Origin of the sequence: Flavobacterium helocola (genome assembly GCF_038289885.1) — a bacterium.
Taxonomy (GTDB): domain Bacteria; phylum Bacteroidota; class Bacteroidia; order Flavobacteriales; family Flavobacteriaceae; genus Flavobacterium; species Flavobacterium cheniae.
Map to the genome: position 1 here is coordinate 57672 of NZ_JBBYHT010000001.1, position 115343 is coordinate 173014.

Annotated in this window: 104 protein-coding genes and 3 tRNA genes (2 of these 107 cut by a window edge); 55 read left to right on the forward strand and 52 right to left on the reverse strand. The window is 31.8% G+C overall.

The genetic code is table 11. The annotated features are described in order from the left end of the window. The 3 genes in view from AAEO58_RS00265 to xrtF are tightly spaced (at most 33 nt apart) and all read right to left on the reverse strand, a layout consistent with a single transcriptional unit that may run on beyond the window. Positions 1 to 327: the 5' end (the start) of a restriction endonuclease gene (locus tag AAEO58_RS00265; RefSeq protein ID WP_341680996.1), read on the reverse strand. It extends 498 nt beyond the left edge of the window; the window shows 327 of its 825 coding nt (coding positions 1-327); the start codon lies at positions 325 to 327; the stop codon falls past the left edge of the window. Between the two features lie 33 nt (positions 328 to 360). Beyond that, positions 361 to 804 (reverse strand): exosortase F system-associated membrane protein, encoded by a 444-nt coding sequence (locus AAEO58_RS00270; protein WP_341680998.1) that lies wholly within the window; start codon positions 802 to 804, stop codon positions 361 to 363. Next, on the reverse strand, positions 785 to 1345 hold the full coding sequence (gene xrtF, locus AAEO58_RS00275; RefSeq protein ID WP_341681000.1) for an exosortase family protein XrtF: 561 nt from the start codon (positions 1343 to 1345) through the stop codon (positions 785 to 787). Before xrtF ends, AAEO58_RS00270 begins: the two co-directional genes overlap by 20 nt. 64 nt (positions 1346 to 1409) lie before the next feature. On the opposite strand from xrtF, the gene AAEO58_RS00280 reads away from it, so the two are divergent. The 6 genes from AAEO58_RS00280 (at position 1410) to rpe (ending at position 7770) form a co-directional block, all read left to right on the forward strand. Beyond that, positions 1410 to 1865 (forward strand): GAF domain-containing protein, encoded by a 456-nt coding sequence (locus AAEO58_RS00280; RefSeq protein ID WP_133608149.1) that lies wholly within the window; start codon positions 1410 to 1412, stop codon positions 1863 to 1865. 69 nt (positions 1866 to 1934) lie between these two features. After that, the gene (locus tag AAEO58_RS00285) at positions 1935 to 3167 is read left to right on the forward strand and encodes a cation:proton antiporter (RefSeq protein ID WP_341681002.1); all 1233 of its coding nucleotides are present in this window, start codon (positions 1935 to 1937) and stop codon (positions 3165 to 3167) included. Positions 3168 to 3285: 118 nt separating this feature from the next. After that, entirely contained in the window at positions 3286 to 3555 is a 270-nt protein-coding gene (gene rpsO / locus AAEO58_RS00290; protein WP_133608153.1) for a 30S ribosomal protein S15, read from the forward strand. A gap of 138 nt (positions 3556 to 3693) precedes the next feature. Beyond that, the gene (locus AAEO58_RS00295) at positions 3694 to 5853 is read left to right on the forward strand and encodes a polyribonucleotide nucleotidyltransferase (RefSeq protein WP_341681003.1); all 2160 of its coding nucleotides are present in this window, start codon (positions 3694 to 3696) and stop codon (positions 5851 to 5853) included. 141 nt (positions 5854 to 5994) lie between these two features. Then, positions 5995 to 6858 (forward strand): sigma-70 family RNA polymerase sigma factor, encoded by an 864-nt coding sequence (locus AAEO58_RS00300; protein WP_008256407.1) that lies wholly within the window; start codon positions 5995 to 5997, stop codon positions 6856 to 6858. Between the two features lie 252 nt (positions 6859 to 7110). Then, a complete protein-coding gene (gene rpe, locus AAEO58_RS00305; protein ID WP_341681006.1) occupies positions 7111 to 7770 on the forward strand; it encodes a ribulose-phosphate 3-epimerase in 660 nt (219 codons plus the stop codon). A gap of 41 nt (positions 7771 to 7811) precedes the next feature. On the opposite strand, the gene AAEO58_RS00310 is transcribed toward rpe, so the two are convergent. Together AAEO58_RS00310 and AAEO58_RS00315 are read right to left on the reverse strand one after the other, a co-directional pair. Beyond that, entirely contained in the window at positions 7812 to 8231 is a 420-nt protein-coding gene (locus AAEO58_RS00310) for a CBS domain-containing protein (RefSeq protein WP_341681008.1), read from the reverse strand. A gap of 67 nt (positions 8232 to 8298) precedes the next feature. Then, the gene (locus tag AAEO58_RS00315) at positions 8299 to 9177 is read right to left on the reverse strand and encodes a zinc-dependent peptidase (RefSeq protein WP_341681010.1); all 879 of its coding nucleotides are present in this window, start codon (positions 9175 to 9177) and stop codon (positions 8299 to 8301) included. A gap of 242 nt (positions 9178 to 9419) precedes the next feature. Here AAEO58_RS00315 and AAEO58_RS00320 point away from each other — a divergent pair, with 242 nt between their 5' ends. The 15 genes from AAEO58_RS00320 to AAEO58_RS00390 all read left to right on the forward strand — a co-directional run bounded on the left by AAEO58_RS00320 (position 9420) and on the right by AAEO58_RS00390 (position 29409). Next, positions 9420 to 10718 carry a tyrosine-type recombinase/integrase gene (locus tag AAEO58_RS00320; protein WP_329805461.1) on the forward strand — a complete coding sequence of 433 codons (1299 nt, stop codon included), beginning with the start codon at positions 9420 to 9422 and terminating at the stop codon, positions 10716 to 10718. A gap of 291 nt (positions 10719 to 11009) precedes the next feature. Then, a complete protein-coding gene (locus AAEO58_RS00325) occupies positions 11010 to 11336 on the forward strand; it encodes a DUF6660 family protein (RefSeq protein WP_225875131.1) in 327 nt (108 codons plus the stop codon). A 96-nt stretch (positions 11337 to 11432) separates the two neighbouring features. Beyond that, positions 11433 to 15782 carry a CusA/CzcA family heavy metal efflux RND transporter gene (locus AAEO58_RS00330; protein ID WP_341681012.1) on the forward strand — a complete coding sequence of 1450 codons (4350 nt, stop codon included), beginning with the start codon at positions 11433 to 11435 and terminating at the stop codon, positions 15780 to 15782. A 10-nt stretch (positions 15783 to 15792) separates the two neighbouring features. Beyond that, the gene (locus tag AAEO58_RS00335) at positions 15793 to 17082 is read left to right on the forward strand and encodes an efflux RND transporter periplasmic adaptor subunit (protein ID WP_341681013.1); all 1290 of its coding nucleotides are present in this window, start codon (positions 15793 to 15795) and stop codon (positions 17080 to 17082) included. Positions 17083 to 17122: 40 nt separating this feature from the next. Further along, positions 17123 to 17440 carry a heavy metal-binding domain-containing protein gene (locus tag AAEO58_RS00340; protein WP_341681014.1) on the forward strand — a complete coding sequence of 106 codons (318 nt, stop codon included), beginning with the start codon at positions 17123 to 17125 and terminating at the stop codon, positions 17438 to 17440. Positions 17441 to 17456: 16 nt separating this feature from the next. Next, the gene (locus tag AAEO58_RS00345) at positions 17457 to 17813 is read left to right on the forward strand and encodes a heavy-metal-associated domain-containing protein (protein WP_166125797.1); all 357 of its coding nucleotides are present in this window, start codon (positions 17457 to 17459) and stop codon (positions 17811 to 17813) included. 2 nt (positions 17814 to 17815) lie between these two features. Next, positions 17816 to 18181 (forward strand): DUF3703 domain-containing protein, encoded by a 366-nt coding sequence (locus tag AAEO58_RS00350; RefSeq protein ID WP_166125795.1) that lies wholly within the window; start codon positions 17816 to 17818, stop codon positions 18179 to 18181. Between the two features lie 10 nt (positions 18182 to 18191). Next, positions 18192 to 20183, forward strand: coding sequence for a heavy metal translocating P-type ATPase (locus AAEO58_RS00355; protein WP_341681015.1), 1992 nt, complete (start codon positions 18192 to 18194; stop codon positions 20181 to 20183). A gap of 242 nt (positions 20184 to 20425) precedes the next feature. Continuing rightward, entirely contained in the window at positions 20426 to 23500 is a 3075-nt protein-coding gene (locus tag AAEO58_RS00360) for an Eco57I restriction-modification methylase domain-containing protein (protein ID WP_341681016.1), read from the forward strand. An 8-nt stretch (positions 23501 to 23508) separates the two neighbouring features. Beyond that, positions 23509 to 24843, forward strand: a complete 1335-nt coding sequence (locus AAEO58_RS00365) for a hypothetical protein (protein WP_341681017.1) — start codon at positions 23509 to 23511, stop codon at positions 24841 to 24843. A gap of 288 nt (positions 24844 to 25131) precedes the next feature. After that, complete coding sequence (locus tag AAEO58_RS00370) at positions 25132 to 26010, forward strand: Abi family protein (RefSeq protein WP_341681018.1); 879 nt, start codon at positions 25132 to 25134, stop codon at positions 26008 to 26010. A 367-nt stretch (positions 26011 to 26377) separates the two neighbouring features. Then, a complete protein-coding gene (locus AAEO58_RS00375) occupies positions 26378 to 26944 on the forward strand; it encodes a hypothetical protein (protein WP_341681019.1) in 567 nt (188 codons plus the stop codon). Positions 26945 to 27002: 58 nt separating this feature from the next. Continuing rightward, a complete protein-coding gene (locus AAEO58_RS00380; RefSeq protein WP_166125779.1) occupies positions 27003 to 27269 on the forward strand; it encodes a helix-turn-helix domain-containing protein in 267 nt (88 codons plus the stop codon). Positions 27270 to 27273: 4 nt separating this feature from the next. Next, entirely contained in the window at positions 27274 to 28305 is a 1032-nt protein-coding gene (locus AAEO58_RS00385) for an AAA family ATPase (RefSeq protein WP_166125777.1), read from the forward strand. Positions 28306 to 28344: 39 nt separating this feature from the next. Beyond that, positions 28345 to 29409, forward strand: a complete 1065-nt coding sequence (locus AAEO58_RS00390; RefSeq protein WP_341681020.1) for a DUF6371 domain-containing protein — start codon at positions 28345 to 28347, stop codon at positions 29407 to 29409. Positions 29410 to 29779: 370 nt separating this feature from the next. On the opposite strand, the gene AAEO58_RS00395 is transcribed toward AAEO58_RS00390, so the two are convergent. The 15 genes from AAEO58_RS00395 to mraZ all read right to left on the reverse strand — a co-directional run bounded on the left by AAEO58_RS00395 (position 29780) and on the right by mraZ (position 46238). Then, positions 29780 to 29853: transfer RNA gene (locus tag AAEO58_RS00395), tRNA-Arg, on the reverse strand. A 78-nt stretch (positions 29854 to 29931) separates the two neighbouring features. Beyond that, positions 29932 to 30381 carry a GatB/YqeY domain-containing protein gene (locus AAEO58_RS00400; RefSeq protein ID WP_341681021.1) on the reverse strand — a complete coding sequence of 150 codons (450 nt, stop codon included), beginning with the start codon at positions 30379 to 30381 and terminating at the stop codon, positions 29932 to 29934. Between the two features lie 135 nt (positions 30382 to 30516). Further along, positions 30517 to 32490: a cell division protein FtsZ gene (gene ftsZ / locus AAEO58_RS00405; protein ID WP_341681022.1), complete on the reverse strand. Its 1974-nt coding sequence runs from the start codon at positions 32488 to 32490 to the stop codon at positions 30517 to 30519. An 11-nt stretch (positions 32491 to 32501) separates the two neighbouring features. After that, positions 32502 to 33881 (reverse strand): cell division protein FtsA, encoded by a 1380-nt coding sequence (ftsA, locus tag AAEO58_RS00410; RefSeq protein ID WP_341681023.1) that lies wholly within the window; start codon positions 33879 to 33881, stop codon positions 32502 to 32504. An 8-nt stretch (positions 33882 to 33889) separates the two neighbouring features. Next, complete coding sequence (locus tag AAEO58_RS00415; protein WP_264368171.1) at positions 33890 to 34612, reverse strand: cell division protein FtsQ/DivIB; 723 nt, start codon at positions 34610 to 34612, stop codon at positions 33890 to 33892. After that, positions 34599 to 35945, reverse strand: a complete 1347-nt coding sequence (murC, locus tag AAEO58_RS00420; RefSeq protein ID WP_341681024.1) for a UDP-N-acetylmuramate--L-alanine ligase — start codon at positions 35943 to 35945, stop codon at positions 34599 to 34601. Before murC ends, AAEO58_RS00415 begins: the two co-directional genes overlap by 14 nt. Positions 35946 to 36043: 98 nt before the next feature. Beyond that, complete coding sequence (gene murG / locus AAEO58_RS00425) at positions 36044 to 37132, reverse strand: undecaprenyldiphospho-muramoylpentapeptide beta-N-acetylglucosaminyltransferase (protein WP_341681026.1); 1089 nt, start codon at positions 37130 to 37132, stop codon at positions 36044 to 36046. Continuing rightward, a complete protein-coding gene (locus tag AAEO58_RS00430; protein WP_341681027.1) occupies positions 37133 to 38485 on the reverse strand; it encodes an FtsW/RodA/SpoVE family cell cycle protein in 1353 nt (450 codons plus the stop codon). Between the two features lie 12 nt (positions 38486 to 38497). After that, positions 38498 to 39832, reverse strand: a complete 1335-nt coding sequence (gene murD, locus AAEO58_RS00435) for a UDP-N-acetylmuramoyl-L-alanine--D-glutamate ligase (protein ID WP_341681029.1) — start codon at positions 39830 to 39832, stop codon at positions 38498 to 38500. Between the two features lies 1 nt (position 39833). After that, entirely contained in the window at positions 39834 to 41054 is a 1221-nt protein-coding gene (mraY, locus tag AAEO58_RS00440; RefSeq protein WP_133608181.1) for a phospho-N-acetylmuramoyl-pentapeptide-transferase, read from the reverse strand. A gap of 36 nt (positions 41055 to 41090) precedes the next feature. Continuing rightward, positions 41091 to 42554, reverse strand: coding sequence for a UDP-N-acetylmuramoyl-L-alanyl-D-glutamate--2,6-diaminopimelate ligase (locus tag AAEO58_RS00445; protein WP_341681031.1), 1464 nt, complete (start codon positions 42552 to 42554; stop codon positions 41091 to 41093). Then, positions 42551 to 44533: a penicillin-binding protein gene (locus AAEO58_RS00450; RefSeq protein ID WP_341681032.1), complete on the reverse strand. Its 1983-nt coding sequence runs from the start codon at positions 44531 to 44533 to the stop codon at positions 42551 to 42553. Before AAEO58_RS00450 ends, AAEO58_RS00445 begins: the two co-directional genes overlap by 4 nt. Further along, positions 44524 to 44880 (reverse strand): FtsL-like putative cell division protein, encoded by a 357-nt coding sequence (locus AAEO58_RS00455; RefSeq protein ID WP_133608187.1) that lies wholly within the window; start codon positions 44878 to 44880, stop codon positions 44524 to 44526. The genes AAEO58_RS00450 and AAEO58_RS00455 overlap by 10 nt, the downstream gene beginning before the upstream one ends. A gap of 4 nt (positions 44881 to 44884) precedes the next feature. Further along, positions 44885 to 45793, reverse strand: a complete 909-nt coding sequence (rsmH, locus tag AAEO58_RS00460; RefSeq protein ID WP_199757208.1) for a 16S rRNA (cytosine(1402)-N(4))-methyltransferase RsmH — start codon at positions 45791 to 45793, stop codon at positions 44885 to 44887. Further along, positions 45768 to 46238 carry a division/cell wall cluster transcriptional repressor MraZ gene (gene mraZ, locus AAEO58_RS00465; protein WP_341681034.1) on the reverse strand — a complete coding sequence of 157 codons (471 nt, stop codon included), beginning with the start codon at positions 46236 to 46238 and terminating at the stop codon, positions 45768 to 45770. The genes rsmH and mraZ overlap by 26 nt, the downstream gene beginning before the upstream one ends. Before the next feature lie 335 nt (positions 46239 to 46573). Here mraZ and AAEO58_RS00470 point away from each other — a divergent pair, with 335 nt between their 5' ends. The 4 genes from AAEO58_RS00470 (at position 46574) to AAEO58_RS00485 (ending at position 50138) form a co-directional block, all read left to right on the forward strand. Continuing rightward, positions 46574 to 47329, forward strand: coding sequence for an alpha/beta fold hydrolase (locus AAEO58_RS00470; protein WP_133608193.1), 756 nt, complete (start codon positions 46574 to 46576; stop codon positions 47327 to 47329). A gap of 36 nt (positions 47330 to 47365) precedes the next feature. After that, positions 47366 to 47986 (forward strand): ribosome biogenesis GTP-binding protein YihA/YsxC, encoded by a 621-nt coding sequence (yihA, locus tag AAEO58_RS00475; RefSeq protein ID WP_133608195.1) that lies wholly within the window; start codon positions 47366 to 47368, stop codon positions 47984 to 47986. Positions 47987 to 48253: 267 nt separating this feature from the next. Continuing rightward, positions 48254 to 49372 carry a hypothetical protein gene (locus AAEO58_RS00480; protein WP_341681037.1) on the forward strand — a complete coding sequence of 373 codons (1119 nt, stop codon included), beginning with the start codon at positions 48254 to 48256 and terminating at the stop codon, positions 49370 to 49372. Next, a complete protein-coding gene (locus tag AAEO58_RS00485) occupies positions 49353 to 50138 on the forward strand; it encodes a hypothetical protein (protein WP_341681039.1) in 786 nt (261 codons plus the stop codon). Before AAEO58_RS00480 ends, AAEO58_RS00485 begins: the two co-directional genes overlap by 20 nt. A 30-nt stretch (positions 50139 to 50168) precedes the next feature. Here the strand turns inward: AAEO58_RS00485 and gldC are convergent, their stop codons facing one another. Further along, positions 50169 to 50495: a gliding motility protein GldC gene (gldC, locus tag AAEO58_RS00490; protein ID WP_133608197.1), complete on the reverse strand. Its 327-nt coding sequence runs from the start codon at positions 50493 to 50495 to the stop codon at positions 50169 to 50171. A gap of 2 nt (positions 50496 to 50497) precedes the next feature. Further along, on the reverse strand, positions 50498 to 51460 hold the full coding sequence (gene gldB / locus AAEO58_RS00495; protein WP_341681041.1) for a gliding motility lipoprotein GldB: 963 nt from the start codon (positions 51458 to 51460) through the stop codon (positions 50498 to 50500). Between the two features lie 81 nt (positions 51461 to 51541). Between gldB and nadE the strand changes: the two genes are divergently transcribed. Beyond that, a complete protein-coding gene (gene nadE, locus AAEO58_RS00500; protein WP_341681043.1) occupies positions 51542 to 52345 on the forward strand; it encodes an NAD(+) synthase in 804 nt (267 codons plus the stop codon). Between the two features lie 82 nt (positions 52346 to 52427). Beyond that, entirely contained in the window at positions 52428 to 53057 is a 630-nt protein-coding gene (locus AAEO58_RS00505; protein WP_341681045.1) for a response regulator, read from the forward strand. Here the strand turns inward: AAEO58_RS00505 and dnaG are convergent. From dnaG to rlmN, 7 genes are all read right to left on the reverse strand, one after another. After that, positions 53054 to 55030 (reverse strand): DNA primase, encoded by a 1977-nt coding sequence (gene dnaG, locus AAEO58_RS00510; protein WP_341681047.1) that lies wholly within the window; start codon positions 55028 to 55030, stop codon positions 53054 to 53056. The genes AAEO58_RS00505 and dnaG overlap by 4 nt on opposite strands. Positions 55031 to 55233: 203 nt before the next feature. Beyond that, the gene (locus AAEO58_RS00515; RefSeq protein WP_341681049.1) at positions 55234 to 56844 is read right to left on the reverse strand and encodes a hypothetical protein; all 1611 of its coding nucleotides are present in this window, start codon (positions 56842 to 56844) and stop codon (positions 55234 to 55236) included. A 34-nt stretch (positions 56845 to 56878) separates the two neighbouring features. Continuing rightward, positions 56879 to 57562, reverse strand: coding sequence for a hypothetical protein (locus tag AAEO58_RS00520; RefSeq protein ID WP_341681050.1), 684 nt, complete (start codon positions 57560 to 57562; stop codon positions 56879 to 56881). Further along, positions 57549 to 58118 (reverse strand): RNA polymerase sigma factor, encoded by a 570-nt coding sequence (locus AAEO58_RS00525; protein ID WP_291135732.1) that lies wholly within the window; start codon positions 58116 to 58118, stop codon positions 57549 to 57551. The genes AAEO58_RS00520 and AAEO58_RS00525 overlap by 14 nt, the downstream gene beginning before the upstream one ends. Positions 58119 to 58217: 99 nt before the next feature. Continuing rightward, on the reverse strand, positions 58218 to 59198 hold the full coding sequence (locus tag AAEO58_RS00530; protein ID WP_341681054.1) for a polyprenyl synthetase family protein: 981 nt from the start codon (positions 59196 to 59198) through the stop codon (positions 58218 to 58220). Positions 59199 to 59314: 116 nt separating this feature from the next. Then, on the reverse strand, positions 59315 to 60472 hold the full coding sequence (locus AAEO58_RS00535) for a carboxypeptidase-like regulatory domain-containing protein (protein ID WP_341681056.1): 1158 nt from the start codon (positions 60470 to 60472) through the stop codon (positions 59315 to 59317). A 141-nt stretch (positions 60473 to 60613) separates the two neighbouring features. Further along, a complete protein-coding gene (gene rlmN / locus AAEO58_RS00540) occupies positions 60614 to 61654 on the reverse strand; it encodes a dual-specificity RNA methyltransferase RlmN (RefSeq protein WP_290820986.1) in 1041 nt (346 codons plus the stop codon). A 71-nt stretch (positions 61655 to 61725) separates the two neighbouring features. Here rlmN and AAEO58_RS00545 point away from each other — a divergent pair, with 71 nt between their 5' ends. Further along, positions 61726 to 62367, forward strand: coding sequence for an O-methyltransferase (locus AAEO58_RS00545; RefSeq protein ID WP_341681061.1), 642 nt, complete (start codon positions 61726 to 61728; stop codon positions 62365 to 62367). Here AAEO58_RS00545 and AAEO58_RS00550 read toward each other — a convergent pair. From AAEO58_RS00550 to AAEO58_RS00575, 6 genes are all read right to left on the reverse strand, one after another. After that, positions 62351 to 62923, reverse strand: a complete 573-nt coding sequence (locus tag AAEO58_RS00550) for a phosphatase PAP2 family protein (RefSeq protein ID WP_133608218.1) — start codon at positions 62921 to 62923, stop codon at positions 62351 to 62353. The genes AAEO58_RS00545 and AAEO58_RS00550 overlap by 17 nt on opposite strands. A gap of 1 nt (position 62924) precedes the next feature. After that, positions 62925 to 63272 carry a Sec-independent protein translocase subunit TatA/TatB gene (locus AAEO58_RS00555; protein WP_133608219.1) on the reverse strand — a complete coding sequence of 116 codons (348 nt, stop codon included), beginning with the start codon at positions 63270 to 63272 and terminating at the stop codon, positions 62925 to 62927. Between the two features lie 103 nt (positions 63273 to 63375). Next, complete coding sequence (locus AAEO58_RS00560) at positions 63376 to 65652, reverse strand: M1 family metallopeptidase (protein ID WP_341681063.1); 2277 nt, start codon at positions 65650 to 65652, stop codon at positions 63376 to 63378. Positions 65653 to 65668: 16 nt separating this feature from the next. Continuing rightward, positions 65669 to 66175 carry a DUF6702 family protein gene (locus AAEO58_RS00565; RefSeq protein WP_133608221.1) on the reverse strand — a complete coding sequence of 169 codons (507 nt, stop codon included), beginning with the start codon at positions 66173 to 66175 and terminating at the stop codon, positions 65669 to 65671. A 16-nt stretch (positions 66176 to 66191) separates the two neighbouring features. After that, positions 66192 to 67025 (reverse strand): hypothetical protein, encoded by an 834-nt coding sequence (locus AAEO58_RS00570; protein WP_341681064.1) that lies wholly within the window; start codon positions 67023 to 67025, stop codon positions 66192 to 66194. Further along, positions 67015 to 67791 (reverse strand): carboxypeptidase-like regulatory domain-containing protein, encoded by a 777-nt coding sequence (locus tag AAEO58_RS00575; RefSeq protein WP_341681066.1) that lies wholly within the window; start codon positions 67789 to 67791, stop codon positions 67015 to 67017. Before AAEO58_RS00575 ends, AAEO58_RS00570 begins: the two co-directional genes overlap by 11 nt. Before the next feature lie 112 nt (positions 67792 to 67903). Here AAEO58_RS00575 and pepE point away from each other — a divergent pair, with 112 nt between their 5' ends. Continuing rightward, positions 67904 to 68611, forward strand: a complete 708-nt coding sequence (gene pepE / locus AAEO58_RS00580) for a dipeptidase PepE (RefSeq protein WP_341681068.1) — start codon at positions 67904 to 67906, stop codon at positions 68609 to 68611. 30 nt (positions 68612 to 68641) lie between these two features. On the opposite strand, the gene AAEO58_RS00585 is transcribed toward pepE, so the two are convergent. Together AAEO58_RS00585 and AAEO58_RS00590 are read right to left on the reverse strand one after the other, a co-directional pair. Continuing rightward, a tRNA-Gly gene (locus tag AAEO58_RS00585) sits at positions 68642 to 68717 on the reverse strand. Positions 68718 to 68748: 31 nt separating this feature from the next. Beyond that, positions 68749 to 68824, reverse strand: a tRNA-Gly gene (locus AAEO58_RS00590). 186 nt (positions 68825 to 69010) lie between these two features. Here AAEO58_RS00590 and AAEO58_RS00595 point away from each other — a divergent pair. Together AAEO58_RS00595 and AAEO58_RS00600 are read left to right on the forward strand one after the other, a co-directional pair. Further along, positions 69011 to 69454, forward strand: a complete 444-nt coding sequence (locus AAEO58_RS00595; RefSeq protein WP_341681070.1) for a GNAT family N-acetyltransferase — start codon at positions 69011 to 69013, stop codon at positions 69452 to 69454. Positions 69455 to 69497: 43 nt separating this feature from the next. After that, on the forward strand, positions 69498 to 71081 hold the full coding sequence (locus AAEO58_RS00600) for a L,D-transpeptidase family protein (protein WP_341681071.1): 1584 nt from the start codon (positions 69498 to 69500) through the stop codon (positions 71079 to 71081). Here the strand turns inward: AAEO58_RS00600 and AAEO58_RS00605 are convergent. Further along, positions 71070 to 71801: a murein L,D-transpeptidase catalytic domain family protein gene (locus AAEO58_RS00605; protein ID WP_341681073.1), complete on the reverse strand. Its 732-nt coding sequence runs from the start codon at positions 71799 to 71801 to the stop codon at positions 71070 to 71072. The genes AAEO58_RS00600 and AAEO58_RS00605 overlap by 12 nt on opposite strands. Before the next feature lie 190 nt (positions 71802 to 71991). Here AAEO58_RS00605 and AAEO58_RS00610 point away from each other — a divergent pair, with 190 nt between their 5' ends. The 7 genes from AAEO58_RS00610 to AAEO58_RS00640 all read left to right on the forward strand — a co-directional run bounded on the left by AAEO58_RS00610 (position 71992) and on the right by AAEO58_RS00640 (position 84882). Continuing rightward, the gene (locus AAEO58_RS00610) at positions 71992 to 74400 is read left to right on the forward strand and encodes a DUF5916 domain-containing protein (protein ID WP_341681075.1); all 2409 of its coding nucleotides are present in this window, start codon (positions 71992 to 71994) and stop codon (positions 74398 to 74400) included. 83 nt (positions 74401 to 74483) lie between these two features. Further along, on the forward strand, positions 74484 to 76001 hold the full coding sequence (gene gpmI, locus AAEO58_RS00615) for a 2,3-bisphosphoglycerate-independent phosphoglycerate mutase (RefSeq protein WP_341681077.1): 1518 nt from the start codon (positions 74484 to 74486) through the stop codon (positions 75999 to 76001). A 128-nt stretch (positions 76002 to 76129) separates the two neighbouring features. Then, positions 76130 to 76801 (forward strand): TetR/AcrR family transcriptional regulator, encoded by a 672-nt coding sequence (locus AAEO58_RS00620; protein ID WP_341681079.1) that lies wholly within the window; start codon positions 76130 to 76132, stop codon positions 76799 to 76801. Beyond that, positions 76798 to 78462 (forward strand): peptidase domain-containing ABC transporter, encoded by a 1665-nt coding sequence (locus AAEO58_RS00625; RefSeq protein ID WP_341681082.1) that lies wholly within the window; start codon positions 76798 to 76800, stop codon positions 78460 to 78462. The genes AAEO58_RS00620 and AAEO58_RS00625 overlap by 4 nt, the downstream gene beginning before the upstream one ends. Before the next feature lies 1 nt (position 78463). Beyond that, positions 78464 to 79810: an HlyD family secretion protein gene (locus AAEO58_RS00630; protein ID WP_133608240.1), complete on the forward strand. Its 1347-nt coding sequence runs from the start codon at positions 78464 to 78466 to the stop codon at positions 79808 to 79810. Beyond that, positions 79810 to 81198, forward strand: coding sequence for a TolC family protein (locus tag AAEO58_RS00635; RefSeq protein WP_341681086.1), 1389 nt, complete (start codon positions 79810 to 79812; stop codon positions 81196 to 81198). Before AAEO58_RS00630 ends, AAEO58_RS00635 begins: the two co-directional genes overlap by 1 nt. Positions 81199 to 81279: 81 nt before the next feature. Next, positions 81280 to 84882 carry a T9SS type B sorting domain-containing protein gene (locus AAEO58_RS00640; RefSeq protein WP_341681087.1) on the forward strand — a complete coding sequence of 1201 codons (3603 nt, stop codon included), beginning with the start codon at positions 81280 to 81282 and terminating at the stop codon, positions 84880 to 84882. Between the two features lie 72 nt (positions 84883 to 84954). Here AAEO58_RS00640 and AAEO58_RS00645 read toward each other — a convergent pair whose 3' ends face one another. Both AAEO58_RS00645 and AAEO58_RS00650 read right to left on the reverse strand, forming a co-directional pair. After that, entirely contained in the window at positions 84955 to 85290 is a 336-nt protein-coding gene (locus tag AAEO58_RS00645; RefSeq protein WP_026724257.1) for an RNA recognition motif domain-containing protein, read from the reverse strand. A gap of 205 nt (positions 85291 to 85495) precedes the next feature. Next, positions 85496 to 86770: an acetyl-CoA hydrolase/transferase family protein gene (locus tag AAEO58_RS00650; RefSeq protein WP_341681089.1), complete on the reverse strand. Its 1275-nt coding sequence runs from the start codon at positions 86768 to 86770 to the stop codon at positions 85496 to 85498. 183 nt (positions 86771 to 86953) lie between these two features. Here AAEO58_RS00650 and map point away from each other — a divergent pair, with 183 nt between their 5' ends. The 3 genes from map to AAEO58_RS00665 are packed head-to-tail and all read left to right on the forward strand — an operon-like array spanning position 86954 to position 89350. Beyond that, a complete protein-coding gene (gene map, locus AAEO58_RS00655) occupies positions 86954 to 87772 on the forward strand; it encodes a type I methionyl aminopeptidase (RefSeq protein ID WP_341681091.1) in 819 nt (272 codons plus the stop codon). Between the two features lie 16 nt (positions 87773 to 87788). Then, positions 87789 to 88589, forward strand: coding sequence for a DUF3667 domain-containing protein (locus AAEO58_RS00660; protein WP_341681093.1), 801 nt, complete (start codon positions 87789 to 87791; stop codon positions 88587 to 88589). Next, a complete protein-coding gene (locus AAEO58_RS00665) occupies positions 88586 to 89350 on the forward strand; it encodes a class I SAM-dependent methyltransferase (protein ID WP_341681095.1) in 765 nt (254 codons plus the stop codon). Before AAEO58_RS00660 ends, AAEO58_RS00665 begins: the two co-directional genes overlap by 4 nt. A 33-nt stretch (positions 89351 to 89383) precedes the next feature. On the opposite strand, the gene AAEO58_RS00670 is transcribed toward AAEO58_RS00665, so the two are convergent. From AAEO58_RS00670 to AAEO58_RS00705, 8 genes are all read right to left on the reverse strand, one after another. Then, positions 89384 to 90403 carry an FAD:protein FMN transferase gene (locus tag AAEO58_RS00670; protein ID WP_341681097.1) on the reverse strand — a complete coding sequence of 340 codons (1020 nt, stop codon included), beginning with the start codon at positions 90401 to 90403 and terminating at the stop codon, positions 89384 to 89386. Further along, complete coding sequence (locus AAEO58_RS00675) at positions 90378 to 90743, reverse strand: Na(+)-translocating NADH-quinone reductase subunit F (RefSeq protein WP_341681099.1); 366 nt, start codon at positions 90741 to 90743, stop codon at positions 90378 to 90380. The genes AAEO58_RS00670 and AAEO58_RS00675 overlap by 26 nt, the downstream gene beginning before the upstream one ends. A gap of 80 nt (positions 90744 to 90823) precedes the next feature. After that, positions 90824 to 92125 (reverse strand): NADH:ubiquinone reductase (Na(+)-transporting) subunit F, encoded by a 1302-nt coding sequence (gene nqrF, locus AAEO58_RS00680; protein ID WP_264368130.1) that lies wholly within the window; start codon positions 92123 to 92125, stop codon positions 90824 to 90826. Positions 92126 to 92150: 25 nt separating this feature from the next. Further along, the gene (gene nqrE, locus AAEO58_RS00685) at positions 92151 to 92909 is read right to left on the reverse strand and encodes an NADH:ubiquinone reductase (Na(+)-transporting) subunit E (protein WP_291135796.1); all 759 of its coding nucleotides are present in this window, start codon (positions 92907 to 92909) and stop codon (positions 92151 to 92153) included. A 5-nt stretch (positions 92910 to 92914) separates the two neighbouring features. Beyond that, positions 92915 to 93580 (reverse strand): NADH:ubiquinone reductase (Na(+)-transporting) subunit D, encoded by a 666-nt coding sequence (locus tag AAEO58_RS00690; protein ID WP_324070223.1) that lies wholly within the window; start codon positions 93578 to 93580, stop codon positions 92915 to 92917. Between the two features lie 5 nt (positions 93581 to 93585). Next, positions 93586 to 94269, reverse strand: coding sequence for an NADH:ubiquinone reductase (Na(+)-transporting) subunit C (gene nqrC, locus AAEO58_RS00695; protein ID WP_341681105.1), 684 nt, complete (start codon positions 94267 to 94269; stop codon positions 93586 to 93588). 2 nt (positions 94270 to 94271) lie between these two features. After that, entirely contained in the window at positions 94272 to 95444 is a 1173-nt protein-coding gene (locus tag AAEO58_RS00700) for an NADH:ubiquinone reductase (Na(+)-transporting) subunit B (protein WP_341681107.1), read from the reverse strand. A 5-nt stretch (positions 95445 to 95449) separates the two neighbouring features. Further along, complete coding sequence (locus tag AAEO58_RS00705) at positions 95450 to 96799, reverse strand: Na(+)-translocating NADH-quinone reductase subunit A (protein WP_341681109.1); 1350 nt, start codon at positions 96797 to 96799, stop codon at positions 95450 to 95452. Positions 96800 to 96993: 194 nt separating this feature from the next. Here AAEO58_RS00705 and AAEO58_RS00710 point away from each other — a divergent pair, with 194 nt between their 5' ends. The 4 genes from AAEO58_RS00710 (at position 96994) to pruA (ending at position 101513) form a co-directional block, all read left to right on the forward strand. Next, positions 96994 to 98241: a type IX secretion system plug protein gene (locus AAEO58_RS00710; RefSeq protein WP_341681111.1), complete on the forward strand. Its 1248-nt coding sequence runs from the start codon at positions 96994 to 96996 to the stop codon at positions 98239 to 98241. Between the two features lie 2 nt (positions 98242 to 98243). Further along, positions 98244 to 98846: a DUF3667 domain-containing protein gene (locus AAEO58_RS00715; protein ID WP_341681112.1), complete on the forward strand. Its 603-nt coding sequence runs from the start codon at positions 98244 to 98246 to the stop codon at positions 98844 to 98846. 498 nt (positions 98847 to 99344) lie between these two features. Next, a complete protein-coding gene (apaG, locus tag AAEO58_RS00720; protein WP_291135808.1) occupies positions 99345 to 99731 on the forward strand; it encodes a Co2+/Mg2+ efflux protein ApaG in 387 nt (128 codons plus the stop codon). Positions 99732 to 99887: 156 nt separating this feature from the next. Continuing rightward, positions 99888 to 101513: an L-glutamate gamma-semialdehyde dehydrogenase gene (gene pruA, locus AAEO58_RS00725; RefSeq protein ID WP_341681113.1), complete on the forward strand. Its 1626-nt coding sequence runs from the start codon at positions 99888 to 99890 to the stop codon at positions 101511 to 101513. 110 nt (positions 101514 to 101623) lie between these two features. On the opposite strand, the gene rsmG is transcribed toward pruA, so the two are convergent. Next, entirely contained in the window at positions 101624 to 102253 is a 630-nt protein-coding gene (gene rsmG / locus AAEO58_RS00730) for a 16S rRNA (guanine(527)-N(7))-methyltransferase RsmG (RefSeq protein ID WP_341681115.1), read from the reverse strand. Between the two features lie 108 nt (positions 102254 to 102361). Between rsmG and AAEO58_RS00735 the strand changes: the two genes are divergently transcribed. The 9 genes from AAEO58_RS00735 (at position 102362) to AAEO58_RS00775 (ending at position 110795) form a co-directional block, all read left to right on the forward strand. Further along, the gene (locus tag AAEO58_RS00735) at positions 102362 to 103456 is read left to right on the forward strand and encodes a fatty acid desaturase family protein (RefSeq protein ID WP_133608286.1); all 1095 of its coding nucleotides are present in this window, start codon (positions 102362 to 102364) and stop codon (positions 103454 to 103456) included. Positions 103457 to 103515: 59 nt separating this feature from the next. Beyond that, a complete protein-coding gene (locus AAEO58_RS00740) occupies positions 103516 to 104700 on the forward strand; it encodes a pyridoxal phosphate-dependent aminotransferase (protein ID WP_341681117.1) in 1185 nt (394 codons plus the stop codon). Between the two features lie 243 nt (positions 104701 to 104943). Next, positions 104944 to 106815, forward strand: coding sequence for a peptidase U32 family protein (locus tag AAEO58_RS00745; protein WP_341681119.1), 1872 nt, complete (start codon positions 104944 to 104946; stop codon positions 106813 to 106815). Between the two features lie 72 nt (positions 106816 to 106887). Next, complete coding sequence (locus AAEO58_RS00750) at positions 106888 to 107463, forward strand: Crp/Fnr family transcriptional regulator (protein WP_341681120.1); 576 nt, start codon at positions 106888 to 106890, stop codon at positions 107461 to 107463. Positions 107464 to 107541: 78 nt separating this feature from the next. Next, positions 107542 to 108258, forward strand: a complete 717-nt coding sequence (locus tag AAEO58_RS00755; RefSeq protein ID WP_341681122.1) for a pirin family protein — start codon at positions 107542 to 107544, stop codon at positions 108256 to 108258. 11 nt (positions 108259 to 108269) lie between these two features. Further along, positions 108270 to 108797, forward strand: a complete 528-nt coding sequence (locus tag AAEO58_RS00760; protein WP_341681124.1) for an NADPH-dependent FMN reductase — start codon at positions 108270 to 108272, stop codon at positions 108795 to 108797. 60 nt (positions 108798 to 108857) lie between these two features. After that, entirely contained in the window at positions 108858 to 109730 is an 873-nt protein-coding gene (gene fabD / locus AAEO58_RS00765; RefSeq protein ID WP_133608299.1) for an ACP S-malonyltransferase, read from the forward strand. Between the two features lie 82 nt (positions 109731 to 109812). Next, positions 109813 to 110490 carry a peptidoglycan DD-metalloendopeptidase family protein gene (locus tag AAEO58_RS00770; protein WP_341681127.1) on the forward strand — a complete coding sequence of 226 codons (678 nt, stop codon included), beginning with the start codon at positions 109813 to 109815 and terminating at the stop codon, positions 110488 to 110490. A gap of 50 nt (positions 110491 to 110540) precedes the next feature. Beyond that, the gene (locus AAEO58_RS00775; RefSeq protein ID WP_242004809.1) at positions 110541 to 110795 is read left to right on the forward strand and encodes a hypothetical protein; all 255 of its coding nucleotides are present in this window, start codon (positions 110541 to 110543) and stop codon (positions 110793 to 110795) included. Positions 110796 to 110835: 40 nt separating this feature from the next. Here AAEO58_RS00775 and AAEO58_RS00780 read toward each other — a convergent pair whose 3' ends face one another. From AAEO58_RS00780 to AAEO58_RS00790, 3 genes are all read right to left on the reverse strand, one after another. Further along, complete coding sequence (locus tag AAEO58_RS00780; protein ID WP_341681130.1) at positions 110836 to 112302, reverse strand: hypothetical protein; 1467 nt, start codon at positions 112300 to 112302, stop codon at positions 110836 to 110838. An 88-nt stretch (positions 112303 to 112390) separates the two neighbouring features. After that, positions 112391 to 113407 carry a UDP-glucose 4-epimerase GalE gene (galE, locus tag AAEO58_RS00785; protein WP_341681132.1) on the reverse strand — a complete coding sequence of 339 codons (1017 nt, stop codon included), beginning with the start codon at positions 113405 to 113407 and terminating at the stop codon, positions 112391 to 112393. A gap of 50 nt (positions 113408 to 113457) precedes the next feature. Then, a complete protein-coding gene (locus tag AAEO58_RS00790) occupies positions 113458 to 114585 on the reverse strand; it encodes a DegT/DnrJ/EryC1/StrS family aminotransferase (RefSeq protein WP_341681134.1) in 1128 nt (375 codons plus the stop codon). Positions 114586 to 114682: 97 nt separating this feature from the next. Between AAEO58_RS00790 and AAEO58_RS00795 the strand changes: the two genes are divergently transcribed. Beyond that, positions 114683 to 115343, forward strand: partial view of a 3-deoxy-D-manno-octulosonic acid transferase gene (locus tag AAEO58_RS00795; RefSeq protein WP_341681135.1) — the 5' portion only. It continues 572 nt past the right edge of the window; 661 of the gene's 1233 nt are visible here — the first part of the coding sequence; it begins with the start codon at positions 114683 to 114685; the stop codon falls past the right edge of the window.

Below are 115343 nucleotides of genomic sequence, written 5' to 3' on the forward strand. Positions count from 1 at the left end.
ATTTAGTGTAATGCTAACTTTAGTTTGAAAACCTTGCTCTTTCATAACTTTAGCAATAAACTTCTCAAAGAAAAATCCAGCAGGACCAAGACCTAACAAGGCGGTTCTTAGATTATAACGTGCCGCATGTACATTAGAAATATTTTTTAATAGCTGATAAGCACGCTTATAAATTCTTTTCGAGGAAATGCCTTCATACATTTCGCTTTCAATTTCCTTAACAATGGTTTCTGCCATAGCTTGGTCAGCTCCTGATTTTCGGAGTGAATTAATTAGTTTCTGTTCATCGTAATGAACTAATTCACCTGAGTATTTTGTAACTTTCATAATCAAAAGATTATTACATAAAGATACAAAAAATTAGCGAGTTAACTGCTGATAATAAAAAGCCGGAATAAAAAGTACTAAAAATAAAGGCTGAATTAAAAAACGTCTGATGTAGAACAAAATCAAATAATCAGGTTGGTCAGAAAAATGAAGTAATCCAAAGAAAACGATAACCAAAATAACGAACAAAAAAATAAAAAGATAGCCTGAAAAAAGCATTAAATTCCTTTCATTAAAAAGTAATCGAATGATAATCAGAGAGAAAAATATATTTAACGCATATCGCAAAAGCAGGTTTCCAAAAAGTAAATAACAATTCAAATCGGGTAACGGTTTATTTTGATAATCCGTTTTAAAAAAAGATAAAAAGGGATCGTAAAACAAATTATCTTCGAATGCTCTAACTAAAATTAGTCCCAAGAGCGCTAATCCTATAAAAAAAAGTCTCCTTTTATTTTTAATTAGTTCTCTTAACATAGCCTGAAAATTTGGTTACCCATAAAATCCACAAAACAAATACAACTCCATAAATAAAAAGAGGAAAAATAGTGCCATGTAAAAGTTCTTCATATTGCGGATAGTAATACAATGCAAAAGACAATAATGCAATTCTAATAACGTTCAAAACATGTATTAAAACAATTCCAAAAACTATAAAAAGCAATGTTTTTTTCCACTGAGTTGAAAAGGCAAAAACGAATGCTGCAAACAAGATCATTATACTTACTGCATTACAGCCTTCAATAACTCTTGCCACATATTTTTCTTTGTAGAAAATTTTCAACGAAGGTTCTTTATGATGCTTTATAGATTGTGCATTATCAGTAAAAAACAACATAAATTGTTTGGTCTGATTTGAAACGATCTCTGTAAAATAATCCACCTCATTTTTTGCCACATCATATTGACTCAAATACATTTTATAAATAAATGTAAAGACCACATAAAAAAGTAAAAACTTAATTAAAAAAGCAAAAAAAGGTTTGTATTGATTAATTGTGTTTTTCAAAACGTGCATTTTTAACAAAAATATAGATTTTTTTATAGTATAGAATAAATACTTTTGTAAAAAAAATACAACTATGACATTTGAAGAATTAAAACCAATTGTTTCAAGCATTATTGAAAAAGAAAATGCTACTCGCGATGAGAAGCTGAAAGAAATTTGCCAGCTATTAAGTGATAACGTTAGTTATTATGATTGGGTGGGCTTTTATTTTGCAAATCACGAAGCTAAAACACTACACTTAGGTCCTTACGTAGGTGCCGAAACCGACCATACTGTTATTCCATTTGGAAAAGGAATCTGCGGACAAGTTGCGGAATCAAATGCAAATTTTGTGGTTCCTGATGTTAAAGCTCAAGATAATTATATTGCTTGTAGTTTTACTGTAAAATCAGAAATTGTGGTTCCTTTATTCGTTAACGGAGTTAATATTGGACAAATTGACATTGATTCACATGTTTTAGACCCTTTTACAGCAGCAGATGAACGCTTTTTAGAATTTGTTAATGAAGAAGTCGCAAAATTATTTTAAGTTATAAATAAAGTTTGACTCTTTTTTATACATTTGTCGTGATTATAACTAATTCGACTCTCGCTATTTATGGAATTTAATGTCCCAAGTTTAGAGCTTCCTTTCTTTGCTAATTTATTGCTATTACTAGTATTAGCTCGATTCTTTGGCGAAATCATGGAACGTTTTAAACAACCCGCTATGATTGGTGAAATTTTAGCTGGTGTACTTTTAGGACCAACGATTTTAAATTTCATTCATCGCACCGAAGAGTTAAAAGTAATTTCTGAATTAGGAGTTTTCTTATTGGTTATCATTGCTGGTTTAGAAATTAACTTGGACGAAATCGTAAAATCGATGAAAGGTCGAAATATTGTAATTTCATTATTAGCCTTTTTTATTCCGATTACTTCTGGTTTTTTTGTGGGTCGTTATTTCGAATTAGATGTGATGTCAACCATTTTCATTGGATTGTGTGTTGCCATTACAGCTTTACCAGTTAGTATTCGAATTTTGATGGATTTAGGCAAACTGAATTCGTCGGTGGGACAAAAAATAATTTCGGTTGCTATTTTTGATGATGTAATTGCACTAACAATTTTAGGAATTTTATTAGACATTAAAGATGTTGAACAAACGTTTGCTAACATAACTAATGCCACTTTACTAACACTTTTAAAACTAAGTTGTTTCTTAATTTTGGTTATTGCTACCTATCGTGTCATCCGAAATGTATCAAGAGAAGAAAACTTAATTGAAAACAAACTCAATAAGATACTTTCAGTATTAAAAGGAAAAGAATCTCTTTTTGCCGTATTCTTTGTTTTTATTTTGATTTTTGCCACTATTACTGAAAGCATAGGATTACATTTTATTATTGGTGCTTTTTTTGCTTCCATGCTAATTTCGAAAGAATTGGTAGGTGAAAAACATTTAAATACTTTTCACAATACCACAAACAGTATGGCGATGGGATTTTTAGCTCCAATTTTCTTTGCAGGAATTGGGCTAGAATTTCAATTTTCATCCATTGAAAATTATCCATTATTATTTGCCATAATTGCCGTTTCTTTTTTATCAAAAATTATTGGTGGATACGTTGGTGGACGTTTTGCAAGATTAGACCACAAAGTATCAATAGCTCTTGGATTTGGGTTAAATGCCCGAGGTATTATGGAATTAGTTATTGCTAATATTGCTTACAAAGCTGGTATTATAAATACTGAAATCTTTTCAATGCTTGTTATCATGGGGCTTATAACTACGTTAGCAACACCATTTTTATTAAAAAGAGCCTTCAAAGCTATAGACAAAATAGCTTAATTTTTTTATTTGAAAATAATTCTGAATTCATAATCCATAATTCTAAATTATTTTTATCTTTGCATCCGAATTGCAACAATACAATTCATACATAATAATCATTTAAAATAATATTAGCATGTACTTGTCTAAAGAAACAAAAGCTGAAATTTTCGCTAAACACGGAGGAAAAGCTGAAAACACTGGATCTGCTGAAGGGCAAATCGCATTATTTACATTCAGAATTACTCACTTAACTGAGCACTTGAAAAAAAATCGTCATGATTATAACACTGAGCGTTCATTAGTACTTTTAGTAGGTAAAAGAAGAAGTCTTCTTGATTACTTAAAAAAGAAAGATATCAACAGATATCGTGAGATTATTAAAGAATTAGGTATTAGAAAATAATCAACTAAAGGGGCTTCGTGCCCCTTTTTGTTTTATTTATATTGACAGAAAAAGTTTGGTTTTTCATTGGGTTACAAACAACTACACACACAACAACAACACAACTGACCCTTTGTTTAATTTAGAATTAAAAAATTTATGATTCCAAAAGTATTCCAAGAAGTTATCGATTTAGGTGACGGAAGAAGCATCACAATCGAAACTGGAAAATTAGCCAAACAAGCAGATGGATCTGTTGTTGTTCGTATGGGCGATGCCATGTTATTAGCAACAGCAGTTTCTGCAAGAACATCAAATCCTGGTGTTGATTTTTTACCGTTAACGGTTGATTATCGCGAAAAATTTGCAGCAGCAGGTCGTTTCCCTGGTGGTTTCTTCAAAAGAGAAGCGCGTCCAAGTGACAGCGAAGTATTAACAATGAGATTAGTAGACCGCGTATTGCGTCCACTTTTCCCAGATGATTACCATGCTGAAACACAAGTAATGATTCAATTAATGTCGCATGACGAAAACGTTATGCCAGATGCATTAGCTGGATTAGCAGCTTCTGCAGCATTAGCTGTTTCAGACATTCCTTTTTATAACTTAATTTCTGAAGTTCGTGTTGCACGTATCGACGGAAAATTCGTTATCAATCCAAGCAGAGAAGAATTAGCACAATCAGACATTGATATGATGATTGGAGCTTCTATGGATTCTGTTGCGATGGTAGAAGGAGAAATGAAAGAAATTTCAGAAGCAGAAATGGTAGAAGCTATCAAATTTGCTCACGAAGCTATCAAAGTTCAAATTCAAGCACAATTACGTTTACAAGCTGCTTTTGGTAAAAAAGAAATTCGTACGTATGAAGGTGAGAAAGAAAACGAAGAAATTTACAAAAAAGTAAAAGCTGCGGCTTACGATAAAATTTATGCAATTGCAAAAGTTGGTTCGGCTAAACATGAAAGAAGCGCTGCATTTGCTGAAGTAAAAGAAGAAGTAAAAGCTTTATTTACAGAAGAAGAATTAGCTGCTGACGGAGATTTAGTATCTAAATATTTCTACAAAACCAACAAAGAAGCTGTTCGTAATGTAGTTTTAGAATTAGGTATTCGTTTAGACGGAAGAAAAACAACTGAAATCAGACCAATTTGGTGTGAAACAGATTATTTACCTTCTGTTCACGGTTCGTCTTTATTTACACGTGGAGAAACTCAAGCATTAGCTACGGTAACTTTAGGAACTTCAAGAGAAGCTAACCAAATAGACTCTCCATCTGAACAAGGTGAAGAAAAATTCTATTTACACTATAACTTCCCTCCTTTCTCAACTGGTGAAGCAAAACCTTTAAGAGGAACTTCAAGAAGAGAAGTAGGTCACGGTAACTTAGCACAAAGAGCTTTAAAAAACATGATCCCTGCAGATTGTCCTTATACAATTCGTATCGTTTCTGAAGTATTAGAATCTAACGGTTCATCTTCAATGGCAACGGTTTGTGCTGGTACAATGGCGTTAATGGATGCTGGAGTTCAAATGGTAAAACCAGTTTCTGGTATTGCTATGGGATTAATTACTGATGGTGAGAAATTCGCTGTATTGTCTGATATTTTAGGAGATGAAGATCACTTAGGAGATATGGACTTTAAAGTAACTGGAACTGCTGACGGTATTACAGCATGTCAAATGGACATCAAAATTGATGGTTTACGTTACGACATCATGGAACAAGCTTTAGGTCAGGCACGCGACGGACGTTTACATATTTTAGGAAAAATCACTGAAACTATTGCAACTCCAAGAGCTGAAGTAAAACCAAAAGCACCAAAAATTATTACAAGAACCATCCCTGGAGCTTTCATTGGAGCATTAATTGGACCTGGTGGAAAAGTAATTCAAGAATTACAAAAAGCTACTGGAACAACTATCGTAATTAATGAAGTAGATGAGCAAGGTGTTGTTGAAATTTTAGGAACTAATCCTGATGGTATTGCTGCAGTATTAGCTAAAATTGATTCTATCATTTTCAAACCAGTAATGGGAGAAGCTTACGAAGTGAAAGTAATTAAAATGTTAGATTTTGGAGCTGTTGTAGAATATACTCAGGCACCAGGAAACGAAGTTTTATTACACGTTTCTGAATTAGCTTGGGAAAGAACAGAAAATGTTACTGATGTTGTAAACATGGGTGATGTATTTATGGTAAAATACTTAGGAGTTGATCCTAAAACTAGAAAAGAAAAAGTTTCTAGAAAAGCACTTTTACCTAGACCTCCAAGAGAAGAAAGACCTATTGAAAAAAAGGATACCCCACAAGGTTAATACTTTAAATATTAGTTCATAAAAAACCCCGATTCATTTAGTTGAATTGGGGTTTTTAAATTTATTTTATTTTTTTGTAACTTTTTTGCAACCTGCTACGTATAACTACTAGAACTTTTAAAAAGTAAGGAGAAAAATTCAATGAGACAACTTAAAATTACCAAGCAGGTTACCAATCGTGAAACCGCTTCCTTAGACAAATACCTACAAGAAATTGGAAAAGTTGACCTTATTACTGCTGACGAAGAAGTAGAATTAGCACAAAGAATTAAAGCCGGAGATCAACGCGCTTTAGAAAAATTAACAAAAGCTAATTTACGTTTCGTAGTTTCAGTAGCAAAACAATATCAAAATCAAGGACTTACACTTCCTGATTTAATTAACGAAGGAAATTTAGGATTAATTAAAGCTGCACAACGTTTTGATGAAACGCGTGGATTCAAATTCATTTCATATGCTGTATGGTGGATTCGTCAATCGATTCTTCAAGCTTTGGCAGAACAATCTCGTATCGTTCGTTTACCATTAAACAAAATTGGTTCTATCAATAAAATCAACAAAATGTATGCGTTGTTAGAACAATCTAATGAGCGTCCACCTTCTGCTGAAGAAATTGCAAAAGAATTAGATATGACTGTAAATGATGTAAAAGAGTCTATGAAAAACTCTGGTCGTCATTTATCAATGGATGCTCCACTTGTTGAAGGAGAAGATTCAAACTTATACGACGTTTTACGTTCAGGTGAATCTCCAAATCCAGATAGAGAATTAATTCACGAATCATTACAAACTGAAATCGAAAGAGCATTAGAAACATTAACTCCTAGAGAAGCTGATGTGGTACGTTTATACTTTGGTTTAGGTGACCAGCACCCAATGACTTTAGAAGAAATTGGAGAAACTTTCGATTTAACTCGTGAGCGTGTACGTCAGATTAAAGAAAAAGCTATCAGAAGATTAAAACATACTTCTAGAAGTAAAATATTAAAAACATATTTAGGATAACACTTCGACAAGCTCAGTGTGACACTATAAAGACAACAACAGTCTAAGACTGTTCGTTTTTTGATTGATGATTGAAACCTCGGCTGATTACCGAGGTTTTATTTTTTTTTAAAACTTCAAAATTCAACATTCCAAGTTGAATATTCAAAATTCAAAAAATAAAAGTTTATAATTTGTACATTTGCAAAAAGATTGAACATTCAATGTTGAACAAAGAATTTTGAAATCTGCAACAAACAACATAACTACAACATGAAAAACACACTTATTGCTCCATCAATTCTTGCAGCTGATTTTGCTAATTTACAACGCGACATCGAAATGATTAATGCTAGTGAAGCGGATTGGTTTCATATTGACATCATGGATGGCGTTTTTGTTCCAAACATTTCGTTTGGAATGCCTGTTTTAGATGCAATCAACAAACACGCAAAAAAAACTATTGATGTTCACTTGATGATTGTTGACCCAGATAGATATATTACAACTTTTAAAAAATTAGGAGCTGATGTTTTAACAGTTCATTACGAAGCTTGTACTCATTTACATAGAACGCTTCAGGCAATCAAAGCAGAAGGCATGAAAGCTGGAGTAGCTTTAAATCCACACACTAACGTAGATTTATTAGAAGATGTGATTCAAGATATAGAATTAGTGTGTATTATGAGTGTGAATCCTGGTTTTGGAGGTCAATCTTTCATTGAAAACACTTATGCTAAAGTTGAAAAACTAAAAGCATTAATTAATAGAAAAAACGCATCCACTTTAATTGAAATTGATGGCGGCGTAACCAATAAAAACGCAAAACAATTAGCTGATGCAGGAGCTGATGTTTTAGTAGCTGGAAGTTATGTTTTTGGAGCTCAAGACCCAATTGCCACCATTACAGATTTAAAACAAATAACAAAATAATTCAAAAAAGCCTAACACTTCAAAATGTTAGGCTTTTTAATTTAATATTGATCGATTAAGTATTTAATTAAATCAGTTGTTGTGACTATCCCTACCAACAACTCTCCTTCACAAACAGGAAGCGCATGAAACTCTTTAGTCGATAAAATTTGGGCCGCTTCTTTAATAGTGGTTTCAGGAGAAATCGAAACTATTTTTTTAGCCATTACTTGCTCCACTGTAAACATATTATATACCGTAGTATCTACTACATCTTCATCATCATCAATAGCATCTGCAAACGAAATACGCAACAAATCGGTATAACTTAACATACCAATAATAATATTACCATTTACTACAGGAATGTGTCTGATATGAAGTTTTTTAAATAATATTTCAGCTTTAGTTAAATCATCAGAAAGGTTTAATTTAACTACATTTTTTGTCATAATTGATGACACCGGGACTGACTTTTTCATAACCTTATATTTAATGACATAAAGTTACTCAATATATCGGCACAAAAACATGATAGATATCAGTATTTTAAACTATAGATGAAATAAAATACTTTTCATTATAATTAATCATATGCTTGACTTTCAAGAATATAGCCGGGAATTTTGCCTTGAATTCCTGTGGTGACTCAAAAAAGTACTCCAATAATACAGCAACAAATTCAAACTGATTTTCGTAAGCATAATCTCTTAAAAATCCAGAATCAATAAGTTTTTGTTTCATCTGTGGATTAGAAACGATTCGAAATAAACTTTGTAACGATTCGTTAAATAAAACAAAAGTAACTTTATCACTTTTTAAAGATTGGATATGAAATGCATGCGTAAATTCATGTAACCCCAAATTCAAATTATCATTCGTTACATCAATTCCTTCTTTAAAATGTTTCCAAGAAAAAGCAATATTTTTTAATCTTGGATTAAACTCTCCTTTATGATAATTTTCGGTTTGAGAAGAATAATAAATATCCGGAAAAATCACAATGGTTTTGAATAATGGATTTAGATATTCTCTCATACCAAAAGTTAACATTACATAAGTTGCTGAAATGGTCACTCGCATTTCATCGGTTACGGATATATCCTGTCCTACAAATTCGTAATTCGACATAAACTTCGCTACTCTGTGTTCAAAATATCTTTTGTAGCGCGGTTTTAACCTATTATAAAAATGAAAATTATTATCTAAAATTTGTTTTTGATTGTCGTTTAAATCTCTAAAACTAATATTTGCAAAAACCACTAAAGGTTTTTTATAGTTTCGCAAATAAATAATTTCTACCACATAAAACGAAAAGAATAGAAACAAACCTATCAGTGGCGCTAATAGAATAAACATTCCAATATAATCGCCCAAAAATAGCTCGTATTTGTCTTCTGGATTTGATCCAATTTGTGTACTTATCATATTTACAAATAACGCAAAAAATAAAAAAAACGCCAAGAAATCTTGACGTTTATTTGTGACCTCGGCAGGGACTGAACCTATGAATTTACGTAAAACTTATAAAACGTAAAAATACAATAAAATCAAAGCTTAACGAGTTTTTTAATTCATTCAGTTTTATTGAAATTTGTTTAAATTCGCATTTCGTTGACTAAATGTTGACTAAATATATTATATTTGTTTTGTACAAAAATTAAAATATAATGGCGAAGATAAAATTTTTACTTCAAAGTAAAAGCGAAATTTCTAATATTTATGCTCGGTACTCTATAAATAGAGCAACTGTCTTAAAACGCAAAACAGGTTTTATTATAAACGCTAAAGATTGGAGTAAAGATAAAGGGCAACCCATACAAAAAAGTGAAGAAACAAAAGCTTTAAAATCAAAGCTTGATAAGTTAGCTGTTTTTATAAATGATGCTTACAATATTGCTGTTAGTGCTGGCGAAGAAATTACAGGCGACTGGTTACAATTTCAAATTGATTTATTCAATAATAAAAAACCTAAATTAGAACTTGACAAATTAACAGAATACACACAAAAATATATTGACGAAGCACCATACAAAGAAAACGGAAAAAATGGTACTGGATTAAGCAATGGACGTATTCAAAACTTAAAGCTATTCAAAAACACAATAATACGTTACGAATTAGAAAAGTTTAACAGTAAATCAATATTAGTAAAAAACATAAATTTACTATTTGTTGAGAATTTTAAAATATGGTTGTTTGCTCAAAAATACTCTATAAATTATGTAGGCAAAAACATTGCAAACTTAAAAACAATTTGTTTAGATGCTGAAAAAAATGATTTTGAAATTTCTAATCAAATAAAAAACATAAAAGCAATATCCGAAACTAAAGAACCTGAAAATATTATTTATTTAAGCGAAGATGAACAGGAAAAAATTAAAGTTGCCAAAATAGATAAAAAAGCATTAATAAACGCCAGAAAATGGCTATTATTAAGTTGCTTAATCGGGCAACGTGGTGGCGACTTATTAAATATTACAAGCGACAACTTTAAAGAATTAAATGGTGTTAAAATAATAGAACTAAAACAACAGAAAACAGGAAAAATAGTTGCAATACCTTTGTTGCCCGAAGCAATAGAAATTATTAAAAACGGTTTGCCTTATCATTTATCATTAGTAAATTATAACAAATACATTAAACTTGTTTGCCAAATTGCCGAAATAAATGAACCTATAACTGACAGGAATAAAGCAACAAGTAGAGGAGCAACAACAATAAAAACATTGCCGAAACACAAATTCATAACATCACACGTTGGACGTAGGAGTTTTGCAACTAATTTTTACGGACTTATTCCAACACCAGTATTAATGAATATAACAGGGCATGGAACAGAAAAAGTATTTTTAGCTTACATCGGAAAAACAACTTATGACAACGCATTTCATATGGCGGAATTATTCAGTAAATTAGTATCAAGAAAAAAAACACCTCCACAAATGGAAGTAATAAGTAACATTTAATATTTCAACAAAACAATTAACTGACATTTCAATATTTATTCTTTTTAAATTCACTACAAAAGAGAGTAGAAAATCATTGCAATGGCATTGCAATTGTTAAATCATATCATTGCAATACCATTGCAACTGTAATACGACTTAATTATAGATTGCAAAAACAAACCGATATTTTTGGAAATCCACCATCAATTACCGATGGATATAGTTTAGGAATTTCTACTTATTTTTAAAATTAAAAACACAAATTGTAATTATTTTTATTTTTTGTAAAAAAATACTACTTTTACAACAATGAAAATACTAAACATCATATTATCAATATATATAATTATGCTTACTGCCTATCCTTGTGCAGATAAGCATAATGATGTTTTAGGTAAATCATCACAATCACAAAGTAGCTCACAACATAACCATTCTCACGACGAAGAAACCGATTTATGTTCTCCTTTTTGTGTTTGCAATTGTTGTGGTCAACAAACATTAACGTTTTTAGAAATTCAATCCTTTCAATTTTTAGTGCAATTTCAAGAAATAAAATCTTCTATTTCTTTTTATAAGTCAGCTTCTTTTTCAAATTTCTTCGGAAGTATTTGGCAACCACCGCAGTTAGTATAATGAAGCCCGAGTAATTTCGGGTTAACAAGTTGTGTCTTTTAAACAACTTAAAAAAGAAAAACAGTTCTCTGTTTATTAATTCATTATACAATAAAAATGTTAGATAAAATCATTCATTTTAGTATCAATAATAAATTTATTATTGGGCTTTTCACACTCGTATTAGTTATCGTTGGTAGTTATTCACTATATACTTTACCAATTGATGCATTACCAGACATTACAAACAATCAAGTACAAATTATTACAAGTTCGCCTACTTTGGCAACACAAGAAGTAGAGCAATTTATTACCTATCCAATAGAGCAATCAGTTAAATCAATTCCTGATATTGTTGAACTTCGTTCAATAAGTCGTTTTGGATTAAGTGTTGTAACCGTTGTATTTAAAGAAGAAATAGATATTTATTGGGCAAGAGCTCAAATTACAGAACGAATAAAAGAAGCCGAAAACACCATACCAAAAGGAGTTGGTACACCTGAAATGTCACCAGTTAGTACAGGTTTAGGTGAAATATACCAATATGTAGTATTTCCTAAAAAAGGATTTGAAGAAAAATACAATGCAACAGATTTAAGAACCATTCAAGATTGGATTATAAAACCCCAATTAATCGGTACAAAAGGTGTTGCTGAAGTGAATACGCTTGGTGGAAATCTTAAACAATATGAAATAGCTGTTCAGCCTGATAAGCTGAAAAGTATGAACACTACAATTACAGAAATTTTTGATGCGTTAGAAAATAACAACGAAAATACAGGTGGTGCATACATAGATAAAAAACCTTATGCTTATTTTATTAGAGGTGTGGGAATGGTTAGTAGTATTGACGACATCAATAAAATTGTAGTTAAAAATCAAAACGGAATACCAATACTTATTCGTGATGTAGCCAATGTTCAAATAGGTAGTAGTATCAGATATGGTGCGGTTACAAAAGATGGAAAAGGCGAAGAAGTATCAGGAATGGTTATGATGCTTAAAGGCGAAAACAGTGGCGAAGTTGTTAAGGTTGTGAAAGAAAAGATGGAACAAATCAAAAAATCACTTCCAGAAGGTGTAGAAATTGAGGCGTTTATGGATAGAACAGTTTTAGTTGACAAAGCTATTACTACGGTTCAAACCAATCTTATTGAAGGTGCTTTAATCGTGATTTTCATTTTAGTATTATTGTTAGGTAATTGGAGAGCTGGTTTAGTAGTAGCTTCAGTTATTCCATTAGCCTTATTATTTGCCATTTCAATGATGAAACTTTTTGGAGTTAGTGGTAATTTAATGAGTTTAGGAGCAATCGACTTTGGGTTAATTGTAGATGGTGCTGTTATTATTGTTGAAGCGATTATACATCGACTCCAAGTCAGTAATAAAGGAAAACTCACCACTCAAGAAATGAATGATGAAGTGTATAAAGCATCTGCAAAAATTAGAAGTAGTGCGGCTTTTGGTGAAATAATAATCTTAATTGTATATCTACCTATTTTAGCATTAGTAGGTATCGAAGGAAAAATGTTTGGACCAATGGCACAAACAGTATCTTTTGCCATATTAGGAGCATTTATATTGTCATTAACTTATGTTCCAATGATGTCAGCTTTGGCATTAAAAAAACAAACAGGACATAAAAAGAATTTTAGCGATAAAATAATAGATGCAATTTACAATTTCTATACACCTATTTTAGAAAAAGCATTACGAGTTAAAGAAGCAATTATTGGTGTAGCTATTGCCTTATTTATAGGCTCATTATTTTTATTTAATACATTAGGTGGTGAGTTCATTCCCACACTTGATGAAGGTGATATTGCAACGCATTTAATCATTGCTTCGGGTAGTTCATTATCTCAAGAAGTGGAAGCAACTACAAAAGCAGAACAAATTTTAAGAGATAAGTTTCCAGAAATTAAAATGATTGTAACCAAAATCGGTTCGGCTGAAATTCCTACAGACCCAATGCCTATTGAAGCTGGAGATATGATTATTCTCTTAAAGGATAAAAGCGAGTGGACTTCAGCAGAAACCAAAGAAGAATTAATGGAAAAAATGGAACATGCTTTGTCTGATATTCCAGGTGCATTTACCGAGTTTTCTCAGCCTATTCAAATGCGTTTTAATGAGTTAATGACTGGTGTAAGAAGTGACGTTGCAGTTAAAATTTTTGGTGATGATATTGATATGTTAGTTAGCAAAGGTGAAGAAGTTGTACAGTTAATTAATGGTATTGAAGGTGTTTCAGATGCTAAAGCAGAACGAGTTGCTGGCTTGCCACAAATAACAATTCGTTATAATAAAGACAAATTAGCACTTTACGGATTAAAGATTGGCGACTTAAACAGAGTTGTTCGTATGGGATTTGCAGGCGAAACGGCTGGTGTTGTTTATGAAGGAGAAAAACGTTTCGATTTAGTAGTGCGATTAGACAATGATAGCAGAAAAGATATTGAAAATTTGAAAGCTCTATTCGTAACCTTACCGTCTGGAAGTCAAATACCTTTAGAACAAATTGCTGATGTAAAATATGAAGATGGACCAATGCAAATTTCTCGTGAAAACGGAAAACGTAGAATTGTTGTAGGTTTCAATGTTCGTGGTGCTGATGTAAAAACGGTTGTAGAAACTATTCAAGCTAAATTAGACGAAAAACTAAAATTACCTGAAGGTTATTATACTACTTATGGTGGTCAATTTGAAAATCTTATTGAAGCTAACAAACGACTTTCTGTTGCTGTGCCAGTTGCTTTAGGTTTAATTTTAGTGCTACTTTATTTTACATTCAAATCAATTAAACAATCGTTATTAATATTTACAGCTATTCCATTATCTGCCATTGGTGGTATTGTAGCTTTATGGCTACGAGATATGCCGTTTAGTATTTCAGCAGGTGTAGGATTTATTGCCCTTTTTGGTGTAGCCGTATTAAACGGAATTGTTTTAATAGGGTATTTTAATGAACTTAAAAAACAAGGTATGGATAATGTATATGACAGAATAAAAGAAGGAACAAAAGTAAGATTAAGACCTGTTATATTAACAGCTGCCGTTGCTTCACTTGGGTTTTTACCAATGGCAATAAGTAGTAGTGCTGGTGCTGAAGTTCAAAAACCATTAGCAACTGTTGTAATTGGTGGATTAATAACGGCTACTTTACTAACATTAATAGTTTTACCTATTCTGTATTTATATTTTGAAAAAGGAATAAAAATCAAAAGAAAAACTATGAATAATTCGGCTTTAGTAATAGCTTTTTTATTGGGTTCATTTACTGTAACTGCACAAGAAACTCAAAAGCTTGATGTAAAGCAAGCAGTTGAAATTGGATTAAAAAACAATCAAAATATTCAAGCTTCAGAATTAGAAGTAAAAATGCAATCACAAATGCAAAAAACAGCATTTGAACTTCCTAAAACGGAATTGTTAGGTACTTTTGGGCAAATAAATTCGCAAGCTCAAGATAAAAACTTTCAAATTAGTCAAAGTTTTAATCCTTTTCAAATAAGTGCTAAAAGAACCTTGCTTGCAGCATATAGCAATGCCAGTGCAACTAAATTAGGGGTTTCAAAGCAAGAAATAACCTATTCAATTCGTCAATCTTGGAATACCTTATTATTTTACGAAAAACAAAATACCGTTTTAGAAAAGCAAAATATAGTAATGCAAAAATTTGTGAAGTCTGCTAATTTAAAGTTTCAAACAGGTGAAACAAATGCTTTAGAAAAAACAATTGCATTGGCAAAGCAACAAGAATTAGAACAAAAAATAAAGCAAAATAAAACACAAATTGCAATTGAAAAATCAAAGCTAAAAGTAATTTTAGACCTAAAAACTGATTTTATGGCAATAGATACTTCATTTGTGCCATATCCCGCTATTGCAAAAGTTGATACTACAATGGTAAAACAAAACCCAATAGTTCAATTAGCAAATCAACAAGTTCAAATAGCACAGGCAAGCCATAAAGTAGAAAAATCTGCATTATATCCAGACTTTTCAGTGGGTTATTTTTTACAGTCTATAACAGGTAATCAAGATGTAAACGGAACATCAACCTATTATAATAATTCACCACAATTTCAAGGATTTTCAGTTGGTATTGCAGTTCCGTTATTTGCAGGAAGTAATATTGCAAGAGCGAAAGCTGCAAAAACTAATATTGAACGTGAACAGAAAAATGCTGACTATATAAATCAGCAATTTAAAAGCCATTTAGAACAACAATCCGAACAATTAATTACATATAGTTCGTTAATTGATTATTATAAAAACACAGCATTACCAAATGCAAATTTAATAATCAAAAATGCAACAAAAGGGTATCAAAACGGAGATATTTCTTATGTAGAATATGTTCAGAGTATAGAAACTGCAAGTCAAATTCAGCTAAATTATAACGAAGCGATTTATAATTATAATCAAACTATAATTACAATTCAATATAGTATCAATCAATAATAAAAATAAAATGAAAAAATCAAATATCATATACGCATCAATAGTAGGAGCAATAATTCTTGCTATTATTTTATATTTTTCTTTGCGTCATACTGAAGGTGATGGACATGTACATACAGATGGCGAAGCTCATACGGAAGAAAGTCATTCGGACGAAAAAGAACCAACAACAATTAAAGAAGTGGAATTAAATGAAGCTCAGTTTAAAGCATCAAGTATAGAATTAGGTACTTTTTCAGATAAAAATTTAAGCGAAGTAATTAAGGCAAATGGATATACGAAGTTGCCACCTCAAAATCAAGCTGATGTATCAGTTTTCACTACAGGAATTGTAAAAACAATAAATGTAATGGAAGGACAAAGAGTTAGCAAAGGACAAACTATTGCAACAATTGAAAGTCCTGAGTTTACCAAAATTCAAGAAGCTTATTTAACTTCAAAAAGTAATTTAGAGTATTTAAAATTAGAATTTGAAAGACAAAAAAAATTAAGTGATGAAGAAGTAAATTCTAAAAAAGTTTTTCAAAAAACTAAATCAGATTATGAAATTGAGAGAGCAAGATTCAATTCATTGCAAAAACAACTAAATACTTTGCACATTAGTGGCAGTGGAAATACTACGGCTACAGTGCCAGTACTTGCGCCAATTTCAGGAAATATTACAGAGATTTATATTAAAATTGGTAGTAATGTAGAAACTGGTAAACCATTAATGAATATAGTTGATAATTCTAAATTACACGTAGATTTATTAGTGTATGAAAAAGATTTATTTAAAGTAAAACAAGGTCAAAATGTTCGCTTTATTTTGACCAATCAAGATAATACCGAAATTAATGGAAAAATATTTAGCGTTGGTAAATCTTTTGAAAACGAAACAAAATCAGTTGCAGTACACGCTGATATTTCAAATAATCAACAAAAATTAATACCAGGAATGTATGTAAATGCACTTATCGATGCAGGAGCAAATACTGTTAAAGCTTTACCAACAGAAGCAATTATTAAAGCAGATGGTAGAGAGTTTATTTTTGTTTTAGAAGAAGGTCATAAAGAAGAAGTTGCTCACGATGAAAAAGAAGGACATAATCACGAAGATGGTGACAAGCACGAAGAAGCTGAAGGAAAAACTTTCCATTTCCAACGTATTGAAGTAAAAACAGGTACATCGCAATTAGGATATACACAAGTAACATTACTTCAAAAAATAGAACCTAATGCAAAAATTGTACTAAAAGGAGCGTATTATGTACAAAGTCATTTACTAAAAAGTGAAGGCGGTGGCGGACACGCACATTAATAATATTCAACATTAATTCATCTAAATAAATAAAATTATCATGAAAAAATCAATTTTAATTTTGGCTTTTGCCATTGCAACATTAAGTGTAGTTTCTTGTAATAAAAATGAAAAAACAGAAGTTACAACAGAACACGAAGGTCATAATCACAAAGAAGGAGAAGCTCATAAAGCAGCTTATGAATGCCCTATGGATTGTGAAAAAGGTAAAACCTATGATAAAAAAGGAACTTGTCCAGTTTGTAAAATGGAATTAATTGAAGCCAAAGCAGATAATCACGAAGGGCACGACCATGCAACTGAAAATCATGAAGGACATGACCATTCAAAAGAAAACCACGACGGACATAATCATTAATTTAAAAAAATAAAATATGAAAAATTCAGTTTTAAAATTAATCGTATTAGTTGTATCATTATTTTTCTTTTCAAATTTTGTTTCAGCTCAAAAAACAACCCAAAAAGCTGTAATCAAAACTTTTTTACATTGTGATCATTGTAAGGAATGTGAAACCTGCGGTCAAAAATTCAAAACAGAAATACTTAAAATAAAAGGTGTTAAGATGTATGAATTAGATGATAAAGCAATGACTTTTACAATTTATTATAATTCAAAGAAAACCACTTTACAAGCAATTAAAGAAGGTATTTCTAAATTAGGATATGATGCAGATGAAGTAAAAGCTGACACAGAAGCTTATGAAAGTTTAGATGGTTGTTGTAAAGCATAGGTATGAAGTTTAATATCAAAATGCCAAATAAACTAATTCCTTTTTATCAAAAAGAGTTAGAAGCCGTTAAGGATAATTTAAAGCAAGATAATTTACAAACTGCTTGGTATCATTTGGAGCGTGCCCATATTATTGGGCAAAAACATCCTTATGAACACACATTTGTACATTGGAAAATGTTGCAGTTTGGTATTAAGATAAAAAGTTCAAAAGAAATTATTGGTCAAATTCCACGATTATTGGTAGGTGGTGTAAAATCATTTGTTGGTCATATTCCAGTAGGTAATACAGGTGGTGCAAATGTACCACCTTTAAAAGTAATGGAAATACCTGAAGATATTAAAGAAATTTTAAATTCGAATTCATAACAATTATATTATGGAACATCAGCACATTTACGACAAGCAAGGAAAACAAATTTGTTGCTCATTAGAAGAAAAAATAAATAAAAAAACCGAACATCATTCTGATGATGACGGACACGACCACGACCATTCAAGCGAGGAAAAATCAACGTTTCAAATGTTTTTACCAGCAATAATAAGTTTTGTTTTATTATTGATTGCAATTGGTTTTGATAATTATTTTACACAATCTTGGTTTACAGGTTGGGTAAGAATAGCTTGGTATGTTTTAGCTTATATTCCTGTTGGGTTTCCTGTACTTAAAGAAGCGTTTGAAAGTATTAGAAAAGGTGATGTGTTTTCAGAATTTCTGTTAATGTCAATTGCAACGATTGGAGCATTTGCGATAGCTGAATTCCCTGAAGGTGTTGCTGTAATGTTATTTTATGCTATTGGCGAAATATTCCAAACATTGGCTGTTCAAAGAGCAAAAGCAAACATTAAAACATTACTCGACCAACGACCAGACGAGGTTACTATTTTAGAAAATAATGTGGCTAAAACAATCAAAGCTTCAATGTCTAAAATTGGCGATATTATCCAACTTAAAGCTGGTGAAAAATTAGGTTTAGATGGCGAATTACTTTCTGATACATCTTCTTTCAATACGGCTGCATTAACAGGAGAAAGTAAACCAGATACAAAAGCAAAAGGGGAAACAGTTTTAGCAGGAATGATAAACCTAAATTCGGTATGTCAAGTAAAAGTTACAGTTGCTTATTCAGATAGTAAATTATCAAAAATTCTTGAAATGGTGCAAGATGCAACTTCTAAAAAAGCACCAACAGAATTATTTATCAGAAAATTTGCAAAAATATACACTCCAATTGTAGTTGTTTTAGCCGTTGCAATATGTTTGTTACCAATGTTTTTTGTAGAGAATTATCAGTTTAATGATTGGCTGTATCGAGCATTAATTTTCTTGGTTATTTCTTGTCCTTGTGCTTTAGTTATTAGTATTCCTTTAGGATATTTTGGAGGAATTGGTGCAGCTTCAAAAAACGGAATACTATTCAAAGGGAGTAACTTCCTTGATGTAATGGCTTCGGTTCAAAATGTTGTAATGGATAAAACTGGAACAATGACCGAAGGAGTTTTTAAAGTTCAAGAAGTTGTTTTTAATTCCGATTTCAATGCAGCCGATATTTTGCAACTGGTTAATGCTTTAGAAAGTCAAAGTACACATCCAGTAGCAACCGCCATTCATCAATTTGTTGGTAAAATTGATAGTGCAATAGTTTTAAAAGATGTAGAAGAAATATCGGGACACGGATTAAAAGCCAATGTAAACGGAAAAGAATTGTTAGTTGGAAATTTCAAACTAATGGATAAATTTTCTATTACTTATGATATTGACCCGACAAGTATTGTTTACACATTAATTGCAGTAGCTTACGATAAAAAATTTGTGGGTTATTTAACTATTGCAGACAGCATAAAAGAAGATGCACAAATCACAATTGACAAACTAAAAGTTTTAGGAATAAAAACCACAATGTTAAGTGGTGATAAAGATACAGTGGTACAATTTGTAGCTCAAAAACTTGGAATTACAAATGCTTTCGGAGATTTACTTCCAGAAGATAAAGTAAACAAAGTCAAAGAAATTATAGCTAAAAATGAAACCGTAGCTTTTGTAGGCGATGGTGTAAACGATGCACCTGTAGTTGCTTTAAGTAACGTAGGTATTGCAATGGGCGGTTTAGGAAGCGATGCCACAATAGAAACCGCTGATGTTGTTATTCAAGACGATAAACCAAGCAAAATACCTTTGGCAATAAACATAGGTAAACAAACCAAAAAAATTGTTTGGCAAAATATCATTTTAGCATTTAGTGTTAAGGCAATTGTTTTAGTTCTCGGAGCAGGTGGTTTAGCTACAATGTGGGAAGCCGTTTTTGCAGATGTAGGTGTTGCGTTATTAGCTATTTTAAATGCGGTTAGAATACAGAGGATGAAGTTTTAGTTCATTTGATTAAATAGAAACTTAGTATTTAAACTGCTTTGCAATACATTTTCAAATAAATAAGCTTTTCCATTGCAAAGCAATTAACGGACATTTCAACATTTATCATCTATAAAACGCACTAAAACATACGTTTGCAATGCTTTTTCAACGTTTTTGCAATGGTTGGTTTGTTAATAAGTATATTTTACTTAACAATTAAATTTTTATAAATTGTACTCTCAATTAAGCAACTTATAAAAATGCCATTATTTCAAAATTCCGTAGTTTCCAAATACTTAAAAAATCAAAACTCAACTTTGCTTTTGCAAAAATGGGAAGCCTATAAAAAGCACTTCCTAAATTTAAAAGTTCAAGAGGATATTAAAAGTCTGAAAGAAGAACAATATCAAGGCGAGTTTTTAGAAGACTTGTTTGTTAAGATATTAGGCTACACCAAGCCAGCATCTTCAACGGAAATAAAATTTAATCTTACTACCGAATATAAAAACGTAAAAGACAGCAAAAAAGCTGATGGAGCAATTATTATTGAGGACAAAGTAAAAGCAGTTATTGAATTAAAAGGCACAAACACAACCGACTTAGGTAAAATTGAAACACAAGCGTTTGGATATAAAAACAACCAACCCGATTGCGTTTATGTGATTACTTCTAACTTTGAAAAAATCCGATTTTATATTGATAATGCTATTGAGTTTTTAGAGTTCAATTTGTTTCAATTGACACAAACCGAATTTGAATTATTGTATTTATGTTTAGCTTACGAGAACCTTTCTAAAGGCATTGCAAAAACTATTAAAGATGAATCGGTAAGCCAAGAAGACGTTATTACCAAAAAACTATACAAAGATTATTCGCTTTTTAAAAGAGAATTATATCAAAATTTAGTGGTTTTAAATCCACAATATGAACCGATTGAACTCTTTAAAAAATCGCAAAAGTTATTAGATAGATTTTTGTTTATTTTCTTTGCCGAAGACCGAAACTTATTACCAACCAATTTAATTTTTCGTATCAATAAAGAATGGCAAAATTTACGCACAATGCGTATTGAAGTTTCTTTATATGATAGATATAAAATATATTTTAACGATTTAAATAGTGGTGCAAAAGTACAATTACCAGCCTTTTCTCAAACAGCATCGCACACTATTGAAGAACACCAAATTTTCGCTTATAATGGTGGATTGTTTAAGGCTGACGATATTTTAGACAACATTAAAATTGACGATGCTTTGTTATTTAAGCACACTGAAAACTTAAGCAATTACGACTTTGCAAGCGAAGTTGATGTAAATATTTTAGGGCATATTTTTGAAAATTCGTTAAATGAATTAGACGAAATTAAAGCACAATTAGAGGGCGGAACTATTGACAAAACGAAAACCAAACGTAAAAAAGACGGCGTTTTTTACACCCCAAAATACATTACCAAATACATTGTAGAAAATACAATTGGCATGTTGTGTGAGGAAAAGAAAACCGAATTGCAATTGGCAGATGAAGATTACACAACAGACAAAAAAAGACAAAAGAAAACTTTACAAGCTTTAATTGATAAAGTAGAAAATTATAGAAGTTGGTTATTGCAACTAACTATTTGCGACCCTGCTTGTGGTAGTGGTGCATTTCTTAACCAAGCCTTAGATTTTTTAATTGCAGAACACCAATATATTGACGAACTAAAAGCTAAATTATTTGGAGATACCTTTGTGTTAAGTGATATTGCAACAAGCATTTTAGAAAACAACCTTTTTGGTGTAGATCTAAACGAAGAAAGTGTTGAAATTGCCAAGTTGGCTCTTTGGTTACGCACCGCACAACCGAACCGAAAGCTTAACGATTTAAACAGCAACATACAATGTGGTAACTCGTTAATTGACAATGTAGATGTAGCTGGTAATAAAGCTTTTAGTTGGCAAAATGCTTTTCCTAAAGTATTTGCGAAAGGAGGTTTTGATGTGATTATTGGTAATCCGCCTTATGGTGCGAAATTAGATGAAGTTTCAATTAATTATTATAGAGAAAAATACGATTCTGTTATTGGACATTCAGAGGTTTATTATATTTTTTCTGAAAAAGCTATAAATGAATTAACAAAACAAAATGGAGTTATTGGGTTTATTATTCCAAATGCTTGGCTATCTAATAAATACGCAAAAAAACTAAGGGAAATATTGATTTTAAAAACAACAATAAAGAACTTAATAAATTTCAATAGACAAATTATTTTTGAAGACGCAAATGTTGAAACATCGATTTTTATTATCGAAATAAATAAACCTAAACCAGATAATATGGTTCTCGTTGGACAGGACTTAATGACTCAATATAACTTCAAACAAAGTGATTGGATTCATAATGAAAATTATTTGATTTCATTTGCCTCTGACAACAAAATTGATGAGATATTAAAAAAAGTAAATAAAGCAGAATATAAGTTGTCGGATAAATTAGACGTTTCAAATGGGTTTAAACCATATCAAGCAAATTATGGTATAAATCTGCTTGGCGTTCCTTTAACCGTTGAAGATGTTAAAAATAAAATTTATCATTCAAATATTAAATTAGATGATAATTTTAAAAAAGAAATTAAAGGAAAAGGAGTTAAGAGGTACTCTTTTTTATGGGAAGAAAACTATATTAAATGGGGTAAGTGGCTAATGTCACCTAAAGCAATACATTATTTCGAACAACCAAAAATATTAGTAAGACAAGTAATAAGCGACTATCTTTTTGCTTTTTTAGATGATGAAAAATATTACGCAGACCAATCACTTTATGTTTGCACAAACTTTATTGGTAAAAATGAAAAATTAGAATACTATACGGCATTATTGAATAGTAAATTATTTGGTTTTTACTTTAGAAAATTTTATTCTGAAGAAGATGATTTATTTCCTAAAATAAAAGTCAATGAATTAAAAAACTTACCAATCCAAAAAGCTGACAGCAAGACAATTGAAAATTTATCAGTTGCTTCGGTTTTAATGATTGAAAAAAACAAAACATTACAACAGCTACAGGCTAAAGTTATTAATATGTTGCAAAGGGATTATGGTTTAGAAAAGCCAACTAAAAAACTTGAAACTTGGTACGAATTATCGTTGCAAAGCTTTTTTGCGGAGTTGGCAAAAGCCAAAATTGTATTGTCAGCAGTACAAAAAGATGAAGTTCAAGAGTATTTTGAAACCTACCAAAAACAAGCCGTTGAAACAAAAAACCAAATCATTGCAACGGACAAACAAATCGACGCAATGGTTTATGAGTTGTATGGATTGAATGAGGAAGAAATAGAAATTGTTGAGAATAATTAAAGGGTAAGATGGTTTTAGATAATGTGTTTTTTTTGTGTGTTGCAATAGTATTAATTGAAATTTTTAATGAGTTTAGAATAAATAATTATGGAAGAATTTTAGATAGATTTTTTTATCTTTTTAATGTGAGAAACATATTTAATACAATCAAGATTTCTTCTTTTTTATCTTTTTTAATAATCATATTTTTTAAAGATGTTCCTTGTTTTAAGGATATTTATTTTATTATAAAGAAACTCGGCATACTTGAATTAAATTATATACCTGCGATTGCTTTTACTTTATTAATAATTGTTTTTAGATATGAGCGATTAAAAACAGAATTTGGATACAGCTATACTACAAATAGTAGTATAGTAGTAAACTTAAAATATATTGTTTTCAGATTAGTTTCATTTGTATTTGTCTTTTATGTTTTTAAGTATGTCTTTATTGGTATTTATCAATTAGATACTTACTTTTTGGAAAATAAAATGAGTTTATTTGATTGGTATAATATTGAATTAATTAATAAAAGTTTATTATTTAAAAAAGGAGTTTATTTTTCTTTTGTAATTGTAACATCTTTCTTCTTTTTAATAAACAATGGGTTTTTGAAAATAAACTCATCTTATGGTGAAGAAAAAAACATTAAAATAGATTTTATTAAATATTTATTTGTTTCATTTGTTCTTTGTATTGGTCTTTTTTTAAGTATATATTCAATTTTAAACGCTTTTTATTCAATAAATAATTCAAGCTTTAAAGATTTTATTTCTTATGATAATATATTTGGAATTCTACCTATAAGATTTGCATCAATAATCATTCTTTATAGTTTTTTAATATACTTTTACAAAAATGTACTTGAGGAAAAAATTGTATATTTTATAGTTATATGTTTTATTCCATTAAAGTTAAAGGAGAATTATTCAAAAAGAAGTATTTTCTATAATCCTTATAGTATCATTGATTTCAATGATAGAGAAACTTTATATTTTTCTCAAATTTCATTTTACATAATTAATATTGCAATTTCAGAAATAGCTTATATAAATAATATTAAAAGTGTTTATTTTAGTTTGCTAAATATTATTATATTATTCATTATTGATGATTTTACTATTATTAATTCGTACTCAAGAGGATTTTCCGACACAATGAAATGGCACGTAATTAGAATTTTTTCGGCAAACTTATTAATGTTTATAAGTTCAATTATACTATTATCAGGTTCGGAATTATACATACTCTTAATAATTTATTTATCGTTTTCAATTTTTTTAAGTTTTATTTACTTCTCAAACTTCGATAAGGTTATTAGGGGAATTAGAAATGAAAAAAAGTATATTTCTAAATGGTAATATATTAATAGAAACAACAATATATAATCTAAAACAGAATTATGATAAAAGGAATTAATAAGTTTTTTAAAAACTTTTAAGAAAAAAAGTCGATTACACATTTAAGTTTGAATTTTCAATTTATGATGTAGCTTTATTATTGATATTTGATTTTGTAGTGTTTAAGTTATTGTAATTGATGAGAATAGTTAAAAAAATTATTGTTAAAAACTGTATTTGTTTGTGAATAAGTTTGACTTTCATTTGATATAATAAAACACAACCTTTGTAAGATAGAAATTAAGAAGTATGGGAAATATAGCCACAAGTTTTGGAGAACAAATAAAAAGACTTGAAGAAAGAGGTATGAATTTAGATTATGACCAAGAAAAAGTAAAAGAAATTTTATTAGACATTGGTTACTACAGATTAGGTTTTTATTGGAATCCTTTTGAAAAAAACAGAAAGCATGAATTTAAAGATGGTACTAAATTTTCTGATGCTGTTTCATTATATTATCTTGATGTAGATTTAAGAAACTTGTTATTAAAATGCCTTAATAGGATAGAAATAAACTTTAGAACAAAAGTAGTCTATTATGTTTCAAACGTTAATAAAAATTCCCCAACTTGGTTTATTGACCCAAAAGTTATTAGTTCAGATTTTATTAATTCAATAGAATTGCATTACAATGATGATTTTAAGAAAAATAATAAAACTATAAAACTGCATCATAAAAAATATATCAATGATAAATATGCACCAGCTTGGAAAACTTTAGAGTTTTTTACTTTTGGTGCAATATTAAAGGTTTTTAAAGAATTAAATGATACTGCAATAAAAGAAAGGATTTCTAATTTGTATGGTATTCAAAATCTGCAAAAATTTATTAATCTAATGGAAACAATTGTTTATGTTAGAAATGTTTGCGCTCATGGTGGTGTTTTGTATGATTTAAAATTACCTAAAAGTATTTCTGCTATTCCAGACATTAATTTTAATAGTCAAAACAGATGTTCTTTAGATGATTCGATGAAAGTAATTCTATACATTTTAGGCAAAATATCAGACAACAGGAAACTTGATATTGAAAAAGAAATAGATAAAATATTTTCAGAATATTCTGATAATGAAGTGATTAACAACATAATAGCGACAGAAATAGGTTATAGAAAAATTAACTCTTAATATTTGTATTATTCAAAATGTATATATACATTTGCACTATACAAAGTGCCTTATTATTCATAGCATTAATGGTGCACTCTAAAAAAATAATTTAAACCCAGACTTGCTCTGGGTTTTTTATTTTATAAAAACTCAATCTAAATAATGTTGCTTTTGCATTATATTTAAAAAAAATATTGTGTTTACTTCTCAAAGAACTTCTTTCTACATTTAAAATATGTCAAAAAATAATTTAATTTGAATGAATCCAATTGTAAAATAAATTTATAATATAATCGCTGGAACAAGAATATTTTTTTCTATTTTGGTGATTTATAAAGTAATTTTGAAATAAACTAAAATAAAATAAACAGAATATATCCATAATATGAACGAATCAATTTGCTTTACCGTTGAAGAATATAAAAGTACTTTTCAATATTTACTGAATGAATTTATTTTAGCGACCGCAAAAACAGAATTAGACTTTTTTGAATATCAATTAGAAATTTATAATAATGCTCATGTTGTAAGCCATCAAGATTTTGAAGGAGCACTTTACGGAGGAATTATTGTGAATATGGATAAATTTCAAGAAGTTATTGCTTTTATTCGGGTGAAAATTGCACAATGCAAATATGGAAAAACAGAAGTTGATGAAGTAGAAATTGATTTAAGTGAAACTAATGGTAGAGAAAAAATAATTTATTTGCAAAAAATGGGAATAATTGATTTTTTAAGAACAAAAACACCATTTAATACAAACACACATAGTTTAGCATCTTTTTTATCTGGTATTACTGGAATAAAAACATCATCTATTTATCCAATGATTAATCCTATTGTCAATAATTCTGTTTCGCAAACGAACAACCCAATGAACTCATTAAAGGCTGTTGAAAAAGTAGAAAAAGAATTAATCCGAATTGGAATAAATTTAAAAGAAACGATTTAGGTTAAACCCAAAATAAACCTAAAGTTCATTTGCTCTTATTAATTAAAAAATAAGAAAAATGAATCAAATTTTATTAAACGGCATCACAATTGAACAATTAGCCGAAGCACTTAAACCATTGTTGCAACCTCAAGCAACAAAAGAATCACAACAACCCGAAAACGATTTAATGACCCGAAAAGAAGTTTGTACTCTTTTGAGTATAAATTTCACGACTTTATGGAAACATACTCGTAGTGGTAAACTATTAAGTAGTGGAATAGGAAACAGGGTGTATTATAGCAGAAAACAAGTTTTAGAAGCGGTTAAGTCAATTAATTCATAGCAATATGGATAAAGATAAACAGGCAATTGGTTTAACCGATTTTAGCAATGTAATTGACAAAGCAATGCAATGCGAAGTTAAGACAACAGAAAACGGTTTATTTTTGATAAAAACAGCTAATGAGTGGATGGAGGAAGCAAAGAACCGACCAATACCGAAGATGCTTTTTAGTCAACTATGGTATGAGGGTGAAATATGTATTTTGTTTGCTGATACCAATTTAGGGAAATCAATTTTAGCAGTTCAAATTGGCAACAGCATAAGTAAGTCAGAACATATAATTGGGTTCAAAATTGAAACTCAAAAACAGTCTGTTCTTTACTTTGATTTTGAATTGTCGGATAAGCAATTTCAAAATAGATATTCAAAAGATTATACCGAAAATTACAACTTTGACAATAATTTTTTAAGAATAGAAATCAATACCGATGCTGATTTACCAATTAATCAAAATTTTGATGACTTTCTTATCTTGTCAATCGAGCAAAGTCTTTTAAAATCTAATTCAAAGGTTTTGATTATTGACAATCTCACCTACTTAAAAACCGATAATGAAAAAGCAAAAGAAGCTTTACCATTAATGAAAAAACTTAAAGAATTAAAAAGCAAGTACTCACTTTCAATTTTGATTTTAGCACACACGCCAAAAAGAGATTTATCAAAGCCAATTACAAGAAATGATTTGTCAGGAAGCAAAATGCTTATGAATTTTTGTGATAGTTCCTTTGCTATTGGAGAAAGTAACCAAGACAAGCAAATAAGATATATCAAACAAATTAAACAACGTAATTGTGAGCAAGTATTTGATACAGATAATGTTTGTATTTGTCATATAAATAAAGAATATAATTTTTTACAATTTGAGTTTATTGGTTATGGTAATGAACGTGAACACCTAAAACAATATACTGATAAAGACCGTGAAACAAACATTGAAAAAGTAAAGGAATTAAACATACAAGGAAAAAGCCAAAGGCAAATTGCTACTCAATTGGGTGTGTCAGTTGGGACTGTAAATAAATATTTAAAGTTGTAAAGTGTTCATTCTGTTCACGGTGTTCACAGTGTGAACAGTATGAACACCGTGAACAGTAAAAATTTAAATGCGATGAAACAATACAAATACAATTTAGATAAAAGCAGTAAAAAGTTTGTTTGTCCAAAATGCAACAAACGAACCCTTGTAAAATATAAAGAAACGGAAACAGGAAACTATTTGAATGAAGATTTTGGACGTTGCGACCGTGAAACAAATTGTGGTTTTCATAACACACCAACAGGCGAGTTTAATAATCCTTTTGAAGTGGTTAATATTCCGAAACCAAAACCAAGTTTTCATAATTTCGATTTAGTAAGTCAAAGTGGTAGGAATTACAAAGAAAATAATTTTATCCAGTTCTTAAAAACCATTTTTACAGAAACTGAAGTAAAAGAAGCAATACTAAAATATTTGATAGGAACATCAAAGCGTTGGAATGGTGCTACAATATTTTGGCAAATTGATAATTTGCAAAAGGTTCACGCTGGTAAAATTTTACAATATGTTTCAAAAACTGGCAAACGACACAAAAACGAAGACGGCAAAAGCTTAATAGATTGGGTACATAGTATTTTAAAACGAACCAAAACAATCAATGATTTTAATCTTAATCAATGTTTATTCGGTTTGCACCTAATAAATGAAAGTAATGCCAAAACCATTGCACTTGTTGAGGGAGAAAAAACAGCAATTATGATGAGTATATTTAAACCTCAATATATTTGGTTAGCCACAGGAAGTAAACAAGGTTTTAAATATGAAAATCTGAAACCAATTAAGCAATATAAAATTATTGCATTTCCTGATAAAAGCGAGTATGCAGATTGGTTTAAAAAAGCCACAGAACTCAATATCTTAGGTTTTGATATAATTGTTAATGATTGGCTCGAAAATACGAATTTTGAAGCAGGAACAGATTTTGCAGATGTATTACTTATTGAAAAAAAAGAAGCTGAAAAAAATAAAAAACATGAAATTATTTATACCGACACCGAAAATATTATTAACGAATTTGAAACACACACACCCGAAATTTGGAATCTAATTGAAACGTTTGGTTTAGTAGATTGCAACTGGAACGAAATAAGAAAAGTAATTTAACATAAATAAATTATTTCAATTGCTTTGCAAAAATAGAAAATTGTTGTTGCAAAGCTTATATTTTATGATATTACAACCCAGTTATTAAAGGCAATGACTGTAACAAAGTTTTAATTATAATTTTGCAATGCTTGTTTAATAGTTTTTGCAATGTATTAAAAACAAAAAATTTTATTCTGTTGCCTTTATATAAAAAGCAAAATCCTATCAAATAACTGATAGGATTTTTTTTGCTTAATTTATTCAGCAATCTAATATTAAACATCATTTTAGTTAAAACATTTTTAATGTAGAAAACTATATTTTTATATATCGGTTGACTAAATGTTGACTAAAAATAACGTTAAGCCTTATAAATATGCTTTGAAAGTGACCTCGGCAGGGTTCGAACCTGCAACCCTCAGAGCCGAAATCTGATATTCTATCCAGTTGAACTACGAAGCCTTTTTTAAGAGAATAGAGCAAAGAAGAAAGAATAAAGACCTCAATCTTTGCTCTTTTATCTTTGTTCTTTCTTCTTATTTAAACTAATAATTTCTTTACAATTCCAGAAATTACTTTTCCTTCTGCTTGTCCTCCTATTTGAGCTGAAGCTAATCCCATAACTTTTCCCATAGAAGCAATACCTGTAGCACCTGTTTCAGCTATGATTTTAGCGATTACCGCCTCTACTTCTTCTTCTGATAACTGAGCTGGTAAAAACTTCTCAATTACGGCGATTTGTGCCAATTCTGGTTCTGCTAAATCAGGACGGTTTTGTGTCGTGAAAATTTCTGCACTGTCCTTACGCATTTTTACTAAACGCTGTAACATTTTGATTTCTTGATCTTCTGATAAACCATCTCCTGCACCAGCTTCTGTTTTAGCTAAAATAATTGCCGATTTAATAGCTCTTAATGCTTCTAAAGCTACACTATCTTTTGCCTTCATGGCTTCTTTCATGTGATCCATGATTTTTGCTTCTAAACTCATATTGTATTTTTTATTTATTGTAGTTGATTTATGTCCAAACTCTAGAAAAAGGTTTTACAAACATGGTGCAAAGGTAATAAAAAAACCCGAAAATTGCTCTTCGGGTTTCTTAGTGTAGGTTAGTTTGTTGTAGATTTAATCCACATTATCGTGTAGGAATGAATTGTTTGAACGCAATTGAATATCGTCGTTACTATCAGTTCCTAAAGACATTCTAGATTGATTGCTAGCAGTGTTTGGTGTAGATGTTACATCAAACCCCATTCTTTTATAGGCAGGAATTCTTTCAAACTCATCAATTTGCGAAGCACTATTGTTGAATTTATGATTGAATTCTTTCATTTTTCTTTTACGTTCGTCGGCTCTAAGTTTTAATGTATCTTCGATTGACATTTCTAAAGGCGACGTATTGTCTAATTGATGTGCATCTTCAAATTTTTGAACATTCGTTTTCATAGTGAAGTTTAACTCTTCATCAATTGGTTCAGCTACAATTTCGACTGGCTTGGAAGCTACTAATTCGTTTTCTTTTTCTAAATAATCCTCTAACGAATATTTGATAATTCCGTTTTGATTAACTTCTGTAACCGGAACAACGTTTATTGGATCTTTTACTTCCATAGCACGTGTTTCAGGCGTTAATTCGAAAACAATTGTATTCTCTTTAACTTCTTCTTTTGCAGCGAATAAATCCAAAGAAAAACTCACTTCTTCAGTTGCTACAACAAATTCTGGATCTTTTACTTCGATTTCTCTGATTTGAGGTGTAATGATTTCGAAAGTTGGCGCTAAATTAGGGCTAACCACCTCAAAAGTTACATCAATATTCTTTAAAAACTCAGTTGTAGGAACTAAATCAATTGCTGCTACTGGTGTATGAATTTCGAAAACTGGCTCTTCAACTTCTTCTTCTAAAGTAAAAACAACTTTTTGTTCTACCACTTCATCACAAATAGGATTGATGATATCAGCTTTAATTTCTGTTTCAATTGGTGATTCAAAAATTGGCTCATTAACCGGAAGACTTGCAATAGTTTTATTCAACAATTCGTGAACAATTTTTTGTTCGTCTTCTAAAGAATGAATAATTTTCTTAGGTTCCGTATTAACGATTTCAGCTTGTTGCTCGATGTTAAAACCTGTAGCAATTACCGTTACCGAAATTGCTTCACCTAAAGCTTCTTCTTCACCAACACCCATGATGATGTTTGCGTTGTAACCTGCTTCAGACTGAATGAAATCATTGATTTCTCCGATTTCATCGATTGTGATTTCGTTAGCTTCATCAGTTCCAGAAACAATTAACAACAATACGTTTTTAGCACCTGTAATCTTATTATCGTTTAATAATGGAGAATCTAATGCGCTTGAAATTGCTTGTTTTGCTCTATCTGAACCTGCTGCAGTTGCAGAACCCATGATTGCTGTTCCGCTGTTTGACAACACGGTTTTAGCATCTTTAAGGTCAATATTTTGAGTATAGTGATGCGTAATAACTTCAGCAATTCCTCTTGACGCAGTAGCTAACACTTCGTCAGCCTTTGAGAAACCTGCTTTGAAACCTAAGTTTCCGTATACTTCACGTAATTTATTATTATTGATAACAACTAAAGAATCTACTTGTTTACGTAAACGTTCTACTCCAGCTAACGCTTGCTCAGAGCGAACTTTTCCTTCAAATTGAAAAGGAATCGTAACAATACCAACTGTTAAAATGTCTCGCTCTTTTGCTAATTGCGCAATTACAGGAGCTGCACCAGTTCCAGTTCCTCCACCCATTCCTGCAGTGATGAAAACCATTTTGGTGTTGCTATCCAACATTTTCTCAATTTCGGCGATACTTTCTATTGCAGATTGTTGACCTACTTCAGGGTTTGCACCCGCACCTAATCCTTCGGTAAGGTTAACACCTAACTGAATTTTATTTGGTACTGGACTATTTTGCAATGCCTGAGAATCAGTATTACAAACTATAAAATCAACACCTTTAATGCCTTGCTTAAACATGTGGTTTATGGCATTACTACCTCCACCTCCAACGCCAATTACTTTAATTACGTTAGATTGGTTTTTAGGTAAATCGAATGAAATGTTTCCAAATTCTGACATAGTATCTCCTTTTATTCTGCGTTATCTAAAAATTCTTTAATCTTATCTATATACTTATCAAAAAACGAACGTTTGATTCTATCATCCGTTGTTTCTGTTTTGATAGGTTGAGTAGCTTTTGGCTCCTCTTTTTCTTCCTCAATAATTGGTTCTTCAACCACAACTTGAGGACGAGCCACCACTACTGGCTCTTCTTTTTTCATTTCTACTAATGGAGTAGCACTTTTTGTATTGTTTCTAATACTGTTCATTACTAAACCAACTGCTGTAGCATACAATGGACTTGACAATTCTTCGTCTGAATCTCCTGCTAAATGCTCGTTTGGATAACCAATTCTTGTATCCATTCCAGTGATGTATTCTACCAGTTGTTTGATGTGTTGCAATTGTGCTCCACCACCTGTTAATACAATACCTGCAATAAGTTTTTTCTTAGGATCTTCATGTCCGTACAATTTAATTTCAGCATATACTTGTTCAATGATTTCCACAACTCTAGCGTGAATGATTTTTGACAAGTTTTTTAATGAAATTTCTTTTGGCTCTCTACCTCTTAATCCAGGAATAGAAACAATTTCATTGTCTTTATTTTCTCCTGGCCAAGCTGAACCAAAACGAGTTTTCAATAACTCTGCTTGTTTTTCGATGATTGAACATCCTTCTTTAATATCTTCCGTAATCACGTTTCCTCCAAAAGGAATAACAGCTGTATGACGAATGATTCCATCTTTAAAAATGGCTAAATCGGTTGTTCCACCACCTATATCTATCAAAGCAACTCCTGCTTCTTTTTCTTCTTGACTTAATACTGCATCAGCCGAAGCTAATGGTTCAAGTGTTAATCCAGATAATTCTAATCCGGCACTTTTGATGCATCTTCCTAAATTACGAATCGAAGCTGCTTGACCTACTACTACGTGGAAGCTAGATTCTAATCTTCCACCGTACATTCCGATAGGTTCTTTAATTTCGGCTTGACCGTCGATTTTAAATTCTTGTGGTAACACGTGAATAATTTCTTCACCTGGCAACATCGCTAATTTATGAACCTGACCAATCAATGCATCGATATCGGCATCTCCAATTACTTCTTCTGCATTTGGACGACTGATGTAATCGCTATGTTGAATACTTCTAATGTGTTGCCCAGCAATTCCTACCACAACATCATTAATTTTATAACCTGAATCATTCTCCGCATCAGCAACTGCTTGCTGAATTGACTGTATGGTTTGTGTAATATTATTTACAACACCTCTATGAACACCTAAGCTTTTAGATTTTCCTACTCCAAGAATCTCTAGCTTTCCGTATTCATTCTTCTTCCCTATCATTGCTACAATTTTAGTTGTACCAATGTCTAATCCTACTGCAATGTTGTCTTTGTTCATAACTCTAACTATTTCTTACAAACCACTTGTTGTGTAAACATAACGTTTACCTCTTTATAACTTTTAATCAATGTATCTTTTATAGCATGATGAAAAAACGCTTTATAATTCTTTAGCTTCTTTTCAACATTTATTGGTTTCCCAAATGCTATTTTATAATCATAACTTCTGTTGGTTAACACCACATTTCCTGAAGCCATAACCTGTGCGCCAGTAATATTTTTACTTAGGAAATCATCTTTTTTGATTTCGTTAAATAAGAACAAAAACGGCTTGCAATTTTCTTCACTTATTTCGCCAGTAACTAACGGAACTCGTGCTGAAAAATTCTCCGACAACGACATTCTATATCCTTTTGAATCAAGATAATAGCTTTCATTATCAGTAATAACTCTTACGATTGGGGTCTTTTGAGTAATACGCGTATTTAGAAATCCGTCTACTGTTGAAAAAACTTGTGCTTTTTCAATCATCTCGTGATCATCGAGAACAGTTTCTAAAGTATTCAAATCTAATTTATCTTTTTGAATTGATGATGTACCTCCCAAATTTTGTATTAACAAGTTATTAACCATTTCATGTGTTAAAAACATATTTTCATTCGACTCGAATTTGATGTCTATCTTACTGATTTTGCGCTCACTATTCCTCTTTACAGAAAAAGAGTAAAGGAAAATCATTGTAAAAATGATTAACACCAAGCGAATAGTATGCCAATTAATTCTTTTCATGAAGCGCTTTTTTTAGATCTTTTACAAGCTCACCAATGTCGCCAGCACCAATAGTTATGAACACATCAGCATCTGAATTTTCAAAAGCTGTGAACAACTCGTCTTTGCTTACTAATTTCTTATTTGGATTGTTAATTTTATTCAACAACCAAGTCGAATTCACACCTTCCATTGGCAACTCGCGAGCCGGATAAATTTCCAATAATAAAATCTCATCAAATTTGCTTAAACTTTCTGCAAAACCATCTACAAAATCTTTCGTTCTACTGAACAAATGTGGTTGAAAAGCTGCAATGATTTTTTTACCTGGATATAATTCTCGAACCGCTTGATGCACCGCGTTAATTTCGGTTGGATGATGTGCATAATCATCAATATAAACTAATTTTTCTTCTCTAATTTGGAATGAAAAACGTCTTCTTACTCCTTTAAAACTTGCTAATGCTGCAATGATTTTTTCATTTGAAACACCATAAGATTTTGCCATGGCAAAAGCTAATAATGCGTTAGTCAAATTATGATGACCTGGTAATCCAAATTTCACATTTTGAACTACTTCAGTTGGTGTTTTTACATCAAATACATAAAACCCATTTTCAATTCGGATATTTTGAGCCGAAAAATCAGCATCATTGTTAACTCCAATCGTATTTCCTTCTAGTGGCAATCCTTTGATTACGTATAAATTTTCACTTGAAGTTTTAGCTGCGAATTCTCTGAACGATTCCTCAATACTTGCTGCATCGCCATAAATATCCAAATGGTCCGCATCCATTGAAGTAACGCAAGAAACATTAGGATGTAAATGCAAAAATGAACGATCAAATTCATCCGCTTCGACCACCGTAACTGTTTTTCCTGAACCGATTAAATTAGAATTATAATTTTCAACAATTCCGCCTAAAAAAGCAGTAACATCAACACCACTTTCATATAAAACGTGACCTAAAATACTTGATGTTGTAGTTTTTCCGTGTGTTCCAGCAACTGCGAAACAATAGGTGTCTTTTGTTATGATTCCTAAAACTTCAGCACGTTTCTTAATATTGTATTCTCTTTCAATGAAATAATTCCATTCGGAATGCGAAACTGGAACCGCTGGCGTTACGATTACTAATGTATTTTCTACATAGAAATCGGTTGGAATTAAACCGATATTATCTTCAAAATGAATTTCTAAACCGATTGCCTGCAATTCATCTGTTAACTGCGTTGGTGTTTTGTCATAACCCACTACTTTTTTTCCAATGTATTGAAAATAGCGAGCAAGAGCACTCATTCCGATGCCTCCGATTCCGATGAAATAAACGTTATGTATTTGATTTAGATTCATTTTTCAAATTCAATTTCAAGTTCAAAATTCAATTTCAAACTTTTATTACTTACTTTTTTATTGAGCTTGTTCTTGTAATTGAACTTGCCCTTGAAATATTATTTTATTAGCTTTATTATCTCTTCAACAATATCTTTTGTTGCGTTTGGCTTAGCTAATTTTTTTATGTTTTGACTTAATTCTGATTTCTTACTTTCGTTTGAAATTAAATCAGAAAAAATCGTTTCAAATTGCGTTTCTAATTCAGATTCTTTGATTAAAATGGCTCCGTTTTTATCTGAAATTGCTTTAGCATTTTTAGTTTGATGATCTTCGGCAACGTTTGGTGACGGAATAAAAATCGTTGGTTTTCCCACAATACACAATTCAGAAACAGATGATGCTCCTGAACGAGAAATTACTACATCTGCAGCAGCGTAAACCAAATCCATTCTATCAATAAACGCTACTACTTGAACGTTGTCTTTCTCATTATATTTTGAGTAATCGTTTAAATATAATTTTCCGCATTGCCAAATGATTTGAATGTTCTGACTCAATAGAAAATCCAATTCTTTCTCAATCAATTGGTTGATTCTTCTAGCACCTAAACTCCCGCCTAAAACCAAAAGTGTTTTTTTATTCGCATCTAAATTAAAATAAGCTATAGCTTCGCTTTTACTCGCTTCATTAATCAAATCTTGACGAACTGGATTTCCAGTTAATATCATTTTATCTTTTGGAAAAAATCGTTCTAAATTTTCGTAAGCCACACAAATTTTATTTGCTCTTTTTGCTAATAATTTATTAGTAATTCCTGGATATGAATTTTGCTCTTGAATTACCGTTGGAATATTCAACATTGACGCTGCTTTCAGCACTGCACCACTTGCAAAACCACCTGTTCCAATAACCACATCAGGCTTAAAACTTTTGATGATTTTGAATGAATTCCACATACTCGAAGCCAACTTTAAAGGAAACATTGCGTTATCCAAAGTCAGTTTGCGTTGAATTCCTGAAATCCATAATCCTTTGATTGCGTAACCTGCTTGAGGTACTTTTTGCATTTCCATTTTATCTCTGGCACCTACAAAAAGAAACTCCGCTTCTGGAAAACGATTTTTTAATTCGTTTGCAATCGCAACGGCTGGATAAATATGTCCACCTGTACCGCCACCGCTAATTATGAATCTTGGATTTTTCATCTATCTTTTATTTAAAACTGCGTTCATCGGATTTTGTCCGTTTACTAACACATCTCCGTTTTCATCTTCAATTAAAGATTCTCTAATCGAACTTTTAATATCGTTTATTTTCTGCTGATTTTCATCTGCTTCTTTATCTTCATTTAACGCTACTTGTGCATCAATAATTTGTTGTAACGCTTCATCACGTTTGCGTTTTTCTTCTAAATCCAATGCTACTTCTTCTTCTTTCTTTGTCACACTTAAAATAATTCCAATCGCAATACACGTCATCCAAATAGAAGTTCCTCCACTACTAATCAACGGCAAAGGCTGACCTGTCACCGGAAGTAATTCCACTGCAACTCCCATATTGATAAACGCCTGAAATATAATTGGAAATCCGAGTCCGATGATTAATAGTTTTCCGAATAAAGTCGTTGCTTTTTGAGCATCAATTATAAATCGGATAAACAATAGTAAATACAAAAAGATGATTCCGACAGCACCTACTAAACCGTACTCTTCCACAATTATGGCAAAAATAAAATCGGAAGAAGATTGAGGTAAAAAGTTTTTCTGGACACTTTTTCCTGGACCTAATCCTTTTATCCCACCGGATGCGATGGCTATTTTTGCTTTTTCAATTTGGTATTCGTCTTCGTTTGGTTTGTCATCAAAGAAACTATCAATACGACTCATCCAAGTATCAACACGGTTTGGCATCGCATCAGGAAAAGCTTTTGCCACCAAAATGAACATGGTCAAACTCACAATTCCTGCACCCATGATAATTCCGAGATATCGCATTGGATACTGCCCAATGAAAACCAACATACATACCATTGAAAAAATCAAAGCAGTTGTTGAAAAGTTCGCTGGAAGCACTAACGCTAAAACGGCAAAAACTGGCGCCCACAATTCTAATAAGGAATCTTTAAACGAATATTCTTTATCACTTACTTTAGCTAAATAGCGTGCTACATATATCATTAACACGATAAACGCTAATGTAGACGTTTGAAAACCAATACCTATAAAAGGAATTTGTATCCAACGACTGGCATTTGCACCATCAATGACTGTTCCTTTGAATAAGGTGTAAACTAATAATAATATTACTAACGGAATTCCGAAAATAGAAAGTGCTTTAAAGTAATGATAAGGCGTTTTGTGAATAAAAAATATGATTCCAAAACCCAACATTACATGTATAAAATGTTTGAACAAATACCCTATCGTAGTCCCTTTTCCAATAACGTAAACTAGGTTTGTACTAGCGCTATACACTGGCAAAAACGAGATTAGGGACAATAGAAAAACTATAGCCCAAATGGTTTTATCTCCTCTTATTTTACCAATGATATCAAACATTTCTTTATGTTATTATAAATTATAAATTGCTTGTTTGAATTGTTTTCCTCTGTCTTCGTAATTTTCAAATAAATCAAAACTTGCACAAGCTGGTGATAACAAAACGCTATCTCCTTTTTCTGCTAAACGTTGTGCTAATTGAACTGCTTCAGACATTGAAGTAGTTTCCACCATAACATCCACCACATTATTGAAAGCATTGATGATTTTTGTATTGTCAACACCTAAACAAACGATTGCTTTTACTTTTTCACGAACTAATGGCATCAATTCATCGTAATCATTTCCCTTATCAACACCACCTACAATCCAAACCGTTGGTGTACTCATGCTATCCAAAGCATAAAAAACCGAATTTACATTCGTAGCCTTAGAATCGTTGATGTATTGCACACCTTGAATTTTCAATACTTTTTCTAAGCGATGCTCTACACCTTGAAAATTAGTCAAACTTTCTCTGATGGTCTGTTTTCTAATATTCAACAATTGTGCTACAGCAGTTGCTGCCATTGCATTCTTGATGTTGTGTTTTCCTTCTAGTGCTAGTTCGTTGATTGGCATAGTAAATATTTCGTTTTTAATAGTGCTGTTAATGTTGTTATTTTCTATAAATCCTCCATCTTTTTCAGGTTTTCCTGTTAATGAAAAAGGAACTTTATTTGCTTTAATTGTATTCTTGTTTAGCCAATTTTGAATCGCATCGTCTTCATTGTCATAAATCAAATAATCGGCTTCTGTTTGATTTTTTGTAATTCTAAATTTTGAATTGATATATAAACTGTAATCGTAATTATATCTATCTAAGTGATCTGGACTGATATTGGTTAAAATTGCGATATGTGGTTTGTAATTGATGATGCCGTCTAACTGAAAACTGCTCAATTCCAATACATAAATATCGTGCTTGTTTTCGGCTACTTGCCAAGCGAAGCTTTTTCCAATATTTCCTGCTAATCCTACATTTAATCCACCTTGTTTTAACAAATGATACGTCAAAAGTGTTGTGGTTGTTTTTCCATTACTTCCTGTAATTCCAACTGTTGTAGCGTCAGTAAACTGAATGGCAAACTCGATTTCAGAAATAACCGAAATTCCTTTTTCAATTAGCTTTTTTACGATTGGTGCTTTTTCAGGAATTCCTGGACTTTTCATTACTACATCGGCATTCAGAATCAATTCTTCTGTATGCTTTTCATCTTCCCAAGCGATTCCATTAATGGTAAGAACTTCTTTGTAATTTTCTTTTATTTTTCCAAAATCCGACACAAAAACGTCGTATCCTTTTTTCTTTCCTAAGATGGCGGTTCCTACTCCACTTTCGCCTCCGCCTAAAACTACCAGTCGCATCTTATCTTAATTTTAAAGAAACAAGTGAGAAAATCGCCAATAGAATTCCGACAATCCAAAAGCGTGTTACAATTCTACTTTCGTGATATCCTTTTTTCTGATAATGATGGTGCAATGGTGACATTAGGAAAATTCTTCTTCCTTCACCAAATTTCTTTTTAGTGTATTTAAAATAACTCACCTGAATAATTACTGATAAATTTTCGGCTAAGAAAATTCCACAAACTACAGGTATCATTAATTCTTTACGAATAGCAATTGCAATTACAGCGATAATACCACCAATAGTTAAACTTCCGGTATCACCCATGAATACTGAAGCTGGGTAAGCGTTGTACCAAAGAAATCCAACCAAAGCTCCAACGAATGCTGCGATGTAAACCGTCATTTCACCCGAGTTTGGAATATACATGATGTTCAAATAATCAGAGAAAATGATATTACCTGATACGAAAGTGAACAAACCGAGTGTCAGTACCGAAATTGCGGAAGTTCCTGCGGCTAAACCGTCAATACCATCCGTAAGATTGGCGCCGTTTGAAACTGCTGTGATGATTAAAATTACCATTGGAATAAAAATCAACCAAGCGTAATCTTTGTAATCATCGCCCATGAACGATAACACTTCTGCGTAATCAAATTCGTTATTTTTTAAAAATGGAATAGTGGTTGCTGTCGATTTTTCTTCTAAATCGGCTGGTTTGATGTTGTTCTCGATTTTTACTCTTGAAGTTAAAGTATCTTTTCTAACGGTTACATCTGGACTAAAATATAAAACTGTCCCTACAATTAGGCCTAAACCAACTTGCCCAATTACTTTAAAAATTCCTTTTAAACCTTGTTTATCTTTCTTGAAAATTTTAATGTAATCATCAATAAAACCAATGACTCCCATCCAAATTGTAGTTACAATCAATAAAATGATGTAAATGTTATTCAACTTAGCCAATAACAAAACTGGAATTAAAGTCGCCAAAATGATGATGATTCCACCCATTGTTGGCGTTCCTGCTTTTGCAGTTTGCCCTTCTAAACCAAGTTCACGAACCGTTTCACCCACTTGTTGGTTTCTCAAATAGTTGATGATTTTTTTTCCGTAAATCGTAGCAATTAACAACGACAAAATAAAAGCTAATGCCGAGCGAAAAGTAATATATTGAAAAACTCCTGCTCCAGGAACATCAAAGGCTTTGTCTAAGTATTGAAAGATGTAGTATAACATATTGTTTGCTTAGTTTTAAAGGTTAATTGTTGGCTTTTATTTGTTTAATTGTTGTAATAATTCAGTAACTATTTGTAAATCGTCAAAATCGTGACGGACTCCATTAATTTCTTGATAGGTTTCATGACCTTTCCCAGCGATAAGAATAATATCGTTAGGATTTGCCAATTGACAAGCGGTTTTGATGGCTTGCTTTCTATCTAAAATAGAAACTGTTTTTTTGAAATTTTGAGGTTCTACTCCTTTTTCCATTTCTTCGATAATCGTTTCTGGATTTTCGGTTCTTGGATTATCTGATGTAAAAATGGCTTTATCACTCATGGTTGAAGCAATGTTAGCCATAATTGGTCTTTTGGTTTTATCTCTATCGCCACCACAACCTACAACTGTAATCAATTGTTCGTTTTTTGTACGAATATCTTCAATCGTTTTTAATACATTTTCCAATGCATCTGGTGTGTGAGCATAATCTACAATAGCCGTAATTTTTGAATCGGAAACAATAAATTGAAAACGCCCTGAAACACTTTCTAATTCTGAAAGTAAACGCAAGGCTTCTACTTTTTCGATTCCTAATTCGACTGCTACACCGTAAATGGCTAATAAATTATAAGCATTAAAAGAACCAATTAATTTTACCCAAACTTCGTTATCATTGATTTTTAGCAATAATCCAGATAATTGGTTTTCTAAGATTTGTGCTTTGTAATCGGCATACGATTTTAAAGCATAAGTTAATTTCTTAGCTTTTGTATTTTGAAGCATTACCAATCCGTTTTTGTCATCGATATTGGTAATTGCGAAAGCTGATTTAGGTAAATTATCAAAAAATGATTTTTTTACATCGCGATATTCAGCAAACGTATTGTGGTAATCTAAATGATCATGTGATAAATTGGTGAAAACTCCACCTTCAAAACGCAACGCTTCCGTTCTTTTTTGATGAACGCCGTGCGAAGAAACTTCCATAAAGCAAAATTCGCAACCTTCTTGAATCATTTGATCTAAATAAAAATTTAGCGCCAATGAATCTGGAGTTGTGTGCGTAGCTTTGAATTCTTGTTCGTCAACCATGATTTTAACAGTTGATAATAATCCTACTTTATAACCAGCTTTTTTGAATAATTGGTATAATAAAGAAGCAATAGTTGTTTTACCATTAGTTCCTGTAACACCAACTAATCTTATATTTTCAGAAGGATTTTCGTAGTAATTAGCTGCTAAAAAAGCCAAAGCTTCGTTAGAATCTTTTACTTTAATATAAGTAACACCGTTTACAATTACACTTGGAAATTCTTCACAAATTACCGCAACAGCACCTAGACTTAATGCTTTTTCAATATAGTCATGACCATCAGAAAGTGTTCCTCTGATAGCTACGAAAACATCGTTCAATTCAATTTTTCTTGAATCGAATTCAATTTTTGAAATAGTAATATCGGTAGCTCCATGAACTGCTTCAATTCCTACTTTATATAATATGTCTTTTAATTGCTTCACGATAATTCGATTATGATAGTTTGGTTTTTGTTAAAAGCTTGTCCTGATGTTAGTGACTGTTTTTTCACTCTTCCCACACCAATTACTTTTACTTTTAACCCTAAATTTTCTAACAAGGCTACAGCATCCATTCCTTCCATTCCTTTTACATTTGGAACAACTCGCTCTTCCTTTTCTGCTTTCTTATAATATTCTGCGTAGCTTTTCTCTTGTGAAACTACTTTAGCATCGATATTTTTCACATGATTTGTTGATGGAGAATCAGTAAATATTTTTTGTGCGATTCTTTTGAAAACTGGCCCAGCAACATCGGCTCCGTAATATCCAGCGGCAACATTTGGTTTATGAACCACGATGATACAAGAATATTTAGGTTCATCCGCAGGGAAATAACCTACAAAAGATGAAGCATAATATAATTTCGATTTGTCTTTATAATTTACTTGAGCAGTTCCTGTTTTTCCTGCCATTGAAAAATCTTTCGAATACAACTTAGAACCTGTTCCTCTTTTTACTACATTTTCTAAAACGGCTTGTACTTTATCTAATGTTTCTTGTGAACAGATTTTCGGATTGATAACTTCGGTATTGTATTTTTTTATGGTTTTATTCCATTCTTTTATTTCGCTAACGAAAATTGGTTTTACCATTACTCCATCATTTGCAACTGCATTATATAATGTCAAAGTTTGCAATGGAGTTACTGATAATCCGTAACCAAACGCCATCCAAGGTAATGCTACTCCCGACCAACGATTTGTTCCTGGTTGTGGAATAACTGGCTTTCCTTCACCTTTTATTGGTAAACCTAGAGGCTTATTCAATCCGTAGCTGTTGATTCTATCTACAAATTGCTTTGGATTATTTTTATAACTGTCATAAACCGATTGTACTAAAACTGTATTCGATGACAACTCAAATCCTCTTGCTAGAGAAATTTTACCATAACCACCAGGTTTTGAATCTCTTACTTTACGACCGTAATATTCGATTATACCGCCTTTTGAATCATAAATTTTACTTGTATCTGCTTTTTTATCATCTAAAACCGCAATTAAATCTACTAGTTTAAAAGTAGAACCTGGTTCGTGAGATTCAGTGATAGCGTAATTTTGTGTTTCATAATATGAACCATCATTTGCTCTTCCTAAATTTGAAATCGCTTTTATGTGACCCGTTTTGGTTTCCATAACCACTACACATCCGTGATCAGCACTGTAATACTCTAATTGTTTTAATAAAGCATGGTGCGCTATATCTTGAATGTAAACATCAATCGTAGAAATAATATCGTAACCATCTTGAGGATCTTTCTCGTTGATATCGCTAATTGGTTTCCATTGATTTTTAGCAATTTTTTGCATCATACGATGCCCGTTCTTTCCGTTTAAGTAATCGCGAAAAGCATATTCTAAACCTTTTCCATCTTCGTTTGAACGTTCGTAACCAATGGTTCTTTTTGCTACTAATCCAATTGGATGTTCTCTCACAATTTTTTGCTCAATAATCAATCCGCCTTTGTTCGCACCTTTATTGAACATTGGGAAAGTTTTCAAACGCATTTGTTCAGTATAACTCAACTTTTTTGCAATGAAAACGTAACGACTTTTATTAGCTCTTGCTTTTTGTAGTTTCGCTTGATAATGCCCGGATGATTTTCCAAACATAACCGATAGTGAATCAGAAAGTCCTTGAACATTCTCTTTAAACAATTCTGGTGTAGGTGCCACCGCATCAAAATAAATAGTGTATTCTGGAATTGATGTTGCTAACAAACTTCCATCAGCCGAGTAAACATTTCCTTTGTTGGCTGGAATTGGAAAATTCTTAACCGTTCTTTCTTTTCCTAATTTTCGGTAATAATTACCTTCAACCCATTGAATATTGTTCAGTTTAATCAAAATAAATACAGCCATTATGAAAAACATAACAGCTACAAAATACATGCGATACGATATTTTCTTATCTTCTATTGCCATATTTTTAATTTATCCCAAAAACTTTTTTTACTTTCTTTATCTTCAACAACAACTTTTACAGGAGGCACTTCTGAAGGCAGAATTTGACGTGTTTCCATTTTCTTAGCTACCGTAGATTCCATTTTTAATTTCATCAATTCAGAACGACGATCTACAAACTCTGAACGCAATTCTTTAACTTGATTATTTAATTCGGTGATTCGGTAATTTTTTGCATCGTATTGATGATTATTTGCAATAGCAAACATTCCAAGAACCACAAGAAAAACAATGAACTTCCAGTTCTTAAGAGCGTCATCACTAATAAGAAACTTGGCTTTTAATAAACTGTAAATTCCGTCTTTCATTCTGTTATATTTTTTCCGCTACTCTTAATTTTGCGCTTCTTGCTCTATTGTTGATTGCAATTTCTTCTTCTGATGGTACGATTAGTTTTTCGATGGTTTTAAAAGGAACTTCAAAATTCCCGAAGAAATCACGTTCTGGCTCACCTTCAAACATGCCGTTTTTCACAAAACGCTTTACCAATCTATCTTCTAATGAGTGATATGAGATAACACTCAATCTTCCGCCTGGTTTTAGAATTTCTAATGATTGCTCTAAGAATTCTTTTAGCACATCCATTTCCTGATTGACTTCAATACGAATGGCTTGGTATATTTGGGCTAAAATTTTATTGCTTTTATGTCCTGGCAAAAACTTAGCCAGCACTTTTTTTAATTCGTCAGAATTCCTAATTTCTTTATCTTTTCGAGCTGTTACGATTACATTTGCCATAGCTCTTGCGTTTTTTAATTCGCCATAATCAAACAAAACTCTTGCAATATCTTGCTCATCGTATTCGTTAACCACATGATAAGCACTGATATCGCCTTTTTGATTCATTCGCATATCCAATTCCGCATCAAAACGAGTTGAAAAACCACGTTCAGCAACGTCAAATTGATGTGATGAAACACCTAAATCGGCTAAAATACCATCCACTTGCTTAATTCCGTGAAAACGTAAAAATCGCTTTATGAATCTGAAATTTTCATTGATTAAAGTAAATCGCTCGTCATCAATAGCATTTTTCAAAGCATCTAAATCTTGGTCAAAAGCGAATAATTTTCCGTTTTCTCCTAAACGACTCATAATTTCTCTCGAATGTCCGCCACCACCAAAAGTAACATCCACATACACTCCATCAGGATGAATATTCAATCCATCAACTGTTTCTTTTAACAATACTGGATTATGATATTCCATCTTCGTCGTCATTTAAATTACCCATTACTTCTTCTGCTAAATCTGCGAAATCATCAGTAGCGTTTTCAATCGCATTTTCGTATTTATCTTTATCCCAAATTTCGATGATATTGATAGCCGAATTCAACACAATATCTTTATCAATTTGAGCAAAAATCACTAAATCTTTCGGAATTAAAAGTCGCCCTGTTGCATCAATCTCTATCATTTTAACTCCTGCTGTAAATCTTCTAATAAAATCGTCATTCTTTTTATTGAAACGATTTAGTTTATTGATTTTCAACATCATTTTATTCCATTCACTCATTGGAAACAACTCCAAACAAGGCTGAAAAACCGAACGTTTCAACACGAAACCTTCCTCTAAAGAACCCAATTGTTTCTTTAGCGACGTAGGTAGCATCAGCCTTCCTTTGGCATCTACTTTACATTCGTATGTTCCGATTAATGTTTTCAACTTTTTATTTCGATTAGAATAAGGACAAATTTAGAAAAATTTTACCACTTTTTACCACAAACTACCACTTTGTTAATAAGTTTTTAGATTTCAAAAGTTGCTTTACCACTTTTAACAAAAGAATATTTGCAAAATCAAGAATTAAGAAGAATTCATGTAGAAAAATGAAAATTCAATATTTCATCCTTTTTCAGTAAAAAACCATTAAAATTGTTGATAACTAACATTTTACAAGCTGTAAAAGTTTAAAAACAACTCTGTTAAATTTTTCTTTTCATTCTTTAATAAAATAGTATATTTGTCAATCATTAGAACTAATACCTTAAGTGGAATTTATGTTAAGAAAAGAAAAAAAATACACCTATTTTGAAGCTGGCGAAGGAACTCCAATAATCATACTTCATGGTTTAATGGGCGGCCTAAGTAATTTTGATGGTGTGGCTAATTTTTTTCCTCCTAAAGGATATAAAGTGGTGATTCCTGAATTACCAATTTACACGCAAAATATTTTAAAAACCAACGTCAAAGCCTTTTCCAAGTTTGTCAAAGACTTTGTAGTTCATAAAGGATTTGATCAAGTAATTCTTGTCGGAAACTCGTTAGGTGGACACATTGGATTGTATTTTACTAAAATGTATCCAGAACTTGTAAAAGCATTAGTAATTACTGGAAGTTCAGGTTTATATGAAAGCGGAATGGGTGAAAGTTATCCAAAACGTGGTGATTATGAATACATCAAAAAGAAAGCTGAAGACGTTTTTTATAATCCAGAAATAGCAACAAAAGAAATTGTTGATGAAGTTTTTGCAACAGTTAACGATAGAATTAAGTTGATTAAAACCTTAACAATTGCAAAGAGTGCTATTCGTCATAACATGGCAAAAGATTTACCAAAAATGACTACACCAACATGTATTATTTGGGGAAGAAATGATAAAGTAACACCGCCAAATGTTGCAGAAGAGTTTGATAAATTATTACCAAATTCGGAGTTATTTTGGATTGACAAATGTGGGCACGCTGCCATGATGGAGCATCCAGAAGCATTCAATCAAATTTTGTTTGATTGGTTACAAAAGAAGAATTTATAATAGTTCCCCTTTTTGGGGAATTTTATTTTATAGCATATGAAAATTAATACCGCCGAATTCGTAATTAGTAATTCAGAAGTAGATAAGTGTCCGAAAGACCGCTTACCTGAATACGCATTTATTGGTCGTTCCAATGTAGGAAAATCATCTTTGATTAACATGTTGACGAACCATAAAAATTTGGCCAAAACCTCATCAAAACCAGGAAAAACACAGTTAATCAACCACTTTAAAATCAACAACAATTGGTTTTTAGTGGATTTACCAGGTTATGGTTATGCAAGAGTTTCTAAGAAAACTAAAGCCGTTTTCCAACAATTTATTATGGATTATTTTGAGCAAAGAGAACAATTAGTTTGCGCCTTTGTTTTAATTGACATTCGATTAGAAGCTCAAAAAATTGATTTGGAATTCATGGAATATTTAGGCGAAAGCGAAATTCCGTTTGCGATTATTTTTACCAAATCGGATAAACTTGGAAAAAACAAAGTCAACAATCATGTGGAAGCTTACAAGAAACAATTACTAGCTGGAGATTGGGCTGAAATGCCACCATATTTTGTAACTTCATCTTTGGAAGCCAAAGGAAAAGAAGGGATTTTAGAGTATATCGGTCAAATTAATGAAGATATTTTTAAAGATAATGGGTTTGTTTAAAAGTAGATAAAATTAGGTTTTATGCTTTTTATTTTTACTAAACCATCAATAAAAAAATAAAAAAGTCAATAAACACTGAAAAATATAATTGAAAATGTACAGAAAATCTGTAACTGAAATAAATTAACGTTCAATAACTTTGATAAGTAAAATTAAAAAAATCAAAAAATCAAAAAAGAGAGGCTGATAACCCAACGTCGAATATGTTTTAGTTAAACGACATTAAATAATAACAAATTTTAATTCTTAAAAACTTATCAAACTTACATGAAAAAAATTTTAATTTTAGTAACAGGATTATTCTTTGCCTGTGAAAGCAATGACCTGTCAAAAGAAAACAAAATTTCTGATACTACAATAGCAGAAAGACAAAGTTCTTTATATGAAAATGTAGAATCTACCTTTATTGACAATGGCTTAAGTAGTAGTTGTGAAAACAACATTCTTATTTTTCCAGACTGGGAAACATATTATTTAACAATTGACAAAATTGACGATGTTATCGATGTACATTGTGATGCATTTGAAAACAGCGCTGACCCATTATTAACAGACGAACAGTATGAAGCATATGGCGAATCCATAGGTTTTGATGAGGATTTACCTCTAAGAGAATTTGAAAATGATTTAAAGTTTTGTTCTTTATGGAGAAAGATTTTTGACATGGAAACAAATTGGCTTGCACTGCAAGGAGATGGAGAATGGGATGAAAACCAAGACCCTGACAACCACTTTATTGAAGAAGATTCTGAAAGAGTATTATTAAATGAAGGAGCTGAAGTTATAATTGGAAGCAAAGAGGATGGTTATATTATTTATAAGTTTTTTGAGTGGGGCTACATTGAAGTTTACAATAACGACTTTCAAGCATTACAGCAAATAAATGCCACTGGTATTGTCCCTAATGAAAACCCAAATGTAAAAGTTTTTGATGAAAAAACTACTGAAAACCCGCAAGCACCTGATTGTAAAGGTGGTGTTACACATAGAAAATATTTCAGAACTGGCAGTAAAACACGAATTAAAACTGTTGATAAAATGAAAGATTTTAGAGGAGCCCCAGGCCCTTCAAAAAGTAGTAAAATTAAATCTAAAACTAAATACTACAGAAAAAAAGCTGGTGTGTGGACTAGAGGCAAAACGACACTTACAGCAGGATTTGAAGGAAGTTATAATCGATTAAATTATTTCGCTGATTGGAGAGAATGTGGTTTTTTAAGAGATTTAACTGAATTAAAAACTAGAAAAAGAAGTAAGGTAAAAAAGAAACACAAAGGACCATCCGATATGTATTTTAGAGTTTTAGACAACCAATTATCAGGGGTTCACAAAAGAAGAAATGACGTAATTAAAAAAATCGATTATTTTGATGGTCAAATTCAATAAAAAAATTCTGATAGCATTTGTAAGCCTTTGGTTTACAAATGCTATTACAAGTAAAGCTAATGCTCAAGAAAACAGAACTGAATACTATAGTTTTGGAATCAACTTAAGTAGTGATTTTCTCAGTACTGAAAATGAGAAAAACGCTGTTGATTATGAATATAAAGATATCATGACTTTTAATTTTGGTTTAAACTATAAAATCACAAAACCAAAATACAATATACTTTTTTCATTACAGTTAAGAAATTATAACCTAACAAATAAATCTAATTTTAAAGGAGAAGATATTCCTGACCCGTTAGGTTATAAATCGGAAACTATACTTTATGGTTTTAGTCAATTAAAATTAAATTCAACTTTTAATTTATATATTACACAAAAAGCAAAACTAAATACTTACCTTGGTATTGGACCTGAAATACTCTTTTATCCTGAAGACCCAATATCTGGATTGTTATTTTTTATAGATGAAGATGGTACCGAAATCGGTTATACTGAAAATGGAAACTCTAAAGAAAGTGAGTTTTATTTTGGAATCAATGGAACTATTGGAATGGAATTTAAAACAAAACATGTTTTAATTAATCCTTACATATTATATCATTACGAACCTGGAAGTTTGTTTGAAAGCACAACCACAACTCAAAACCTATACGTTTCTGAAAATACTGTTTCAAAACATAGTATCAATAATAGTTATTGGAGTTTTGGTATCAATTTTTATCCGAGTAAAAATTTATTCAAACGAAAAAACAGCAAACCTTAACAAAAAAGTCGCTATTTCTAGCGACTTTTTTTATGCTTTCAAATCCATTTTTTCGGCGAAGTAATCACAGAAATCGCGCATCGTATCCGACATTTTTTCATCGGCGGTAGCGCGTTGAAATGTATCTGCCATTGCAACTAAAGTTTGGTGGAAGAATTGCTTCATTTCGTCTACTGGCATATCTTTAGTCCATAAATCAATACGAAGTGTTTCTTTTGCTTTGCTATCCCAAACAGATAATAATAAAGCTTTTGCTTCTTCTTGCTCAATTCCGCCATCTTGTGCTGTCCATAACAATTTATCAGGAACGTTATTTTCGTCTAAACCTACGGTGATTTTTATATCTGATGTTTTCATATTTATTGCTTCTTTGGTTTGTATTTTGAGTTATCAAAGATGGTTTTAGCATCCATTGCTAACAATTGTTCTAAAGTTACATCATCATTGTTTTCCATATAACTTCTTACAATTTGCCATCCTAGCCATTGACCAACTCTTCCTGGGGTTTGGTTATCTATTTCTATATAAAACCTTGAGAATGGTGCCGGTTTTATAAATCGCAATTCATTCTTAGGATTGGAATCAAACAATAATTTATTCTCAACTAAATTACTCCACATGAAATATTCATTCTCTTGACAAAACTTAATTTGCATATCTGTATATCCTATTTTATCAGCATCCGAATAATCTGGGATTAATTTATCTTTCATATATAATTCCTTTCCATAATAAATCATAGCAGACAATAAAGTTCTATCTGTTGGTGAAGCGATTTTTCCATAACAAAAACTAGTAACTAAATTTGGCAAAATTTGATTTCGTTCCATTTCTGGCTTTTTAAACTCTGGAAAATCGACATAAAATCGATGGTCTTTTCCTAAATAACAATCTAAAGAAATCAAAGCTAATGTATCTGTGTAAAAAACTCTGCCTTCTGTATCTACTTCGTTAATTAACGTGATTACGCGTGGCGTTTTGTTTTTTGGAAAATAATATTGCACATGAGCAAATAGTTTTTCTAAATCAGTTTCAATTTTTCCTAGTTCAGGATATTGCATTTGCACTTCCCCATAAAGCTCTCTCAACAAGGGGTCTTTTAATTTATTAATTAAGGTTGAATCTGGAATATGTGATGGAAAAAAATAAGGATATTGTGCTTTAACTTTTTGCAAATCTTCGGGTTTTGAAGTCCAAAAAACTCTATCAAAACGTTCAACTTTAAATTCAATTGGAATTTTAGCTACCGCTTCTTCCACCTTACTATCATCTTTACATGAAAATAAAGTAATCGCAACAAGGACAAATAATAATTGCTTCATATAGCGTATTTTTTATATTTTTATCAAAACTAATTTGGTTTGCAAATATACAGTTATCGACTAATAAATTTTCATAAAAAAATGACAAATTCTAACACGTTCCAAGCCGAAAAAATCAACCAACATATTGTAAAATGGTTACTCGATTATGCTACTAACGCAAAAGTAAAGGGTTTTGTTGTGGGAATTTCGGGCGGAATTGACAGCGCATTAACTTCTACACTTTGCGCGCAGACAGGTTTACCAACACTTTGTGTCGAAATGCCAATACATCAAGCGGAAAGCCATGTAAATAGAGCCAACGAACATATTGACCAATTAAAAAAACGTTTCCCAAATGTTTTTAATGAAAGAGCCGATTTGACTCCCATTTTTGAAACATTTAAAAATCAAGTTCCTTCTTCAGATAATGAAGCCGTTTTGAATTTATCATTAGCCAATACACGTGCTCGTTTACGCATGACTACTTTGTATTATTTTGCTGGAATTCACGGATTATTAGTAGCTGGAACTGGAAATAAAGTTGAGGATTTTGGTGTAGGATTTTTTACAAAATATGGCGACGGTGGCGTTGACATTAGTCCTATTGCAGATTTAGTAAAAAGCGAAGTACGATTATTAGCTGAACATTTAGAAGTACCTGAAAGCATCTTAAAAGCAAAACCAACAGATGGTTTGTTTGGTGATGACCGAAGCGATGAAGATCAAATAGGCGCGAATTATGATGAATTAGAATGGGCCATGACTCAAATAGAAAACGGCAAAACCGTGGAAGATTTTTCAGGAAGAGAAGCTGAAGTTTTTAAAATCTTCAAAAGACTCAATACAATCAATCAACACAAGATGAAACCGATTCCGATCTGTGAAATTCCTAAAAATATTTAATTTTTATATTTATAATTAACAAGTAATTACATTTTTTTTAGTAACTTTGAGAGTATATTATGAATAATGTAATTTTTTAGTTATGATTAAAATATGTATCGCAGATAGTTTACCCGTTGTATCCCAAGGATTACAATCGTATTTTCAAGGTAACAGCAGAATGGAAGTTGTAGCATCAGCTAAAAACTTAGAGTCATTACTTAATGTTTTAAATAATAAACGCTATGACATCCTCCTTCTTGATGTTGAATTAGAAGGTCTATCTAGTATTAGAGATATTAAAAGTTTATTGAAAGATTTTCCCGAAACTAAAATTGTACTTTTTACTAACGTTTCCGAACAAATGTATGCGCCAACAGCTATCAAAGCTGGTGTTTCGGCCTATGTTTCTAAACGAAGTGATTTAAAAGAACTAGAAGCTACAATTGCAAAAGTATCGGAAGGAAAAGTTGTTTTCAGTGAAACCGTTAAGAAAAGCATAGAAATGCTGAGTAAAGGAAAAAAATCGGAACGCTTGTTCAAAAAATTATCTACTAGAGAAATTGAAGTACTTCGTTACCTAAACGATGGTAAGAAAAACAAAGAAGTAGCTCAAATTTTAGGTTTGGATGAAAAAACAATCAGCACATATAAGTTGCGTTTATTAGCCAAATTAAATGTAACCAACCTTGTAGATTTATTGAAAAAAGCGAAAGATTTAGACGTAATTTAGTTGTATCTGGATAAAACTCGACCTAAGCTTTTAGAAAAAATATGCGTAAGCCCCAAGTAAGCCATTACCATTTCTAATGTTTCTGAATTATCAGATTGCTCTTCGTTTGAAACATTATTTTTCAAATCGTCGATAATATTATTGACCAAATACCAGCGCAATGTGATAATCGTTTCGGTTACGTATTGGCTTATGGTGGCTTCTTTCTGTTTTACATAAATTTGCTGTACTTCCCAGTTATGTAACACTTCGCGCTCTTCATTCATAAGAACCGTGGTAACTTCTTGCGCTAATTCTTCTGGAAGATGCATCAAATATTTATCCAATTCAAAAGCTTCATTTTCATTATAGTAAGCAATCAAATGGTTATAAATTGCTTTGAAAACTGGATTAGCCAATTCTACCTCATCTTCTTGCAAACTCAGATAAATACGTTGGTATACTTTATATTTATTTTGCTCCTTAACTTCAACCATTTCACCATCTTCATTTTGAGCTAAAATAGTATCTTCAAAGGTGTCTTCTTTATCTCCGTACAACAATAAAATTTGGATGATTTTATGTTCTAATTCGTACTGAATATCAACTTTAGCTGTAGGCTGCGAAATATCATTCTTAACAACTTCAAAAGCTTTTTGCTCCTCTTTGTATTGTTTATTAGCTTCTGATAAATCCTTTTTGACTAATTGCGCTAACGTATTAAAAAGCACATCTTCGGAAATATCCATGATTCTAGAACATTCCTTAATATATACTTCTCTTTTAATTCGGTCTGGAATTTTAGAAATACTGATGACCATATCGCGAATCAAATCTGCTTTTTTAATTGGATCATTCTTTGCTTCTTGCATCAATAAAGACGCTTTGAACTGAATGAAATCCTTCGCATTATCTTCGAAATAGTGCAATAAATCCTCATAAGACGTTTTTCGAGCAAAACTATCTGGATCATCTCCATCAGGAAACGTACATACTTTTACGTTCATTCCTGCTTCCAAAATCAAATCGATACCACGAATCGAAGCTCGAAGTCCGGCAGCATCACCATCAAAAAGAACCGTAATATTTGGCGTTAAACGATTGATTAGGCGAATTTGATCGGGCGTTAAAGCTGTTCCAGATGAAGCCACAACATTTTCAATTCCGGCCTGATTCATTTGGATAACATCGGTATACCCTTCCACCAAATAACAATTATTCAGCTTAGCGATAGATTGCTTCGCATGGAAAATTCCGTATAAAACTTTACTCTTGTGGTAAATATCACTTTCAGGCGAATTCAGGTATTTTGCTGCTTTTTTATCATTGGTCAAAATACGACCACCAAAACCCAAAACACGACCGCTCATGCTCTGAATCGGAAACATCACACGACCTTTGAATCGGTCGAATTGCTTGTCTTCCTTAACAATGGAAAGTCCGGTTTTGTCTAAATATTCTAATTTATAACCTTTCCCGAGTGCTTCTTTAGTAAAAGCATCCCAAGTTTCTGGTGAATATCCTAAACCAAATTTCTTAATTGTATCGGAAGTAAAACCTCTTTCTTTAAAATAGGATAACCCAATGGCTTTTCCTTCTTCGGTTTCTAATAAAGTGTGATGAAAATATTTCTGAGCGAATTCGGAAACCAAATACATACTTTCCTTTTCATTGGCTTGCGCTACATCTTCATCGGACTGAACCGTTTCTTCGATTTCGATATTGTATTTTACTGCTAAATATTTGATAGCTTCTGGATAAGTAAAATGTTCGTGTTCCATTAAGAAAGTCACGGCATTTCCGCCTTTTCCAGATGAAAAATCTTTCCAAATTTGCTTTACTGGAGAAACCATAAACGAAGGCGATTTCTCGTTCACAAACGGAGACAATCCTTTTAAGTTACTTCCTGCACGTTTGAGTTGTACAAAATCACCAATAACCTCCTCAACTCGGGCGGTTTCAAATACTTTTTCTATGGTGTCTTTTGATATCAATCTTAATGCTAAGGTATTAAACTGTTGAATTGTTTAGAAACTGAAACAAGTTCAGCTTGACAAAATTATAACTGTAAATTTGAAGTGGCAAGTTACAAAGTTTTTGAAAAATATAGCTATTAGCGCCAAAATCATTTAAACAAAAAAGCACTTCATATGGCTGAAGTGCTTTTTTAAACAGAGAACTTAACTTAACCCTAAATCTAATTAAAATCAAAGCGTAATCCTAATGAAACGTTGTTTTGATCTATATTATTGTTCTTGAACATCGGATTTAAGTCATATTTAACATATAGACTGGTTTGTCCATATCCTACATATGCACTCAAGCCGTATGTAAAGTCAGAAACATTGAAATCTCCTTTTTGTTTTTCTTTTACTTTAATATCGTCAACTTCGTATTTTAAAATTTGTTTTGATTTGATGCGAACACCACCGTAACCTCCAATTCCTAATCGAACTGACTCGTGCGTTCTGAAATATGTTTTAGTTCCGTCTTTTGAAAGTTTTTTAGGTGTAAAATCGAATTCTAAATGCAAAGGCGCTGTTAAGTACACATTTCTAAAACGAGAATCATCTAATTTTACAGTTGATGTAACTAAATCTGTTTGATCACCATTTTTAACGAAATAACGATTATCAGTTGGACGAAGATTGTTATACATCAATGATAGTCCGTATTTAGCATGAAGCAGATTGTTGTTTTTGAAAATTCTTGAATTATACGTAACTCCCCATTCGTAAAAATGCGAACCCCAAACTCTATAATCTGAATCTTCTAAATTTTCTCCATCAGTAATCACATTATTTAAACCAAAGGCAAAAACAAATTGTGATGTGGTTCTTTTTGATCTTTTTTCAGCTTTGTCTTTTTCACCATTGTATATTTTCATTGAACCAAAATTGATTTCGGTTTTATTTTCTCCAATAGAGTCGTCTTTATTGCTTCCTAAAACAATCTTAGTCCCACCTCTTTTTGGCTTTTCATCAGAATCAGAAATTTTACCATCTACTTTATCCTGAACCAATTGAGCTAATTTAGCTTCTTCAATTGCTACTTTAGTTTCGATATTATTGGCGCGTTCTTGAGCAATTTTAGACTTCAAATCTTGAGCTTTTTCAGCTGAAATCTCCCCTTCTTTTACTTTTAAATCAATAGCTTCAACTTCTTTTTTTAAAGCGTTTTTTTCTTCAGTGGTAATCATTTCAATACTGTTTGCAATTGCTTTCGCTTTATCTTCAAATGAAATACTTTTTGAATTTCTGCCTTTTGTAATTCCCGTTTCTGGAATAGAATCATCTACAATTTCAAGTTGTATGTCTTTGAACCAAATTTGACCTGTTCCATCCAACAAAACACCATAAGAAAAATCTGTTGCATCTTGAGGCACAAATAAAACAACTTCGTATTTAGTCCAATCATTTGTACCTTTAATAGCTCTATTTTGCATATTATCAAAAGCAAGAACTTTATCGTTATAATAATCGATTCGCATCCAAAGGCCAGCCCAAGATTTTACATTTTCACTTTTAACATAACCCGACATTTTAATGGTTTTTCCTAAATATAAATCAGGCTTACTCGATTGCATTAAATTTCCAAAACCTTCTATTTTTTCATCTATAGAGCGTATGGTAAAAACTTTTTGCGCTTTATCTGTTGATTTTTTCAACAAACCCATTTCATAACTTTCTGGCTTACTTCCACGAGCAATCCACTCGGTTGATTTCTCTATAGTTTCTAACTCCTGCGCAACTGCTTTAGTTACTAAACTAAAGACAATAACGATTGTGTACAAAATAATTTTTTGCATGACTGTTTGATTTTTGATTAATGATGATTTTTGTTTATTCGTAATTTCTATTCGCTAAAGCTGATTTAGCATCTTTAAACTTTCTATTTAATTTATCTAAAGTAGTTTCTCGGTGATTTTCGTCTAATTCTTTTTCAACGTTTGTTAGTAAAGAATTAGCATCTACTTTCATTTTAGCTTTTGGACTTATTTTTTTATCCGATGTAATTACTTTTTCTCCTGTTTGAACTTCAGCCAATAAATTTTCAGGCGAAACGTATTTGTAGTTGTTAGTTGATGGGTGTTGGGTGATGGATGATGAATTATCTTTAGTTAAATTCTCCTCTTTTATCAATTCCTTACTTTCTTCTAATTTTTTATTTCTTACAGTTTTTGAATAATTTACTTCATTTTGAACTAAAACGGGTTGCTCTTTTTCAACTGAAATTTGATTTATTTTATTTGCTTCGGTTGAATCCATCACTTCGTTAATTGTTGTTACAATCGGATTTGAATTATTAATTTCCTTTGTTTCGTTTGAATTGAAAAGGAAAAATCCCAATCCGAAAAAAAGTATCGTAGAAGCGGCTACAAAAAACCAACCATAACCTTTCTTTGGCTTTTTTTCTTCCGAAACCGCAAGCATAGCATCCAATCTATCCCAAGCTTGAGCAGAAGGCTGAATCTCTCTAGCATTCAGCTTTTCTCTTATTTGATTATCTATTTTATTTGGTTCCATTTAATTTGTTTTTTAAGTCGGTGATTTGTTGTTGCAATAACTTTCGGGCGTGTGATAATTGCGATTTTGATGTTCCTTCACTTATTTTGAGCATTTCGGCTATTTCCTGATGTTTGTAACCTTCAATCGCATATAAATTAAACACCATTTTATAACCATCGGGCAAATTGTCAATCATATTTTGAATGTCATCTACCGAAAAATCTTCCATTTCATACACCGATTCATTCTCGCTTACCGTAACATCATCTATATCTTGGTGATTGAAATTATTCTTTTTCACCCTAATAAAATCGATACATTCATAGATCATAATTCTGCGAATCCAACCTTCAAAACTACCTTTGTGTTCAAAATTTTTCAGATTGGTAAACACTTTCATAAATCCGGTAATCATTACATCTTCTGCGTGATGAATATCTTTTATGTATTGGCGACACACGCTTAACATTTTGGAAGAAAACTTAGCATAAATCTGCTGTTGTGCTTGTCGATTATTTTCGACAGCCAACATAATGAGTTGTTTTTCTTCTTGATGTAGTTGAATTACTTTCATTTTTAAAATTTAGAATTCAGAAAATAGAATTCAGAATCTCGCTTCTAATTATATAGACGAGAATGAGTTTAAAATGGTTGTACGAAATGAGAAAAAAAATTATTTTTTTCTTTCAATAACGTAATTTACCATTAAAATAAGGGAATCTTTATAAGTAGATGTTGGGAATTCTTGTAATAACGAAAGTGCTTCTTGCTGAAATTGCACCATTTTTTCTTCGGCATACGTTAATCCGTTTTTGTCTTTTACAAATTGGATAACTTCTTTGACACGCTTTTTGTCTTTGTTGTAGTTTTTTACCGAATTGATTACCCAACTTTTTTCTTTTGACGAACAATTATTTAAGGCGTAAATCAATGGTAGAGTCATTTTTTGTTCTTTGATGTCAATTCCGGTTGGTTTTCCAATGGCATCATCGGTGTAATCGAATAAATCGTCTTTGATTTGGAACGCCATTCCGATAAGTTCTCCGAATTTTCGCATTTTCTCGACCACTTCTTTATCTTCTGGAGCAACAGAACATGCGCCAAGCGAACAACAAGCTGCAATTAAAGTAGCAGTTTTTTGTCGGATAATTTCGTAGTAAATATCTTCTGTGATGTCTAATCTGCGAGCTTTTTCAATTTGAAGTAATTCGCCTTCACTCATTTCTCGTACTGCGACTGAAATGATTTTTAACAAATCAAAATCGTTATTATCAATGGAAAGCAATAAACCTTTTGAAAGTAAATAATCACCTACTAAAACTGCAATTTTGTTTTTCCAAAGTGCGTTTAGAGAGAAAAACCCACGACGTTTGTTACTGTCGTCAACTACGTCATCATGTACTAAAGTTGCAGTGTGAATTAATTCAATAACCGAAGCGCCACGATACGTTCGCTCATTAATTGAGCCACCTGAAACCATTTTAGCGGTTAAGAAAACAAACATTGGTCGCATTTGTTTTCCCTTTCGATTTACTATGTAATGTGTGATTCTGTTTAATAAAGCCACTTTTGAAGACATGGAATCGCGAAACTTCTCTTCAAAGAGTTCCATTTCATTTGCGATAGGTAGCTTTATTTGTTCGGTTATTTTCATTTAGATTTCAAAAATACAAAAACAAACTCGTTAGTCAAAAGTTTAGCAAAAGATTATAAAAAAAGAGACTCCGAACTTTATCGAAATCTCTTTAATTTTTTTAGAATGAAAACCTATTAATTTTTAATAGAATCAACAAATTGTTGTTCGCTTTCTTTTAAAGGAAAAATATTGTTCATTTTCCAAAATTTCTCTGTGTAATTAGTGCCAGCTTCAAAAATAGTTTTTCCATCAAAACCTTTTTCTGGTATTTCTACATCGTTTTTGCTATCAAGAACCAACAAATCAAAAGTCCCACTAACATTGTCGTGTATTTTTTTACCCATTTGAATATAAATATTAAAACTACTTTTATAGTAAACCAATTCATATTGGTTATTTACAAACTTAAATTTACACCAAACCGATTGGTCATTCAGTTTTAGTTTAGCAATTAATATATTTTTAAGTTTCGAATTTTTCTTATGAGATTCAGCTATTTCAACCTTAAATTCAATAATTTTATTGGATTTATTATCTACGATAACATAACCTTCGTATAATAACTCATCGCTATCTGCATTCGGAATTATTTTAATGAATTCGTATTCAAATCCTGATGCATCTCTTCTTAAATATCGATCAAAAGTGTATTCTTTACTCTTGATAAGATTTTCAATTCCATCAAAATTATAAGCATATTTTACATAATCTCTTACATTGTAGGCTGAATCCATTCCATTCAAAACAGAACTGGTTGAATCTTGCAAATTGGATTTTATAGCTCTACTTTGATTGATTTGTAAAACCGATTTTCCATTTCCTTTCTTTATGAAATAATCCATTTTAGCATCTGAATACTTGGTATACTGATTGTTAATTTTTACAATTTCTCTACCATATGTAGTTAACTTAGTGTTTTTTACGGCACGAACTTTAGCGTCTTTTATTAACGATTTCAAAAAATCTCTACCTGAAACATTTGAGATTATTAATTCATCTAAAACATACACTTTTGGACTTAGATAAATTTCAACTTCCTTAGTTGAAAACACGACTTTCTTGGTTTCGTAATTGATATGACTAATCTCAACTTCTTTGATGTGTTGTAATGAAAATTCACCATTTTCATTTGTCATCGTACCAGTCAAATTTCCCGAATTATCTTTAAAAAGAATATTTACAAAAGGAACTGTTTCTTTTGTTTCTGCATCTTTAATAATTCCTTTTGTGATGTTCTCCTGTGAAAAACTAAATGTAAAAAAAAGTAGAAAAAATAAGGTGTACTTAATCATAATAATAGATGTGTGTTTGTTGAAACTGAAATTTATTTCTTTAATAAAAAAACCTTTCAGTTGTACGAAGATACTGTTTCTTACAAAAAAACATGTATTTCTTACACCTTTTTATAGCACAAAAATTACAATAATTGAATTTTAAGACTTATTCGCTAATTGGCCGCAAGCTGCATCAATGTCCTTTCCACGACTTCTTCTCACTTTTGCTACAATATTACTTTTTGCTAAAGCAGTTATGTAAGCGTTTGTTGCTTCTTCAGAGGCTTGTTGAAACATGCCGTCGTCAATAGGATTGTACTCGATAAGATTTACTTTACAAGGAACATATTTACAAAATTTTACCAATGCATCAATCGATTTTTTATCATCGTTGATTCCTTTCCAAACTACGTATTCGTAAGTAACTTTACTTTTGGTTTTTCTGTACCAATACTCTAAACTTTCACGCAAATCGGTTAAAGGAAAGTTTTTAGTAAATGGCATGATTTCGTTTCGAATTTCCTCCACAGCAGAATGCAATGAAACTGCTAATTTGAATTTCACCTCATCGTCTGCCATTTTTTTAATCATTTTCGGAATTCCTGATGTAGAAACTGTAATACGTTTTGGCGACATTCCTAAACCTTCGGTAGACGTAATCATATCAATCGCTTTCATCACGTTTGGATAATTCATCAAAGGCTCACCCATTCCCATAAAAACGATGTTTGATAGCGGTCGGTCGTAATACAAACGACTTTCGTTATCAATTGCAGCTACTTGGTCATAGATTTCTCCTGGTTCCAAGTTACGCATGCGTTTTAATCGAGCGGTTGCACAAAAATTACAATCTAAACTACAACCCACTTGCGAAGAAACACAAGCTGTAGTTCGAGTTTCTGTAGGAATTAAAACCGATTCAACGATTAAATCATCATGCAAACGAACCGCATTTTTAACAGTTCCGTCTTCGCTACGTTGTAAAGTATCTACTTTGATGTGATTGATTACGAAATTAGCTTCTAACATAGCGCGCGTTTCTTTAGACACATTGGTCATATCTTCAAAAGTATGTGCGCGTTTTTGCCATAACCATTCGTAAACTTGGTTACCACGAAATGCTTTGTCTCCGTTAGAAACAAAAAAGTTACGCAATTGTTCTTTAGTAAGTGCTCGTATGTCTTTTTTCTCGATTTGCATGGTGCAAAGTTAGGTTAAAATGTTAAATCGTTTAATTGTTAATTTGTATTTTTGTCAAAATTTGATTTCATATGCATTTCATATCAGAAGATTTAGAAGATTACGTTGCCAATCATTCACAAGCGGAACCTGAATTATTAGCGAAACTTAACAAAGAAACTTACCAAAAAATCATGCAACCTCGTATGTTGAGCGGTCATTTTCAAGGTAGAGTTTTGAGTATGCTTTCTAAAATTATTCGTCCGAAACATATTTTGGAAATTGGAACGTATACAGGTTATGCTGCTTTGTGTTTAGCAGAAGGATTAGCTGAAAACGGAACTTTAGATACAATTGATATTGAAGAAGAATTGGTTGATTTTCAAAGAAAATATTTTGACGCTTCGCCATGGAAAGACCAAATTTTTCAACATTTAGGCGATGCCGTTGATATTATCCCAACTTTAAATAAAAAATTCGATTTGGTTTTTATTGATGCCGATAAAGAAAATTATGTAAATTACTTTCACTTAATAGTTCCCATGATGAATAAAGGTGGAATTATTTTATCGGATAATGTGTTATGGAGCGGAAAAGTTTTGGAAGAAGTAAAACCTAACGATAAAAGCACACCTGTTTTATTAGACTACAATCAATTATTAAACACTGACCCAAGAGTAGAAACGGTTTTATTTCCTATTCGTGATGGACTGACGGTTAGTCGCGTTCTGTAATGAAATTGTATTTTTTTCCAAAAAACAAGTACAATTTATAAAATACAAATCCGAAAGTTGCCCCAAACACATAACCAGTTAAAATATCGGCTGGATAGTGCAATCCTAAGTATATTCTACTATAAGCAAAAATTAATGGAAACAAAAACAGCAAATAAGTGTGTTTATAATATTTGCGTAGGATTAATACAACAAACGTTGTAGAAGCAAATGAATTAGAAGCATGTCCTGAGAAAAAACTAAATGATTTTCTTGTGATTACTTCTCTAATTGTTCCATCAAGTTCGGGATTGTTACATGGTCGCAAACGTTCGAAGGAATATTTGAAAAGATTGGTGATTTGGTCTGTAAAAGTTATTAAGGCCGCTAAAAAAAGTATGATAATTCCTAAACCTTTCCAACCCACTTTCTTTTGAATGAGATAAAAAACTCCAACGAAAAGTGGTGACCAATAGATTTGTTTGGTAATAATTTTCCAAAAACCATCAAATGGTTCTGAACCTAATCCGTTTAAAAAAACAAATAATTCTTTATCTAGATTAATTAACTGTTCCAAATTACAATTGTCTTTTTACAGGTCCGGTAATGCTTTCAATATCTTCTTTTACTTTTTCAATCGGATTTTGAACATCTAAATTGATGTTTTCAATAGGATTTACCATTTTAGTAATCCCCTCTTTTGCTTTTGCTATTTCATCTGAAACGCCTCCTGTTAAAGTGTTCATATCCAAACCAGCATCTTGAGTACCTTTCTGAATTTCACTTTTAATCTCGTTAGTGGCATTCTTTAATTGCGCCATACCTTTTCCTAAAGCACGAGCAATATCTGGAATCTTATCTGACCCAAATAACATTAAAACAACTAAAATGATGAAAAACAATTCACCTCCACCTATTCCAAACATAACGTATTGTCTTGAAAATTAACTTCGCAAAGTTACAAAGTTTTATACCTACTTTATCTTAAAGTAATCAAAAAAAAAGACTATCCGAAGATAGTCTTAATACTTATTTTTTCTCTAACGTATCAAATTTTGACACTGTTTCTGCTTTAGGCCAATAATTATTTTCAACATCAATATCAGCTGTTTCTAATTTTGGATCTACTTGAATTTTTACTACTTTTTTCTCAGTTGCGAAAACACGTTTAGCAGTGTCGTTGTTTCTTCTCCAAATTTGAGCTGGGAATTTTTGCGTTTCACTCGTTCCGTCTTCAAACTGAAGCTCTACGATGATTGGCATGATTAATCCTCCTGGTTTTTCAAATTCAACTTCGTAGAAATACTTAGGCGATTTTAAAGCGTTCTTTTCTTCTGCCGTATAATTTTTATTTACATAATCAGAAAGTGCTTGAACACTATTTACGTCCATTGCTTTTTTCAATTCAGGTTTAAAATCTGGAGCGTCTTCAGCAACTAAGTACAACATTGGTTCTCCATCGCTAATTTTTCTTCCTCTTCTATTAAACATTGCTTGAGTTTCTTTTGAAGCTTCAGTAGAAACGTAATATTGTTTAACTGTTTTCACTCCAATATCAGTATAATCTGTTGAATAGAACCAACCTCTCCAAAACCAATCTAAATCTACAGCCGAAGCATCTTCCATAGTTCTGAAGAAATCTTCTGGTGTTGGGTGTTTGAATTTCCAACGATTCGCATACGTTTTGAAAGCATGGTCAAACAATTCTCTTCCCATAATAGTTTCTCTTAAAATATTTAAACCTGTAGCTGGCTTTCCGTAAGCATTAGCACCAAATTGGTAAATATTCTCAGAGTTTGACATAATAGGCTCTAAATATTTTTGGTTCCCTTTCATATAAGGAACAATATTTTTAGCTGGACCTCTTGTTGCAGGGAAATTTGGATCAAAAGAAGTTTCTGTTAAATATTCCAAGAATGTATTTAAACCTTCATCCATCCATGACCATTGTCTTTCGTCCGAATTTACAATCATTGGGAAGAAATTATGTCCAACTTCATGGATAATAACTCCTAACATTCCGTATTTAATTCTATCACTTACAAATCCTTTTTCGTCAGGACGACCGTAATTCCAACAAATCATTGGATATTCCATTCCTTGATCTTCTGCAGAAACTGAAACTGCTTTTGGATAAGGATAATCAAATGTAAAATGTGAATATGTTTTTAAAGTATGTGCTACCGCTTTTGTAGATAAATCTCCCCAAAGTGGATTAGCTTCTTTTGGATAAACAGAAATTGCTAATGGTTTGTTTGTTGGTAAATCAACTGCCATTGCATCAATTATGAACTTTCTTGAAGTTGAAAATCCGAAATCACGAACGTTTTGTGCTTTAAATTTCCATGTTTTCTTTTTGTCTGAAAAGCTACTTTCTTTTGCAACTGCCTCTTCTTGAGTAACAATTACTACTGGTTTATCAAAAGTTCTTTCCGCTAATTCCCATCTTTTTACTTGTTCAGCGGTGAAAACTTCGCTTCTATTTTGTAAAACTCCTGTTGCTTCCATAACGTGGTCAGCAGGAACTGTGATATTTACTTCGTAATCTCCAAAAACTAAAGCAAATTCACCTCTACCCCAAAACTGCATGTTTTGCCATCCTTCAACATCATTGTAAACAGCCATTCTTGGGGAAAATTGTGCCATTACAAACAAACGATTTCCATCAGGAAACTGCTCATAACCAGAACGACCGTTGTTAGCTCCTTCCATGTAATTTACAATATTGTACCACCATTTGATTGAGAAAGAAACTTTTTCACCATTTTTTAATGGCTTAGGCAAGTCGATTCTCATCATGGTTTGGTTGATGGTGTATTTCATTGGATTTCCTTTAGCATCTTTAACATACTCAATGTTAAAACCTCCTTGAAAAGGGCTTCCCATGTATTTTTTTGCAAAACCACTTGTTGAAATGGCCTTGTCCATATTTTGACTTTCTACCAAAGGTGTTTTAGAATCAGGTCTTTCGATATTTTGGTCTAATTGTACCCATAAATATTCTAACGATTCTTTTGCGTTATTGTAATAGGTAATCGTTTCTGAACCATATAATTTTTTGTTCTTATCATCTAATTCCAGATTCATTTTATAATCTGCTTTTTGCTGATAATAAGCAGGTCCTGGAGCTCCAGAAGCCGTTCTGAACATATTAGGAGTAGCCATTTCGTCATACATTTGACGGAATTTATTCTCATTATAATGTCCTAATTCACGCTTTTTTTCTTCTGTTTTCACTTCTTGAGCCAAGGCTCCGAATGTAAACGCTAAAGTTAAAAAAGCACTAAGTACAATTGACTTTTTCATGGTAATTCAGTTTCTTTTAATAGACTATTTTTTGTTGCGCATCACTATTAGTAAACAAAAAGCTATTTTTGTTACTATTAATATTTACATGAACAATATTTTGTTGTTCGCTGTAAACATCGGTTAGTAATGAATTAAAGATTTCGAAGGTATTTATTTTTTTTGAAATGGCAATTTTAGTGTAAAAAATTAACACATCACCTTCTACTTCTCGAGCTAAAAATTCAAGGTTTTGTGCTTTTTTATTGATGGAAATCTTTACGTTTTCCTTTAAGTAATCTTTGATTAAGGTTTCAGCTTCGGGCAACTCTTTCTTAGAAGTCAAATATACTTTCTTCTTGTATTTTTTTTCCAAAGCTTTTTCTAAATCGTCGATAAAAATTCTATGCGTAATTTCTATCCTTTTTTTACTTGGCACATAATCGATTTGGGTTACTGAAACATAAAATTTATGCCAAGCAAAAGAGCTTAACAGCACAACGATAATGATTGGAAAGACAAATCGTAACAGGTTCTTCTTCATTGGGTAAAAATAGTAATTATTCCTTTTGCTTTTCTAATTTATATGCTTTTGCTTTATCGGTTAAATACTGAATAAGCTGTAATTCATATTCAGATTTTAAAAACAATGATAAATCTTTGGCAGGCATTTCAGCATATTGCAAAAACAATGGAATATCTTCATGCTTTATTTTTAAAGTTTCTACGAAAAAATTATGTGAAAAACGCTCAAACATATGGTCAGAAAAAGATTTAGACTGAATATCTCGCTGTCTTCGTTCTTCAAAAACTTGTTCTGAATACTTTTTAGGATTTCTATCTTTTACAAATAAACTTACTAATCCAGCTCCAATGGCAAGAAAATTAAAATTTGAACCATTGGGCGCAAAATGACTTGGCATTGCCGTATTTACAGGTGTTCCTAAACGAACATCATCTTCATAATACATGACTTTTTTAGCATCAATTTTTGCAAAACCATCTCCATAAACTTGAATTCGTTTTATATCTTCTTCTATTATTCCAGTAAGTGTATAGGGAGTAATTTCTACTTCATTTAACTCTGTAACCCTTACTTGTAATCTAATTTCTAATTCTTCTAACCAAAAATCTTTATCGGTTAAAACATATTTTTTGGAATCGTATGAAATTCCTTGAATAAACAAAGTATCCGTAGCTCTAGCTTTAATAGAAAATTTTCCATCTACATTCGTAACTGCTCCAACATTTGAAGTAATATTAAAAATCGTTAAATTTTCAACTTCTATTGAGTCGGCAACAATTCTTCCTTTCAAAACTTTTCTTTCAATGTGTTGTCCAAAACAAATTTGAACAAACAAAAAGAATATACAAAAAAGACCTTTATTTTTCATCTGCTTTGATTTTAGAAATCTCAAGTTCATTAAGTTTTAAATATTCTACTGCTAACTCTGATAATACAAAAGACGCCATTGTTTTATTTTTGTCTTTCATAGCTCTAGCAAATCTTTCATTTTCTGCTATATAAAAAAGAAACCCATCAACATAAATTTCTGGAATTTTTAGTGTTTCAATAAAATATTTCTTTTCAAAATAATCAGAAGTTTTCAGTTGTAGCATTTCTTTTCTTTCAACCACTAATTCTTTCTTTAACATGCTAGTTCTTCCACTAATTGAATTTAATAATCCATCAACACTCATTCCTCCCAAAGGAATTAATAATGGACTATACCACTTAAAATCTCCAGCCGCAGCTAATTTACGTTCTGCAGGAGTATATGTTTTTTGATTAGCTGGCACAATTCCAAGAGCAACTGCATTTATATTTTTATATTGAATGATAGCAACTTCATCTAATTCTGTAATTAGCGATTCCATTTTTACAAAAACCAAATCTTTTGAAAAATCATTTGTAGTTAACACATATCTTCTTGCTTTCAGATTAACTGCGCTAAATTGTAGCGTATCAGAAATTTTTGCACTTATTTCAAAATAACCTCTTGAATCAGTAACAACGCCATTTTTTTTTGATAAATTAATGATATGAATTCCTTCCAATAGTGAAGACTCAGAAACAACTTTACCTTTAATTATGGAGACGTCCTGAGAAAAAACAAAAGCTGGAATTAGTAAAAAAAAGAAAAATAGTTTTTTTATCATAAATGAAATCTTATCACATTGTAAATGTAATTAGTTCTCTTCAAAATGAAATCCTAATGAGATGATAAACTTATGTTAATACAATTTGATAAATTTGTAAAAAATTAATTTAATGAAAAATATTATAATTGCTAGTACATCAACTTTACATGGTGGCGACTATTTAGATTATTTATTACCTGAATTGCAATCTTTCTTTTCGAACGTAAAAGAATTGCTTTTTATTCCATACGCAAGACCAAGTGGTATTTCACATGAAGATTACACAAAAAAAGTTAGTGAAGCTTTTACCAAAATTAACATCTCAGTAAAAGGAATTCACGAATTTGAAAATCCAATTGAAGCAGTTGAAAAAGCACAAGGAATTTTTACTGGAGGAGGAAACACGTTTTTATTAGTAAGTCAATTATACAAAAACAATGTAATTGATACTATAGAGAAAGTAGTTAAAAACGGCACACCTTATTTAGGAACTAGCGCTGGAAGTAACATTTGTGGTTTAACTATGAGCACTACTAATGATATGCCAATTGTATATCCTCCGAGTTTTAGAACTTTAGGATTTGTATCTTTTAACATTAATCCCCATTATTTAGATCCTATTGAAGGTTCAACGCACATGGGAGAAACGCGCGAAACCCGAATTAATGAATTTCACCATTTTAATCCGCAACCAGTTGTTGGATTGAGAGAAGGAAGTTGGCTAGAAGTTAAAGGAGATTCTGTAAAATTGAAAGGAACTTTAACTGCTCGAATTTTCAAAAGAAATGAAACACCAATTGAAGTTGCACCTGAAACCGAACTAAACGAATTAAAATAAAAAAAGCCTTGCAATTGCAAGGCTTTTTTATGGAGCGGAAGACGAGGCTCGAACTCGCGACAACCAGCTTGGAAGGCTGGAGCTCTACCAACTGAGCTACTTCCGCAGGTGATAATTTTTAAAACTTTATCTTGTTTTGGAGCGGAAGACGAGGCTCGAACTCGCGACAACCAGCTTGGAAGGCTGGAGCTCTACCAACTGAGCTACTTCCGCATTTGAATTACAAAAACTCTAATTTTCATAGGAGTTGTATGTATTTCTTTGGTGGGTGCAAATATACTTCAAAAGTTTTTTTAATTGCAAATTTTTTTAAATATTTTTTTTGAAGCAATTGCACTAACTTTACACTAGAATAAACACATTTTACTAAATGATTAGCTTTTAATAAGTTATACAATTATGGAGATAAAAAAAATCAATTCAATTGACACTTATCCTGTTAGACATGAAGTTTTAAGAAAAGGAAAGCCTATCGAAACTTGTCAGTTTAAAGGTGATGATGATGAAAATACTGTTCATTTCGGATTGTATCAAAATGAGCGATTGATTGGAATTATTTCAATTTTTAAAGAAAAAAATGATTTATTCTCAGAAACAAATCAATTTCAAATTAGAGGAATGGCGGTTTTAGAAGAATTTCAAGGCAAAGGATTTGGAGCTGAATTAGTAAAAGAAGCTGAAAATCATTGCATTAGTTTGAATACCGATTTAATTTGGTTTAACGCACGAGAAAATGCAGTTCCTTTTTACAAAAACCTAGGCTATACTACTATAGGAGATTCTTTTTTAATTCCAGATGTTGGCATTCATTTTGCTATGTATAAGAAAATTCGGAAAAATTAATTCAATAATTCTTCTTACATTTATATCACAATTGCTGCTCTCTATGAAAAAAATTACTTTTCTACTTCTTATTCTCTCTATTATTTCTTGTAAAAAAGAAGCTTTACCTGTTGCTTTTGATAATAGCATTATTAAAGACACGGTTTTAAATGTAATTATTAGACCTGTGCATCCCGACTTACTTTCAGAAAAATCAGATAGTTTGAAATTGTATTATCAAAAGTTTAATTTTCATGAAATTTGGTATCTAGATGAAAACCGAAAAGATTTAATTAATGAAATTAAATTTTGTTACGAAGATGGATTAAATCCAAACGATTATGAAATTAAAATTATTGAAGATTTAGAAAGTAAAAGAGCTAAATTAAATGATGAAGACATTGTAAAATATGACATTCTACTAACTGAAACCTTTGAAAAGCTAGCCAATCATTTGCACAAAGGGAAATTAAATCCAAAAGAATTATATACTGATTGGGATTTAAAACCAAAAGAAATTGCACTTTCCCCGCTATTAGAAAAAGGTGTAAAAGAAAAAACTATCGCTTCAACCTTTAAAGATTTAAAACCCAATCACATTGTTTATCAATCACTTAAAAAAAGCTTATTTGAAATAGACAAATTTCCCAATGTAACCTTTGAAAAAATTGCTGTCAAAAATAAAATTGTTGTAAACGACACTTTACCCGAAATGGTAAAAATTAAAAAGAGATTGGCTTATTGGAAAGATTATAAAAACAAAGACAGCATCATTACTTGGGCTTACGACACTTTAACACTCAAAGCAGTAAAACGTTTTCAAGCTCGTCATGGATTGGCTCCAGATGGCGTTATAGGAATTGGAACACTTAGAGCGTTAAACACTACTAAAAACGAACGAATTGAACAAATATTTGCCAATTTAGAACGTTGGAAATGGTATCCTTCAGATTTAGGAAAACAATACTTAATAGCAAACATTCCAGATTACATGTTACATTATGTAATTGATAATGATACAGTAGCTTCACACAAAATTGTAGTAGGAACACCTAAAAGAAAAACGCCCATTTTGAGCTCAAAACTTTCTAATTTTGTTTTCAATCCTACTTGGACCATTCCTCCTACTATCATTAAAGAAGATTTAACTCCGGAAGCATCAAGAAACCGAAATTATTTCCCTTCGCGAAGACTAACAATTTATAACAGTCAAGGAAAAGAAGTAAGTCCGTATGAGTGGAATCCAGCCAGAGCTAACAATTACAAATACGTACAAAAACCAGGTTACAATAATTCTTTGGGGTTGGTTAAGTTTAATTTTGCTAATCGCCATTCAGTTTATTTACACGATACAAATCATCGTGAATACTTTGTAAAAACGTATCGTTCATTGAGTTCAGGTTGTGTACGAGTGGAAAATCCATTGGTTTTAACCAAACAAATTTTAACCAAAACCAATCCTAACAAATGGGACAACAACGAAATTGATTCCATTATAAAATTAGAGAAAACAAAAACAGTGTCCGTTAAAGACACTGTGAATGTATATTTGTTTTATTGGACGAGTTGGATAGAAAATGACAAACTTCAATTTAGAGATGACATTTATGAACTCGATAAAGTCCTTTTTCAGAAACTAAGAAACTAACTTAGATTTCGCTACATAGTTTCTTGATGGGTGATAAATAAAAATACACGATTTACCTTTTATAGTTTGAATCAATTCTTTGTGAACTTCGTAAGGTACAGCAGGGCAACCTTGACTTCTTCCTAATCTTCCTGTATTTTTAATAAATGATTTGCTTACATAATCTGCTCCGTGAACTACAACTGCTCTATTTCTAGCATTATCATTTATTCCGTATTCCATTCCGTCTAAACGTAATGATAATCCGTGTTTTCCGGTATACGTTTCTCCTGTTACATAAAAACCTAAACTACTTTTAAATGATTCATTAGCGTTTGAAAAATCAGTTGCAAATTCAGAACCCGAATTTCTACCATGAGAAACTAACGATTTTAAAATCACTTTTTGTGTTTTCATATCAATAACCCACATTCTTTCTTGAGAAGATGATAAACTAAAATCAACAATCGTTAAAATTTCGTTTTCTATTTTACCTTGTTGTTTCAATTGCTCATACCCTTCAAAAGCTGCGATAAAGCTTTCAAAAGTTGGTAAAGAAAATCCATTAGCATCAATTACAGTGTAAAATGATTTACTTTTAGCTTCAAAAGTTGCTTTCGCATTTGCAGCAATTAATTTTGGATCAGTAGATTTAACTTCATTTTTATTATTTTCCGTTGTATTTAAAGGCTTGAACGAAAAAACGCAAAATAAAATTAGGGGCAAAATTCTGTAAATCATTGTTAATCTAGTAGTTATATTGTTGTTGTGATTTGCCAAATATATTTATTTTTTTTAAACCTGCAAACTTTTTAATGCATTTTGTCGAAAATTTTAACCTTTCGTCGATTATTCGCACAAAAGTTAAACATTATATAAAAAAAGTAGACCTATATAATAAAACTATAATTTTGCGACCAAAATTTTTTACATGATAAATAGATTCAGTATAACAATTCTTTTTTGCTTAGCAAGTTTTCTTTTTTCGTTTTCACAAACTAAAAAAAGTGTTTCGACGAAAAAAACAACTGAAAACATTTCAATTGATGCTGAATTAAACGAAGCTTCATGGAAAGATGCAGAAATTGCAACCGACTTCGTTTCTTTAGAACCTAAAAACGGAACACCAATTCCTGAAGAATTTAAAACTGAAGTCAAAATCTTGTACTCTGATGACGCGGTTTATATAGGTGCAAAATTATATGATCCAAATCCAGAAAAAATTTTAAAAGAATTAGTAGAACGAGACGAAATTGGCACTTCTGATTTTTTTGGAATTTTTATAAATGGTTACAATGATGGTCAGCAAGAATTTAGATTTTTTGTAACCGCGGCCAATGGACAAGTCGATACTAATTTCACATCTTCAGAAGGTGAAGATGGTTCTTGGAATGCTATTTGGGAAAGCAATGCAAAAATTACCGATTTTGGATATGTCATCGAAATGAAAATTCCTTATGCCGCGCTACGTTTTCCTGAAAAAGACAAACAAATTTGGGGACTTAACTTTTTCAGAGAAGTTCGAAGAGAACGTCAAAAATACACTTGGAGTCCAATTGACAATAAAATCGGAGCCATTTCGCAGCAAGCTGGACTCTTAACTGGAATTGAAAACATCAAAACACCTACTCGATTATTTCTAATTCCTTATTCTTCATTTTATCTTTCCGGAAGTGAAACTCAAAAAACTAAAGGAGAATTAAAAGGTGGACTGGATGTCAAATACGGAATAAACGATGCTTTCACTTTAGATGCGATTTTAGTTCCTGATTTTGGTCAAACTAAATTTGATAATGTGGTGTTAAATTTAGGTCCATTCGAACAACAATTTAATGAAAACCGTCCTTTTTTTACCGAAGGAACCGACTTATTTAGCAAAGGGAATTTATTATACTCAAGAAGAATTGGACAAACTCCAGATTTGAATTTAAACATTGCCGAAAACGAATCAGTAGAAAGTCCTGGCGCTATCAACTTAGTCAATGCTTTAAAAATTTCGGGTCGTGATAAAGATGGATTAGGAATTGGATTTTTAAATGCTATTACCGAAAAAACAATGGCAACAGCAACAAATTCTGTTGATAATTCTACTCGACAAGTAGAAATTTCACCATTGACAAATTACAATGTAATGGTTTTTGATCAACGATTTAATCAAAATTCATCAGTGACTTTTATAAACACTAATGTTACTAGAAATGGAAGTTTTAGAGATGCTAATGTAACTGGATTATTATTCGATTTGAATAATAAAACCAATAAATACAATCTTTCTGGAGGATTAAAATCGAGTAGTATTAATGATGTTGAAAACAAAAATGGTTATAATGCTTCTTTATATTTTGCAGAAACAAATGGAAAATTTAGATATAGCTTTGGTAGTGAATACATGTCAAAAGATTTTGAAATTAATGATTTAGGAATCAATTTCAGAACCAATTATTATTCTTTCTCTGGAAACACAAACTATCGCATCTTAAATCCAAATAAAACGTTTAACACTTTCAGAATCAACCTTAATTCTTACTTTGAATTTTACACACCAACAAATCAAATTCAGGCAAGTAATTTTAATGTAAACTTAAATTCAACAAATAAGAAAAATCATTATTTTGGAGGCGGTTTAAATTTTAATCCGTTTGAAAATTATGATTACTACGAACCACGAGTAGCAAATAGATATTTCGTAAACCCTAGAAATGCCGGTGGTTTTTTCTACTTTTCATCTAATTACAACAATAAATTTGCTTTAGATATTAATCCATTCATTACCCATGTAATAAATGAAAACAGATATGAAGCTGGAATAAACATTAGTCCAAGATACCGTTTTAACGACAAATTTTCATTAGTATATAGTTTTGATTATTTCAAACAACAAAATGATATTGGTTTTATAGATTTTGAAGGTTCAAATATTATTTTTGCAAGAAGAGACAGAAATACTTATACCAATTCAATATCGAGTAAATTTTCAATTAGTAGTGTAATGAATTTCAATTTATCGGTTAGACATTATTGGTCATTAGCAGAAAACAACAAAATCAATAATCTAAATGAAGACGGAAGTTTATCAACCAATACAACTTATACAGGTAACCGAAACTCAAACTTTAGTACTTGGAATTTAGACTTATCCTATTCTTGGTGGTTTGCTCCAGGAAGTCAAATGTCAATTTTATACCGAAACAACGCAGGTACTTTTGATAGAACTATAAATAAAGATTTTGGCTCCAACTTTTCCAACTTATTTGAAGACAATTTGAATCATGTTTTATCGGTAAGCGTTCGTTATTTTATTGATTATAACCAAGCCAAAAACTGGATTAAAAAAGGATAAATCACTTAATCGTTTTCGTAATTTTAAGTCGCTTTTTCATTCAGAAATTTACCAATTGTTTATCTTTGTACAAACACACAAAAATGAACAAAAAAGTAATTTTAATGATATTGGACGGTTGGGGGAAATCTCCAGATCCAAAAGTTTCTGCTATAGACAACGCCAACACGCCTTTTATTGATAGTTTATACACCAAATACCCAAATGCTCAACTAAGAACCGATGGTTTAAACGTGGGTTTACCCGAAGGTCAAATGGGAAATTCAGAAGTTGGTCACATGAATTTAGGCGCTGGACGAATTGTATATCAAGATTTAGCCAAACTAAATTTAGCAGTAGAACATAAATCCATGAGTCAAGAAAAACCACTTATGGACGCTTTTGATTATGCTAAAAAGAACAATAAAGCCATTCACTTTTTAGGATTAGTTTCAGATGGTGGTGTGCATTCGCATACTTCACATTTAAGAGGTTTAATTGATGCTGCTCAAGAAAGTGGTGTTCAAAAAATGTTTGTTCATGCTTTTACAGATGGTCGTGATGTAGATCCGAAATCTGGAGCTAATTATATTTTAGATTTAGAAAATTATCTTCAAAACACCAATGCAAAATTAGCTTCTGTAATTGGAAGATATTACGCAATGGATAGAGATAAACGCTGGGAAAGAGTAAAATTAGCTTATGAATTAGTAGTAAATGCTAAAGGAACTCACTCAAAGAATGCTGTCGCGAGTATAAAAGAAAGTTACGCAATAGATACTACTGATGAATTCATCCAACCAATTGTTATGGTTGATGAGAATGACAATCCAATAGCGAAAATTCAAGACGAAGATGTGGTGATTTTCTTTAACTTCAGAACCGATAGAGGAAGAGAATTAACCGAAGTTTTATCCCAAAAAGACTTTCATGAATTCAACATGCACAAATTGGATTTGTACTATGTAACTATGACCAATTATGATGACACGTATAAAAATGTTTATGTAATTTACGACAAAGACAATATTACTGAAACACTTGGTGAGGTTTTAGAAAAAGCCAATAAAAAACAAATTCGTATTGCCGAAACCGAGAAATATCCGCATGTAACCTTTTTCTTTTCTGGTGGTAGAGAAGAACCTTTTGTAGGTGAAACACGTATTTTAAAAAATTCTCCCAAAGTAGCTACTTACGATTTACAACCTGAAATGAGTGCTTTTGAATTAAAAGACGCTTTAGTTCCAGAATTGAAAAAAGGTGAAGTTGATTTTGTATGTTTAAACTTTGCTAATGGCGACATGGTTGGACATACTGGAGTGATGTCGGCTGCAATTAAAGCTTGTGAAGCTGTTGATGTTTGTGTAAAAGAAGTAGTTGAAACCGCTTTAGAAAATAATTATACCACAATTATCATCGCCGATCATGGAAATTGCGAAACGATGATAAATCCTGATGGCTCACCAAACACAGCGCATACAACCAATCCTGTTCCTATTATTTTAGTGGATAAAGATTTAAAAACAATACATAATGGTGTTTTGGGAGACATTGCTCCTACGATATTAGATTTAATTGGAATTGAAAAACCTGCCGTAATGACTTGTCATTCATTATTATAAAAAAGAAAAACTAAAAGAGATTCATTCATTTGAGTCTCTTTTTTTTTACTCGACAATTGTAAAATAAAAGTTAAACTTTTACATCATGATAGTATTACTATTATATTTGCATTGTAAAATATTACAAAATGCAAAATTTACTATCTAATTTAAAAATAACCATTAACGAAAAGTTATACGTTAAAGATCCTGAAACTTCAGAACTAGGCCGTAATATCTTAAAAAACAGCATTATACTAATTGATGAAATTGGATTTGAAGCGTTTACTTTTAAAAAACTTGGAGAGAAAATTCAATCCAACGAAAGTTCTATTTATCGTTATTTTGAAAACAAACATAAATTATTAGTATATTTAACTTCATGGTATTGGTCATGGATTGAATATCGTTTGGCATTTGCCACTACTAATGTTTCAAATCCGATTGAAAAATTAGAAAAAGCTATTAGACTCGTAACTGAAAATGTAGTTGACGATAATACAACTCCACACATCAATGAAGAAATTCTAAATCGAATAATCGTTGGAGAATTTACTAAAACCTTAATGACTAAAGAAGTAGACAACGAAAATAAAGAAGGTTTTTTCTTAGTTTACAAAAGAGTTATCAATCGTTTAATTGACATCATAAAAGAAGTGAATCCAGATTATCCTTACGCAAAAAGCTTAGCTTCAAGTATTGTGGAAGGCGCACTTCATCAACATTTTTTAAAAAATCATTTAAAAACTATCACTAACTTATCTGAAAAGGAATGCGCAACTGAATTCTACACAGATATGACAAAAAAGATATTAGCATGAACCCAATAGATCGATTTAAAAAATTATTAATAGCCGATAAAAAAGATGTTTATCAATTACTTATTTATGCTGTTTTAGCAGGATTAATAAGTTTATCCATCCCTTTAGGTATCCAATCCATTGTAAATTTTATCCAAGCTGGACAAGTGAGTACGTCTTGGATTGTATTAGTATTTGGAGTTGTTATAGGGGTTGCGTTTGTTGGAATACTTAAAATCATGCAGTTTAGGATTACCGAAAACTTGCAGCAAAAAATATTTGTAAGATCTTCTTTCGAATTTGCCTTTCGTTTTCCAAATATAAAATTCAACCAACTTTACGATTTTTCACCTCCTGAATTAGCTAATCGTTTTTTTGACACAATTTCTGTTCAAAAAGGATTTTCTAAATTAATTTTAGAAGTTTCAACAGCAGCGTTGCAAATTATTTTCGGAATCTTGCTTTTATCTTTATATCATTCGTTTTTTATCTTTTTTGGAATTATCTTATTAATATTACTATATTTTATTTTTAAAATAAATTTTAAAGATGGGCTAGAAACAAGTTTAAAAGAGTCAAAATACAAATACAAAGTGGCACACTGGCTTCAGGAAATTGCGAGAAATCATTTAAGCTTTAAAAACAGTTCATTGTTTAATTTTTCGATGCATAAAAATGACAGACTCGTTAGTGAATACCTAATAAACCGTGAAAGCCATTTTAATGTATTAAAAAAACAATTTATTCAATTAACAGGTTTTAAAATACTTATAACTGCTGGATTATTAATTATTGGTGGAATTCTTGTATTAAAACAACAAATGAATATAGGCCAATTTGTTGCTGCAGAAATTATAATTATCACAATTATAAACGCTGTAGAAAAATTATTTTATGGATTAGAGCTTTTTTATGACGTAACTACTTCCTTAGAAAAATTAGGTACTGTTGTAGACTTAGAACTTGAAAGAGAAAATATATCTAAATCAGGATCAGAGTATTTCATTGAAAATGAAGAAATAACAATTGAAGCTAAAAATATATATTTTCAATTTCCTGATAATGAAAATCCTGTAATTAAAGGAGTCGATTTGATCATAAATAATAAAGACAGAATTTTAATTCAAGGAGAAAACGGTTCTGGAAAAACAACTTTACTTAGAATACTTTCAAGACTTTTAGAGCCATCAATTGGTAGCGTTTTTATTAACGATGTAAATTACAAGAAATATTGTATAGAAGACTTTAGATCAAAAATTGGTGTTATTACAATTGATGATAGCCCATTTGAAGGAACAATTTTAGAAAACATAACTTGTAATAATCCGGCAATTACAAAAAAAGAAGTTACTGAAGTTTTAGATAAATTGAAACTTACGGAAATAATTAAATCTTTACCTCAAGGACTTGATACACCTATGCTTTCAGAAGGAAAAAGAATTAACTCAGCATCCATTCAAAAAATATTAATTGCTAGATCTGTCATCACCAAACCTAAAATATTATTTTTTGAAGAACCCGTAGATAAACTAGACAAGTATGCTGCCGGAGAGATAATTGAATGGCTAACAGACCCTGAACAACCATGGACACTTGTTGTAATTGCAAAAGCAAATTATTGGAAAGAAAAATGTACTAAAATAATTACAGTTGAAAAAGGTAAAATTAAATCCATAAAATAAGATGTTAAAAATTACAGAAAATGGCGTTGAAAAATGGATTGATATCACTCAATTCAAATCAACTAAAATATTTGAAGATAACAAAGGATACCTAAAAGTTAAAAAAACAATATGGGTATTGAGTATTTTTTTACTACTATTTTTGTTTTTGCCCTGGACTCAAAATGTTTCTGGTGCAGGTTCGGTGACTACTTTAAAACCAAATCAAAGACCACAAACCGTTCAATCAGCAATTGCAGGAAGAATAGAAAAATGGTATGTAAATGAAGGTGACTATGTAAAAAAAGGCGACACTATTTTGTTTATTTCGGAAATTAAAGAAGATTATTTAGATCCAAATTTAGTTGAAAATACGGGTAAACAACTAAACGCAAAAGAAAATGCAGTAATATCCTATGCAGACAAGGTAAAGGCACTAGAAAATCAAATGGGTGCTATTCAAAACGAAAAAGGCCTTAAATTAAAACAAGCTCAAAACAAATTAAAACAGTCGTATTTAAAAGTCCAAAGTGACAGTATTGATTTTGAAGCTACTAAAACCCAACTTAAAATTGCTAAAACGCAATACAATCGTTCAATAAATTTAAACAAAGAAGGTTTAAAACCAATGACCGACGTGGAAGAAAAACGCATGAAGTTGCAAGAAACCGAAGCTAAAATAATTACACAAGAAAATAAATATATTACCAGTAAAAACGAGGTACTTAATGCAACAATGGAGCTAAACAGAATTAGGGCTGAATATGATGAAAAGAATGCAAAGGCTAGTAGCGATAAACAAACTGCTTTAAGTACACAGTTTGACACTGAAGCTCAAGTTAATAAATTAAAAAATCAATACCGAAATTATCAAATTAGAAATGGAATGTACTACATTGTAGCGCCTCAAAATGGTTATGTTAACCGTGCTTTACAAAGTGGAATTGGCGAAACTATTAAAGAAGGTACCGCAATTGTAAGTATAATGCCTGCAAGCTTTGATATTGCGGTTGAAACATATATTAATCCTGTAGATTTTCCATTAATTCACAAAGGAGAAAAGGTCAGAGTATGGTTTGACGGCTGGCCTTCTATTGTATTTAGTGGTTGGCCAGGTGCTTCGTATGGAACATTTGGAGGAGTTATTGTTGCTAAAGAAAATTTTATAAGTGAAAATGGAAAATATCGTGTTCTAATTGCTCCCGACAAATCAGATAAAGTATGGCCAAATCAATTAAGCATTGGAGCAGGAACACAAACTATAGCATTATTAGACGATGTCCCAATTTGGTTTGAAATTTGGAGAACACTGAATGGTTTTCCTCCTAATTTTTACCAACCAACACCAACTGAAAATACTAAGAAATAATGAAACCGAAACTATTTTACATCTTCCTTTTCATTTGTAGTTCACTGAGTTTATTGGGACAAAATTCACCAACCGAATTTACCTACAATGAATTTTTAGGTTATGTGAAAAAATACCATCCGTTAGTAAAACAAGCCGATTTAAAGCTCAACGAAGCACAAGCCAATTTAATGCAAGCGCGTGGGGCTTTTGACCCGAAGATTGAAGTTGATTTTAGTGAAAAACAATTCAAAGACAGTGAATATTATTCGATTTTAAACAGCAGTTTTAAAATACCAACTTGGTACGGAATTGAATTAAAAGCAGGTTTTGATAACGCCGAGGGAATTTACGTAAATCCAGAAAACACCTTACCAAATAGCGGATTAACTTCGTTAGGAATTTCAGTTCCATTAGGACAAGGTTTATTCATTAATCAACGAATGGCTGATTTGAGAAAAGCCAAAATTGCAAGAAATTTAAACGTTGCCGAAAGAAATTTACAAGCGGTTGAAGTAATTTATGAAGCTTCAGTGAGTTATGTCAACTGGAAAAGAAGTTTTGATGAAGTAAAATTGTATGAAACCTATTTAGAAAATGCTTTAATTCGTTACAACGGTGTTTCAAAATTAATTGAAGAAGGAGATAAACCTGCAATTGATAGTGTAGAAGCGGGAATTGCTGTTAAAACTCGTAGATTAAATTTAGAAGAAGCCAAACTAAAATTTACTAAAGCTAAATTAGAGTTGTCTAACTATTTGTGGTTAGAAAATAACATTCCATTAGAACTGAATGACAATTTATTTCCTGAAATAACGTTATCGAAAACAATCAAAGAAGTTTTACAAATTAACGAATTAGGAACAATTGATTTAGAAAATCATCCAAAAATTCAAGCGTTAGATGCTAAAATTGCGATGTTAAAAGTAGATCGGAAATTAAAAGCAAATGCACTTTTACCTAAGTTAGATTTGAGCTATAATTATTTATCTGAGCCAAGTTACATTGACAATTATCGTTTTGAAGATTATAAAATTGGCGTAAATTTTGCGTTTCCTATATTTTTAAGAAAAGAACGCGGTAGTTTAAAATTAGCCGATTTAAAAATTCAGGATTCAGAATTTGGCTTGCAGTTTGAACGAAAAAATTTGGAAAACAAAATCACTGCACAACAGCAAGAAATTGTTTCACTTGCAAAACAGCAAGACTACAATAATAAATTAGTAAAAGATTTTACCACATTGCTGAATGCTGAAGACCGATTATTTGAAATGGGAGAAAGTTCGTTGTTTGTAATTAATTCAAGAGAGAATTCTTTGGTAAGCTCACAAATTAATGAAATTGCTTTAGAAAACCGTTATTTGAATGCTATAATTGGGTTGTATAAAACTATTGCCAATCCGCAATAAAATGCACAAAACAGAGTAAATCTGTTGATTTTATAACTATCTGCATAAAAATTAATAAATTAGCAACCCCAAACAAGTATCATGAAAAAAACTGTTTCTATTTTATTAATTTTCTTTCTGTTTTTTAGTTTAAAAACGTATAGTCAAGGAGGCGCATCATCTTGTGCTGAATTGGCGGCTAATCCTGCAGCATATCAATCTTGTGCAACAAGTATTCCTTTTAGCAGCTCTACTGGTGGAAATGGAGAAAGTTTTACTTCAACCTGTATTCCAACACAATATGTTGGTCCTACCTGGTTTTTTATTGAAATTGACACCCCAGGAGATGTTACACTACAAATTAGTCAACAAAATTTAGCGGGTAATGGTACCGATGTTGATTTTGTATTATGGGGACCTTTTCAAAACTTAAACAACATTTGTAATCAATTAAACACTGCTAACGAAGTAGATTGTAGTTATTTACCAGACAATGTTGAAACTGTAAATATTCCAAATAGCAATGCCGGTGATTTGTATGTAATTGTAATTGACAATTATTCAGGTCAAGCTGGAAACATTACTGTTTCACAAACTGGAGGATCTGGAAGTACTAATTGTGATTTCTTATCTTCAGTAACCTTAAACAACACTGATGGTTCTCTTTTAACCAATTTAGACTATTGCAAACCTGATACTAAAGAAATAGTAGCTACAATAGATATTTCTGATTTTCCGGGCGTTCCTACCAACTTAAGGTTTAATTACACTTGGTTTAAAGATAATATTCAAATCAATGCAGTTTCTAATTCAACAACTTCAACCAACAGTTTAATTGTTTCAGAAAGTGGCATTTATAAAGTAGTTACAACAGCTTATGATATTACCGTAAATCCAACAGGAAGCTTAACTGGTTTAAGAGTGAGTGAATCCGAAGTTAATTTAAAATTTCATGTAAAACCTGATGTTAGTATCTCAAATTCTAATACCGTTTGCTTGAATACAAACCCAATATTATCATCAAATATTATTAATAATGTGGATTTAAATGCTACTATTGATGTTTTAAGTTATCAATGGTATCGTAATAACATCCTTATAAATGGAGCTACGACAAACACGTTTACTCCAACTCTACCAGGCGACTACTTTGTAAAAGTTATCAATACACCTTGCTCGGAAACAGATTCAAATGTAATACGAATCATTGCTAATCCTAACATTCAAATTGCAACAGATACTACAATTTGCGAAGAAGACACCTATATTATTACTTCATCAAATGCAAATGCAAGTATAAATTCTGGATTAACTTATCAATGGTTTAGAGATGGAATTGCCATAACTGGAGCAAATAATTCGACTTATACCGTAACTAAATTTAATCAAACACTTAATACTACGGTACAATATTATTTAGAAACCACCGAACAAGGAACTTGTACAAATACCTCAAATTCAGTTTCAATTACTATTAATGCTTTACCTGTAATTAATTCGGTTTTAACTACTTTAGAACAATGTGACTACATCAACAATACTCTTGATGGAATTGCTGAAACTAACTTATTACAACTTTATAATTATTTTACGAATAACACTCCTGGATTAACCCTTAATTTCTATGCTGACGCTGGACTAACACAGTTAATAACTAATCCTACGAATCATGTTAATACTACATCTCCATTTTTACAAACCATTTATGTAAAAGCGATAAATGAAAATGTGACTCCAAATTGTACTTCGGCGGGTGTTGGTAGTTTTGTGCTTCAAATTAATCCAACAAGTGTTGCTAACTATCCAAATATTCCAGCAGTTTGCCCAGAAATCAATCAAAACTATGGGTTTGTAAATTTTGATGCTCAACGTATCTTAATTAAAAACACTTATTTTGCTAGTTCTGATGTAAGTATTTCTTTTCACTTAAATACATCTGATGCCTCAACAGGTTTAAACGGACTTACTAATTTAAGCCAAATTCCAGTTGGAACTACAACTGTTTTCACTAGAGTAATTTCAAATACAACGCAAAGTTGTGAAGGAATTGGTACTTTTGAAGTGATTGTTACACAAGCGCCATTACAAAATATTGTAAATAATGAATCCGTTTGTCTTTTAGATTCGTTTTTATTGAACGCTAAGGATGGTGAAGCTTTAGCAGGACAAAATCCTTCTGTTACTGTTTCTTATTTCAATACGTTTGATAATGCTAGAGACAATGTTTTTTTTATAAATAAAAATATTCCTCTTCCATTGACATTAGGAAATCGCACAATTTTTGCTCGTTTATTTGATACACTAACTGGATGTACTTCAATTGTAAACTTTACTATTACGGTTTTCCCAAATCCAATTATTGCACAACCTTCACCTATTCGTCTTTGTGGTGATGTTGCTGCTACTTTTGATTTAAATAGTAGAATTAATCAAATCACTAATGGGAATTTAAACTATCTAGTTACGTTTTATGCTAATAATGCTGACGTACTAGCAAATAATCCGATTACAACACCTGATAATTACACAAGTTCCACAGCAACTATAATTTGTAAAGTTGTTGATGCTACTAATAATTCTTGTGAAGCATTTACTACTTTAAATCTTGTTGTAATGGCTTTGCCAGGAAGCAATTCTAATCCAACTCAAATGGAATTATGCAACGATTCTGGTTTTGACTATTTTGATTTGACTTCTAGAGAAATTGAGATGGCTGGTTCGACACCAATTAATACAATAAATTTTAGATATTATACAGAATTACCAGATGCTTTAGCAAACGCGAATACAAATCGTATAACTACACCAAGTAATTTCTTAAATACAACTATCAATTTTCAAAAAATATATGTTCGATTAAATAGCAGAACTAATATTGATAGCGAAACTGGAGTTGCTTGTTTTAAAATATTGGAATTGGACTTATATGTTAGACCTTATCCGGTAAATTATCTTTTAAACGAACCGTACACTATTTGTATTGACCAACTAAATAATATTACATATCCTGTTGAAATAAAAACGCAATTAAACAGCACAGATTACACTTTTCAATGGTACAATGGTCATGATGCAGTAGCTGGAAATGAAATTATTGGACAAACAGGTACTTCATTTACCACTTCAACTGTTGGACAATATTCGGTAGTGGTTACTAACATTTCTAATGCAGCCAATTGTTCGTCTACATTTAATCTTAGCACACAAAATTCGATAGTACCTAATTCCGTTACAATTAATCCAAATGAATTAATCGCTTTTGGAACGGATAATACAGTAACAGCAATCGTAACTCCAACATCTAATGATTATTTATATTCGATTGATGGAACATATTTTCAGTCAAGCAATGTGTTCACTAACATTCCTGGCGGCGACTATACTTTAACCGTTATCAATAAATTTGGTTGTGGCGATGTTAGTTCAACATTTACTATCGTAGATTATCCTAATTATTTTACTCCAAACGGAGACGGCTACAATGATACATGGAATATTAAAGGAAGTAGCGCTTTAGATTTGGCAATCATAAGAATTTTTGATCGCTATGGAAAGTTAATCAAACAAATTGACCCGAATGGCAATGGATGGAATGGAACATTCAACAATGAACTATTACCATCAACAGATTATTGGTTTACAATTGAATACACAAAAAATAATATTACTAAAGAATTTAAAGGACATTTTAGTTTAATCCGATAAATGAAAAAATAGAGCAATAAAAAAGCCTTCGCAATGCGAAGGCTTTTTTTCGTTTTATATCCAAAAAATATATTAGTAACGACCTCTTGAGTTGTTATCTCTATTGTTAGAGTAACCGCCTCTACTTCCACCAGCGTTACGATCGAAGCTTCTTCTTTCGCCTTCTGGTTTTGGTTCAGATTTGTTAACAACGATTTTTCTACCTTCGATAGTTCCACCGTTTAATTCGTCGATTGCTTTTTGAGCCTCAGCATCATTAGCCATTTCAACAAATCCAAATCCTTTACTTCTTCCGGTAAATTTGTCAGAGATAATTTTAACTGATTCAACAGCTCCATACTCTTCAAAATAACCTCTTAAATCTGCTTCCTCTACACTGAAAGGAAGACTTCCTACAAAAATGTTCATCTATGAAAAATTTAATTCCTTACAAAGGTAGACTATTTAATGTTGCCAAAAGGTTAAAGTTTGGTTTATTTTCAAAAACAAGCCTTATTAGCTAAAAAATTCAAAATCAAAAAGTTAGTTTTTTGATAATTTTTTAATTTTATAGAAATTTTTCAACAAAAAAGGACAACCATTCGATTGTCCCTTTCTATAGTTTAGTTCTTGTTTATTTACAACCTGTCATTTCATAGTAAGCACGTTCTACTGCTTCTTGATGATTAGGATGTGCAATTCTTACTAACTCTTTAACTCTTTGTTTTAAAGTTTTTCCATATAAATCAGCAATACCATTTTCGGTGATAATGTAATGGGCATGTGCTCTAGTAGTTACAACACCAGCTCCTTGTTTTAAATAAGGCACAATTCTACTTTCACCTCTTTTAGTAATCGAAGGCAGAGCAATTATTGCTTTTCCACCTTCGCTTAATGATGCTCCCCGAATAAAATCCATTTGTCCTCCAACTCCAGAATACATAGTACTTCCGATAGAATCGGCACAAACTTGACCTGTTAAATCTACTTCTATAGCCGAATTAATAGCAACCATTCTTGGGTTTTTTCTAATACGAGCAGTATCATTTACCATAGAAGATTCCTTCATTTCTATAAACGGATTGTCATCTACAAAATCGTACAAACGTTTCGAACCCATTAAAAATGTTGCCAATGCTCTACCTCTAAGCGTTCCTTTATAATTACAATTGATAACATCACTTTCAATTAAATCGATAACACCATCAGAAAACATCTCGGTATGTAATCCTAAATCTTTATGATTGGTTAATTTACTCAAAGCGGCATTTGGAATAGAACCAATTCCCATTTGAAGTGTACTTTTATTTTCAATTAATGAAGCTACATAAGTTCCTATTTTTTCTTCTTCAGAGGTAAATGGGGTTACTTCGTGAGCATAAATTGGAATATTAACTTCTACTAAATAATCAATTTCCGAAACATGCAGAATTCCATCTCCAAAAGTTCTTGGCATTTGTGGATTCACCTGAGCAATAACAATTTTTGCATTTTCAATAGCTGCTACCGAAGCTTCAACCGAAACACCTAACGAACAATAGCCATGACTGTCTGGAGGCGAAACATGTATAAATGCCACATCTAATTTTACTACATTTTTACGAAACAACAATGGTAATTCACTCAAAAAAACCGGTGTATACGAACCATTTCCCGCTTTTAACGTATGACGAACATTAGCTCCAATAAAAAAAGAATTCACGTGAAAACTCTCTGCTAATTCAGGATTAGCATAAGGCGCATCGCCTTCGGTGTGTAAATGGCAAACTTCTACATTTCTAAGCTCAGAAGCCCTATCGGTTAATGCTTTTGTTAAGATTGTTGGTGTAGCTGCCGCGGCTTGAACATAAACTCTGTCGCCACTTTTTACTACTTGTACAGCTTCCGCTGCGGTTACATATTTTCCCATACCTAATGAAATTTAAACTGCAAATTTATGTTGGAATTTAAGCATAAAATATGATAATTCTCATTTTAAATTTAGAAGTTAGATGTCCGAATTATCACATAATAGATTGAGATTTAAAATTAAAGTTATTCTTGAAATTGAAATTGAACTTGAATTTGTATTTTTGCCTCGAAATTTTGCATTATGATCGTAATTAAAACCTTAGAAGAAATTGAATTGATGCGCGAAAGTGCTTTGATTGTTTCAAAAACATTAGGAATGATTGCTAAGGAAATTAAACCTGGCGTTACTACTTTATATTTAGATAAATTAGCGGAAGATTTTCTTCGTTCGCACGGAGCTGAGCCTGCATTTTTAGGAATGTACGGATTCCCAAACTCGCTATGTATGAGTCCAAATACACAAGTGGTTCATGGTATTCCTAACAATGTTCCATTGCAAGATGGCGATATCATTTCGGTAGACTGTGGTGCTTTTAAAAATGGTTTTTATGGCGATCATGCGTACACTTTTGAAGTAGGTGAAGTTGCTCCAGAAACTAAAAAACTACTTCAAGTTACCAAAGAATCTTTATACGTTGGAATTCGCGAAACTAAAGTAGGTAATCGTGTAGAAGATATCGGACATGCAATTCAGCAATACTGTGAAAGTCATGGTTATGGTGTGGTTCGTGAATTATGCGGACATGGTTTAGGTAGAAAAATGCACGAAGACCCTGAAGTTCCTAATTATGGGAAACGCGGTCGCGGAAAAAAATTAGTCAACGGAATGGTTATCGCAATTGAACCAATGATTAATCAGGGAACTAAAAACATCAAACAACATAAAGACGGCTGGACTATTACTACTGCCGACGGAAAGCCAAGTGCACATTTTGAACACGATGTTGCCATTGTAAACGGAAAACCTGAATTGTTATCCACTTTTGCTTACATCTATGATGCTTTAGGAATTGTGAGTAACGAAGAAGATGGGTTGAGACAAAAACCATTAATATTATAACAAACTCTTTTAATATATGAATTGTAAAACTTGCAATAATCCTTATGAAAACACCGCACAATATTGTTCAAATTGTGGTGCTAAAATAGTTGATGACAGACTTTCATTAAAAGGGACTTGGGAAGAATTTATTGGTCCTTTTTTTAGTTGGGATAATAATTTTTGGAGAACTTTCTTTGGTTTGTTTAAAAATCCCAAAGATGTATTAGAAGCCTATATTTCTGGTGCCAGAAAAAAATATTTTCATCCTTTTTCTTATATAATTTTATATGCTACGATAGCTGTTTTTTTTTATAAATTTTTCCCAATGGAAATAATCATGGATTATTCAGAAGGTTTTACAAAAGGCTATAATTCGACAAATCCCTCAAGTAATGCGCCTAAATTTGACATGAATGGCTTTATGAAAAGCTATATGGAATCATTAATGAGTTATTACAACTTTTTTGTATTAATGTTAATCCCTATATATGCGCTGACTAGTTACATTATATTCAATAAAAGAGGTCATAATTTCTTCGAACATTTGGTATTTAATAGTTACTTACAAACAAACTTAGGGTTTATATCATTAGTATTACAAGTTATTTTAGTAAATATGTTAGGAATGAGTTTTGGTACTTATTCTATACTATTTTTGTTTTTATTCATATTTTTTACACTTTACGCTTTTAAAGAATTATATAATCAAAATTTAAAACAAAGTATTGCCTCAGGAATAAAATATCTATTACTTTTCTTTGGATTATACATGGGAATAATAATTGCAGTTTCTCTTTTAATTGGAATCTTATACGCCATAACTTTAATGAAATGAAAAAACTTTTTAAACTTATATTAAACACTATTCCTCGTCCGATATTGATTCGATTGAGTATTGTAGTGCGTCCTATTTTGGCTTTTTTATTAAAGGGAAGTCGTTTTACGGATCCTATTGATGGCAAAAGCTTTCGCATGTTTTTACCTTATGGCTATGGAACACAACGAAACAATGTATTATCACCAAGTACGCTTTCATTGGAAAGACATCGTTTATTATGGTTGTATTTAAAAAACGAAACGGATTTTTTTACTGCTCCAAAAAAAGTATTACACTTTGCGCCTGAACAAGAATTTTACAAGCGTTTTAAAAAACAATCAAATTTAGATTACACAACTACCGATTTATTTTCGCCTTTGGCAGATGTAAAAGCAGATATTTGTAATTTACCTTTTGAAGATAACTCATATGATATGATTTTGTGTAATCACGTTTTGGAGCATATTCCAGATGACACGAAAGCTATGCAAGAATTATATCGTGTTTTAAGACCAGGCGGAATGGGAATCTTTCAAATTCCACAAGATTTATCAAGAGCCACCACTTTTGCAGATGATTCGATAACTGACCCAAAAGAAAGAGCTAAAATCTTCGGGCAATATGACCATGTGAGAGTTTACGGAAGAGATTACTTTGATAAACTAAGAAGCATTGGTTTTAAAGTAGAAGAAGTAGATTACACCAAAACAATTGCTCCCGAATTAGTAGAAAAATATTGTTTAGCAAAAGGAGAAATTATTCCGGTTTGTTATAAATAGTAAAAAAGGCTTTCAAATTGAAAGCCTTTTTTACTATTTATCATTAATTAATTTCTTGAAATTATCCGTTGTAAATTGTTGCATCTTATTGTTAGCATCAGCATACAAAAGCATTACATACAACTCTGGATGTTTTTGTAAAAATGCTTTACTTTCATCTAAACTCATTAACATGAAAGCAGTTGCATAACCATCAGAAATAGCAGAAGATTTAGATAAAACAGTAGCGCTTAATACATTGTTTTTTTGTGCCAATCCTGTTTTTGGATTAATGATATGTACGAATTTATTCCCTGTAACTTCGTCAATCATTACTTTACGATAATTACCTGAAGTTGCCATTCCTAAGTTTTCTAAATTTACTTTGGCAATTAAAGTACGTTCTTCCGGTTTTTGTAAAGGATCATCGATTCCTACTACCCAATTTTTATTTTCAATCGTGTTTTTTCCTAAAGCGAATAATTCACCGCCAATTTCTACAATTGCATTTTCAATTCCTTTCGATTTTAAATAATTTACGACCACATCAACGGAATAACCTTGTGCAATTGCATTAAAATCGATAAAAGTTTCTTGATGCTTTTTTGAAATGGTTTTATTTGAATTTAAAGCAATCTTATCAAAACCTACAAATTGCAACAAACTATCTATTTGTTTCTGAGATAAATCCTCTTGTTTTTTGTTTGGACCAAAACCGTAAGCATTTACTAAAACACCGATTGTTGGGTCAAACAAACCTTTCGTTTCTTTATAAATTTGATTCGAAAGTTGGAATGTTTCTGTAAAAAAATCATCTACTACAACTGTTGAATCTCCTGAATTGATTTTAGAAATTTTAGAATCTGGACGATACGTTGAAAGCGACAAATCGAAAGCAGTTAACAACGAGTCGATTTGATTTTTAGTTACTTTTTCTTCGTTTGAAATATATTTGATGGAATACGTACTTCCTTGCGCTTCGCCTTGAATGGTATAAAAATCTGAGGTTTTATCACATGAAATAAATAAAACTGCAACAACTAGAACGCTATAAAATCTCTTTAATTCCTTCATAATTTAAAATATAATCTTGATTTTTAAAAACCGGCTTTTCGAAATCATCTGCATTGGCAAAACCAACTCCAGCATAAAGCACTTTAGCTTTTTTCCCTTTAGCGTGATTGATGAAGGTTTCCATAAACAACACATCGTATTCGGCAGGATTATCAGGATACGTAACGGCTTGCACCATCACAAAATGTAAAGTATTCGTAGGTTTATCAACACAAACAAATTGCGGATGTTTTTTCAATTGGCTGTTAATAGCAATGAACTCAAACCCTTGTTTTTCGAGTTCTTTTCCCACGTGATTCATGGCCAAATGATGTAAGTCTTGAAGTGATAATGGTTCCATGATACAAAGGTAGTTATTCTATTTGAAAGCATAAAAAAACCGACTCATTTCTGAATCGGTTTTGGTATTTAAAATTTGGATTAACCTCCAAAGTCGTCAAATCTAATGTTTTCTGGATCTAACCCGAAGTCTTCACCCATTTTTTGAACTGCTTTGTTCATCATTGGTGGACCACAGAAATACAATTCAATATCTTCTGGATTATCGTGTTTTGATAAATAATTATCAATTACCACATTGTGAATGAATCCTACGAATCCGTCACCTTCTCCGTCGATTCCTTCTTTCACTTTCCAGTTATCTTCTGGTTGTGGTTCAGATAAAGCCAAATAGAATTTAAAGTTTGGAAAGTCTTTCTCTAACGCTCTGAAATGGTCTGTGTAGAACAATTCACGTTTAGAACGACCTCCGTACCAATACGTAACTTTTCTTCCTGTTTTAACTGTACGGAACAAGTGGTACAAGTGAGAACGCATTGGTGCCATACCAGCTCCACCACCTACATACAACATTTCAGCTTCTGATTCGTTGATGAAGAATTCTCCGTAAGGCCCAGAAACTACTACTGGGTCACCTGCTTTTCTTGAGAAAACGTATGAAGAAGCAATACCTGGGTTTACTTTCATCCAATCGTTTGTAGCTCTATCAAAAGGAGGCGTTGCAATACGAACGTTCAACATAATTTTTCTTCCTTCTGCAGGGTAAGAAGCCATAGAGTAAGCTCTTTCAACCAATTCGTCATTTTTCATAACTAATGGCCATAATTTAAACTTATCCCATTCAGCTTTGAATTTTTCAGGATCACCAGGATGTTCTTCTGGGTGCGCCATAATATCCATATCTGAGAATTTTACTTCACATTTAGGGATTTCAATTTGGATATATCCACCCGCTTCGTAGTGCATATCTTCTGGTAACTCAACGATAAATTCTTTAATGAAAGAAGCTACGTTGTAGTTAGAATATACTTTTGCTTCGAATTTTTTAATACCAAAAATTTCTTCTGGCACTTCAATTACCATGTCTTGTTTTACTTTAACTTGACATCCTAATCTCCATCCGTCTGCTAATTCTTTACGTGAAAAGTTAGGTATTTCTGTTGGTAATGGTTCACCACCACCTTCTAATACTTTACATTTACATTGTAAACAAGAACCTCCACCACCACAAGCTGATGGTAAGAAGATTTTACTATTTCCTAAAGTAGTTAAAAGCGTACTTCCTCCACCTACTTCGATTTCGTTTTCACCGTTAATTTTAATCTTTACTGCACCTGAGTTTACCAACTTTGATTTAGCGTATAATAGCATAAACACCATTAGTAAAATAAGCACTAAGAAAGCTAAAATTGAATATGTAATTAATTCTGTTATACTAAACATGAGTTCAATTTTTAATGTTATACTATTATTTAACTACTTGAGTTGAATCTACTTTTACAGAATCTACAGCTACTTGAACTGAATCAACTACAGGAGTTTCAACAACAGCTGGAGCTGGAGTTACTACTTTTGCTTCTGGTTTTTTGTTTAATGCGTTAAGATCAATTCCACCAAAACTCATAAAACCAATAGCCATTAAACCTGTTAAGATAAAAGTAATACCCAAACCTCTTAGCGGCGCTAATACGTTAGAATATTCCATTTTTTCACGGATAGCTGCCATTGCCACAATAGCAATTGTCCAACCAAATCCAGATGCAAATCCGAAAGTTACAACGTGTCCTAATGAAGAGTAAGTTCCACCATCAACTCTTTGTTGCATGAATAATGAACCTCCTAAGATAGCACAGTTTACTGCAATAAGTGGTAAGAAAATACCTAATGAGTTATATAATGAAGGTGAAAATTTTTCAACAATCATTTCTACTAACTGTACCATTGTTGCTACAGAAGCGATAAATAAAATGAAAGTTAAAAAGCTTAAATCTAATTCAGCAAATGATGGATCTAACCAAGCTAATGCACCAGCACCTAAAACATAGTGATAAATTAAATAGTTTAATGGAACCGTAATTACTTGTACAAAGGTTACAGCAATTCCAAGACCTATAGCTGTTGATACTTTTTTAGAAACGGCCAAAAATGAACACATTCCTAAGAAGTATGCAAAAATCATGTTATCAATGAAAACTGATTTTAAAAATATATTGATATATTCAAACATAGCTATTATTTTTTCTCGATTAATTTCTTGTTAATTCCTCTTTGTACCCAAATTACGATACCTACCATAACTAAGGCCATTGGAGCTAATAACATGAATCCGTTATTAACATATCCAGTACCATATAATCCTGTTTTTTCAACAGAGTTTCCAAGAATTTCAATTCCGAATAATTTTCCTGAACCTAATAATTCTCTGAAAAATGCCACAACCATTAAAATGATTCCGTATCCTAAACCGTTTCCTAAACCATCTAAAAATGAAGGCCAAGGTTTGTTTCCTAAAGCAAATGCTTCAAAACGTCCCATTAAGATACAGTTGGTAATAATTAATCCTACGAATACTGATAATTGCTTACTGATATCATAAGCATATGCTTTTAAAACTTGGTCAACCAAGATTACTAAAGCAGCTGCTACAACCAACTGAACAATGATACGGATTCTACTTGGAATTAAATTTCTTAATAATGATATAATTACGTTACCAAAAGCTACAACAGCAGTTACTGAAAGTGCCATTACAAAGGCATTTTTCATTTGAACTGTTACCGCTAAAGCTGAACAAATACCTAATACCTGAACCGTTACTGGGTTATCGTCATTAAATGGATTCGTAATTAATTTAATATTACTTTTTGAAAATAATCCTTCTTTGTTGTTATCTGCCATGACGATTATTTTTTATTAGATTTTAAATATTTTTCATATGGTTTTAAACCTCTAACTAACATTTCGGTTACACCATTTCCTGTTAAAGTTGCTCCAGAAATTGCATCTACTTCACCATCTGCTTTATCATCTTTTCCTGTATATCCTTTAACTACTTTTAAACCTTGTAAGTTTCCGTTAGCATCAAATACATTCTCACCAATAAAACTTTTTTGGAAATAATCTTGTGTGATTTCACCACCTAAACCAGGAGTTTCTGCTTTGTGGTCAAATACAATACCGTCAACTTTTAAGTTTTCGTCAACCGAAACGTAACCCCAGATAGCATCCCATAATCCCATTCCTCTTACTGGAATAACATAGAATTTTTTACCATCTTTTTCAGCGTTGAAAATTGGGAATTTCCCTTTTTCTTTAGCGATATCAACTGTAAAAGCGTCTTTACTGATTTCGTTTCCGTTCTCATCAAAAACCACCTCACTAATAATGTGTTTTTTATATGCTACTTCCGAAGCATCTCTATCTACAGCTACTCCAAACGATTTTAGAATGTACTGCATTTTCTCTTTCTTAATGTTTGCGTCTTGGTCTGGCTTAAGTGCAGTTGCAGCAAATGCCAAAGCAGAAGCTACTAACACTACCATTACAGTCGCAAACAAAAACGTATATCCGTTACTTTCTCTATTCATGACTATGCAGATTTTAATTGTTTAGACTTAGCCAATCTTTTCTTTCTCTTAGAAATGTTTCCATTTACTACGAAATAATCAATTGTTGGCGCTAAAGTGTTCATTAATAAGATAGCTAACATTACTCCTTCAGGGTAAGCTGGATTGAAAACTCTAATCATAATACTAAAGAATCCTATTAATAAACCGTAGATGATTTTTCCTTTATCGGTTTGGGCTGCAGAAACTGGATCTGTTGCCATGAATACAATACCAAAAGCAAAACCTCCAACTACTAAATGATTTGTCCAATCAAAGTTCATTAAAGCTGTTAAACCAACGGCATTGAACATCATTGCTGTTAATGCTGCTCCCACTACTCCAGAAACCATAATTTTCCAACTACCAACTCCTGTTGCAATCAAAATAAATGCACCAATTAAAATAGCTAAAACCGAAGTTTCACCTATCGATCCTGGAATTAATCCAATAAAAGAATTCCAAAAATCCCATTGAGCTGGTAATTCTTTTCCATTTGCTAAAGCTCCCAAGATAGTTTCTCCTGAAATTGCATCAGTAGTACTTGCCTCACTAACCCAAATTTTATCTCCCGACATAAATGTAGGATAAGCAAAGAATGCGAAAGCACGCGCTAATAAAGCTGGGTTGAAAATGTTCATTCCAGTTCCTCCAAAAGCTTCTTTACCAATTATAACTGCAAAAGCTACTGAAATAGCTAACATCCATAAAGGTAAGTCAACTGGCATAACCATTGGAATTAACAAACCAGATACTAAATATCCTTCGTTAACTTCGTGACCTCTAAAAATCGCGAAAGCAAATTCAATACCTAATCCTACTGCATACGATACAATAATCATTGGTAATACTTTCCACAATCCGTGTAAAAAGATATCCATAAATGAAGGTAAAACACCATCGTTCAATTGAATAAAGTGTTGGTAACCTGCATTATAAATTCCGAATAATAATGCTGGAACTAAAGCTAAAACCACAGTAATCATGGTTCTCTTTAAATCTACAGCATCTCTAATATGAGCTCCATGCTTTGTAGTATGATTAGGTACAAATAAAAAGGTATCTAATGCATTAATTGCTGGTGCATATTTTTCAAATTTTTGCCCTTTCTCAAAAGGCTTTTTAATTTGGTCTATTTTATCTCTTAAAAACTTCATAGCTATTATCCTACTTCTTTAATCATTAAATCAAGAGCTTCACGAATGATTTGTTGCGCTTCTAATTTAGATGTGTTAGTATAATCAATTAAAGCAAAATCTTCTGGAGCTACTTCGTAAATTCCTAAGCTTTCCATTTTATCGATATCACTTGCCAAACAAGCTTTTAATAATTGCATTGGAAAAATATCTAGAGGCATTACTGCTTCCATTTCTCCTGTTACAACTAAAGCTCTTTCTTCACCGTTCAAATTGGTGTTAGGTGCATATTTTTTTCCTGGCATTAACCATGATAAACCTGTTCTTGATGCACTGTGAACACTTGGCGAAGCGAATGGCATCCATCCAAACATTCTGTAAACATTTCCTTCAGGAATAACAGTTACAGTATTGCTTAAGAAACCTAAATTTCCATCCATTTTTACTTTAGCACCAGTTAAAACATCTCCAGAAATAACTCTCACGTTATCTCCTTCAATTTTACCAGCAACTAAGTCAGCAATAGCCGCACCAGAAATTACATTATAGTATTGAGCATCTTTAACTTCAGATCCTACCAAAGCCACAGTTCTTGTAGCATTGAATTTTCCAGTTAAAAATAATTCACCAATTGTTGCAACATCTTGAGGTGTAACTGTCCAAACTCTCTCACCTGCATTAATAGGCGAAATTTTTCCAATTTGAACACCAACATTTCCAGCAGGATGTGGTCCGTACACTTGGTGTAAAGAAACTCCTTTAACGTCTTTGAAAATTGATTTTCCTTTACCTTTTACAGACAAATGAACTTTCCCAGTTGTCAATTTTGCTAAAGCATCGATACCAACTTGAAACGCTTGCAACTTGTTTTCTAAAACAAACTCAACATCTGCCGCTAACGGTGCAGTTGCATAAGCTGAAATGAAAATAGCTTTAGGCGAATCAGCTGAATTAGCAATCACATCATATGGACGTTGATTGATAAATGGCCAACAACCCGAAGCTAACAAATGTGCTTTTACTTCTTCTGTTGATAAATCGTTAGGATTTTTCTTGCTATGCTCAACGAAAACATCTTGAGAATCAGCAGCAATAAGAATCTCTAAAATGACTCTTTTTTCACCACGTTTGATTTCTTGAATTTTTCCGCTTACAGGAGCAACAAACTTAACTTTCTCATCTGATTTAGAATAGAAAATTACTTCTCCCGCTTTAACGTTATCTCCTTCTTTTACCACCATTTTCGGAGTTACTCCGTGGAAGTCAGAAGGTTTAACAGCATAGACTTTCGAGCGAGTGGTATCAGCTATCTTATGAGCCGCTTCACCCTTCAACTTAAGGTCTAAACCTTTTTTAATTCGAATGTCTTTTGACATATTTTTGAAGATATGATTGTTAAAAAATTTACTATAAAACGTGCAAATTTAATCAAATACATAGCACCTTACCAAAAATAAAGGCGGAGATTTGGTTTATTTATAATTATTCTAAATTATAAATTACTAATAAATTAAAAGGAATTGCGTTTGTACCTAAAGTTTTACTATTTTTACGTCTTTATAGGAATAAAATGAACAAAATTGCACTTATAATTTCTTTTTTCTTTTTTCAATTTATTTTCTCACAATCAGGAATTGAACAAGAACCTTCATTTAATATCAAAACCATTTCATTTCGTGTAAATGGTAACAATGTTATTCCGTTTTTTAAACTTGGTGAAACTTTTGAATTGAGTTTTGATGATTTATACGGAGACGAAGCTGATTATTACTACACCATTACGCAATACAATTACGACTGGTCTGCACCATCCGATTTAGGAAAAGTAGAATATTTGAATGGAATAGACAATCAACGTATCATTACTTACGAAAACTCCTTCAATACGCTACAATTGTATTCTCATTATAAACAAGTTTTTCCTAATAGATTTAATCAAATTACGAAAAGCGGAAATTATATGATTACTGTTTTAAATGATGAAAACGAAATTGTATTTTCTCGTAGAGTTATCATTTATGAAGAACAAGTTGCTGTTGGACTTTTGGTAAGAAGAGCGAGAGATTTTGACAGTTTAGATGGAAAGCAAAACATCGAAATGACAATAAATTATGGTGATCGAATTCTACAAAATCCGATTCAGAATGTAAAAGTTACTCTTTTTCAAAATGGAAATTGGAAAACCAGTATTTCTAACATTAAACCACAATACACTCTAGGTTCAGAATTAATTTACAGATATAATAAGGAAACTCAATTTTGGGCTGGTAACGAAACCTATAGTATTGACAACAAAATAATCAGAGGAACTAATAACACAGTAGCAAAAGTAACTTCTGGAGACAACATTTACAACACCTATTTGTATGTAAATACACCTCGAAAAAATCAGCCTTACACCTATTTTCCAGATATTAATGGCAACTTTTTTATTCAGAATGCCAACACTGCAAATTCACAAATAGAAGCCGATTATTCTTGGGTTTACTTCGCTTTAAATACGCCTAATTTACTAGATAAAAACATTTATGTGGTTGGCATGTTTAACAATTACGCTTTAACTGATGAATATAAATTAGAATTCGACAAAAATTCTGGATTGTACGAAAAAGCAATTTTATTAAAGCAAGGATTTACCAATTACCAATACGTTATTACCGATAAATCTGGAAAAGTAGATTACGAAAATGCTGTTGATGGCAATTTCTTTCAAACGGAAAATAATTATACTGCAATTGTATATTATAGAGGAAATAACGACCGATACGATAGAGTAATTGGAATTGCAAACACAAACAGCGAAGTTATCCGAAATTAAGAATGAGCAGAAAAGATATAAAATACAGAGGAACTCAGTGCATCAACTGTGAAACATCGTTAGATATTAGCGAAAAATATTGTCACCATTGCGGCCAATTAAATTCTACAAAAAAGTTAACGATAAAAGATTTTATTGAAGAGTTTTTTGCTAATTTTTACGCTTACGATTCTAGATTACGCAATTCTATAATTTCGATTTTTACAAAACCAGGCGCTTTAGCTCGCGAATTTAACGAAGGAAAAAGACATACCTATGCCAATCCGTTTCGTTTGTTTTTAAGTGTTTCAATAATTTTATTTATTACTTTTAATTTAACAGAAGGAGATAAGAAACCAAACAATATTGATCCTTTAGTTTCTGATAATGAATTAACTCAAAATCAGAAAAAAGACCTAGAAAAAATAGATAGTTTATCAAATAGTGTAATCAGTAAAAACCCAAATTCAAAACCAATACTTAATATTTTAAAGAAAAAAGAAGTACTATATAGCAGAGACTCTATTTATACCAAACAATTTATAGATGAAAATATTTCTTCGGGATTTAAACCACTAATTTACACCGCTCTTTCATTTCGAAATTTCAATAGAAAATATCCCTAGAAAACAACCGAAGAAGCTTTAAAAGAATTAGGACACGAAGTCACTTTTTCTACTAAAACTTTATTTAATAAATCTAAACTTTTTAAATCAAATGATATTGAAAGTGAAATTTTCGATTACTTTTATCAAAAACTTCCTTTCTTTATTTTTCTTTCTTTACCTATACTAACACTTATGTTTTGGTTGGTTTTTTATTCAAGAAAAATTAATTACACAGAACATTTAGTCTTTGCATATACGTTTTTTACCTTCATATTTTTATGTATGATGATTTTCAATTTTATTGAATTAATAAGCGAAGAACTAACTTACTTTATTTCTGGAATTTCATTTGCATTTATATTTCCGATATATTTCTACAAATCTTTAAGAAATTTTTATCAACAAAGCCGTTGGATAACTGTTTTAAAATTCTTAATTTTGAATCCGCTATTCTTTTTATTCTTAAGTATTTGCGCTTTAGTAATGATGCTCATAGGAATAATTCTATTTTAATATATGGTAAGTCAAATTACAAAAGGCATAAAGATTTCAGTTTTAACTAGTTTTGAAGGTACTTACTTCAAAAACTATAAGATTCACTTTGCCTTTGCGTATCATGTTACTATCGAAAATCAAAGTAAAGATTCAGTTCAATTAACTACACGTCATTGGGAAATTTACGACGCATTAAACAATGTTGAAGTTGTAGATGGCGAAGGTGTAATTGGAAAAAAACCCGTTATCAAGCCAGGTGAAAGCTATACTTATTCTTCTGGATGCTTACTTTCTTCTCCTATTGGCGCTATGAAAGGATATTTCAATATGGTAAACTTTACCTCAACTAGAAGCTTTAGAGTAATTATCCCTACTTTCAAGCTAAGTGCTCCTTTTGCTATTAATTAACTTTCATTTCAGCTAAGTAACTTTTGTTATCGATTATTCAAAATATACTTTGTATTTTTGTATTCGTTTACGAAAAACCCGTAAATCAACACACAAAATTGTCTAATTTTCACTCAAGGACTTTGTCCAAACTGAGCGAAGCTAAAATTCAAAACCATGTTAAAAGGATTTTTTAATGTACCAAAAGCGGTTAACGAACCCGTAAAATCGTACGCACCAGGTTCTCCTGAAAGAGCAGCTGTTGCAGCAACTTATACAAAAATGTGGAATTCTCAAGTAGAAGTTCCTTTATATATTGGTAGCGAAGAAATTAAAACTGGCGATACCAAAAAAATGTCGGCACCACATGATCACCAACATATCGTAGGTGTTTATCATCAAGCAGACAGAGCTTTAGTTGAAAAAGCAATTACTTCTGCTTTAGAAGCTCGTAAAAAATGGGCAGCAATGGCTTGGGAAAACAGAGCTGGAATTTTCTTAAAAGCAGCAGAATTATTAGCAGGTCCATACCGCGCTAAAATCAATGCGGCTACTATGATTGCTCAATCAAAAACAATTCACCAAGCAGAAATTGATTCGGCTTGTGAGTTGATTGATTTCTTACGTTACAACGTAGAATTCATGACTAAAATATATGCAGACCAACCAGCATCAACATCAGACATGTGGAACCGTGTTGAATACAGACCATTAGAAGGATTTGTATATGCAATTACTCCTTTTAACTTTACTGCTATTGCTGGAAATTTACCTTCAAGTGCTGCGTTAATGGGGAATGTTGTGGTTTGGAAACCAGCTGCAACACAAGTATATTCTGCTAATGTAATCATGCAAGTTTTCAAAGAAGCAGGTTTACCAGATGGTGTTATCAATATGGTAATGGGTGATTCTGGAATGGTTTCTGACGTAGTTTTATCAAGTCCACATTTAGCTGGAGTTCACTTTACAGGTTCGACTGGCGTTTTCAATGACATTTGGAAAACTATCGGAAACAACATTGCTACTTATAAAACGTATCCAAGAATCGTTGGAGAAACAGGTGGAAAAGATTTCATTATTGCACATCCATCAGCAAATCCAGCACAAGTTGCAGTAGGAATTGCTCGTGGTGCTTTTGAATTCCAAGGACAAAAATGTAGTGCCGCATCTCGTGTGTATGTACCACAAAGTTTATGGCCAGCCGTTCAAGCGAAATTAGAAGCGGATTTGAAATCGATGAAAATGGGTTCGCCAGAAGATATGAGTAATTTCATTACAGCTGTAATTTCAGAAGCTTCATTTGACAAATTAGCGCGTTACATAGACCAAGCTAAAAACGATAGTGATGCGGAAATAATCATGGGTGGAAATTATGATAAATCGAAAGGTTATTTCATTGAACCAACGGTTATCTTAACTACAAATCCAAAATACAATACGATGTGTACGGAATTATTTGGACCAGTAGTTACAATTTATATTTACGAAGATGCCAAATGGTCTGAAACATTAAAATTAGTTGACGAAACTTCAGAATACGCTTTAACAGGTGCTGTATTTAGCCAATGTCGTTATGCGGTGGAAGAAGCAACGGTTGCTTTACAAAATGCAGCTGGAAACTTCTACATCAACGACAAACCAACAGGTGCTGTTGTAGGAATGCAACCATTTGGAGGCGCAAGAGGTTCAGGAACTAACGATAAAGCAGGTTCATCTCAAAACTTATTGCGTTGGGCTTCTGTTAGAACTATCAAAGAAACGTTCGTAACACCAGAAGATTATAAATATCCGTTTTTAGGATAAATCAAAGTACGAGTTTAGAAGTACGAAGTACAAAATAAAGAAACCCGATTTTCAATTGAAAATCGGGTTTCTTTATTTTTAGCTAATCACTAATTACTTTTCACTAATCACTACTTCTTATACTTCAAAGGCAAATGCACTACTTTCTTAGTTTCAAAAAATTCATCAGTAAAGAAATCCGATAAATTATATTCTGTTGCTTTAGGGAAAGCTTTTAATTCTTCGGTTAAATCGCCTCCTTTTAAATATAAGATTCCGTTGGCTAATTCGTGATTTTGTTTTTTCGAAACTTTATCATCTACCCAACTTACAAAATCAGGCATATTGGTTACCGCGCGACTTACGATGAAATCGAATTCTTGTTTGACTAATTCGGCACGTTTTTGTTCGGCTTTTACGTTTTTTAATCCTAAACCAGCAGCAACTTCATTTACTACTTTGATTTTTTTCGCGATTACATCAATCAAGTAAAAATCAACTTCTGGATGCAAAATCGCCAATGGAATTCCAGGAAAACCACCACCTGTACCTACATCCATAATTTTAGATCCGGGACGAAATTCAATAATTTTTGCAATTCCTAACGAATGCAAAACGTGACGCGTGTATAATTCGTCGATATCTTTCCTTGAAATCACATTAATTTTCGCATTCCAATCCTCATATAACGATTGCAATTTTTGAAACTGAAGTATTTGATTATCAGATAAATCAGGAAATTGCTTTAAAATCTCTTCCATTAGTTAAATTTTGCACAAAAATACGCTTTTTGGTGAATAAAAAATGACGAATATCATAAATGAAAAAATTATAATAATTATCTTTGACGAAATTTGAATAGAATATTTATGAGTACAACAACCCCGATTTTCTCAAAAGAAGATAATCTGAAATTTTTCAGAACATTAAATAAAAGAGTAAACGATTATTTTAAAGAAAATAAAATTGACAAAACAGGAAACTGGAAACTTCACTTGAAAACCATTGTGATGTTTGGTCTTTTCCTAACACCATACTTCTTTTTACTTGCAATGGATATGCCGTTTTGGACTTATTTATTGCTAAACGTAGTAATTGGAATTGGAATGGCTGGCGTTGGAATGAATGTAATGCACGATGGTAATCACGGTGCTTATTCAAACAAATCTTGGGTAAACAAATTAATGGGTGGAAGTATCTATATCTTAGCCGGAAATGTTTACAACTGGCAAGTACAACACAATGTTTTACACCACACGTATACCAACATCATTGGTCACGATGAAGATTTAGAAGCGGGAAGAATTTTACGTTTTTCAAAAACGGCTAAATGGTACAGTCACCATAGATTTCAACATTATTATTCTGTTTTCTTATACGGATTATTAACGTTCAACTGGGCAATCACTACTGATTTCCTTCAAATGAAACGTTACTTAAAAAGAAATTTATCGTATGGTGAATTCAAAAAACCAACCATTCTTTGGACAACATTAGTGATTACAAAAATAATCTACTTTTCAATTTGGTTAGTTTTACCAATGGTTTTAGGAGTTACTTGGTGGAAAGTTATCTTAGGTTTCGTAGTAATGCATTATACTGCTGGATTAATTTTAAGTGTAGTATTCCAATTAGCTCACGTAGTAGAAGACACTATTAATCCTATTCCAGATGAAAGCGGAGAAATCGAAAACACTTGGGCGATTCACCAATTGTTCACAACGGCAAACTTCGCACCAAAAAACTGGATTGTAAATTATTATACTGGTGGATTAAATCACCAAATTGAACACCATATTTTCCCTAACATTAGTCATATACACTACGACAAAATTGCTGAAATTGTAAAACAAACAGCAGCGGAATGTAACTTACCGTATCACGAGTTCAAAACGACTCGAGCGGCAATCGCATCTCACTTCAAACATTTGAGAGATTTAGGAAGAAAACCACAATTAGCATAAATAAAGTAAGAGACGCGAGGAATCGCGTCTTTTGTATTAACTATAATAACTAACACACAATGAACCCGTTATCGGACAGAATCAACAACTTAGCCGTTTCACAAACTTTAGCAATGGCGGCTTTGGCAAGAGAATTAAAAGCACAAGGAAAAGACATTATTAGCCTTAGTTTAGGTGAACCAGATTTCAACACACCTGACTTCATTAAAGAAGCTGCAAAAAAAGCTATCGACGAAAACTACAGTACTTATACTCCAGTAGAAGGTTACTTAGAATTGAAAGAAGCGATTTGCAAAAAATTCAAAAGAGATAATAATTTAGACTACAAACCATCACAAATTGTAGTTTCAACTGGAGCAAAACAATCATTATACAACATTGCACAAGTAATGTTAAACGATGGTGACGAAGTAATTCTTCCTGCTCCATATTGGGTTTCATATTTCGAAATTATCAAGCTTTCTGGCGGAGTTCCTGTTGAAGTTCCTACTTCTGTAGAAAGCGATTTCAAAATCACACCAGAACAATTAGAAGCAGCCATCACACCAAAAACAAAAATGATGTGGTTCAGTTCACCTTGTAATCCAAGTGGTTCTGTTTACAACCGTGAAGAGTTAACAGCTTTGGCTAAAGTTTTAGAAAAACATCCACACGTATATGTAGTTTCTGATGAAATCTACGAACACATTAACTTTTCAGGAACATTTTGTAGCATCGGTTCTATTCCAGGAATGTTAGAAAGAACGATTACTGTTAATGGAGTTGCGAAAGCATTTGCTATGACGGGTTGGAGAATTGGTTACATCGGAGCTCCAGAATTCATCGCAAAAGCATGTACAAAAATTCAAGGACAAGTTACTTCGGGAGCGAATTCTATTGCACAAAGAGCTACAATTACTGCTGTTGAAGCTGATCCAAGCGTATTAAACGAAATGGTTTCTGCATTCAAAAACCGTAGAGATTTAGTTGTTGGATTAGTAAACCAAATTCCGAGATTCAAATTGAATGTTCCAGAAGGAGCGTTTTATGTTTTTCCTGATGTGTCTTACTATTTTGGTAAAACTGTAAAAGGTACCGAAATCAAAAATGCAACTGATTTCTCAATGTTCTTATTAGCAGAAGCAAATGTTGCAACTGTAACTGGTGATGCTTTTGGAAATCCAAATTGTATTCGTTTCTCATACGCAACCAGCGAAGCTTTATTAACAGAAGCGATGAGAAGAATTAAAGAAGCTGTTTCTTAAATCATAATAAAAGGTTCTCAAAATACACTTTGTCATTCCGAACTCGTTTCGGAATCTAATTGAGAAGCTGAAACAAGTTCAGCTTGACAAAAATCGTTTTTTTGAGAACCTTTTTCTTGTTTTCTACCTAGCTAAATTCAATCACTTACCAAAAAAATCAATTTAGAATTAGAAATCTTGGATTTTTTATAAGAACTTTGCACACTTTTTTTCGGCAAATCCCGAATAATTAAAGCTTTACAAATGAAGAAGAAGATTGAAATTTTAGCGCCTGCAAAAAATCTAACACAAGGAATTGCTGCTATAAACAGTGGTGCCGATGCGGTTTATATTGGTGCTCCTTTATATGGTGCAAGATCAAACGCTACCAATTCTGTGGAAGATATTGCTGAATTAGTTAAATATGCACATTTATTTAACGCTCAGGTTTTTGTGGTTATCAATACGATTTTATATGATAATGAATTAGAACCTTGTCGTCAATTGATTTGGAAATTGTATGATATTGGTGTAGACGCTTTAATCATTCAAGACATGGCGATTATGGAAATGGAATTACCTCCTATCGTATTGCATGCCAGTACGCAAACCAATAATCGTGATGCCGATAAGATTAAATTCTTAGCGGATGCTGGAATCAAACGTGTGGTTTTAGCACGTGAGTTGAACTTACACCAAATCAAAGAAATCAGCGAAGCATCTGATGTAGAATTAGAATTCTTCGTTACGGGTGCTTTATGTGTTTCGTTTAGCGGAAATTGTTATATGAGTGTTGCTAATGGCGAACGTTCGGCAAACAGAGGTTCTTGTGCTCAAAATTGTCGCTTACCTTATAATCTTATTGACGGAAACGGCGACACTTTAATAAAAAATAGTCACTTACTTTCGATTAAAGATTTTGATGTTTCTAATCAAATTCCAAATTTAGTAGAAGCCGGAATTGTTTCTTTTAAAATTGAAGGTCGTTTGAAAGACATCGTTTATGTAAAAAATAACGTTTCTTATTTGCGTCAGAAATTAGATGCTTTCTTAAACGAAAATAGTGACAAATACACTAAAGCTTCTTCTGGAAAATGTACGTATTTATTTGACTCTTCATTAGATAGAACCTTTAATCGTGGTTATACCGATTATTTTGTAAACGAAAGACATCAATCAATTGGTTCTTGGGAAAGTCCAAAATCAAAAGGGCAATACATTGGAAAATTAATTAAAACCGTTGGAAATTCATACGAAATTGAAAATGGCGAATTATTAAATAATGGTGACGGATTGTGTTTCATCAACGAAAACAACGAAGCCGAAGGAATCTACGTAAACCGTGCCGAAAACGGAATCATATATCCAAACGTATTAAAAGAAATCAAAGAAGGTACTTTCATTTATAGAAATAACGATGCCGCTTTCATTAAGTTAGTAGAACGAGAAGACAGTGCGGTTCGAAAAATTAGCACAACTTTAGTGTTAAAAGAAAACGAAACTGGTTTTGAATTAATCGCTACAGATGAAGATGGAAATGTAAGCGTTGTAAATTTGGTTCACCCAAAAGAACAAACAAAAAACAACGAATCTTTAGCAGAAAATTTCAAAACTAACTTAGCAAAAACTGGTTTTACACCTTATACTGCTGATGAAATTACGATTGAATTTTCTGGAAATTGGTTTTTACCTATTTCAAAAATCAATGAAATGCGAAGAACGGTTTACGAACAATTATCGGAAATTCGTTTGAAAAATTATGTTCGTCATGAACATCAAATTGTTAAAACATCACATCCTTATCCAGAAACCAAACTGGATTTCATGTACAATGTTGCCAACAAAACCGCTCGTAAATTTTACGAACGTCACGGAGTAACCGAAATTGAAAAAGCATTCGAATTACAATGGGATCCTGGAAAATCGCGTGTAATGACTACTAAATATTGTATTAAATACGAATTAGAACGTTGCCCAAAATACCATCGTGAAAACATGGATAAAAAAGTAAAAGAACCTTTAGTTTTGAAACAAGGCGAATTGGAATACAAACTAAAATTCAATTGCAAACCTTGTGAAATGGAAATTTGGGAAAAAGATGCCGAATTCGAAATTGAAGAAGATCACTTTCATTAATATAGAAACCGATGTTAACCGCATCGGTTTTTCTTTTCTTGAATACCAAAATTTAATTGTATTTTTGAAGTAATGCAATCGATTCTAGAAAATATCGCCAAACATGTTGCTTTAACTCCACAAGAGCAAGAACTATTTTTGTCTAAAACCGAAACCAAACCATTCAAATCCAAAACCATTTTATTAAGTGCTGGCGAAGTAGCTACTTGCACTTACTTTGTGAATTCAGGAATTTTGAGAAGTTTCAATATTAATGATAACATTATCGAACACGTTTTACATTTTGCTTGCGAAGGTTGGTGGATTGGCGACATGTACAGCTACATTTCTGGAAAACCTGGCAATCTATTTTTAGAAGTTTTAGAAGATGCTGAAGTAGTCATTATTACTAAAGAAAATCAACAACAACTTTATCAAGAAATTCCAAAATTAGAACGCTTTTTCAGAATTTTAGCCGAAAACTCCTTAGTGTCTCATCAAGAACGCTTAATGGATAATTTAAGTTTAACAGCCGAAGAACGCTTTGAAAAATTTTGTTCTAAATATCCTACTTTGATTCAGAAAGTTCCTCAAAAACATATCGCTTCTTACATTGGCGTTACACCTGAGTTTTTTAGTAAAATGAAAGCTAGATTATTGAAAAAATAATTTCTTAATCTAGGTTAAGTGCCCTTCCCTATTCATCGGTGTAAATTTGTATCATAATAATTACTAAATTTATACATTATGAAAAATACAGTTTTACACAAAGCAGATTCAAGAGGACATGCAGATCATGGTTGGTTAAACGCTTACCATAGTTTTAGTTTTGCTAACTGGTACAATCCTGAAAGAATTCAGTTTGGGATGTTGCGCGTTTTAAACGACGATACTGTTGCTGCCGGAATGGGTTTTGGAACACATCCGCATGACAACATGGAAATTATAACCATTCCATTGGAAGGCGATTTAGCCCACAAAGACAGCATGGGAAATGCCGCAACCATCAAAACTGGCGATGTACAAGTTATGAGTGCTGGAACTGGAATTCAACACAGCGAATTCAATCCAAATCATGACCAACATACAAAATTATTTCAAATTTGGTTGTTTCCAAAATACAGAAATGTGGAACCTCGTTACCAACAAATAACTTTAGACCAATCGTTACAAAAAAATGACTTTGCGCAAATCTTATCACCAAATGCAGATGATGAAGGGGTTTGGATTCATCAAGATGCTTGGTTTTATTTAAGTGATTTTGACAAGGACTTTTCAAAAAAATTAAGTTTGAAAAAAGAAGGAAACGGATTTTATATCATGAATATTGAAGGTGAAATTGAAGTAAATGGCGAAAAAATAGAAAGAAGAGACGCCATTGGAATTTGGGCAACTAATGAAATTGAAATCAAGGCGAATACAGCTGCGAAGTTTTTAGTGATGGAAATTCCAATGGAACAATAAATTTTGAATTAATGAAAAAAATTATCGCTTTTGGAGCTTCATCAAGCAAGTCTTCTATTAATAAACAATTAGCTACTTATACTGCTAATCAATTTCAAAATGCATCGATAGAAATTTTGGATTTGAACGATTATGAAATGCCCGTTTTTTCTGTTGACAAACAAGCAGAAAATGGGATTCATCCGTTAGCTCAAGAGTTTTATGCAAAAATTGGAAGTGCTGATTTAATAATAATTTCCTTTGCTGAACATAATGGAAATTTTTCATCAGCATTTAAAAACATATTAGATTGGTCTTCTCGAATTAATGCTAAAACTTTTCAAGAAAAACCAATGTTATTATTAGCTACTTCTCCTGGTGCTCGTGGTGGAAGTTCAGTTTTAGATATTGCTACTAAACGTTTCCCGTTTCAAGGTGGCATTGTGAAAGGTAGTTTTTCATTACCAAGTTTCAACGATAATTTTGATTCAGAAAAAGGAATCACAAACGAAGAATTAAAAAATCAATTATTGGAAATTGTAAATTCAATCGAATTGTAATAAAAATGTTATTTTTGCCTTTCAAGAAAAACTTGAAACTTTAAACTTGAAACAAAATTTATGAAAGCATACGTATTTCCAGGTCAAGGTGCTCAATTCTCAGGAATGGGAAAAGATTTATATGAAAATTCGGCAGTAGCAAAAGAATTATTCGAAAAAGCTAATGAAATATTAGGTTTTAGAATCACCGATATCATGTTCGAAGGAACAGCAGAGGAATTAAAAGAAACGAAAGTAACGCAACCAGCGGTATTTTTACATTCGGTAATTTTAGCAAAAACATTAGACAACTTTAAACCAGAAATGGTTGCCGGACATTCATTAGGTGAATTTTCTGCATTAGTTGCCAATGGTGCTTTATCATTTGAAGACGGATTAAAATTAGTTTCACAAAGAGCAATTGCTATGCAAAAAGCTTGCGAAATTACACCTTCAACAATGGCTGCTGTTTTAAACTTAGAAGATAAGATTGTAGAAGATATTTGCGCATCGATTGATGGTGTTGTTGTAGCTGCAAATTACAACTGCCCAGGACAACTAGTGATTTCTGGAGAATACAAAGCGGTAGAATTAGCTTGTGAAAAAATGAAAGAAGCTGGAGCAAAACGTGCTTTGATTTTACCTGTTGGTGGCGCATTTCACTCACCAATGATGGAACCAGCAAGAGAAGAATTAGCGGCAGCGATTGAAGCTACTACTTTTTCAACTCCAATTTGTCCAGTGTATCAAAATGTGACTGCTAGTGCGGTTTCTGATGCAAATGAAATCAAGAAAAATTTAATCATTCAACTAACTGCTCCAGTAAAATGGACACAATCGGTACAACAAATGATTGCCGATGGCGCAACGAGTTTCACAGAAGTTGGTCCAGGAAAAGTATTAGTAGGATTAGTAAATAAAATCGATAAAGAGGTTGAAACGATTTCAGCTTAAAAATTAATAAAATACTTTTAAAATTGAATTCCTCATGAAGTTTTATTCGTGAGGAATTTTTATTTTTGGGAAAAAGAAAAACATGGAAAATATAATTGCACTTTTTAAATCAATTGAAGCGGCTAAAGTTATTGCTCCTGAAATTGATTATTCTGAATATGTTCCTTTGAATTTATCAATAACGAATTCAGAATTAAAGCATCACAAATTAGAAACAGCTCAAGATTATGAAATTTTCATACAAAACCATTTAGATAAAAATCAAGGTAAAATTGCTTTTGGCGGTTATATTGAAACCAGAAATTTATACCAAAGAAGTACGGTTTTTAAAAACACGAATTCAGACGAACGCAATATTCACATCGGATTAGATTTATGGATTAATGAATCAGCTCCAATTCACGCAGCTTTAGATGGAACGATTCACAGTTTTCAAAATAATACCGCTTTAGGTGATTATGGTCCAACCCTGATTTTAGCACATGAAGTCGAAGGAATTAAATTCCACACCCTTTACGGTCATTTAAGTGAAACGAGTTTGAATGGAAAAAAGGTTGGAGACATCGTAAAAAAAGAAGAACAAATTGCTACTTTAGGTTTACCACCAATTAATGGCGACTATGCTCCTCATTTGCATTTTCAAATCATTATAGATATGGAAGGAAAAACTGGTGATTATCCTGGAGTTTGTAATGGAAAAACACTTGCTTTTTATGAAGCTAATTGTCCAGACCCTAATTTACTATTAAAAATTATTTGATCGAATTGGCATTAATTTTGTAACTTTATTTTCATAAAACAAATTCAACCATGAAAAAAATATTTTTAGGAATTGCACTTGTAGCTGTCTTATTGTCTTGTAAAGAAGAAACAAAAGAAAAAGTAAAAGAAGCTTCTAAAGCTGTTGGGGCTGATTTAAAACAAGCCGCAGATTCGGCAAAAGTAAAAGCTAAAAAAGCAATTGATTCATCAAAAGTAGGCGAAAAAGCAAAAGTAATTATTGCAAAAGGTGCTGAACAAGTTGAAAAAGGTGCTAAAAAAGTAAAAGAATCTGTTGAAGAGTAATAAAAAATCCCAAGTAGCTTATTTACTTGGGATTCTTTTTTTACTTAATTCCTATTTCGTATTTCTTTTCAACCGATTTTTCCTGATTTAATTTTTTAGGTCCAATTGGAAATCTTACGTCAACATGTTTTGAAGCTATTGTACCATCTTTTTCAAGTACATCTGCTCTATTGGCTACCATATTCCAAGAAAAAGAAACATTCGATTTTCCGTTTTGTAATTCTTTTACTTTAAAACCATTTTTTGTTTTTTCAGTAACGTAAACTCCTTTGCAATCGCCTTCTAATTGAATAAAAACTTTCATTGGGTGTTTATCATCAACAAAAATATGATCGCTCATTAACTCATCAATTTTGATGTAAGCTTCACCATTAACTAATTTTCCTGTACCAAAATCTTCAAATAGAATTTCTGGTGTTTCCGTTGCGTGAAGAATTCTATTGTTTCCATTTCTATCTTCAACCATAGTAGATAAAGAACCTCCACCTAAAACTTTATAAGAAGTATTGTTATTTCTTGCTCCTACAAAAACAAAATCAGTGGTAGATGTGTTCGCATCAAAATAACCTCCATAAGTAACATCACGTCTTGCTGCTGTACTTCCTGTGAAATAGTTAACATCTTTACCTGCAATTCTGGCAAAAGGACCATTACTTGTACTTAAGTTATCATCTTGATCATATTCAAAATAAGCTGAAAAATAATCTACTCCAGCACCTTTCCCTACACCTCTAACATGCAAACCTGTAGTCCCTTGACCAGAAACTCCTACCGATTCACCTGGTAATTCTGTAAAAGTTGTTCTTCCACCAACTCCTAAAACTCCCATAACAGTTGATGTAGCATTCGCAGCTAAAGCGGCACTAATTCCAATTACACCTCTACCTCCATTTGGATCTAAATTCCCTCCATCAATCACAAATTGTGTATTAGTTGCATTTAAAGCTCGAATGGTTCTAGCAGAATTATTACTATTTACAAAAAGACCAATTTGTCCAGCACCAGCATTAATTGTTGTTAACGTATTAGCACTTGGAGCCGTATTGTTTCCAAAAATAACTTGACCGTCGTTTTCAATAGTAACTCGATTAGTATTGTTTGTTCTAATTTGGAAATTTTGATTATCGGTAGTTCCTAAAAAATTAGTACTTGGATTGGTACCCGCATTTCCTGTTAAAGACCAATCTTGACTTGCTGCTAATGGACTAGATTTCAAAGCAACCCATTCTGTTCCTGACCAATAATAGAACCCGGGAGAAACTGCAGTCATTCCAGCTCCAGCAGTTGCCGTATTAAAAATTAGAACTCCTATTGCAATAGGTGCTGGTCCAACTGGTGCCACAACATTGGTAGCCGTAAGAGCAACTCTAGGAATTAATAATCCTCTTGAATTGCTTTCGATTTGGAATTCAACTCCATTTAGAATATTGGTAGTTCCAATTCCAACCTGTGAGAATACATTTAAAGTAAATAAGAAGCTTGTAACTAATAGTAGTGTCTTTTTCATAATCTGTAAGTTTTAATTACTTGCAGTTACGAAAAGAATAAAAGATTGGTTTTCTTAATTATTAAAAAAGAGGATTTTTAACTTTTGTTTATTTATTCCTGATTTTCCGTTCCCACTTCCAAGCACTTGCTAAAGCTTCCTCTAAAGTAGATTGTGCTTTCCAACCTAGAACAGTATTTGCTTTGTCGGTATTTGCATAGGCTTCTATTACATCGCCTTCTCTTCTACCTACGATTTGATAATTTAATTTTTGATTGGATACTTTTTCAAAAGCTGTAATTACTTCTAAAACTGAACTTCCAGTTCCGGTTCCTAAATTAAATGTTTCAACTTTTTCTGAGTTTTGTTTATTCAACAAACGTTGCAAAGCAATTACATGCGCTTTTGCTAAATCTACTACGTGAATGTAATCGCGAATAGCAGTTCCATCTGGTGTAGGATAATCATTTCCAAAAACAGATAGTTTTTCGCGAAGCCCAAATGCAGTTTGTGTAATAAACGGTACTAAATTTTGAGGAACACCTAATGGTAATTCGCCAATTTCAGCTGAAGGATGCGCTCCAATAGGATTAAAATAGCGTAATAAAATAGAATTGATATTGGTTACTTTAGCAACATCTGTAATGATTTCTTCACCTATTTGCTTTGTATTTCCGTAAGGTGACATCGCAGATTGAATAGGCGCATTTTCAGTAATTGGCATTTTTTCAGCTTGACCATAAACTGTGCAAGAAGAACTGAAAATAAAATGAGCTTCAGTTTTTTTCTGTAATTCTTGAAGTAAATACACTAAAGAATTGATGTTGTTTTCGTAATACAACAACGGATTTTCAACACTTTCTCCTACTGCTTTTGAAGCAGCAAAATGAATGACACCTGAAATATCTAGATATTTAGAAAAGAAATTTTGAACAGCCAATTTATCTCGCAAATCGATATTTTCAAACAAAGGTTTTTTTCCTGTAATTCGCTCAATTCCGTCCAAAACATCAATAGATGAATTAGAAAGATTGTCGATTGCAATTACTTCAAACCCTTCATTTTGTAATTCAACAACTGTGTGAGACCCTATAAATCCTAAACCGCCTGTAACCAGTATTTTCATTCTTTTTTATTAAATTGAGAGACGCGATAAATAGCGTCTCTCAATATGAATTAAACAAATTCTAAAACCGAATCTGTAATAAATTTAATTTGTTCGTCATCTAACTCCGTGTGCATTGGCAATGCGATTACTTCTTTTACCAATTGGTTAGTAACTGGAAAATCAGCTTCATTGTAACGAGCATCAGCATACGCTTTCTGACTGTGTAATGGAATTGGATAATAAATCGCACAAGGAATTCCTTTAGCTTGTAAATGTTCTAATAAACCATCACGTTTTCCATTTAAGATACGGATTACATATTGATGAAATACATGACAATCGCACGATTCACAAATAGTTGGAGCCCAAATATTAGGATTTACACCCAAAGCCAAACTGTATTTTCTTGCAGCATCTTGACGTGCTTTGTTATAAGTATCTAAATGTGGTAATTTTGCTTTCAAAACTCCAGCTTGCATACTATCTAAACGAGAATTTACACCTACTACATCATGATGATATCTTTCATACATTCCGTGATTTACGATGCCTCTGATAATATGCGCTAATTTATCATCATTAGTAAAAATTGCACCACCATCGCCATAACAACCTAAGTTTTTAGATGGAAAAAAAGAAGTTGCCGCTACATGACCAATAGTTCCTACTTTCTTTTTAGAACCATCTTTTGAAGTGTAATCAGCTCCAATTGCTTGTGCATTATCTTCGATAACGTATAAATTATGTTCACGAGCAATTTCCATAATCGCATCCATATTAGCAGCGCGACCGAATAAATGTACGGGAACAATTGCTTTTGTTTTTGGTGTAATGGCTTTACGAATTCCGTCAAGCGAAATATTCATATTGTTCATATCAACATCCACTAAAACTGGAGTTAATTGCAATAACGCAATCACTTCTACTGTTGCAGCGAATGTAAAATCGGCAGTAATTACTTCATCACCTGGTTTCAAATCCAATCCCATCATGGCTATTTGTAACGCATCGGTTCCGTTAGCACATGGAATTACGTGTTTTACTCCCAAATATTTTTCTAAATCGGCCTGAAATTGGTGAACCAAAGGTCCGTTGATGTATGTATTTGTATCTAAAACCTCTTGAATAGAAGCATTTACTTCTTCTTTTATTTTTTCGTATTGACTTTTTAAGTCAACCATTTGCAATTTTTTCATTTGGAATAAAATTAAGTCTAGCAAAAATAAGAAATTCTATAGTACAAATTTTATCTAACTTAAAAAGAAACGTATTTTAGCACCATAAAATTCAATTATGCTATTTCTATACAACATAATTACGCTTTTAGCAGCCCAACTTTTGAAGATTGTAGCGCTTTTTAGTCCGAAAATGAAACTTTTTGTTGATGGACGAAAATCGACCTTTCAAACTTTAGCTAATAAAATTCAAACTTCGGATAAAACGATTTGGTTTCATGCGGCTTCTTTAGGTGAATACGAACAAGGCTTACCCGTAATTGAAGCAATAAAAGAACAATTTCCAACACATAAAATTGTGGTTACGTTTTTTTCACCTTCGGGTTATGAAGTCAGAAAAAACAATGCAATTGCTGATGTTACAGTTTATTTGCCTTTAGATACGATTTCGAATGCAAAACAATTTGTTGAATTAGTTCATCCAGAAATGGCATTTTTTATCAAATATGAATATTGGCCAAACTATTTAAACGAACTTAAGAAACAACAAATAAAGACTTATCTAATTTCGGGAATTTTACGAGAAAATCAAGCGTTTTTTAAATGGTATGGCGGATTTTACAGAAATGCCTTAAAAACATTTGATTACTTTTTTGTTCAGAATGAAAGCTCAAGAAACCTTCTACAAAGTATTGGATTCAATAACGTAAAAGTTTCTGGCGATACACGTTTTGACCGAGTGGTTTCCATTTTAGAACGAGATAATTCATTGGATTTCA

Coding starts and splice junctions, on each gene's coding strand:
- AAEO58_RS00270 (WP_341680998.1), bottom strand. CDS start 804: ATGTTAAGAGAACTAATTAAAAATAAAAGGAGACTTTTTTTTATAGGA.
- xrtF (WP_341681000.1), bottom strand. CDS start 1,345: ATGCACGTTTTGAAAAACACAATTAATCAATACAAACCTTTTTTTGCT.
- AAEO58_RS00280 (WP_133608149.1), top strand. CDS start 1,410: ATGACATTTGAAGAATTAAAACCAATTGTTTCAAGCATTATTGAAAAA.
- AAEO58_RS00285 (WP_341681002.1), top strand. CDS start 1,935: ATGGAATTTAATGTCCCAAGTTTAGAGCTTCCTTTCTTTGCTAATTTA.
- rpsO (WP_133608153.1), top strand. CDS start 3,286: ATGTACTTGTCTAAAGAAACAAAAGCTGAAATTTTCGCTAAACACGGA.
- AAEO58_RS00295 (WP_341681003.1), top strand. CDS start 3,694: ATGATTCCAAAAGTATTCCAAGAAGTTATCGATTTAGGTGACGGAAGA.
- AAEO58_RS00300 (WP_008256407.1), top strand. CDS start 5,995: ATGAGACAACTTAAAATTACCAAGCAGGTTACCAATCGTGAAACCGCT.
- rpe (WP_341681006.1), top strand. CDS start 7,111: ATGAAAAACACACTTATTGCTCCATCAATTCTTGCAGCTGATTTTGCT.
- AAEO58_RS00310 (WP_341681008.1), bottom strand. CDS start 8,231: ATGAAAAAGTCAGTCCCGGTGTCATCAATTATGACAAAAAATGTAGTT.
- AAEO58_RS00315 (WP_341681010.1), bottom strand. CDS start 9,177: ATGATAAGTACACAAATTGGATCAAATCCAGAAGACAAATACGAGCTA.
- AAEO58_RS00320 (WP_329805461.1), top strand. CDS start 9,420: ATGGCGAAGATAAAATTTTTACTTCAAAGTAAAAGCGAAATTTCTAAT.
- AAEO58_RS00325 (WP_225875131.1), top strand. CDS start 11,010: ATGAAAATACTAAACATCATATTATCAATATATATAATTATGCTTACT.
- AAEO58_RS00330 (WP_341681012.1), top strand. CDS start 11,433: ATGTTAGATAAAATCATTCATTTTAGTATCAATAATAAATTTATTATT.
- AAEO58_RS00335 (WP_341681013.1), top strand. CDS start 15,793: ATGAAAAAATCAAATATCATATACGCATCAATAGTAGGAGCAATAATT.
- AAEO58_RS00340 (WP_341681014.1), top strand. CDS start 17,123: ATGAAAAAATCAATTTTAATTTTGGCTTTTGCCATTGCAACATTAAGT.
- AAEO58_RS00345 (WP_166125797.1), top strand. CDS start 17,457: ATGAAAAATTCAGTTTTAAAATTAATCGTATTAGTTGTATCATTATTT.
- AAEO58_RS00350 (WP_166125795.1), top strand. CDS start 17,816: ATGAAGTTTAATATCAAAATGCCAAATAAACTAATTCCTTTTTATCAA.
- AAEO58_RS00355 (WP_341681015.1), top strand. CDS start 18,192: ATGGAACATCAGCACATTTACGACAAGCAAGGAAAACAAATTTGTTGC.
- AAEO58_RS00360 (WP_341681016.1), top strand. CDS start 20,426: ATGCCATTATTTCAAAATTCCGTAGTTTCCAAATACTTAAAAAATCAA.
- AAEO58_RS00365 (WP_341681017.1), top strand. CDS start 23,509: ATGGTTTTAGATAATGTGTTTTTTTTGTGTGTTGCAATAGTATTAATT.
- AAEO58_RS00370 (WP_341681018.1), top strand. CDS start 25,132: ATGGGAAATATAGCCACAAGTTTTGGAGAACAAATAAAAAGACTTGAA.
- AAEO58_RS00375 (WP_341681019.1), top strand. CDS start 26,378: ATGAACGAATCAATTTGCTTTACCGTTGAAGAATATAAAAGTACTTTT.
- AAEO58_RS00380 (WP_166125779.1), top strand. CDS start 27,003: ATGAATCAAATTTTATTAAACGGCATCACAATTGAACAATTAGCCGAA.
- AAEO58_RS00385 (WP_166125777.1), top strand. CDS start 27,274: ATGGATAAAGATAAACAGGCAATTGGTTTAACCGATTTTAGCAATGTA.
- AAEO58_RS00390 (WP_341681020.1), top strand. CDS start 28,345: ATGAACACCGTGAACAGTAAAAATTTAAATGCGATGAAACAATACAAA.
- AAEO58_RS00400 (WP_341681021.1), bottom strand. CDS start 30,381: ATGAGTTTAGAAGCAAAAATCATGGATCACATGAAAGAAGCCATGAAG.
- ftsZ (WP_341681022.1), bottom strand. CDS start 32,490: ATGTCAGAATTTGGAAACATTTCATTCGATTTACCTAAAAACCAATCT.
- ftsA (WP_341681023.1), bottom strand. CDS start 33,881: ATGAACAAAGACAACATTGCAGTAGGATTAGACATTGGTACAACTAAA.
- AAEO58_RS00415 (WP_264368171.1), bottom strand. CDS start 34,612: ATGAAAAGAATTAATTGGCATACTATTCGCTTGGTGTTAATCATTTTT.
- murC (WP_341681024.1), bottom strand. CDS start 35,945: ATGAATCTAAATCAAATACATAACGTTTATTTCATCGGAATCGGAGGC.
- murG (WP_341681026.1), bottom strand. CDS start 37,132: ATGAAAAATCCAAGATTCATAATTAGCGGTGGCGGTACAGGTGGACAT.
- AAEO58_RS00430 (WP_341681027.1), bottom strand. CDS start 38,485: ATGTTTGATATCATTGGTAAAATAAGAGGAGATAAAACCATTTGGGCT.
- murD (WP_341681029.1), bottom strand. CDS start 39,832: ATGCGACTGGTAGTTTTAGGCGGAGGCGAAAGTGGAGTAGGAACCGCC.
- mraY (WP_133608181.1), bottom strand. CDS start 41,054: ATGTTATACTACATCTTTCAATACTTAGACAAAGCCTTTGATGTTCCT.
- AAEO58_RS00450 (WP_341681032.1), bottom strand. CDS start 44,533: ATGGCAATAGAAGATAAGAAAATATCGTATCGCATGTATTTTGTAGCT.
- AAEO58_RS00455 (WP_133608187.1), bottom strand. CDS start 44,880: ATGAAAGACGGAATTTACAGTTTATTAAAAGCCAAGTTTCTTATTAGT.
- rsmH (WP_199757208.1), bottom strand. CDS start 45,793: ATGACGACGAAGATGGAATATCATAATCCAGTATTGTTAAAAGAAACA.
- AAEO58_RS00470 (WP_133608193.1), top strand. CDS start 46,574: ATGTTAAGAAAAGAAAAAAAATACACCTATTTTGAAGCTGGCGAAGGA.
- yihA (WP_133608195.1), top strand. CDS start 47,366: ATGAAAATTAATACCGCCGAATTCGTAATTAGTAATTCAGAAGTAGAT.
- AAEO58_RS00480 (WP_341681037.1), top strand. CDS start 48,254: ATGAAAAAAATTTTAATTTTAGTAACAGGATTATTCTTTGCCTGTGAA.
- gldC (WP_133608197.1), bottom strand. CDS start 50,495: ATGAAAACATCAGATATAAAAATCACCGTAGGTTTAGACGAAAATAAC.
- gldB (WP_341681041.1), bottom strand. CDS start 51,460: ATGAAGCAATTATTATTTGTCCTTGTTGCGATTACTTTATTTTCATGT.
- nadE (WP_341681043.1), top strand. CDS start 51,542: ATGACAAATTCTAACACGTTCCAAGCCGAAAAAATCAACCAACATATT.
- AAEO58_RS00505 (WP_341681045.1), top strand. CDS start 52,428: ATGATTAAAATATGTATCGCAGATAGTTTACCCGTTGTATCCCAAGGA.
- AAEO58_RS00515 (WP_341681049.1), bottom strand. CDS start 56,844: ATGCAAAAAATTATTTTGTACACAATCGTTATTGTCTTTAGTTTAGTA.
- AAEO58_RS00520 (WP_341681050.1), bottom strand. CDS start 57,562: ATGGAACCAAATAAAATAGATAATCAAATAAGAGAAAAGCTGAATGCT.
- AAEO58_RS00525 (WP_291135732.1), bottom strand. CDS start 58,118: ATGAAAGTAATTCAACTACATCAAGAAGAAAAACAACTCATTATGTTG.
- AAEO58_RS00530 (WP_341681054.1), bottom strand. CDS start 59,198: ATGAAAATAACCGAACAAATAAAGCTACCTATCGCAAATGAAATGGAA.
- AAEO58_RS00535 (WP_341681056.1), bottom strand. CDS start 60,472: ATGATTAAGTACACCTTATTTTTTCTACTTTTTTTTACATTTAGTTTT.
- rlmN (WP_290820986.1), bottom strand. CDS start 61,654: ATGCAAATCGAGAAAAAAGACATACGAGCACTTACTAAAGAACAATTG.
- AAEO58_RS00545 (WP_341681061.1), top strand. CDS start 61,726: ATGCATTTCATATCAGAAGATTTAGAAGATTACGTTGCCAATCATTCA.
- AAEO58_RS00555 (WP_133608219.1), bottom strand. CDS start 63,272: ATGTTTGGAATAGGTGGAGGTGAATTGTTTTTCATCATTTTAGTTGTT.
- AAEO58_RS00560 (WP_341681063.1), bottom strand. CDS start 65,652: ATGAAAAAGTCAATTGTACTTAGTGCTTTTTTAACTTTAGCGTTTACA.
- AAEO58_RS00565 (WP_133608221.1), bottom strand. CDS start 66,175: ATGAAGAAGAACCTGTTACGATTTGTCTTTCCAATCATTATCGTTGTG.
- AAEO58_RS00570 (WP_341681064.1), bottom strand. CDS start 67,025: ATGAAAAATAAAGGTCTTTTTTGTATATTCTTTTTGTTTGTTCAAATT.
- AAEO58_RS00575 (WP_341681066.1), bottom strand. CDS start 67,791: ATGATAAAAAAACTATTTTTCTTTTTTTTACTAATTCCAGCTTTTGTT.
- pepE (WP_341681068.1), top strand. CDS start 67,904: ATGAAAAATATTATAATTGCTAGTACATCAACTTTACATGGTGGCGAC.
- AAEO58_RS00595 (WP_341681070.1), top strand. CDS start 69,011: ATGGAGATAAAAAAAATCAATTCAATTGACACTTATCCTGTTAGACAT.
- AAEO58_RS00600 (WP_341681071.1), top strand. CDS start 69,498: ATGAAAAAAATTACTTTTCTACTTCTTATTCTCTCTATTATTTCTTGT.
- AAEO58_RS00605 (WP_341681073.1), bottom strand. CDS start 71,801: ATGATTTACAGAATTTTGCCCCTAATTTTATTTTGCGTTTTTTCGTTC.
- AAEO58_RS00610 (WP_341681075.1), top strand. CDS start 71,992: ATGATAAATAGATTCAGTATAACAATTCTTTTTTGCTTAGCAAGTTTT.
- gpmI (WP_341681077.1), top strand. CDS start 74,484: ATGAACAAAAAAGTAATTTTAATGATATTGGACGGTTGGGGGAAATCT.
- AAEO58_RS00620 (WP_341681079.1), top strand. CDS start 76,130: ATGCAAAATTTACTATCTAATTTAAAAATAACCATTAACGAAAAGTTA.
- AAEO58_RS00625 (WP_341681082.1), top strand. CDS start 76,798: ATGAACCCAATAGATCGATTTAAAAAATTATTAATAGCCGATAAAAAA.
- AAEO58_RS00630 (WP_133608240.1), top strand. CDS start 78,464: ATGTTAAAAATTACAGAAAATGGCGTTGAAAAATGGATTGATATCACT.
- AAEO58_RS00635 (WP_341681086.1), top strand. CDS start 79,810: ATGAAACCGAAACTATTTTACATCTTCCTTTTCATTTGTAGTTCACTG.
- AAEO58_RS00640 (WP_341681087.1), top strand. CDS start 81,280: ATGAAAAAAACTGTTTCTATTTTATTAATTTTCTTTCTGTTTTTTAGT.
- AAEO58_RS00645 (WP_026724257.1), bottom strand. CDS start 85,290: ATGAACATTTTTGTAGGAAGTCTTCCTTTCAGTGTAGAGGAAGCAGAT.
- AAEO58_RS00650 (WP_341681089.1), bottom strand. CDS start 86,770: ATGGGAAAATATGTAACCGCAGCGGAAGCTGTACAAGTAGTAAAAAGT.
- map (WP_341681091.1), top strand. CDS start 86,954: ATGATCGTAATTAAAACCTTAGAAGAAATTGAATTGATGCGCGAAAGT.
- AAEO58_RS00660 (WP_341681093.1), top strand. CDS start 87,789: ATGAATTGTAAAACTTGCAATAATCCTTATGAAAACACCGCACAATAT.
- AAEO58_RS00665 (WP_341681095.1), top strand. CDS start 88,586: ATGAAAAAACTTTTTAAACTTATATTAAACACTATTCCTCGTCCGATA.
- AAEO58_RS00670 (WP_341681097.1), bottom strand. CDS start 90,403: ATGAAGGAATTAAAGAGATTTTATAGCGTTCTAGTTGTTGCAGTTTTA.
- AAEO58_RS00675 (WP_341681099.1), bottom strand. CDS start 90,743: ATGGAACCATTATCACTTCAAGACTTACATCATTTGGCCATGAATCAC.
- nqrF (WP_264368130.1), bottom strand. CDS start 92,125: ATGTTTAGTATAACAGAATTAATTACATATTCAATTTTAGCTTTCTTA.
- nqrE (WP_291135796.1), bottom strand. CDS start 92,909: ATGTTTGAATATATCAATATATTTTTAAAATCAGTTTTCATTGATAAC.
- AAEO58_RS00690 (WP_324070223.1), bottom strand. CDS start 93,580: ATGGCAGATAACAACAAAGAAGGATTATTTTCAAAAAGTAATATTAAA.
- nqrC (WP_341681105.1), bottom strand. CDS start 94,269: ATGAATAGAGAAAGTAACGGATATACGTTTTTGTTTGCGACTGTAATG.
- AAEO58_RS00700 (WP_341681107.1), bottom strand. CDS start 95,444: ATGAAGTTTTTAAGAGATAAAATAGACCAAATTAAAAAGCCTTTTGAG.
- AAEO58_RS00705 (WP_341681109.1), bottom strand. CDS start 96,799: ATGTCAAAAGACATTCGAATTAAAAAAGGTTTAGACCTTAAGTTGAAG.
- AAEO58_RS00710 (WP_341681111.1), top strand. CDS start 96,994: ATGAACAAAATTGCACTTATAATTTCTTTTTTCTTTTTTCAATTTATT.
- AAEO58_RS00715 (WP_341681112.1), top strand. CDS start 98,244: ATGAGCAGAAAAGATATAAAATACAGAGGAACTCAGTGCATCAACTGT.
- apaG (WP_291135808.1), top strand. CDS start 99,345: ATGGTAAGTCAAATTACAAAAGGCATAAAGATTTCAGTTTTAACTAGT.
- pruA (WP_341681113.1), top strand. CDS start 99,888: ATGTTAAAAGGATTTTTTAATGTACCAAAAGCGGTTAACGAACCCGTA.
- rsmG (WP_341681115.1), bottom strand. CDS start 102,253: ATGGAAGAGATTTTAAAGCAATTTCCTGATTTATCTGATAATCAAATA.
- AAEO58_RS00735 (WP_133608286.1), top strand. CDS start 102,362: ATGAGTACAACAACCCCGATTTTCTCAAAAGAAGATAATCTGAAATTT.
- AAEO58_RS00740 (WP_341681117.1), top strand. CDS start 103,516: ATGAACCCGTTATCGGACAGAATCAACAACTTAGCCGTTTCACAAACT.
- AAEO58_RS00745 (WP_341681119.1), top strand. CDS start 104,944: ATGAAGAAGAAGATTGAAATTTTAGCGCCTGCAAAAAATCTAACACAA.
- AAEO58_RS00750 (WP_341681120.1), top strand. CDS start 106,888: ATGCAATCGATTCTAGAAAATATCGCCAAACATGTTGCTTTAACTCCA.
- AAEO58_RS00755 (WP_341681122.1), top strand. CDS start 107,542: ATGAAAAATACAGTTTTACACAAAGCAGATTCAAGAGGACATGCAGAT.
- AAEO58_RS00760 (WP_341681124.1), top strand. CDS start 108,270: ATGAAAAAAATTATCGCTTTTGGAGCTTCATCAAGCAAGTCTTCTATT.
- fabD (WP_133608299.1), top strand. CDS start 108,858: ATGAAAGCATACGTATTTCCAGGTCAAGGTGCTCAATTCTCAGGAATG.
- AAEO58_RS00770 (WP_341681127.1), top strand. CDS start 109,813: ATGGAAAATATAATTGCACTTTTTAAATCAATTGAAGCGGCTAAAGTT.
- AAEO58_RS00775 (WP_242004809.1), top strand. CDS start 110,541: ATGAAAAAAATATTTTTAGGAATTGCACTTGTAGCTGTCTTATTGTCT.
- AAEO58_RS00780 (WP_341681130.1), bottom strand. CDS start 112,302: ATGAAAAAGACACTACTATTAGTTACAAGCTTCTTATTTACTTTAAAT.
- galE (WP_341681132.1), bottom strand. CDS start 113,407: ATGAAAATACTGGTTACAGGCGGTTTAGGATTTATAGGGTCTCACACA.
- AAEO58_RS00790 (WP_341681134.1), bottom strand. CDS start 114,585: ATGAAAAAATTGCAAATGGTTGACTTAAAAAGTCAATACGAAAAAATA.